A 115,343-nucleotide genomic window follows, 5' to 3' on the forward strand; every position below is an offset into this window, starting at 1 on the left:
GGAATGACGAGTCCGTCGATCTCGGACAGCTCGCCGGCACGCCGAACGGGCACGGCGGTTGCGCCGAGCCCGTTCAGAACCGCGAGGTGTTCGCGAAAGTCGCCCTGGAGTGCCAGGACCCCGATGCGGGGCGTCGCGCTACCAGCCACGCTCGGCGAGACGGTGCGGGGCGGCGAGGTCGGCGACGTTGATGCCGACCATGGCTTCTCCCAGACCGCGCGACGCCTCGGCGATGACCTTGGCGTCGTCGTAGAACGTGGTTGCCTTGACGATCGCGGCGGCACGCTTGGCCGGGTCGCCCGACTTGAAGATGCCCGAGCCGACGAAGACGCCGTCGGCGCCCAGCTGCATCATGAGTGCCGCGTCGGCCGGGGTGGCCACGCCACCCGCGGTGAAGAGAACCACGGGGAGCTTGCCGGTCTGCGCGATCTCGGCGACGAGCTCGTAAGGCGCCTGCAGCTCTTTCGCGGCGACGTAGATCTCGTCCTTGGTCAGCGCGGACAGGGCGCGGATCTCGGCCTTGATGGTGCGGATGTGCTTGGTGGCCTCGGAGACGTCGCCCGTGCCGGCCTCACCCTTGGAGCGGATCATGGCCGCGCCCTCGTTGATGCGGCGCAAGGCCTCGCCCAGGTTGGTGGCACCGCAGACGAACGGGATGCCGAAGCCCCACTTGTCGATGTGGTTCACGTAGTCGGCCGGGCTCAGCACCTCGGACTCGTCGATGTAGTCGACGTTGAGGGCCTCGAGCACCTGGGCCTCGACGAAGTGACCGATGCGGGCCTTGGCCATGACCGGGATGGACACGGTGGCCTGGATGGCCTCGATGAGGTCGGGGTCGCTCATGCGGGCGACGCCGCCCTGGGCGCGGATGTCGGCGGGGACGCGTTCGAGGGCCATGACGGCCACGGCGCCGGCATCTTCGGCGATGCGCGCCTGCTCCGCCGTGACGACGTCCATGATCACACCGCCCTTGAGCATCTCTGCCAGGCCGCGCTTCACGCGGTTGGAGCCGAATTCGCCGTTCGTGGTGCTGTCAGTCATAGTCTCAGATTCTACTCGGGATTGATGAAGAGAACGCGGCCGGGGGCCACAGTATTACGCTCCGCGCTCGAGGCGCCGAGCGGGATATCTCAGGCCGGCCAGGCCGCCGCGAGCGACGCACGCACGTCGCCGAGCAGCTGCGGCAGAGCCTTGGTCTTGGCGATGATCGGCAGGAAATTGGCGTCGTGCTGCCAGCGCGGGACGATGTGCTGGTGCAGATGCGCCGCGATTCCGGCCCCCGCCACCTCGCCCTGGTTCATGCCGATGTTGAAGCCGTGGTTGTGCGAAACCTCACGGATGACGCGCATCGCGGTCTGCGTGAGCGCCCCGATCTCAGCCACTTCTTCGGGAGTGGCCTGGTCGTACGTCGCGATGTGGCGGTACGGGCAGACCAGCAGGTGACCGCTGTTATAGGGGAACAGGTTGAGCAGCACATAGGCGTGCTCGCCGCGCGCGACGATCAGGCCGTCCTCGTCGCTCAGCGACGGGGCGTAGCAGAACGGGCACTCGTGTTCCTCGGGCTGCTGGCCCTTCTCGATGTAGACCATGCGGTGCGGGGTCCACAAGCGCTGGAACTCGTCGGGCACACCCGCGAGATGCGCGGCGTCGTCGATGCGAACATCGGATGCTGCGGCATCCGCATCGGCGTCGTAGTCGCCCATGCTCAGGCGGGCCATGCGGTGTCCACCTGAACGCGGTCGGCGATCGACTGGGTGATGCGCTGGGTGGCGTCGGCCACGGGAATGCCGTTGAGCTGCGTGCCGTCACGGAAGCGGAAGCTGACCGAACCGTTAGCCGAATCCTCTTCGCCCGCGATGAGCTGGAAGGGGACCTTGGCCTTGGTGTGGTTGCGGATCTTCTTCTGCATGCGGTCGTCGGAGTGGTCGACCTCGGCGCGCACGCCGGCCTTCTTGAGCTGGTCGATGACGTCTTGCAGGTAGTCGCCGTACTGCTCGGCGACGGGGATGCCCACGACCTGCACGGGGCTCAGCCACACGGGGAACGCGCCGGCGTAGTGCTCGAGCAGGATGGCGAAGAAGCGCTCGATCGAGCCGAGGAGCGCGCGGTGGATCATGACGGGCTGCTGGCGCGATCCATCGTCGGCGGTGTACTCGAGTTCGAAGAGTTCGGGCTGGTTGAAGTCGAGCTGCACGGTGGAGAGCTGCCACGTGCGGCCGATGGCATCCCGAGCCTGCACCGAGATCTTGGGGCCGTAGAACGCCGCGCCGCCCGGGTCGGCGACGAGCTCGAGGCCCGACTCGACGGCCACCTGACGCAGGGTCTCGGTGGCTTCTTCCCAGACCTCGTCGGTGCCGACGTATTTGACCGGGTCTTTCGTCGAGAGCTCGAGGTAGAAGTCGTTGAGGCCGTAGCCGCGCAGAGTTTCGAGCACGAACTGGAGCTGGCGGGCCAGCTCCTCTTTCACCTGACCGGGCGTGACGTAGATGTGGGCGTCGTCCTGGGTCAGGCCGCGCACGCGTGTGAGACCCGAGAGGGTGCCGCTCTTCTCGTAGCGGTAGACGGTGCCGAACTCGGCCAACCGCATGGGCAGCTCTCGGTAGCTGCGACCGCGCGCCCGGTAGATGAGGTTGTGCATGGGGCAGTTCATGGGCTTCAGGTAGTAGTCCTGGCCCTGACGCGTGACCTCGCCGGCCTCGTTGTACTCGGCATCGAGGTGCATCGCCGGGAACATGCCGTCTTTGTACCAGCTGAGGTGCTGGCTGGTCTCGAACAGGTGACCCTTGGTGATGTGCGGGGTGTTGACGAGGTCGTAACCGGAGGCGACGAGTCGCTCGCGCATGTAGTTCTCGATCTCGGCGCGGATGATTCCGCCCTTGGGGTGGAACACGGCGAGTCCCGAGCCGATCTCGTCGGGGAAGCTGAAGAGATCGAGTTCGCGGCCGAGCTTGCGGTGGTCGCGCTTCGCCGCTTCCTCCATGCGGGCCTGGTAGGCGCGCAGTTCGTCCTTGGTGGGCCAGGCGGTGCCGTAGATGCGCTGCAGCTGTGGGTTCTTCTCCGAACCGCGCCAGTATGCCGCGGCCACGCGGGTGAGCGCGTAGCCGTTGCCGATCATGCGCGTCGAAGGCAGGTGCGGGCCCCGGCACAGGTCCTTCCACAGCGTCTCGCCCGACTTGGGGTCGATGTTGTCGTAGATGGTGAGCTCGGCGCCGCCGACCTCGACGCTCTCGTTGTCTTCGCCGGCGTGCCCACCCTTGATGCCGATCAGCTCGAGCTTGTAGGGCTCGGACGCGAGCTCCTCGCGAGCCTCTTCTTCGGAGACGACGCGGCGCACGAAACGCTGCCCCTGCCGGATGATCCGGTCCATCTCCTTCTGCAGCGCCTTGAGGTCTTCGGGCGTGAACGCCTCGTGCACGTCGAAGTCGTAGTAGAAGCCGTCGGTGACGGGCGGCCCGATGCCGAGGCGTGCGTCGGGGTTGACCTTCTGCACGGCCTGCGCAAGCACGTGCGCGGCCGAGTGACGCAGGATGTTCAAGCCATCCTCGGAGTCGATCGTGACGGCCTCGACCGTGTCGGCGTCGGTGACCTGCGTGGCCAGATCTTTCAGCTCGCCGTTGACGCGCATCGCGACGACGGACCGATCGGTGAATAGCTCAAAACCGTCAGGCACCAGGGTCCACTCCTTAGACAAAATCGTTCTGTACAACTGTAGTGCGACGGCGGTGGCTCAACGCGCAGCGGGCCCCTATGGCCGAAGCCATGGGGACCCGCAACGTGCCGTGTCTGGCGCGCCTAGCGTTTCGCCTGTCGGCGGCGCGCGGCGACCCACAGAATCGATCCGAGGACCAGCAGTCCTAGCACCACCAGACCGGCCACCATCGGGGCCGCTCCGGTCGCAGCGAGGATGATCTTCGGCTCGGGCGACAGCGGCACGATGGCCACAGACGGCTCCGAGACAACCGGTCCCGAGCGGGCGGATGCCGTGGCCGACGCCGTGTTCGACACGCCCTGCTCACGGATATCGGCATCGGTTACCGCGTAATTGGCCGAAGCCGTCACGGTTTCGCCGGGCGCCAGTTGGCCCGCCTCACCCGGCCACGTGCCGAAGGTGATGAGCGAGAGCCGGGGCAGTCGATCGTCCACCTGCACGTCGGTGAGCGTCACATTGCCCTCGTTCGTCACGGTGAAGGAGTATTCGACGGATTCGCCGGGGACTGCGTGCGAACCGCCGGCGAAAGCCGCACGCTTCTCGATCGTGAGCACGGCCAGGTTGTTGAGGTCGACGTTCGCCGCGTCGAGCACCTCGGGGATGGGGCTCCCGTCCAGGGTCCGCGCCCCCGCCGATGCAGTGTTGTCGACCGTGCCCGTATCGATGTCCTCCTGCGTCAGAACGTAGGAGGCGGTTGCGCGGACGCTCTGACCGGGCGCCAACACGCCGTCGGTTCCACTCGGGTACTGCTCGAACGTCAGCGTCGAGAGGCGCGGTAGTTCGTCGCGTACCGTGACGTCTTTCGCGGTGGTGGCGCCAACGTTCGAGATCTCGAACTCGTAGGCGATGCGGTCGCCAGGCTTGGGCGTGTCGCCGCCCTCGAAGACGGCTGTCTTCTCGATGGCGATCTCGGAGCGCGACGGGATCGGAACGCTTACCGTGCTCTCGACGGTCGGCACGGGGCCGGCACCGCTGACGCCGGACACGGTCGCGGTGTTATCCACGGAACGCGCATCGATGTCGGCCTGCGTGAGCTCATAGGTCGCGGATGCCGTCACCGACTCGCCCGGCGCCAATGACCCGGGTGTGCCCGGCCAGGCGTCGTACTCGAGCGTGCTGAGCCCCGGCTTCGGGTCGACGATCGCGGTTTGGGCGACCGTGAGCGACCCCGTGTTGGTCACCGCGAAGGTGTAGTCGACCCGGTCCCCCGCTTCGGCATCGCCTGCCGCCAGAACGCCCTTTTTCGTCAGAGTAAGGCTCGCCGTCCGGTCGAGCGGCGTGGTGGTCGTCGAGTCGGGCGCGTCTACGGCCTGGTTCAGGGGAGACAGCGCCGAGGCGGATGCCGTGTTGACGACCGACCCACGATCGGTGTCCGCCTGGGTCACCGTGTAGTCGGCTCGGAATGTGACGCTCTGACCGGGTCGTAGTACGCCGGCGCTGCCGCTCGGCCAGTCGGTGGCTGTGAGGGCACCGAGGCCGGGCAGCGGGTCTGTGACCGTCACGCCCGTCACGGAGACCGAGCTCGGGTTGGTGACGACGAAGGCGTAGGTCAGCACATCGGATGTGTTCGTGACGCCGTCTTTCGATACATCCGTCACCTTTTCGACCGTCTTCTCGAGATCGAGCGTGGGTTCGGCGGCGACCAGCTCCACGGAGTAGTCCTCGACCTCGCCGGCGCGTTGGGGGCCGGCCGGGCCGGCTGCGTCGTTTCCGACGGCGAGGCGGATGCGGGCGAACGATGTCCCGCTGGCGGCGATGCGCTTCTCAAGGCCCGTCCAGGTCAGGCGCGTGCTGGTGCCGGATGCGCCGGGAGGCACGACGGCCGAGGCGGCTTCGCTCGGCTCGAACGTGCCGTTTCGGTCGAAGTCGATCCAGGCGGTCAGTGTGGCCGGCACCGACAGGACACGGTTCGTGGTCGCGACGTCGACCGAGTAGCCCCCACCTTCGATGGCTTCCACAGTCGGAAGAGTGGCAACGCCATCCTCGTCGTCGACAGCGACGTTCGGGCGATCTCCGGCGGGGGCATCGTCGCCGCGAGCATCGGCGCTGAAGGCCGACATCCTCTCGCCGTCGACCAGTGCGCCGAGGAACGTGCCCGCGTTCGCGGGATGGGATGCCGCGCCATAGCTCTCGGGCGCATCGCCGTGGTCGACCGCGAATGTGGCACAACTGGGCGCGTAACCGTCGAGGCCTTCGCCACCGAGCTGCGGACGGTAACCCCGCACGATGGATGAATTCAGTTCACCGTCGCCCGATTCGCAGAACGGTCCTTCGATGCGCTGGCCCGTGGGGTTGGCACGGCTGTCCCCCGCGGTCACGAGCGTCTTCTGTGCCGTGCCATCCACCTTCAGTTCACCGTCGGTGGTCACGACGAGGGGGCGGCAACTGAGGATCGCGCTCTGCGTCCACTGAGTGGCCTGGCTGGTGAAGGTCGAGCCGGAGAGCTGATAGGCCACTTGGTTCACCGGGCAGAGGCCTTCGGTGGTGTTGCCCCGGCCCTCGTTGAAGGCGGGGAAGCTCAACCATTCCGCGTTCGGGGTCACGGCCGGCTTTCCATCGGCACCGATGTCGACGGAACCGCACAAGAGGTCCAATTGCACGAGGATGCCGCCGGGGCCCGTCGCTCCCACACGGTTCTGTCCGCGAGCACCGACGAGGACTTCGTCGCCCTCACATTCGCGCGGCGCATCGGCATTCTTCTGCGAACCGATGATGCCTCCGCTCGTTGAGGGCGTCACCGGCACCGCGGCCAAGGCCGAACTGGCGGCGCCACCCCCGACCATCAGCGCCACGAGTCCCACAGCGACAAGCTCCCGCCCGCGACTTCGCCGCGTTCCCGACCTCTTCTTCTGCCCTCTACCTGCATCGAACACTCGGCACGCTCCATTCATCAACTGTCACCACATCATGGCATGCTGATATATCGTCTGCAACAGCGAGATGCACATCGCCCAGCTCTCGTCCGTATGTCGCGATACCGGGACCGAACCACCCCGATCGCAGGTCATGCGATCCCGGGCCACCGCCGATCCCCTAAAGAACCCTCAGCTGCTAATAGCCGCAGCCTGCCCCAAGCAGAAAGCCTCCAGATCTCAATCCGGAGGCTTGGTTGGCTGGCCGTACCGGGATCGAACCAGCGCGATCGCAGGTTATGCGATCGCGGGTCACTGTCGATCCCCTACTCGAATCTCTGCTGCTCGAAGTTGCAGCTTGTCCTAAACAGAAAACCCCCGGATCTTGATCCGGGGGTTTGATGGTGGGCGATACTGGGATCGAACCAGTGACCTCTTCCGTGTCAGGGAAGCGCGCTACCGCTGCGCCAATCGCCCGCTGAACATCTTTCGATGTGTGGGGTTTGTGAGTGTTGGAGGTGGCGACGGGATTCGAACCCGTGTGGACGGCTTTGCAGGCCGCTGCCTCGCCTCTCGGCCACGCCACCGCGTGTGGTTGCCCACATGCCGTGACCAGCCTGGAAGACTGATCTTGACACTCGAGCGGATGACGAGATTCGAACTCGCGACCCTCACCTTGGCAAGGTGATGCGCTACCACTGCGCCACATCCGCATTGCGCTCATTTCTGAGTGCTTAGGAACTCTAACTGACGGGGAACGCTTTGCACAAACCGAGAACCCACTTTTTCGGTTTTCGGGCTGTTTGTGACGTTTTCGGCCGCCCCGTTTGGGTAGCCGATTCGGGATGTGACCGGGCCGATTCTCTTAGGGTAATTTTTCTCTATTTTTCGGCAAATTTTTCTCCGAAGCACTCCCCCGGACGCTTGCGCCCTCCCGGTTCGCGTTTCTCGGTTTCGCTCCGCTAAGATCGAATCTCGCAGGCGGACGTTCTTCCGTTTCGCGGGCGATTGGCGCAGTTGGTAGCGCGCTTCCTTCACACGGAAGAGGTCATCGGTTCGAGTCCGGTATCGCCCACCAGTCCCTCCTCTCCGTCAGCTCAAGCTGGCGGAGTTTTTTGTGCCCAAGATTTCTGCGCCTCGCTTTCTAGGCGGCGTCCGCTGGTTCGTCAACGGGGTGTCGCCGCTATGACGACCGTTTTAGCGTGGACGGTGTTCGACCGGTTGGCCGGACGACGTCGAAAGGGAGGATTCCACGATGACTGAGAACATTTCGGGTAAGAAAGTCGCTTTTCTGTTGACCGACGGTTTCGAGGACGCCGAGCTGACGAGCCCGTGGCAGGCCGTGACGGAGGCTGGCGGCATCCCCACCCTCGTTGCACCGTCTTCGGGTGAGGTGACCGGCAAGAACGGCCACACGCAGGGTGTCGATCAGACCGTTGCGGATGCTTCGGCGGACGCGTTCGATGCGCTCGTGTTGCCGGGTGGGGTCGTGAACGCCGACAACATCCGTATGGAGCAGGGCGCCGTGTCGTTCGCCCGCTCGTTCTTCGAGCAGCACAAACCTGTCGGCGTGATCTGCCACGGCCCATGGCTGCTGATCGAGGCCGATGTGGTTCGCGGACGCCAGATGACGAGCTTCGCCAGCCTGCAGACCGACCTCAAGAACGCCGGCGCTGACTGGGTCGACGAAGAGGTCGTGGTCGACAGCGGCCTCGTCTCGAGCCGCACGCCCGACGACCTGCCGGCGTTCAACGCCAAGCTCGTCGAGGAGATTGCCGAGGGCGAGCACTCTGGACAGACCGCCTAGGAGCCGCCGGGCGGTGAGCGATGAGGGGATGGCGTTGCGGCGCTCATCCCCTTTTTGCTGCCCGGTGATCGTGGCGACGGAGCGCGTCGGCGTGGGTGCTGGCGGCGACATCGGCATCCGGGTAGACAGGGTGTCATGTCAGGTGCCGAGCAGGTCGAGATCGAACGCAAGTATGACGTTGCCGCGGAGAGCGCCGTGCCCGACCTGAACGAGGTCGACGGCGTCGCGAGCGTTACGCGGCACGAGGGTGTGCCGCTCGATGCGCTCTACTTCGACACCGAGGATCACGTTCTCGCGGCAAACCACATCATCATCCGGCGGCGTTCCGGCGGCGCGGACGAGGGCTGGCACGTGAAGCTGCCCGCCGACGAGGGGCGCACCGAGGTGCACTGGCCGCTGGAGGACGGATCCGAGGAGTCGGTGCCCGAGGGCGTGCTCGAACGTCTGGCAGCCGTGCTGGAGGGTCGCGCGGTGACGCCGCTGGCGCGCATCCACACGGTTCGCACGCTCGTTCACCTGCAGGATGCCGCGGGGAACGATGTCGCCGAGATCGCCGACGACGAGGTCTCGACGACGGACCTGCGGGCTGGAACGAAACGAGCCTGGCGTGAGTGGGAGGCGGAACTCCTGCCGGCGGCGCCCGCTACGCGTGACGAGCGCACGGCTCTGTTGGATGACATCGAGCGAGTCCTCGTCGCGGCCGGGGCCCGCCCCTCGTCGACCGTCGCGAAGATTGCTCGCGCCCTAGGGGCCGACGCGAACTTCGAGGGGTAGAGGGATAACGCCGAGATCATCAACGTGGCGCGCAGAGTGGCCTCCGCGCCGCACAAAGCGGCCTCCGCGCACACAGGGTCCGCGCAGAGCAGCCTCCACGCACAGCGGCCTCGAGGGCTAGTCGCGGAGCGGCGGGACCTCTTCGCCGGCACGGGGCGGTTGCGGGGCTGTGCCGTCGCCGAACGGGCGACCGCCGAGGGATTCGCGGCCGTGCGGGGTGAGCCATCCGGTCTCTGAGGGGCCCTTCGGCACGATGCCCGTCGGGTTGATGTCGCTGTGAACGATGTAGTAATGCTTCTTGATCTGGTCGAAGTCGATCGTGTCGCCGAATCCGGGGGTCTGGAAGAGGTCGCGAGCGTAGGCCCAGAGGACGGGCATCTCGGTCAGTTTGTTGCGGTTGCACTTGAAGTGGCCGTGGTAGACGGCGTCGAAGCGGGCGAGCGTCGTGAAGAGGCGGACATCCGCTTCGGTGATGGTGTCGCCCACCAGGTAGCGCTGACCCGCGAGCCGTTCCTCAAGCCAGTCGAGGCGCGCGAAGAGGGTGTCGTAGGCTCGCTCGTAGGCACGCTGCGAACCGGCGAAACCGGCCTTGTAGACGCCGTTGTTGACGTCGTGGAAGATCTTCTCGGCGACGTCGTCGATTTCGGCGCGGAGATGTTCGGGGTAGAGCTCAGGTGCGCCCTCGCGGTGGAATTCGGTCCACTCGGTCGAGAGGTCGAGCGTGATCTGGGGGTAGTTGTTGGTGACGACCTTGCCGCTCGGAACGTCGACGATGGCGGGCACCGTGATGCCGCGCGGATAATCGGGGAACCGCGCGAAGAAGGCCTGCTGCAGGCGCTCGATGCCGAGCACCGGGTCGACGCCACCCTCGTCGAGGTCGAACGTCCAGCTGTCCGCGTCGTGCGTGGGGCCGGGCAGCCCGAGGCTGATCGCATCTTCGAGTCCCAGCAGGCGCCGCACGATGATGGAGCGGTTGGCCCAGGGGCACGCGCGGGCCGCTACCAGCCGGTATCGTCCCGCCTCGACCGGCCAGCCGTCGCGGCCGTCACGCGTGATGCGGTCCTCGATGTAGTTGGTGTCTCGGTTGAACTCTTGACCGGGCTCGACATAGCGACCCTGCGTGCTCTCTGCCATGCGTCGAGCCTACGCGTCGCCGTCTGACGAGGCTGCGCCCGAGGCGTCGTCGTCTTCCGACTCGACCGTGTCGCTGTCGGCGTCGTAGGTGTAGGCGGGGCCGTCGGCGGTTTCGCCCGCTTCGGTGCCATCGGCCTTCGAGCCGCCGCCCTCGGTCGACTCCTCGGCCGGGTCGGTCGGGAACGGTCCGCCGTAGCCGCCGGTCCCCTGCTCTTCGGCCTTCTCGACGGTGTAGTCGCCGTCGTTTTCTCCGATGTTTGCGTCAGGCATGTCGCTCCTTTTGTCGGTGTGTTCAGCAGACTAGGTGAGCGTCCGCGGCCGAGACACGGGGTTGCGAGAAGGCCCGCGGCATGCCACTAGGCACGGATGCTGCGGCGTCAGGCAGCCGACGAGGAGGCGGCCAGGCGAGGCCACGCGGTCGGTGGCGGCTCCAGGCGGCGGGCGTGCGGAGCCACGCCGTTGCGCGCTCCCTCAGGCGGTGCCCGCGCGACGGGGCTTGCGGAGCGCGGCGGGTCGATACGGCGAGACGGTCGGGTCGTCGGTGATCCAGAAGCGCCACGGGAAAGCATCCGAACCCGCCTCGCCGCTCACGCCCGTGCGCGGGCCACGAGAGATGTGAGCGGGCGGGACATCGGGCAGTTCGAGGTGGGCCCGCGTGCGTTTGTCGAGCGGGCGCTTCGCCACGAGTCGCATGTCATCAGAACTGTCGGCCGCGAGGCGCTCGTCGCCAGAATTCTCGGCCGCGAGGCGCTCTTTGTCGGAACCTTCGGCCGCGAGGTGCTCGTCGCCGGCAGGCTCTGACGCAGGGGGCTCTTCAGGCCCGGATGACGGGGGCACGGTGTCGCTCAGCGCATCCATGCCGTCGTGCTCCGTGTAGACGAGGCCGAGCGCCTGGGCAAGACGACCCGGCCCCCTGGCGAGGTCGCGAGACGTCTTGGCGGCCGGACGGCGGCTGCGGGCCAGTTCCTCCCCCGCAACGATCTCGCCGGCCCTGAGCAGCACCCCCGACGCGATGCCCTCGGGCGAACAGACCACGTTGACGGCGTTGTGCATGCCGTAGGAGAAGTACACGTAGAGGTGCCCGGGCTCGCCGAACATGGTGGCATTGCGGGCCGTCTTGCCCATGCGGGCGTGCGAGCCGGCGTCGTGCACCTGCCCGGTGCCGAGACCGTGGTAGGCCTCGGTCTCGGTGATGCGCACCGTGATGGCGCCCTCGGGAGACGAGATCGTGAGGTGGGCTCCGAGAAGTTCGGGGGCTACCTCGAGCGCGTCGCGGGCGAAGAAGGTTCGGGATGCGCGCATCCGCTCATCTTCTCAAGCGGTCGGGGTGCCGGGCAATGGGCCGAGGGTCCCGGATGCCGGTGCGCTGTCGCGGCGGCCCCAGAGCGCCCAGGTCGCCGCGGCCACGAGGAGGGCGACGACGGTTCCGAGGGCTGTCTCGACGAGGCGGTCGACGACGAGGGTCGCCGTGTCTGTGGGATGCGCGAGGTCGATCATGACGAGGGCGAGCGGTGTGACGAACAGCAGCGCGAAGCCGTAGTTGCGCGTGACGAAGAGTTCGGCCGCGATCTGCAGGGCCACTACGAGCGCGATGGCCGCGAGACCCGACGGCTGGGCGGCGAGAAGGATAGCCGCGAGGATGAGGCCGAGGAAGGTTCCGGCGATGCGGTGGGTGGCGCGCAGGGCCGAATGCGAGAGGCGCACGGCGACGAGGGGAACGACGGCGGCGATCATGGCCCAGTAGGGGTGGCCGATGCCGAGAGCCGTGGAGAGGCCGCCGGCGAGGGCCGCTGCGACGCCGAAGCGGGCGGCGTGGGCGAGGCGTTGGGCGCCGCCGGGGAGGAGCATGGCAAGCCGGCCGGCGGCGGGCTCCGAGGCAGAGACGGAGGCCGAGGGGGTCGCTGTGGCGGGAGCTGCGCTCGACTCGGACATTGCGCGGGAGCCTGATGGAGCGGCCTCGGGCTGGGCAGACGCCGCGCCACGGCGCTCCGCGCGAGCGCGCCTCACGATCACAGCGCCCGCAGCGCCCACGATGAGCGACACGACCGCCGCGCCCGACGACACCACGAAGGCGACCAGGAGCGAGCCAGGGCCGGGCGGCACCGACGCCACGGCGCACAACGCGAAGACACCGAAGAGCGGGCCGGGCGGGTTCCAGCGGAAGACGTCGGAGAGGACGGCCACGAGCGTGGCCCACGCCGCACCGATGCCGACGATCCACCATTCGTGCGCGGGCATCCCGGCGATGACGACGCCGAGAACGACCGCACCGACCAGCACGATCGCGGCCGAAAGCTGCATGCGGAACCGGTGCCGATAACCCACGTTGCGGCCGTAGAGGGCCGCAAACGACCCGAAGGCGGCATACAAGGACCATTCGACGTGACCGAGCGCCCAGACCGTGACGAGCGGCACGACGACGGAGATGCCGGCGCGAGCGGCAACCCGATGAGAGCCCGCGTGGGGCCCGAAGACGAAGACGGTCTTCCACCAGGGAAGGGCGGGCGCAGCAGAACTCATGCTGTATATTTTACCCGTAAAGCATTTGGCAAAGGAGCGGCATGCCCGGCACCCCTGACTCTCACGAGATCCGAGACTCCGTCGACGAGACGCGCGCCGCCTGGGCGACCGTACGGCCCGAACTCGACACGACCGCGATCGCCGTGCTCGGCCGCATCCATCGCCTGTCGCGGGCGGTCACCCTGCTGAGCGACGCCCTGCTCGAACCCTTCGGCATCGGCCGCGGCGAATTCGACGTGCTCACGGTGCTGCGCCGGTCCGGCTCCCCCGTCGCCGCCACCCGGCTGGCGCATCTTCTGACGGTGTCCAACGCGGCCATCACCAAGCGGATGCTGCGGCTCGAAGCGTCCGGTCTCGCCGAGCGGCAGCGCGCCAGCCACGACAAGCGCGTCGTGCTCGTCGACCTCACCCCCGCCGGTCGCGATCTCATCGACGACGCCCTGCCCGCCCAGCTGGCACTCGAGGCCGAGATCGCCGCCGTGCTTGGGGGAGGCGATCGTGAGGCCACCGAAAACGCCCTACGCCGATTGCTGGTCGAAGCCGAACGACGGCTGAACGGCTGAACGAATAAACGACTGACGCGCGCGCATCCCGTCGGCCAGCCCTCGCGTCGTTAACCCGAACGCGCGGTGATTGAATAGCGGGATGGACGTTAACCGCTACATCGACGACTTCGCCAGTTTCATCCAGGCCTCGCCCAGCTCGTATCACGCCGCCGCCGAGGCCGCCCGGTGGCTCGACGAGGCCGGTTTCACGCGCCTGGACGAGCGCGCCGACTGGATCGATGCCACGGCCAATTCTGCAGGCGACGACGCCGGCTCGGCCTCGCCCCGCGCCGAGGCGCGCCGCCACTACGTCGTGCGTGACGGAGCCATCATCGCGTGGGTGCAGCCGCACGACGCCCACCCCACCACGCCGTTCCGCATCCTCGGCGCCCACACCGACTCCCCCGGTTTCAAGCTCAAACCGCACCCGAGCATCGGCTCGAACGGGTGGCTGCAGGCCGGCGTCGAGGTCTACGGCGGCCCCCTGCTCAACTCGTGGCTCGACCGCGAGATCGAGCTCGCCGGGCGCCTGGTCGACCGTCACGGCGTCGAGCACCTCGTGCGCACGGGCCCGTTCCTGCGCATCCCGCAGCTCGCCATCCACCTCGACCGGGGCGTCAACGACGGCCTCACGCTCGACAAGCAGCGCCACACGCAACCCGTCTACGGGGTCGGGGATGTCGGCCACTCCGATCTGCTCGCGCACCTGGCGGGGCTCGCCGGGCTCGACGCTCAGGATGTGAAGGGCTACGACATCCTGACGGCCGACACGCAGGCGCCCGCGCGCTTCGGCCTCGACAAGAAGCTCTTCGCGGCGGGCCGCATGGACAATCTCAGTTCGGTCTTCGCGGGCCTGCGGGCGCTCATGGAGGTTCCCGCCGACACCAAGACCATCAGCGTGCTCGCGGCCTTCGACCACGAAGAGCTCGGCTCGGAGACGCGTTCTGGCGCCAGCGGGCCGTTCCTCGACGATGTACTCACGCGCATCGGTGCGGGGCTCGGCCAGACACCCAGCGATCGCCTGCGCGCCTACGCCGCATCCTGGTGCCTGTCGGCTGACGCTGGGCACGTCGTGCACCCCAACTACCCCGAACGGCACGACCCGGCCAATCGGCCGATCGCCGGGTCGGGTCCGCTGCTCAAGATCAACGCCAACCAGCGCTACGCCACCGACGGACACGGGGCAGCGATGTTCGCCCATGCTGCGGCCCAGGCGGGCGTGCCCTACCAGGAGTTCGTCTCGAACAACGTCATCCCGTGCGGTTCGACCATCGGGCCGCTCACGGCGACGCGCCTCGGCATCCGCACGGTGGATGTCGGCATCGGTCTCCTGTCGATGCATTCGGCGCGCGAGCTGTGCCACGTCGACGACGCGCCCGCGCTGAGCTCGGCGATCGGGGCGTTCTTCGCCCCCGCAGACGAGAAGTAAGGCGCTCGGAGTCACCGTGCGGACGGCGCAGTAGCCGACCGCCGGGACCGGGCACCCCGCGAGAGCGCGACCCTGCAGCTGCGCAGCGACGAAGGACACTGACGACGAAGGGGATGCCGCGTGATGCGACATCCCCTTCGTGCTGTCCTGTGTCGTGTGACCCGTCGGATCAGACGACGTCGAGCGCGTAGCCCTCTTCGCCGTGCACCGACGTGTCGACACCCGCGATCTCGTCCTCGTTCTTCACGCGGAAGCCGATGGTCTTCTGGATCGCGAAACCGATCACGAGCGCGACCACGAAGGAGTAGATCAGCACGGCCAGGGCCGCCACCACCTGCAGCACCAGCTGCTCCCATCCGCCGCCGACGAACAGACCCGTCGAGGTGGCGAAGAAGCCCAGGTAAACGGTGCCAATGAGGCCACCGATGAGGTGGATGCCGACCACGTCGAGCGCGTCGTCGAAGCCCCACTTGAACTTCAATTCGATCGCGAGGGCGCACACGGCACCCGTGATGACGCCGAGCAGTAGGGCCCAGCCCGGGGTCAGGTTGGCACACGCGGGCGTGATCGCCACGAGACCGGCCACGGCACCCGAGGCCGCGCCCACCGAGGTGGCCTTGCCGTCCTTCAGCTTCTCGATGACGAGCCAGCCGATGATCGCCGCGGCCGTGGCCCCCAGCGTGTTGATCACGATGAGGCCGACGTTCTCCATGTTGTTGAGCCACTCGGCACCGGCGTTGAAGCCGAACCAGCCGAACCACAGGATGGACGCGCCGAGCAGCGTCAGCGGCACGTTGTGCGGCTTCGACATGCCCTTCTGGAACCCGACGCGTTTGCCGAGCACGAGGGCCAGCGCAAGGGCCGCGGCACCGGCGTTGATGTGCACGGCCGTTCCGCCGGCGTAGTCGATGACCGCGAGGCCCGCCTCTTCGCCGAAGAGCGTCGTGCCGAGGTTCATGATCCAGCCGCCGCCCCACACCCACGCGGCGATCGGGAAGTACGCGACCGTGGCCCAGATGCCGGCGAAGATCATCCAGGCGCCGAACTTGGCGCGGTCGGCGATGGCGCCCGAGATGAGGGCCACCGTGATGATGGCGAACGTCGCGCCGTAGGTGGCACCCAGCAGGTCGGTGTTGGCGGTCTCACCCTGCGACAGCGTCGTGAGGCCGAAATCGGAGAACGGGTTGCCCGCGAAGTCGAAGGCGCCCGAGACGGTGCTCATGTTGAAGCCGTAGAGAATCCAGAGCACGCTGATGAGGCCGAGGGCCCCGAAGCTCATCATCATCATGCTGACGACGCTCTTGGCCTTGACGAGTCCGCCGTAGAAGAAGGCGACGCCGGGCGTCATGAACAGCACGAGTGCTGTCGCCGTGATCGCCCAGGCAATGGTGCCGGTGTCCATATCGTGTCCTTAACCTGCTCGAGTGTGCATCGGGTTTGCCACCGGACGCGGGGCGTTCGGCTGGCACGATGACAGTCTCGGCGGGCGAGATTCCACGGGTGTTCACACCGCATTTCGGGTGTGTTACGGATGCACGCGAGTGTTGCGGGCGTGTTTCGGCGGTGCTGCTATTCCCCCGTCGTGAGGGCGATCATGCGCGACATCGAGCGCAGATACTTCTTGCGGTATCCGCCCGAGAGCATGTCGCCGCCGAATACCTCGTCGAGCGGTGTGCCCGTCTGCACGATGGGGATCTGGGCGTCGTACACGCGGTCGATGAAGGCCACGAGGCGCAGCGCCTCGGTCTGCGAGTCGAGCACGTGCACATCCCTCAGGCCGATCAGTGACAAGCCGTCGAGCAGGCCGATGTAGCGCGAGGGGTGCACGGTCGACAGGTGCTGGATCAGGTCGTCGAAGGTGTCGTCGGATGCTTCGTCCCCCGCGCGCCGGGTCGTGGCATCTTCGAGCGCCTCGGTGTAGGCGGCGTCGTCGCGCACGGCCGCGTGCCCCTCGATCGATCGGCGGCGGTAGTCGTTGCCGTCGATGCGCAGCGTGCGGAAGTTGTCGGACATCGCCTGGATCTCGCGCAGGAAGTCGGCCGCCGCGAAGCGCCCCTCGCCGAGGGCATTGGGCGGCGTGTTGGATGTCGCGGCGATGCGCGTGCCCGTCGCCACCAGTTCGCCGAGCAGGCGCGTCATGACCATGGTGTCGCCCGGGTCGTCGAGTTCGAACTCGTCGATGCAGATGAGCGTCGACCCACGCAGCTCTTCCACCGTCGCGGCATAACCGAGCGCGCCGACGAGCGCCGTGTACTCGATGAACGTGCCGAAGTATTTGCGCGGCCCGGGGGCGGCGTGCCACAGGGCCGCCAGGAGGTGCGTCTTGCCGACACCGAAACCGCCGTCGAGGTAGACCCCGGGCTTCACGGCGGGCGCCTTGTTCTTCTTGCGGCCGAAGAATCCACCCGACTTCTGCACGCCCCACGAGTCGGCGAATTCCGTGAGGATCGTGACGGCCTCGGCCTGGGAGGGGAAGTCGGCATCCGGCCGGTAACTCTCGAAGCTCGCCGTCTCGAACTGACGTGGCGGCACGAGGCTCGCCACGATCTGCGCACCCGAGATCTCGGGGCTGCGGGCGGCCAGGCTGACGACGCCGGTGGTCTCGGAGGGCGACATACGCTGACACCTTTGTTCATTCGGGGGGCGCGAATATGACATCCGGCTGAGGGATGCGTAGATTCACACGGGGAAGAAATCAGGACGGGCAGCCGGGAATGAAGCTGGCCGTGCTCCAGCTTAACCTCACCAGGAGGAACAATGACCGTCGAACGTGAGCAGAACCCCGAGTTCGAGGCGTACGCGCACCCCGAACGCCTCGTCAGCACCGCCTGGGTGGCGGAGAACCTCGGCCGTGAGGGCCTCGTCATCGTCGAATCCGACGAAGACGTGCTGCTCTACGAGACCGGGCACATCCCCGGAGCCGTGAAGGTCGACTGGCATACCGAGCTCAACGACCCGGTGCAGCGCGACTACATCGACGGCGCCGGTTTCGCGGCCCTGCTCTCGAAGAAGGGCATCTCGCGCGACGACACCGTGGTCATCTACGGCGACAAGAACAACTGGTGGGCCGCCTACGCCCTCTGGGTCTTCAGCCTGTTCGGCCACGAAGATGTTCGACTGATGGATGGCGGCCGCGACACGTGGATCGTCGAGGGCCGTCCCCTCACCACCGAGCGCCCCGCCCGCCCCGCCACCGACTACCCCGTCGTCACGCGCGACGACTCGGCCCTGCGCGCCTACAAGGACGACGTGCTGGCCCACCTCGGCCGCCCGCTCATCGACGTGCGCAGCCCCGAGGAGTACAGCGGCGAACGCACAACGGCTCCCGCCTACCCGGAAGAGGGCGCCCTGCGCGCCGGTCACATCCCCACCGCCCGCAGCGTGCCGTGGGGCAAGGCCGTCGCCGAGGACGGCCGGTTCAAGAACGTGGACGAGCTGTCGGCCATCTACCGCGACGGCGCCGGCCTGACCGACGGCGAACCCGTCATCGCCTACTGCCGCATCGGCGAACGCTCGAGCCACACGTGGTTCGTGCTGCAGCACCTGCTGGGCTTCGAGGACGTCAAGAACTACGACGGCTCGTGGACCGAGTGGGGCAGCGCCGTGCGCGTCCCCATCGTCACGGGCACCGAGCCGGGCGAGGCCCCGCAGACGCGCTAGCGTTGACGCATGAGTGACAGCACCCTCACCGGCCAGGCGGCCGAGATCCGCGACGAATTCCTCGACCTCGACCTGTCGTCGCGTCTCGAACTGCTGCTCGAGTTCTCGAACGAGCTGCCGGCTCTGCCCGAGCGTCTCGCCGACCACCCCGAGCTGCTCGAGCGCGTGGCCGAATGCCAGGCGCCCGTGTTCATCGTGGTCGAGGTCGACGACGGGCTCGTGACGATGTTCGCGCAGGCGCCGCCCGAGGCCCCGACCACGCGCGGGTTCGCGTCCATCCTGGCCCAGACGCTCAACGGCCTCACGGTCGACGAGGCGCTGGCCCTGCCCGACGACTACCCCCAGATGCTGGGGCTGTCTCAGGCGGTGTCGCCGCTGCGCCTCAACGGCATGAGCGGCATGCTGCAGCGCGCCAAGCGACAGCTGCGGGCCCGGGTCGGTCGATGACCACCGCGGGGTCGGCTGCGTCCGGCGCGTCCGGCACCCCCGAGGTGTCGGGTCCCTCCGACTCGGATGCCGAGGCCCCCGTCATCGCGCGCGGCACCGGGTTGACCGAGATCGTGCCCGCCACGGCATCCCGCTGCACCGGCCGCACCGCCGACTCGAAGAAGTGGGTCTCGGAGCGGTACCGCCCGCAGGCCGCCCAGTGGCTGGCGCTCAACATGATCTCGAGCATCAACGGCTCGGCGACGGGCCCGGATGGCACAAGCGAAACGCTCTCCAACCGCACCGACCGCATGATCCTCGGCGTCATCCGCGACCACGCCGACGCCGTGCTCGTGGGCGCCGAGAGCGTGCGCGCCGAAGGCTACGTCATACCGAAGACCGCCGTGCTGGCCGTCGTGACCCGATCGGGTTCGCTGTCAGGTCACAAGCTGGGCGACGACTACGACGCCGAGCGGCTCGTCGTGCTCTACCCGGAAGGCAACGAGCAGCAGGTGCTCGCCAACCTCGGCGACCTGCCGTGCCGCCGGCTAGCCATGCCGGGCGACGACCCCGGCCCTGCCGAAATCGTCGAGACCCTGGCGGCCAATGGCTACCCGAGCGTGGTGTGCGAGGGTGGGCCCAACCTGGCCGGTCAATTCATCCGTGCCGGCGAGGTGGATGCCGTGTACCTCAGCGTCGCGCCCACCTTCGTGCTGCCGGCCCGCCCCCTCATCGGCGGCGACGACGAGTTCCAGCGATGGTTCACGCTCGACGGGTTGCTCGTCGACGACGACGGCAACACCTACCATCGCCTGCGGCCCGACGCGCAGGACCGCACCGCGGCCTAACGCTCGCTGATCGGCACGCCGCCGGGAGGCAGTTGCCGCCAGACAGCTGACGCACTGACCGGCTGACCCCCGTTGACCGGCCGGCGTGCACCGGTCGCGCCGCGGTCGCCAGCGCTCAGGCGCCGCGCGGGAAGTTCTTGTCGAGCCAGCCCGCGATGGAGCGATTCCAGCGATCGGGATCGTAGTTCCACAGCTTCGTGTGGCGAGCCACCTGGAAGATGTCGAGCGTCACGAGATCGGGTCGCGCATCGGCGAGAGCGTGCGAACCGCTCGACGGCACGAAACCGTCATCGTCGCTGTGCAAGATAAGGATCGGCACCGACAACTCGCTGCTGCGCGCGACGATATCGAGCGAGGGCAAGTCGAGCGGCGCGTCGAGGCCCGTCAGGCGGCGGCCCCACGGGTTGCCGAGCGCTGCGAGGGCGCCGTGCCGCACGATGGGCGGGATGCTCTCGGCCTCGGCCTGGAACACGAGCACACGATTCCAGTCGGTGACGGGCGATTCGAGGATTATTCCGCGCACGGCGTCGCGATTGCGGCCCTGGAGAGCGACCTGCAGGCTGATGGCGCCACCCATCGACCATCCCATGAGGATGACGTCGCGCGCACCGGCGGCCAACGCGTAATCGATGGCCGCATCGACGTCTTCCCACTCGGTGGCGCCGAGGCCATAGCGGCCGTCGGCGCTGCGCGGGGCGTCGCCGTCATTGCGGTAGGACACGTTGAGCGTGGTGAAGCCGGCATCGCGCAGCACGGGAACCGCCCGCACCGTCTCACCCCGGCTGACGCCACGACCGTGAACCAGGATGACCCAGGTGTCGCGCGCGTTCTCGGCGGGCACGAGCCAGGCGGGCGCCGCGCCGATGGGCGTCTCGATGCGCACGCTCTCGGACTCGAGGCCCAACTCGCGCGGGTGCTGGTAGTACCAGCCGCTGAAGGTGGCACGGCCGTGCAGCGGCAGGCCGATCTCGTCGCTCTCGAGGCGACGCGTCACCGACGTGCGGTCGCGCCAGAGCACCGGGCCGAGCTTGAGATAGCGCTCGGGCTGGCCGAACCACATGCCGTACCGACCCGGAAGAATCGTGTCGGGCGTGGCCCGCAGCGTGATGGTCTTGCGGCGACGATTGAGCGAGAGCACCTCGGTGTCTCGCTGCCTCTGCTTGGCCGGCGTCACCACCATGCGGGCGACGGCACCCACGGCGACGACGGAAGCGATCGATGCGAGTGCGGCGACACCGCCGACGGCTGCGGCAGTAATGCCCACAATGCTCGGCGACGGCTTGCGGCTTGGGACGGCGTGGCTCTGGGCTTTCATTGGAAAGTAACTCTAGTCTGCGAGGGTGGCTGATACACCGATCCCGGGCGAGTACCCGGTGGAGTTCCAGGTTGCGCTCGACGCCGTGCGTCGCGCGGACAACCGTCCCGAACTCACCGTGACCGAAATCCCCGCCCCCGGCAAGCTGGCGCCCTACGCCGTCGCTCTTGCCGCCGATGTCACGCCCGCGCCCGCCCGGCACGGCGAGGACTCGCCGCTCGGCACCGGCCGCTTCATCCTCTTGCACGACCCCGACGGTGTGGATGCCTGGGGCGGCACGTTCCGCATCGTGTGCTTCGCGCAGGCCCCCCTCGAGACCGAGATCGGCCTGGACCCGTTCCTCGCCGAGGTCTCCTGGTCCTGGCTCGTCGACGCGCTCGACGCCCGCGACGCCCAGTACACGGCCGCCTCGGGCACGGCCACCAAGATCCTGTCCTCCGGCTTCGGCGAGCTTGCCGAGCAGGGTGACGGCGCACAGATCGAGCTGCGCGCATCCTGGACACCCCTCGAGCAGGATGTCTCGGCGCATGTCGAGGGCTGGGGCGAGCTGCTGTGCATGCTCGCGGGCCTTCCCCCGACCACCGAAGGCGTCACGCTGCTCTCGACGAAAAGGAACCTCCGTGGCTGATCGTCACGTCATCGACACCCGCGAAGAGTATCTCGAGGCCGTCGACGCCATCGCCGCCGGGCATGGACCCGTCGCGGTCGACGCCGAGCGCGCCTCGGGTTACCGCTATTCGCAGCGCGCCTACCTCATCCAGGTGTTCCGCCGCGGCGCGGGCATCTTCCTCTTCGACCCGCCCGCGATCGGCTCGTTCGACGAGCTGCAGGCGGTCATCCGCGACGAGGAATGGGTGCTGCACGCCGCGAGCCAGGACCTGGCCTGCCTGCGCGAAGTTGGTCTCTCCCCCACGCACATCTTCGACACCGAACTGGGCGGACGCCTGCTGGGCCTCGCGCGCGTCGGCCTCGGCGCCGTAGTCGAGGAGTTGCTCGGCATCCACCTGGCCAAGGAGCACTCGGCTGCCGACTGGTCGACGCGCCCGCTGCCCGAATCCTGGCTCGAATACGCGGCGCTCGACGTCGAACTGCTCGTCGACGTGCGCGACAAGATGGACGAGATGCTCGTCGAGAGCGGCAAGAAGCAGATCGCCGAGCAGGAGTTCGACGCCGAGGTGCAGAAACCCGAGCGAGCCCCGCGGCACGAGCCGTGGCGCCGCCTCTCCGGTCTGCACTCGGTGCGCGGTGCCCGCAACCTGGCCGTCGCGCGTTCGCTGTGGGAGGCGCGTGATGCCCTCGCCCGCGAACTCGACACGGCGCCCGGGCGACTCGTGCCCGACACGTCGCTCGTCGCGGCCGTGAAGGCCGAGCCCAAGTCATCCAGCCAGCTCGCCAGCCTGCGCGCCTTCAGCGGCCGCGCCAGCCGCACCGAGATCGACCGGTGGTGGGCCGCCATCGAGGAGGGTCGCACGACGACCGACCTGCCGGTGCTGCGGCCCCAGACCGACACGCTGCCGCCGCCCCGCAGCTGGTCAGAGCGCAACCCGGAAGCCGATCTGCGCCTGAAGGCTGCCCGCGCCGCTTTGACGACGGTCGCCGAAGAGCTCGGGATGCCGGTCGAGAATCTTCTGACGCCCGAAACGCTGCGGCGCGTGGCGTGGGAACCGCCCGCCGAACTGGATGCCGCACACATCCGCTCGGCTCTGGAAGCGCTCGGCGCGCGCCCGTGGCAACTAGAGATAACCTCCGAGCCAATCGCCGCAGCCTTTGTGGAAGCCCACAACGCGCCACCGGTCGAGGAGAGCCCGAGTCGTAGGAAGGGTCAAAGGATTCCCGGCGGGAATGCGCTCCTCCTAGGCTTCTGAGCAACATCCGAAAGTGGGAGGCAGAGTGGCCGAGAGAACTGACGTCTATTTCGTCGATGGTGTTCGTACCCCGTTTGGGCGCGCCGGAGAAAAAGGCATGTACTGGAACACCCGGGCGGACGATCTGGTGGTGAAAGCCATGATCGGTTTGCTCGAGCGAAACCCCGACGTGCCGAAGGATCGGGTCGACGATGTGGCCATCGCGGCCACGACCCAGGTCGGTGACCAGGGCTTGACGCTCGGCCGCACGGCCGCGCTGCTCGCCGGACTCCCCCGTTCGGTTCCCGGTTTCGCCATCGACCGCATGTGCGCGGGTGCCATGACGAGCGTCACCACCCTCGGCAGCGGTATCGCTTTCGGCGCCTACGATGTCGCCATCGCCGGCGGCGTCGAGCACATGGGCCGGCACCCCATGGGATTCAACGCCGACCCCAACCCGCGGTTCCTCGCCGAGAAGCTCGTCTCGGGCGACGCGCTCGACATGGGCAAGACCGCCGAGCGCATCCACGACCGTTTCCCGCACCTCACCAAGGAGCGCTCCGACCGGTTCGGCATGCTGAGCCAGCAGAAGATCGCGGCGGCCTATGCCGCCGGCAAGATCCAACCCGACCTCGTTCCCGTCGCCCTGCGCTCGGAACAGGGCTGGGGCCTCGCCACGCAGGACGAGGGCATGCGGCCCGAGACGACCATGGAGGGGCTCGCCTCGCTGCGCACGCCCTTCCGCCCGCACGGGCGCGTCACGGCCGGTAACGCCTCTCCCCTGACCGACGGCGCCACCGTGAGCCTGCTCGCCGGCTCGGATGCCGTCAAGGAATTCGGTCTGCGACCCAAGATGCGCATGGTCAGCTTCGCCTTCGCGGGCGTCGAGCCCGAGATCATGGGCATCGGCCCCGTGCCCTCCACCGAGAAGGCGCTGCGCAAGGCCGGCCTGACGATCGACGACATCGGCCTGTTCGAGCTCAACGAGGCGTTCGCCGTGCAGGTGCTGTCGCTGCTCGACCACTTCGGCATCGACGACGACGACCCGCGCGTGAACCCCTGGGGCGGTGCCATCGCCGTGGGCCACCCGCTCGCCGCATCCGGTGTGCGCCTCATGATTCAGCTCGCGGCCCAGTTCGAGGAGCACCCTGAGGTGCGCTACGGCCTCACCGCCATGTGCGTCGGCCTCGGCCAGGGCGGCTCCGTGATCTGGGAGAACCCGCACTTCACGGGCAAGAAGGGACGCAAATAGCCATGACCGACTACACGACGATCGACTTCTCCGAACTGCTCGCGCTCAGCGCCGACGAGGTCGTCACGCACGCGTTCGTGCGCGACATCCCCCTCGCCTCGGGCAAGACGCTCGCACTCGTCACGCTCGACAACGGGCGCGACCACACGCGGCCCAACACGCTCGGCCCGGCAACGCTGCTCGAGCTCGACGGTGTGCTCGACGCCCAGCGCGCCCGCGCCGCCGCCGGCGAGATCGACGGACTGGCCATCACGGGCAAGCCGTTCATCCTGGCCGCCGGCGCCGACCTGTCGAAGGTGAGCGAGATCCCCTCGAAGAAGGTTGCGAAGCAGCTCGCGCAGCTCGGGCACCATGTGCTCGGCAAACTGGGCGACCTGGGCGTTCCCACCTTCGTGTTCATCAACGGGCTCGCGCTCGGCGGCGGGCTCGAGATCGGCTTGAACGCCACCTACCGCACCATCGACGCCGCGGCCCCGGCCGTCGCACTGCCCGAAGTGTTCCTCGGAATCATCCCGGGCTGGGGCGGCGCCTACCTGCTGCCCAACCTGATCGGCATCGAGAACGCCCTCAAGGTGGTCGTCGAGAACCCGCTCAAGACCAACCGGATGCTGAAGGCCCAGCAGGTCTTCGACCTCGGCATCGCCGACGCCATCTTCCCGTCGGCCAGCTACCTCGAATCCTCGCTCGCGTGGGCCGACGGCGTCCTCTCCGGCCGCGTCAAGGTCGTGCGCAAGAACGAACCCGGCAAGGTCGAACGACTCGTCAAGTGGGATGCCGCCATCGGCATCGCGCGCAAGATGCTCGAGTCGAAGATCGGCACCGTGCCGAAGTCGCCGTATGCCGCGCTCGACCTGCTGAAGGCCGCCAAGAGCGGGTCGAAGGCCGACGGGTTCGCGCGCGAAGACGAGGCGCTCTCCGAGCTCATCTCGGGCGACCAGTTCCAGGCGAGCATCTATGCGTTCAACCTCGTGCAGAAGCGCGCCAAGCATCCGGCCGGTGCGCCTGACAAGAAGCTCGCGCAGCGCGTGACGAAGGTCGGCGTGATCGGAGCGGGTCTCATGGCCAGCCAGTTCGCACTGCTGTTCGTGCGGCGCCTGCAGGTGCCCGTCGTGATCACCGACCTCGACCAGGCGCGCGTCGACAAGGGCATCTCTTACATCCGCGATGAGATCGACGCGCTGCTCACCAAGGGACGCATCGGCAACGACGAGGCCAACCGGCTGAAGGCCCTCGTGACGGGGACGACCTCGAAGGCCGACTTCGCCGACTGCGACTGGGTCATCGAGGCCGTCTTCGAGGAGCTGGGTGTCAAGCAGGATGTCTTTGCCGACGTCGAGCAGTACATCTCCGACACCGCCATCCTCGCGACCAACACCTCATCGCTGTCGGTGGAGCAGATCGGCTCGAAGCTCAAGCATCCCGAAAGGGTCGTGGGCTTCCACTTCTTCAACCCGGTCGCCGTCATGCCGCTCATCGAGGTGGTGCGCACGCCGCACACGACCGACGAGGCCCTGGCGACGGCCAGGGTGACGGCTGCCAACCTGAAGAAGAACGCCGTCATCACGCGGGACACTCCCGGTTTCGTCGTCAACCGCATCCTCGCCAAGCTGCTCGGCGAGGCGATGCATGCCGTCGACACGGGCACCCCCTTCGACGTGGTCAACCACGCGCTCGACGACTTCGGCCTGCCGATGTCACCGTTCGAGCTGCTCGAACTCGTCGGACTCACGGTGGGCGCGCACGTGCTCGACACGCACCACGCGGCGTTCCCCGAGCGCTTCTTCGACAGCCCCAACCTGCACCGCCTCGCCGAACACGGCAAGATCTTCGAGCGCGACGGCAAGGGCAAGATCACGGGCTTCGACAAAAAGGCCGTGAAGATCGTCTCGGGCGGCACGACTCCTCAGACCGGCGAGGAGATCCGCCGCCGCGTCGAAGACGGTCTGGCCGACGAGATCCACCGCATGCTCGAGGATGGCGTGGTGCACGCGCCCGAGGACATCGACCTGTGCCTCATCCTCGGGGCCGGCTGGCCGTTCCACATGGGCGGCGCGACGCCGTACCTCGACCGCGTGGGTGCCTCGGAGCGGGTCTTCGACGACACGTTCCACCACCCGCCCATCGTCGGCGTCGAGTAGCGCTCGGCGCGACCACACGCTGAAGGCCCCCTGTCTCACGAGAGGGGGCCCTCAGCGTGTTCTGCGCGTTCTGCGCGTTCTGCGCGTTCTGCGTGCGGTCTTACAGCTGTTCGGCGTCTCCGTCGGCCTTCGTCGTGCGGCCGGGAACGGCGTGTTGCTCCTCGTCGGATTCGCCGCCCAGCGAAGGCTCGTCTCCGTCATTCGCAAGGGGCCGCGCCACGGGGATGCGGCTGCCGAGCACCTGGTCGACCACATCGCGCGCGATCTGCTGGGCCGTCAGCCCGGCGTCCGTGAGGATCTGGTCGCGCGAGGCGTGGTCGATGAACTCATCGGGCACACCCAGTTCGTCGACGGCCGTGTCGACTCCGGCCGCACGCAGGTCCTGCCGAATACGCGTACCCACGCCGCCGACTCGGATGCCGTCCTCGATCGTGATGACCAGTCGGTGTTCGCGCGCCAGGTCGATCACGCTCTGCGCCACAGGAACGACCCAGCGCGGGTCGATGACCGTCGCGCCGATGCCCTGCGCCTGCAGCCGCTCGGCCACGTCTACGCCCATTGCGGCCATCGGGCCGACCGTGATGATCAACACGTCGTTGCGCTCGCTTTCGACGAGCACCTCCACGCCGTCGTCGAAACGTCGGATGGCGGGCAATTCGGGGTTGACCGAGCCCTTCGGGAACCGCAGTACGGTGGGCGCGTCCTCGACGCGCACGGCCTCGGCGAGTTCTTCGCGCAAGCGCACGGCGTCGCGGGGCGCGGCGATACGGATGTGGGGCACGACCTGCAGGATGGCGAGGTCCCAGATGCCGTGGTGGCTCGGGCCGTCGGGGCCCGTGACCCCGGCGCGGTCGAGCACGAACGTGACGCCAGCCTTGTGCAGCGCGACATCCATCAGAATCTGGTCGAAGGCGCGGTTCACGAACGTGGCGTACAGCGCGACCACGGGGTGCAATCCCCCGAAGGCCAGACCGGCGGCGGATGTCGCGGCGTGCTGTTCGGCGATACCGACGTCGTGCACGCGCTTCGGGAAACGCTCGGCCATGCGGTGCAAACCCGTGGGGCGCAGCATGGCGGCCGTGATGCCCACGATCTTGTCGTTGCGCTCGGCCTCGTGCACGAGGGCGTCGCTGAAGATGCCGGTCCACGAATCGCCCTCGGATGCCGTCACGGGCTCACCCGTGATCGGGTCGATCTTGCCGACGGCGTGGAACTGGTCGGCGACGTCGTCGACGGCGGGGCCGTAGCCCTTACCCTTCTGCGTGATGGCGTGCACGATGACGGGCGCGTTGTGTTCGCGCGCCTGCGTGAGCGCCTCCTGCATAGCGTCGACGTCGTGCCCGTCGACCGGGCCGATGTACTTGATGTCGAGGTTCGAGTAGAGCGCCTCGTTATCGGTGAAGCGGCTGAGGAACCCGTGCAGGCCGCCGCGCACACCGCGGTAGAACGCGCGAGCGGGCGAGCCCAGCCGGGAGAATGCCTTCTCGCTCGACTTCTGCAGCGTCGTGTACATGGGACGCGTGCGCACGTTGCTGAGGAACTTGGCCATGCCGCCGATGGTGGGCGCATAGGAGCGGCCGTTGTCGTTGACGACGATGATGAGGCGACGTGTGTTGTCGTCGCTGATGTTGTTCAGCGCCTCCCACGTCATGCCGCCCGTGAGGGCCCCGTCGCCCACGACCGCGACGACGGCCCGGTCGTGCTGGCCCGTCATGTCGTAGGCGCGCGAAATGCCGTCGGCCCAGCTGAGGGATGACGACGCGTGCGAGGACTCGACGATGTCGTGCGGCGACTCGGAGCGCTGCGGATACCCCGCGAGGCCACCGCGCTGGCGGAGGCCCGCGAAGTCTTGCCGACCCGTGAGCAGCTTGTGCACGTAGCTCTGGTGCCCGGTGTCGAACACGATCGAGTCACGCGGGGACTCGAACACTCGGTGGATCGCGATCGTGAGTTCGATCACACCGAGGTTCGGCCCCAAGTGCCCGCCGGTCCGCGACACCTCGCTGACGAGGAAGTCGCGGATCTCTTGGGCGAGCTGCACCAGCTGCTCGCTCGAGAGGCCATCGAGATCACGGGGACCATGGATGTTCTCGAGAAGGCTCATAGATGCGAGTCTAGCTCTGCTACCTAGGCGACCAATGAGCGCAACACGTACTGCAGGATTCCACCGTTGCGGTAGTAATCTGCCTCACCGGGCGTGTCGATGCGGACGACGGCGTCGAACTCGATCGGGCTGCGCGAGGCATCCGATTCGTTGCTCGGCGTGGCGACCACGTGCACGGTCTTGGGCGTGTGGCCCTCGTTGAGCTCTTCGATGCCCGTGATCGAAACGACCTCGGTTCCATCGAGGCCCAGGCTCTCGGCCGTCTCGCCCGCGGGGAACTGCAGCGGCACGACACCCATTCCGATGAGGTTGGAACGGTGGATGCGCTCGAAGCTCTCGGCGATGACGGCGCGCACACCGAGCAGCGAGGTGCCCTTGGCCGCCCAGTCACGCGACGAACCCGAGCCGTACTCCTTGCCCGCGAAGATCACGAGCGGGATGCCGGCGGCCTGGTAGTTCTCGGACGCGTCGTAGATGAACGACTGCGGGGCGCCGTCCTGCGTGAAGTCGCGGGTGTAGCCACCCTCGACGCCGTCGAGCAGCTGGTTGCGCAGGCGGATGTTCGCGAAGGTTCCGCGAATCATGACCTCGTGGTTTCCGCGACGCGAGCCGTAGGAGTTGAAGTCCTTGCGGTCGACGCCGTTGGCGGCCAGGTAGTGGCCGGCCGGGCTGTCGGCCTTGATCTGGCCGGCGGGGCTGATGTGGTCGGTCGTGACCGAGTCGCCCAGCTTGGCGAGGACGCGCGCACCCGTGATGTCGGTGACCGGGGTGGTCTCGAGCGTCATGCCGTCGAAGTATGGGGGCTTCCGCACGTAGGTGGAGGTTTCATCCCACTCGAACGTGGCGCCCGTGGGCGTCGGCAGCGAACGCCAGCGCTCGTCACCCTCGAAGACACCCGCGTACTCGTGGGTGAACATCTCGGTGTCGATGGATGAGTCGATGGTCGACTGCACCTCGGCGGCGTCGGGCCAGATGTCCTTCAGGAAGACGTCGTTGCCGTCTTCGTCGAGGCCGAGCGCGTCGGTCTCGAAGTCGAAGTTCATGGTGCCGGCGAGGGCGTAGGCGATGACGAGCGGCGGGCTCGCCAGGTAGTTCATCTTCACGTCGGGGTTGATGCGACCCTCGAAGTTGCGGTTTCCGCTCAGTACGGCCGTGACGGCCAGGTCGTTCTTCTGAACAGCCTCTGACACCTCTTCGGGCAGCGGGCCCGAGTTGCCGATGCACGTGGTGCAGCCGTAGCCGACGAGGTAGAAGCCGAGGTCTTCGAGGTAGCCCGTGAGGCCGGCCTTGTCGTAGTAGTCGGTGACGACCTTCGAGCCGGGAGCAAGCGTGGTCTTGACCCACGGCTTGGCCTTCAGGCCCTTCTTGCTGGCGTTGCGAGCGAGCAGCCCGGCCGCGAGCATGACCGACGGGTTGGACGTGTTGGTGCACGACGTGATGGCCGCGATGGCGACGGCCCCGTGGTCGATGGTGACGTCGTCGCCCGAGGCGAGCGTGATTTCGGTGGGCTTCGTCACCGTCTGGGGTGCCGTGCTCTGGTGCTCGTGGTGGTGGTGCGACTCGCCATCCTCCGGCTGCAATTCACCGGGGTCGGATGCCGGGAACGACTGCGCGACGGTCAGGTCGACGATGTCGTGCTCCACCGTTGCGTAGTTGTTGAGGTCGACCGCGAACTGGCTCTTGGCTGCGGACAGCTCGATGCGGTCCTGCGGGCGCTTCGGGCCGGCGATCGACGGGACGACCGTCGCGAGGTCGAGCTCGAGGTATTCGCTGAAGACGGGCTCGACCGACGGGTCGTGCCAGAGCGTCTGCTCCTTGGCGTAGGCCTCGACGAGCGCGACCTGCTCGTCGCTGCGACCCGTGAGGCGCAGGTAGTCGAGCGTGACGTCGTCGATGGGGAACATGGCAGCGGTGGAACCGAACTCGGGGCTCATGTTGCCGATGGTGGCGCGGTTGGCGAGCGGCACGGCGCCGACGCCCGAACCGTAGAACTCGACGAACTTGCCGACGACGCCGTGCTTGCGCAGCATCTCGGTGATGGTGAGGACGACGTCGGTGGCCGTGACACCCGTGGGGATGGTGCCCGAGAGCTTGAAGCCGACGACCTTCGGAATGAGCATGGAGACGGGCTGGCCGAGCATGGCCGCCTCGGCCTCGATGCCGCCGACGCCCCAGCCCAGCACGCCCAGGCCATTGACCATAGTCGTGTGCGAGTCGGTGCCGACACAGGTGTCGGGGTAGGCCTGCAGCACGCCGCCGACCTCACGCGTCATGGTGACGCGCGCCAGGTATTCGATGTTGACCTGGTGCACGATGCCCGTTCCGGGCGGGACGACCTTGAAGTCGTCGAACGCGGTCTGGCCCCAGCGAAGGAACTGGTAGCGCTCACCGTTGCGCTCGTACTCGATCTCGACGTTGCGCTCGAAGGCGTTGGGCTGGCCGAAGAGGTCGGCGATGACCGAGTGGTCGATGACGAGCTCGGCGGGGGCGAGCGGGTTGATCTTGGTGGGGTCGCCGCCCAGAGCCGAGACGGCCTCGCGCATGGTGGCGAGGTCGACGATGCAGGGCACACCGGTGAAGTCCTGCATGACCACGCGGGCCGGGCTGAACTGGATTTCGGTGTCGGGCTCGGATGCGGGGTTCCACTGCGAGATGGCCTCGATCTGCGACCGCGTGACGTTCTTGCCGTCTTCGGTGCGGAGCAGGTTCTCGAGCAGGACCTTCAGGCTGAACGGGAGCTTCTCGTAACCGGCGACGCTGTCGATTCGGAAGATCTCGTAGTCGGTTTCACCGACGGTGAGCTGTTGTTTGGCCCCAAAGCTGTTCACGTTTGACACTGTGCCTTCTCCTTCGTTGGCAGAGGCAAGTCGCACGCTTGCCGCTTGTCGATTCTCGGCCTCAGAAGGGGGGTAAGGCTAGCAAGGCGAGCCTAAGTGCTTCCGAGAAACGGCGATCGAACGTTGCCGTATTTATCTTGATGTCGAGATAATTCTAGCAGCGTGCGGCGGGGTGCGGCGTCAGGTGGGCGAACCCGGGCGAACGGGCGTGTCGGATGCCACAGCATCCGTTTCGGGGGCACGGTAGAGGCCGCGCACCACGAGCCAGCTGACGACGAGCAGCGGCGCATAGAGCGGGATGCCCATGAGCAGCTTCGTCGAGCCCAACCATTCGACGTTGCCCGAGAAGTAGAGGGGCAACTGCACGGCCAGGCGCAGGATGAAGAGGCCCGCCCAGGCAAGTGTGAGCCAGCGGAGTGCGCGCCGCTTGACGCGGTCCTGGCGCCAGGCGACGCCGTCGTTCATGAGGAAGCCGACGGCCAGGCCGATCAGGGGCCACCCGACAAGCACCGAGATCAAGAGGACGGCGCCGTACCCGCCGTTGGTGAAGAAGCCCAGGACGAAGTTGTCCTCGGGCTTGTTGGTGATGAGGGCCAGAACGGCCGACAGCACGACGCCCACGAGGCCGCCGAGAGCCGCCGTCACCGGCGTCTTGCCAATGATGCGCAGGAGCGTGAGCAGCGCAGCGACGCCGACCGAGACGCCGAGGGCCCAGGGAAGGCTCTGCGTGAAGGTGAAGACGAGGAGGAAGAGCAGACCGGGCACGATGGCTTCGATGATGCCGCGCACCCCGCCCATGGCCTTTAAGAGGGCGGCGCCGGTCGGGCGTTCGGACTCCATGAGGTCGCCCAGCCCGGCCTTGCGGGCGGCCCCCGCGAGGGAGGCGCCGAGGACCGTGGCGGGCTCGGGAGCATCATGATCGGCAGCTGCACCGCTCCCGACGGGCGCCGAACGCTGCGCCGGCACCGAGGGCTCCGAACCCTGAGCCGGCACCCCGGACGCCGAACCCTGGGTCGAGACCGCGGCCTCGTCGGGCGACGTGCCGTAGCGGCCGACGGGGTGCTCGCCGTTTCCCTGGTGAGGATCGCTCATGCCGAGGCTCTACGCCTCTTGACCCGCGCCGGCGGGCATCTTCAGCGGGATGAGGTCGCGCGGGGGCATGGGGGTGTCGCCGCGCACGACGACGACGCTGCGGAAGAGCTCCTCGACGAGGGCGCCCTTCTCGGCATCCGTCGCACCGGCACCGGCGATGACGCCGCGCAAGAACCAGCGCGGCCCGTCGACACCCACGAAGCGGGCGATGCGTGTGGCTGCGGGCTGACCGGCGGGCACCTGAACGGGAACCTCGGCGAGAAGCTCGTAGCCGAGGCCGCCCTCGCGCTCGGTGACCGTGCCGCCCTGCGAACCGATCTGTTCGGCGATCTGCTCGCGCGTCTCGTTCCACAGGCCGATCGAGCGCGGTGCCGCGAAGGCCTGGATCTGCAGCGTCGATTCGGCGTAGTCGAGGCCCACCGCGACAATGCGCTTGGTCGACTCTTCGATCTCGAGGCGCAGGTTCAGCCCCTCGCGCGGGAGGATCTTCACTCCCCCGAGGTCGATGTAGGGGCGCACGGCGTTGGCTTCGCTCTCGTCGAGCGGGCCTTCGGTGGCGCGGTCGTCGGGGGCCGACTTCGTGGTGTCGAGAACCGTCTCTTCGTCGGCGGGAGCCTCGAGCGCATCACCCGTCGCCGTCGTCACCTCGGACGACGCCTCGTCGGCCGAGGCCGCGTCGACCGTCTCGATGGCGGTGTCGGGCTGTTCTTCGGGGTTCTTGCCTTTGCGCAGTTTCATGCGTTCGCTCCAGTCGGTGTGTCAGAAGAAGTGGGGTCGGATGCCGCGGCGCTGTCGTAGCCCGTCGACCCGAAGCCGCCGGCGCCGCGAGCACTGCCCGGCAACGTCTCGACGGGGACGAACGTGGCGCGAGAGACGGGCATGACGATGAGCTGCGCGATGCGGTCGCCGACCGCGATCTCGTAGGGCTCGCGCGCATCCGTGTTGAGCAGGGTGACCTTGATCTCGCCGCGGTAACCGGCATCGACCGTGCCCGGCGAATTCACGATGGTGATGCCGTGCTTGGTGGCGAGGCCCGAACGCGGCACGACGAAGGCGACGAATCCGTCGGGCAGCGCGATAGAGACGCCCGTGCCGACCAGTCGACGCTCGCCCGGCTGCAGAACCAGGTGCTCGCTGGACACCAGGTCGGCGCCCGCATCGCCCGGATGGGCGTAGCGCGGAACCTCGGGGGCGATAATAAGAACGTCAACGCTTTCGGTCACAGATCGAGGGTAGTGCAGATCGATCAACGAAGTGAGTCATGTCCCCTTATCGCGAACGGCTCTGGCCGGCCCCCTGGATCTACATCTCGACGGCGCTCGTCATCCCCGCCAGCATCCTCGTTCTCGCCCCCATCTCGTGGGTCGCCGGAGTCATCACGGCGGTCATTCTCTATGGCGGGATGACGACCCTGTTCATCGTGGGGGCGCCCACCATCAGCGTGGGCGACGGCGAGCTGCGCGCCGGCCGGGCCCGCATCAGCCTCGACCTGGTCGGGACTCCCAAGGCATTCACAGGAACCGAGGCCGCTTTACAGCGTGGCCGCAAGCTCGACGCCCGGGCCTACATGTTGTTCCGCGGATGGATTTCGGGGGTCGTGCGCATCCCCGTCCTCGACGAGAACGACCCGACGCCCTACTGGCTCGTGTCCACGCGGGAGCCACAAAAATTGGCCGCCGCGATCGAGGGATCGCGACGGCCAGAAAGCGTCTGAGCAGTTCGACTGCTTAGGCGGCGCACTCCACGCAGATCGCGCCGAGCTTGGTCTCGTGGTCGATGAGCGAGCGGTGCTTCACCAGGAAGCACTCCACGCACGTGAACTCGTCTGCCTGGGGAGGCAGCACGACGACATCGAGGTCGAGGTCGGAGAGGTCGGCGCCGGGAAGGTCGAAGCCACCCGGGTTATCGGCGTCTTCGACGTCGACCGCGCCAGACAGCTTGTCGGGGACACGCTCCTTCAGGGCCTCGATCGACTCAGAGTCGTCGTCGCTCTTTCGGGGTGCGTCATAATCCGTTGCCATTGTTTTCCACTTCTTTTCTCGTCCGCCGACCGTGTCCGGCGGCGATAGTTTGCATCAAAGATGAACGAATAGCAAACCAGTACTGGGCTCCCTGATTCGTCGCTGCATCCAACTCGCGGCACGCCCGCGTTATTCCCGGTCTACGGGGGTTCGGCGTGCGACCATCGAGTGAATTGATCTCAGCCTCGGAGGCACATGATTATGCAGGAACTGACTGTCATCGGCGTCGACGGCAATGCCATCGTCGCGAGCACCGACAACGGGGTGCAATTTCGACTCCCCGTCGACGAGTCCCTTCTCTCCCATGTGCGTCGCGCGCGCAAACAGGCAACGGGCGACGCCCCGAAGCTGAGCCCTCGCGAGATTCAGGCTCACATTCGCTCGGGCATGTCGGCCGAAGAAGTCGCGGATGTCACGGGCGCCGAGATCGACTACGTGCGCCGTTTCGAGGGCCCCATCGTCGCCGAACGTGAGCACATGGTCGCAGCTGCCCTCAGCGTTCCGGTGCTCGCGGCCATCGACCCCCGTGTGGACGACGAAGAGCCGACGTTCGGTTCCGCCATCCGTGCCCGTCTCGAGAGCCTCGGCGCGAGCGACGAGCGTTGGACGAGCTGGAAGGACGAGAACGGTTGGATCGTCAAACTGTCGTTCACGGCCTCCGATGTCGAGCACGACGCCCGCTGGACCTTCGAACCCAAGAAGAACGCGCTGGCGCCGCTCGGGGCCGAGGCCGTCACGCTGTCGCGCCAGGGCGCCCTGCCTGCCGAGGGACTCATCCCCAAGCTGCGCGCCGTCGAGCGCGAGTCTTCCTCACCCGATGACAGCCGTTTCGACAGCGGCGCCTTCACGTTCGTCCCTGCCGCGGCAGACCCCGATATCGACCTCAACGACACGGCCTCGCAGATCGAGATCGGCCCCGTCGACGTGGCGCCGCACCACCGCAGCTCGTCGAAGGCCGCGGATGCCGCGATCAACCGCGCCGAAGATCAGGGTGGACCGTCCAACCAGACCGCCGACCTGCTCGAGGCCCTGCGTCGTCGCCGTGGCGAACGCGAATCCGCTGCGCGCACGCCGCAGACCGATGCTTCGCCCGCCCCGGACTCGGGTCGCTCCCCCGCTCAGCCGTCCGGTGAACGCGGTTCGACCCCGTTCGGCGGCAGCTCGCCGTTCTCCGACTCCCCCTTCGCCGCCGGTGCCGCCAGCGCGTCGAATCCGTCGGGTCTGCGCGACGCGTCGCGGTCAGAGCCGTCTCGCGAACGAGCGGGCGAGCGTCCAGGCCTCGACCGTAGCGACCGCGGCGCCCGGGGCACCGAGGCCGACGCGCACGACGACCGCAGCCCCTTCAGCGGTCCCGTGCGCCCCGTCGACGTGCCGCTCGAGAACTTCGACACCCTCACGGGCGCGTCTCCCTCGAAGCGCTCAGACGACGACCAGAAGCCGCCGGCGATCACACCGGCCCGCGGTTCGAAGCGCGGGCGCACGGCCATGCCGTCGTGGGACGAGATTGTCTTCGGCGCCCGCACCGACGACGACTGATAACCCCGAACGCCCGACACCCCGAGGTCGATCGTGACGGGCGTGCTGCACCGCGGATGGCCGGCGCCCATTCCGCCGAATGTCGCGCCGATCTCGACTTCTCGCGAGAGCTGAGGGTGCTCGCCGATTGCCGCGACGGCCTAGTTATTGCGTAAAGGCGCCGAAGCGGATGAACGGCACGGTGCGCTCCTCGTCGGTCAGCGAACCGTGCTGCCCGATCATCCGTCGTGCTGCCTGATCGGCCGGCCGCGAGTCGTAATAGGCGATGCGTTTGCGCGCCGCAACGACGACGTCACCGATGCGTGGCAGAACCTCGTCGTGCACGTCACCGAAAAGCCCCTGGGCAATGGCCTCGTCGCGGCTGAAAACCCACGCGCGCTCACCCTCTGAGTCCCGCCAAACATCCGCCATCCTCAGGCGATCGGATGCAGTGGCCCCGGGCTCGAGATACAGATGCAGGCAGCGCGGCTCGCCGCCCACGTGCCGCACCCCCGCCACCAGCTCGGGCGCCTGATCGAACAGCACCTGCGACGTGTGGGGCACGTCGAGAGACCCGTGGTCGGCCGTCAGGATCACGCCGACCCGTCGACCGACCGCCGCGACAAAACGTCGCATCTCACCGTCCAGCTCCTCGAGGGCCGCGGTCCAGCGGTCGGACTCCCAGCCGTGCTGGTGCGAGATCTTGTCGAGTTCGGGCACGTAGAGGTAGGTGAGCGAGCGGGTGTTCGCCCGCGTGAGGGCGTCCGCGCGCTCGAAGCGGGCGCGCAACGTGTCGGCGGGCTCGTAGGACGCGCCGCGCAGGGTGGCCCGGGTGAAGCCCGAGCCCGCGAACGTGGCAGGGCCGACGGCGAAGGCTGCGACATCCGCATCGCCCGCCTGTTCGAAGACCGTGCGGCAGCGCTGCCACGTCTCGGGGTCCATGCCGGCATCCCAGCCGGTGAGGCCGTTGACCAGCCGATCGTGCCGAGCGTCGAGCATGCGATAGCCGACGAGGCCGTGCTGACCGGGCTCGGCGCCCGTCGTGAGCGACGTGAGCGCGGCCGCCGTGGTTGTCGGGAAAACCGTGCTGATGGTGCGGTCGGGAGCCGAGCGCAGAAAACGCGCGTAGCCCGATCGGGCAGACAACAAGCGCGAGCCGAGGCCGTCGACGACGACCACGACGACGTGATCGACGGCGGGCAGGCCAGACGGGTTGGCGACACCCCCGATCGCGGCCAGCGAATCCGGCAGCACACCGGTCAGGCTGCGCGGACGAACGGGCGGGATCGATACGATTGAAGCCACCGGGAAAGTCTGGCACATCCAGGCGCGAACCCTCCCGTCGCCCGCAACCGGACCACCACCCAGGTCAGAAAACACGTATGCCCCGCAGCGATAAGAACGCCCCCGCCGCCCCGATCAACGAGCGCATCGAAGACGTCGACGTCTCGGCCGAAATGCAGGGGTCCTTCCTCGAATACGCCTACTCGGTCATCTACTCGCGCGCGCTGCCCGATGCGCGCGACGGACTCAAACCCGTGCAGCGCCGCATCCTCTATCAGATGACCGAGATGGGGCTGCGGCCCGACCGCGGGCACGTGAAGTCGGCCCGCGTCGTCGGCGAGGTGATGGGAAAGCTGCACCCGCACGGTGATAGCGCCATCTACGACGCCCTCGTGCGCCTGGCGCAACCGTTCACGCTGCGCGTTCCTCTCGTCGACGGCCACGGCAACTTCGGCTCGCTCGACGACGGCCCCGCCGCCTCCCGCTACACCGAGGCCCGCCTCGAAGCCGCGGCCCTCGCCCTCACGGCCGACCTCGACGAAGACGTTGTCGACTTCGTGCCCAACTACGACAACCAGTTCCAGCAGCCCGAGGTGTTGCCGGCGGCCTACCCCAACCTCCTCGTCAACGGCGCGAGCGGCATCGCGGTCGGCATGGCCACCAATATGGCGCCGCACAACCTGATCGAGGTCGTAGGGGCGGCTCGGCACCTGCTCGAACACCCGGATGCCTCGCTCGACGATCTGATGGAGTTCGTGCCCGGCCCCGATCTGCCCACCGGTGGCACGATCGTCGGGCTCGACGGCATCCGAGACGCCTACGCCACGGGCCGCGGAGCGTTCAAGACGCGAGCCCGCGTGCGCATCGAGGCCATCACCCCTCGCAAGCAGGGCATCATCGTGACCGAGCTGCCCTACCTCGTCGGCCCCGAGAAGGTCATCGAGAAGATCAAGGACGGCGTCAACAACAAGAAGCTCTCGGGCATCTCCGACGTCACCGACCTCACCGACCGCACCAACGGCCTGCAGCTCGTCATCGGCATCAAGACGGGTTTCAGTCCCGAGGCCGTGCTCGAACAGCTCTACCGCTACACACCGCTCGAGGACTCGTTCTCGATCAACAACGTCGCGCTCGTCGAGGGCGGGCCGCGCACGCTGGGCCTGCGCGAGCTGCTCGAGGTGTACGTGAAGCACCGCATCTCGGTGGTCACGCGTCGCTCGACGTACCGCCTGGCGCGCCGCAAGGAGCGCCTGCACCTCGTCGAGGGGTTGCTCATCGCGATCCTCGACATCGACGAGGTCATCCAGGTCATCCGTGCGTCGGATGACAGCGACCAGGCCCGCACGCGACTGATCGACGTGTTCGATCTCAGCCAGGTGCAGGCCGAATACATCCTCGAACTGCGTCTGCGTCGGCTCACCAAGTTCTCGCGCATCGAACTCGAGGCCGAGCGCGACAAGCTGCTCGCCGAGATCGCCGAACTCGAAGAGATCCTCGGCAGCACTGCTCGGTTGCACGGTCTCGTCTCGGACGAGCTCGAAGCCGTCGCCGAGCAGTTCGGCACGCCCCGACGCACGCTCCTGACGGCCGCAAAGCCCTCCATCGCATCGGCCGGGTCGCGCAAGAATCAGCCCGTTCTCGAATTGGCCGACACGCCCTGTCGCATCTATCTGAGCGCGACCGGCCGCATGGTGCGCGTCGACTACCCCGGTGAGGGTGGCCTCGAACCCGTCGCCGCTCCCCCGCGCCGCAGCAAACACGACGCCGTGCTGTCGATGCTCGAAACGTCGAGCCGCACCGAGGTGGGCGCCGTGACGAGCCTCGGCCGCCTCATCCGCTTCTCGCCGCTCGAGCTGCCCGTCGTGCCGCCCAACTCGGTGCAGCTGGGCGCCGGCGTGCGCATCGCCGACTACATCACGCTGCAGCCCAAGGAGCGCGTGCTCGCGATCGTGGCCCTCGATTCGGCCAAGCCGATCGCCCTCGGCACGCGCACCGGTGTGGTCAAACGCGTGACGCCGGGCGACTGGCCGAACAAACCCGAGTTCGAGATCATCCAGCTGAAGCCGAAGGACGTCGTCGTTGCCGCGGCGCCGTCAACCGACACGGATGAATTCGTGTTCGTCACGAGCGACGCCCAGCTCTTGCGGTTCGCCGCCTCCGCCGTTCGTCCGCAGGGGCGCACCGCTGGAGGTATGGCGGGCATCAAGCTCGGCGCCGGCGCCTCGGTCATCTCGTTCCACGTCGTGCGCGCCGACGAGACGACGCGCACCGTCGTCGCGACGGTCGCCGCGAACACCAGCGCGCTGGCCGGCACCGACCCGGGCAGCGGCAAAGTGAGCGCGTTCGACGAGTTCCCCGCCAAGGGCCGCGCGACCGGCGGTGTGCGGGCACAACGCTTCCTGAAGGGCGAGGACGCGCTCGTCGTCGCGTGGGTCGGCCCCGAACCCGCCCTGGCCGTCGGCACAGACGGCGCCGTGCGCAAGCTCCCCGAGGCCCTCGCCAAGCGCGACGCGTCGGGTCAGTTCCTCGAGGGCGTCGTGGGCTACATCGGTGCGAGCATCGCGACGCCGGCCGACGCCGTCGGAGCCCTCGCTGCGGGGTCAGACCCCGTGCCGCTCACCGAATCCGAACGGAACGCCGCCGACTCGGCTCCCTCGGCGCCCGGCGAATCGCCCGAGAGCGCCGTCGGAACAACGCTGACCGTCGACGGGACTGAATCGGACGCATCCGTGCAGCAGGCCCTGGACACGCCACTGGCGGCCGCCGACATCCCGAGCTCGCCTGCGGCCGGCGACGAGCCGGACGACGCCGCACTTTTCTAATGAGCACTACGGAGGGCCGCCTGCTTCGAGGAGCGGGCGGCCCTCAGAGGCTGGTTTGCGGGTGCACCCACCGCCGCGACGGTTTGACAACCTGGCGGCTTGACGGTTCGACGGTTTGACGGCCTGACCGCGCGACGGCTTGACGACTTGTGCGCACGTCAATCTGAAGGCTCGAGGGCCCGCGGGCTCGCCCCAGATCGTCACTGTGTGCGCTGTCCGTGCAGGGCGATACGGGCAGACGCAACCCTCAGCGGTCCCGCAGCCTCGCTAGACGTCGATGCTGTCGCGGTTCAAGCGGTCGGAGCTCTCGACGATGAACTCCTTGCGCGGAGCCACCTCGTTGCCCATGAGCAGCTCGAAAACCTTGCCGGCCATCTCGGCATCCTGCACCTGAACGCGTCGAAGCGTGCGGTTCGACCGGTCCATTGTCGTCGTCGCCAGCTGGTCGGCATCCATCTCGCCGAGACCCTTGTAGCGCTGGATTGGCTCCTGGTAGCGCTTGTTCGTGCGCTTGAGCCCCGCCAATACCCCGGCCAGCTCGGCCTCGGAGTACGTGTAGATCGTCTCGTTGGGCTTCGACCCCGGGTTCATTACGACGACGCGGTGCAGCGGCGGCACGGCCGCGAACACCCGGCCCTCTTCGATCATGGGCCGCATGTAACGGAAGAACAGCGTGAGCAACAGCGTGCGGATGTGGGCGCCGTCGACATCGGCGTCGCTCATCAGGATGACCTTGCCGTAACGCGCCTGCGAGATGTCGAACGAGCGCCCCGACCCGGCGCCGAGCACCTGGATGATCGACGCGCACTCGTTGTTCGACAACATGTCCGACACGGATGCCTTCTGCACGTTGAGGATCTTGCCGCGGATGGGCAGCAGCGCCTGGAAGTTGCTGTCTCGCGCCAGTTTGGCCGTGCCGAGAGCCGAGTCGCCCTCGACGATGAAGAGTTCGCTGTGCGCCACATCGCTCGACCGGCAGTCGACGAGCTTGGCCGGAAGCGACGAATTCTCGAGCGCGTTCTTGCGGCGCTGCGTCTCCTTGTGCGCTCGCGCGGACAGGCGCGACTTCATCTCGGCCACGACCTTGTCGAGCACGAGCGCCGTCTGAGCCTTGTCGTCGCGCTTCGGCGACGCGAATAGCTCCTTCATGGCCTTGGCCACGACGCTGGAGACGATGCTGCGCACAGCGGGTGTGCCGAGCACCTCTTTCGTCTGCCCCTCGAATTGCGGTTCGGGCAGCCGAACCGTCAGCACGGCCGTGAGACCCGCGAGCACGTCATCCTTCTCGACCTTGTCGTTGCCGGCCTTCAGACGGCGGGCGTTGAGCTCGACCTGCGAACGGACGAACTTGAGCAACCCCTGGTCGAAGCCCGCCTGGTGGGTTCCGCCCTTGGGCGTCGCGATGATGTTGACGAACGAGCGCATGATCGTCTCGTAACCCGTGCCCCAGCGCAGCGCGATGTCGACCTCGCAGCGGCGCTCGACCTCGGTGGGCACCATGGCGCCGCCGTCGGTGAGAACGGGCACGGTCTCGGTGAACGTGCCGTCGCCCGTCAGGCGCCAGGTGTCGGTGATGGGCTGGTCGCCGGCGAGGTAGTCGACGAACTCGGAGATGCCGCCGTCGTAGCGGTACTCGGTGCGAATGGGCTCGTCGGCGCGCTCGTCCTCGATGATCAGCGTGAGCCCCGGCACGAGGAATGCGGTCTGCTGGGCGCGGGCCTGCAGGTCCTCGACGCTGAACGCCGCGCCCTTCGTGAAGATCTGTCGGTCGGCCCAGTAGCGGATGCGCGAACCCGTGACACCGCGCTTGACCTTGCCCACGACGCGCAGCTCGCTGCCGTTCTCGAACGGCGTGAACGGAGCATCGGGAGTGGGCTCGCCATTGTCGGCGAAGATGCCCGGCTCGCCCCGGTGGAAGCTCATGGCGTAGGTCTTGCCGTTGCGGTCGACCTCGACGTCGAGGCGCTCGGACAGAGCGTTGACGACGGATGCGCCGACGCCGTGCAGCCCGCCGGACGAGGCATACGAACCCGAGCCGAACTTGCCACCCGCGTGCAGCTTGGTGAACACGACCTCGACGCCCGTCAAACCCGTCTTGGGCTCGATATCGACGGGGATGCCACGAGCGGTGTCGCGCACCTCGACGCTGCCGTCGGGGTAGAGACGGATGTCGATGCGATCGCCATGGCCGCCGAGAGCCTCGTCGACCGAGTTGTCGATGATCTCCCACAGGCAGTGCATGAGGCCGCGGGAATCGGTGGACCCGATGTACATTCCGGGCCGTTTGCGCACCGCTTCGAGACCTTCGAGGACCGAGAGATGGCGGGCGGAATAGTCGGAGTTCACAAGCGTTAACTCTACGTGGAACCACCGACGACCAATCCAATGACACCCGCGGTGGCGAAGATATCTACGCGTACAGCGAAATACCCCGCACGGCTCCATTCGTTCCCAGAAGCGCGTGGTTACATAGCAAGTACGCGAGACCATCCCACGAGTCAGGAGGGCACACCATGTCACACATCGCAAACGAAACAGGCATCGACACCGCTACGAGCACCGATGCAGCCCAGCAGCAACTGACCGCGGCCGACCGCTGCGACAGCTGCGGGGCCCAGGCCTACATCCGCGTGACGGTCAACAACGGCGAGCTCCTGTTCTGCGCCCACCACGGCCGCAAGTACCAGGAGAAGCTGTCCTCGATCGCTCACACCTGGCACGACGAGTCGTCGCGTCTCTTCGAAGAGCAGCGCGCTTAAGTAGCCAGGCCGCGCCCCCGGCGTCATCCACACGCCGGCCGGCGCCCCACCGTCTTCGTGACAAATCATCCTTCTGACACGACGAAGCGCCCGACCATCAGGTCGGGCGCTTCTGTGTTGTCTAGCTGTGTTGTCTACCTGTGTTGGCTAGCTTCGTTCGGCGCTTGTGGGCCGCTGAAGGCTCCGAGCCCTCCGCGTGCTCTAGCCGAGGTTCGCCTTGTCGATGAGGACCGTACGCGCCAGGTCGACCACGCGGTCGATCGACTCGTGTTCGGCATTCTTCGTATAGGTCTCGCCGCGGCGCGTCGTCGCGACCTCGATGATGTGGTCGGTCAGGCGCGGGTTGAGCACGAGCACGGGCCCGCCCAGGTGTGTTCCCACGGCCTCGTTCACGATGATGCCCTCATGGCGTGCACCAGCGGGTGCGACGAGGTTGCCGCGGCCGTTGCGCACGGTGCCGAGGGGCGCCGCCGTCCCGCCGTCGACGACCGATTCGGAGCTGTGGTTCTCGGTGCCGACGAGCAACCCGAAGTTGCTGTCTGCGGCGAAAGCGTCGGTGCGCACGCGCGCAACGTTGGCGTCGGTGTCCATGGGGAACACGCCCGCGCCGCGAACCGTGCCAGCCTCGCCGAACGACACCATGCGCCCGAAGAGGTGAAAGCCTCCACCGACGGCGATCATGGGAACGCCGGCGGCGGCCCACGACTGCAGGGTCTCGGCGTGGCGCTGCAGCTCGGGGGCGATGGCGCGCACGGCGCTTCCCGGCCCCGAACCGATGGTCACGATGTCAGCCTCGGCGGGCAGCTCATCGCCCTCGTTCACCTGGATCTCTTCGACGTCGATGCCGGCGAGCCGCATGCGGCGTGCTAGCACGAAGACGTTTCCGACGTCACCGTTCACGGCGAGGTAGTCACGGTAGAGCTCAACGATCTTGATGGTCATGCCGCACCCGCTTCCAGGTCTTTGTAGCCCAGGTATTTGCGCGTCAGCAGCATCTGGTCGTAGTCGAGGAAGAACGTGTGTCGGCCGCTCTTCGGCTTGGGGCCGTCGAGCATGCGCTGCACGGCCTTCGTCGTGTCGCTTTCGATCACGCCATACCCTTTGCCTTCATAAGCGAGGCGCAGGGCGATGAACGCGCCCTTGGGGCCCGAGATCACGTCGACGTAATCGAGCTTCGACAGGTCGGCCGTGTAGAGCCAGGACGGGTCGTAGCTGGAGTCGTCGTACGCGAAGAGCACCGAATCGGGCACGCGGTCGAGCGAGTCGAGGTTGAGCTGCAGGCTCGCGAGGTTCTTGAGCATCAAGATCTCGATCTCGACGCCGTCGACCGTCAGAATCTCGCCGCGACCGTAGACGGTCTTGGTGGTCTGAACGGCGTGGATGGCTTTCGCGATGTCGAACTTCTCGCCGAGCGTCTTGCGCGCCAACGTGAAGGCGGCGGCGATATCGACGGCATAGTGCAACCCGCGGGCGGGCATACGCACGGCATGTTCCACGCCCTCGAACGAGATTGTCGCGTCATAGCCCGAGGCGGCGACCACTTCGGCCACGACGTGTCGCGGTGCGGCCGAGGGATCGGCCTTGCCGCCGGCGTAATCGGTGGCCGAGACCTGACCGTGCGGCGCCGCGGCGAGCACATCGGCGTCGACGCCGAAGTAGTCAATCGCCAGGCGACCCTCGTTCTCGATCGTGGTGCCGAGGTTGGCGAGGAAGTTGTCGTCGCGGTTGAGCGCGACATAGTCGCTGACCTCGCCCAGGATGTCGCGGAACATGCCCGCTACGCGGTCGGGTTCGCCGAAGCGGTAAATCTGGTCGACCACGAGGTTCAAGATGACGGCCGAGCGCGGTTTCACCTGACGGCAGATCAACTGACCGTAAGCCTCATCCACCTCGAGGATGGCGATATCGGCGTCGAGCTTGCCGGTCAGCGATGTGTCGGCGAGGAGCGCCGAAGCGATGCCCTGCGGCATGTTCGCACCCGACGGGTTCGAGAAGACCTTCAACCCGTGTTCCCGCACGATGGCGGTCAGGATGTTGGTGGTCGTCGACTTGCCGTTCGACCCGAGCACCACGACGGCGCCGTAGGGCAGCTGCGACATCACGTCGCTGATGAACGTGGGCGCCACCTTCTGGGCGACGAGGCCGGGGAACGCACTGCCGCCGCCGCGCAACCGCGTCGCGAACCGGGCGAGCCGGCCCGCAACGACGGGGGGTACGAACGCGAGGCTTCCGGGCTTACTCAAGGTAGTCCCGAAGCGACTGCGACCGAGACGGGTGGCGCAGCTTGGCCATCGTCTTGGATTCGATCTGACGGATGCGTTCGCGGGTGACCCCGAACGTGTCGCCGATCTGGTCGAGTGTCTTCGGCATGCCATCGCCCAGGCCGAAGCGCATGCGGATGACTCCGGCTTCGCGCTCGGAGAGCGAGTCGAGCAGGCTTTCCAGCTGCTTCTGCAGCATGGTGAATCCCACGGCGTCGGCGGGCACGACGGCTTCGGTGTCTTCGATCAGGTCACCGAATTCGCTGTCGCCGTCTTCACCGAGGGGCGTGTGGAGCGAGATGGGCTCACGGCCGTACTTCTGCACCTCGACGACCTTCTCGGGCGTCATGTCGAGTTCGCGGCTCAGCTCTTCGGGCGTGGGCTCGCGACCCAGGTCCTGGAGCATCTGGCGCTGCACGCGGGCAAGCTTGTTGATGACCTCGACCATGTGCACGGGGATGCGGATGGTGCGGGCCTGGTCGGCCATGGCGCGCGTGATGGCCTGACGAATCCACCAGGTGGCGTAGGTCGAGAACTTGAAGCCCTTGGTGTAGTCGAACTTCTCGACGGCACGGATGAGGCCTAGGTTGCCTTCCTGGATGAGATCGAGGAACTGCATTCCGCGGCCCGTGTAGCGCTTCGCGAGCGAGACGACGAGACGGAGGTTGGCACCGAGGAGGTGGCTCTTGGCGCGGGCGCCGTCTTTCGCGACCCAGGTGAGCTCGCGGCCGAGCTGCGTGCGCTTCTCCTGGTCGGTCATGTGCGACAGCTTGTCTTCGGCGAACAGACCCGCCTCGATGCGCATGGCGAGCTCGACCTCTTCGGCCGCGTTCAGCAGCGCGACTTTACCGATCTGCTTCAGGTAGTCCTTGACCGGGTCGGCCGTGGCGCCCGTGATGGCGCTGGAGTAGACGGGAACCTCGTCCTCGTCGTCTCCGCCGAACGAGAGCACCATGGCACCCTGCGGCAGGACTTCGGCGGCCGCGGCAACGGCGGCCTTCTCGCCCGTGCCCTCTTCGACCTCGGCGGTCTCGTCGTCGTCGACCTCGATCACGACGTCTTCGACGGGCTCGGCGTCTTCATCGGGCTCGTCGGTGGCGGCGGCCTTGGTGCCGCGCTTGGCGGTGGTGCCGGCAGCCTTCTTCGCCGGAGCCTTCTTGGCCGGTGCCTTGGCGGCCGGAGCCTTGGCGGCAGCAGCCTTCTTCGCCGGGGCCTTCTTGGCCGCGGCGGTCGTCTTCTGGTCGACGGTGTCGACCTCTGTTTCGGAGGTAACCGCTTCTTCAGCGGCTACGGCGGCCTTAGTGGCCATACGAACACCTTCCAGTCCCACGCGTCGACGGGAGCGACGCGACTTTATTCGAGGCCCGTGTGTCAGCGATATCGCTCCCCCGCACACGGACGCAACAGTTATCGGACAGACACGCTTGCACGTGTTTTCGGACATTACGAAGACCCATGTCAAGTCCTAAACGAACTCACCCGAAATCACGGTGCTTCCTTTTCCTGTGCGGATGCACGGGGGGAATCACGAGTTTCGGATGCGCCTATGACAAGACCGGGTCTCTGTCAACCATTATGCCACGGTTTTCTGCAAATCTGAGCCACTAGCGGCCTCGCGTCGGGGACTCAGCGTCGCCGTCCGCGCCTCAGCTTCTGTACCAGTGCAACCCAGATGGGGGCCACGCGTATTCCTTCTTCTTCGTTCTGGCGTCGACGCGTGCGACGGCGGGCGTGCAGCAGCATGACGACGCCCGCACCGATGACGACGTATTGCACACAGAACGCGGCCCGGAACGAATCGAGCGAATAGAGCTCGGACGGCGAGTCGGCGCCGTGGCCGAGAGCATCCAGCACGGTTCCGATGAGGAACATCATGACGAAGCTGGCGAGGAACCCGCCCACGTTGACGACGCCGTTGGCCGAGCCGAGCACGCGCGTGGGGTTGAAGGTGCGCGCGAAGTCGAAGCCGATGAGCGAACCCGGGCCGCCAGCGCCCAGGACGATGAGGAGCAGGAGGACGAGCCAGAAGGGAGGGGTTCCCGGCCAGAGCAGAACGGCCGTCCAGGCGACCGCCATGGCGAAGACTATCCCCAACACCAGATTCGACCGGCGATAGGGGTAGCGGGCCGTCAAGAGTCCGAGGATCGGGCCGAAGACCACACCAGACCCCACGATCACGAGCAGCATGGCCGCCGCGAAACCCTCGGTGTAGCCGAGCCCGTAGACGAGGAACGGGATGCCCCACAGCAGCGAGAAGACCGTGCCGCTCGACTGCGTGACGAAGTGGGCCCAGAAGCCGAGCTGGGTTCCCGGACGCTTGAAGCTGAGCTTCAGCTGGTGCAACGCCTCGCCCCAGCTGCTGACACGTGGCGGCTCGATGGAGTCGCGCGGACGGTCACGGATGCAGGCGAGGCCGAGAACGAGGGCGAGCGCGGCCATGGCGGCGGCGAAGAGGAAGGCGGGCTGCCATCCGAATGAGTGCAAGACGAACGCAAAGGGGATGGCGGACAGCACCTGGCCGAGCTGCCCCAGGTTGCCCACCCACTGCGACAGCTGGGGAACGATGCGGCCCTGGAACCACGAGGTCACCAGGCGCATGACCGAGACGAAGATCGCGGCGTCGCCGGCCCCGACGAGGATGCGGCCGCCGATCGCCTGCGGGATGACCTCGGCGAAGGCCATGAGGCTCTGGCCGACGACCAGCATGACGAGCCCCGACATGATGAGCACGCGGGGGCCCAAACGGTCGATGAGCACGCCCACGGGCACCTGCATGGCGGCATAGACGATGAGTTGGAGAACGGCGATCGACGACAGGGCGGCGGCGGATGCGTCGAACCGGTCGACGGCCGAGACCCCTGCCACCCCGAGAGTGGTGCGCTGCATCACCGCGGCGATGTAGGCGAAGACGCCGATCCCGAAAACGAGCCAAGATCTGCGAGAGTTCACCGGACAACCCTACGCCTGCTGCGCAGAACGGATGACGGTCGCGAACTCGAGGGCCCCGGCCGTCACCCGTGAGGAGACCTTGGCGACGGAACGCCCGGTCGGTCTCTGCCGGCTAGCGCCAGCCTCTAGCGCCAGTCCTCGGGGCGACGCTCGTCTCCCCCGCGGCGACCCGCGAGGAACTTCTCGAGCTCTGCCGCGATCTCGTCGGCCGACGGCAGGCCACCCTCGGAGTCGACGAGCGGCGACTTGAGGGCGCTTCCCTCCATGTAGGTGTCGTAGCGCTCCTCGAGCGTTCCGACGAGGCGCTGCAGCTCTTCGTTGCCCGCGACCTGCTCGTCGATGCGCGACACGAACTCGCGTCCGTCCTCGCGCAGAGAGTCGGTGGGCAGGATGAGACCCGTCGCGGCGCTGATGCTGTCGATCGCCGCGAGAGCCGCGGACGGGTACTCGGTGTCGGCCAGGTAGTGCGGAATGAGGAGCGCGAAGCCCGAGACATCCGCCCCACGCGCGGCGAGCCGGAACTCGAGCAAGTGCAAGACGTTGGCCGGCACCTGCGTGTGCGGGCGCCAGACGCTCATCGACTCGATCAGGTCGGAGCGGTTGCCCGACACCGTGACGCCGATGGGGCGCGTGTGCGGCACGGGCATGGGGATGGCGTGCACCCAGGTCGTCGATGCGACCTCGAACTGATCCATGAGGTCGAGCACCTGCGCGATGAACCCCTCCCAGCGGAAGTCGGGCTCGTAACCCGTGAGCAACAAGAAGGGCTGCTGCAGGTCGTCGTAGGCCAGGCTCAACTGCAACTTGGCGGGCGAGTAGTCGCTCACGTGGTCTTGGTTGAAGTAGATGATGGGGCGGCGCGCACGGTAGTCGAGCAGCACATCGTTGTCGAAAACGGCGACGGGTTCAGAGGTCAACGCGCCCAGGGCGTACTCGTTGAATTGCGAAGCGGCGGAACCCGCGTCGGAGAAACCCGTGAGGGAGACGACGAGGTCGAGGCCGCTCGGCACCCGTCCGAAGGCGTCGGTGGTCTGGTACAGCCGGTCGGTCTCGTTCATTCTTTAACTCTAAACGGGGGTGTCCCGGGAGAAGGCTCGATCGGGGCGTCGGGCGTCGTGCCGAGAGCGAACAGGCGCGGGCACCTGGCGCCCAGCAACGAGCACCTAACATGGATGGAATGAGCGTTCCGCAGATCTCCCTCACCGTCCGATCGACCACCAAATACGGGAGTGAGGCCGGCGGCACCCAGCCCGACATCATTCTTCTCGCCGCGCGTTCGACCGCCGACGGTCCGGCGCTCGTTGCTCTCGACGGCGTCGTCGACGCCGAGGCTATCGAAGCCCAGCTGCGTCAGGTCGGTTCGACGGGGGCCAAGGACGGTCTCGTACGCTTGCCGGCGCCCGCTGGCACCTCGATCCCCCTCGCCGTCGCGGGCCTCGGCTCGACCGTTGATGCCGCGTCCCTCCGTTACGCCGCCGGTTCGGCCCTGCGTCAGCTGGCGGGCCAGTCCACGGTCGCCATCGCGATCGCCACCCAGTCGGCCGATGAGCTCCGGGCGCTCGCCGAGGGTGCCGCTCTGGGCGCTTACACCTTCCTCGACTACCGCAGCGCGTCGCTCGGTGACCACAAGCCTGCCGTGGGGAACGTCGTCGTGCACCACACGGGCGAGCACGTCGCCGACGGTTCGGATGAGGCATCCCACGTCACCGCACATGCCACCGCGGTCGCCGAAGCCGTGTCGACCGTGAAGAACCTCGTCAACACGCCGCCGTCCGACCTCTACCCCGAGACGCTCGCCGCGGCGGCCGTCGAGGCTGCGGCCGGCCTCCCCATCGACGTCACCGTCTGGGACGAAGAGCAGCTCGTCGCCGACGGCTTCGGCGGCATCATGGGCGTCGGACAGGGGTCGACGCGACCCCCGCGCCTCGTCAAGCTCAGCTACTCCCCCGCGGGCGCAGCCAAACACCTCGCCCTCGTCGGCAAGGGCATCACTTTCGACACGGGCGGCCTGTCGCTGAAGCCCGCCGGCTCGATGATCGGCATGAAGTACGACATGGCCGGCGCCGCGAGCGTGCTGGCCGTCATCGTTGCCGCCGCGCGACTCGAACTGCCCGTGCGCCTCACATCCTGGATGTGCATCGCCGAGAACATGCCGTCCGGTCAGGCCATGCGCCCCGACGACATCCTCGCCATTCGCGGCGGCACCACCGTCGAGATCAACAACACGGATGCCGAGGGCCGCCTCGTGCTGGCCGACGGCCTCGTCGCTGCCAGCGAGGAATTCCCCGACGCCATCGTCGACATCGCCACCCTGACCGGCGCGCAGCAGGTCGCCCTCGGCAATCGCTACTCCGGACTCATGGGTGACGACGCGTTCGTGGCCCAGGTGAAGGCCGCGGCCGACGCCGTCGACGAGCCCATGTGGCCCATGCCCTTCGCCGAGGAGCTGCGCAAGAAGCTCAACTCGCCCATCGCCGACCTGCAGAACGCGAAGCTCGGCCAGACCGCCGGGGGCATGCTGCTCGCTGGGGCATTCCTGCGCGAATTCATCGGCGACATCGAGGATGGCAGCGGCCAGATCCCCTGGACCCACATCGACACGGCCGGCCCGTCGAACAATACGGATGCTGCGTACGGCTTCACCGGCGGAGGTCCGACCGCGTCGGGCGTTCGCACACTGCTGAAAGTGGCCGAAGAGTTTAGCCGCCCGTAGTAGGCTCGAATGGGCAAAGGATGCCCGCCTCTGCGTCACCTGAGAACCAGGCGGGCGCACACCAGCAACACGCACAACCAGATGCTTGAGGGAGAAGTTCAGTGTCGGAAACCAACCCGTCCGGAAACACCACGTCTGAGAACCAGGGATCGAACGACACGTTCGACCTGGTCGTGTTGGGCGGTGGATCAGGCGGATACGCCGCAGCGTTGCGCGCGTCAGAGCTCGGCTTCACCGTCGGCATGATCGAGAAAGACAAGGTCGGCGGCACCTGCCTCCACCGCGGCTGCATCCCCACCAAGGCTCTGCTGCACTCGGCCGAGATCGCCGACGGCGCTCGCGACTCCGAGAAGTACGGCGTGAAGGCCACCTTCGAGGGAGTCGACATCCAGGCCGTCACGGCCTACCGCGAGGGCATCGTCGCCAAGAAGTACAAGGGTCTGCAGGGCCTCGTCAAGGCGCGCAAGATCACGACCATCGAGGGCGAGGGTCGTCTCACGTCCCCCACCACCGTCCAGGTCGGCGACCGCACCATCACGGGCAAGAACGTCATCCTCGCCACGGGCTCCTACAGCCGCTCGCTGCCCGGCCTCGAGATCGGTGGCCGCGTCATCACGAGCGAGCAGGCGCTGCAGCTCGACTTCATCCCCAAGAAGGTCGCCGTGCTCGGCGGCGGTGTCATCGGTGTCGAGTTCGCGAGCGTGTGGAAGTCCTTCGGCTCCGACGTCACGATCATCGAGGCGCTCCCCCACCTGGTTCCCAACGAAGACGAGTCGATCTCCAAGTCGCTCGAGCGCGCGTTCCGCAAGCGCGGCATCAACTACTCGCTCGGCGTGCGCTTCCAGAGCGTGACCCAGAACGATGACGGTGTCGTCGTCACGCTCGAAGACGGCAAGACCTTCGACGCCGACCTGCTGCTCGTCGCCGTCGGTCGTGGCCCGTCGACCGCCAACCTCGGCTATGAAGAGGTCGGTGTCACCATGGATCGCGGCTTCGTCATCACGAACGAGCGCCTCGAGACGAGCGTCCCCGGCGTCTACGCCGTCGGCGACATCGTCCCCGGCCTGCAGCTGGCACACCGCGGATTCCAGCAGGGCATCTTCGTCGCCGAAGAGCTCGCGGGCCTGAAGCCCATCGTCATCCCCGACATCAACATCCCCAAGGTCACCTACTGCGACCCCGAGGTCGCGTCGGTCGGTTACAGCGAAGCCAAGGCCAAAGAGCAGTGGGGCGACGACAAGATCTCGACCTACGACTACAACCTCGCCGGCAACGGCAAGAGCGAGATCATCGGCACGACCGGTTCGGTCAAGGTCGTCCGCGTCAACGACGGCCCCATCATCGGTGTGCACATGATCGGCGCCCGCGTCGGTGAGCTCATCGCCGAAGGCCAGCTCGTCGTCAACTGGGAGGCATACCCCGAAGACATCGCGCCGCTCATTCACGCGCACCCCACGCAGAACGAGGCGGTCGGCGAAGCATTCCTCGCGCTGGCCGGAAAGCCGTTGCACGCGCTGTAAACAGCAGAAGCACCAAGACAAACAGTCACGAATTAGGTTTTTGAAGGAGTTAAGGTCATGAGCGAATCCGTTAGCCTCCCGGCACTCGGCGAGAGTGTCACCGAGGGCACGGTCACCCGCTGGCTGAAGAACGTGGGAGACCGCGTCGAGGTCGACGAGCCTCTGCTCGAGGTTTCGACCGACAAGGTCGACACCGAGATCCCGTCGCCGGTCGCCGGCGTCATCGAGAAGATCCTGGTTCAGGAAGACGAGACCGTCGAGGTCGGCACCGCGCTGGTCGAGATCGGCGACGGTTCGAGCCAGGGCTCGTCCGACGAGGGTTCCGCTCCCGAGGCCGAGGCACCCGCATCCGAGCCGGCACCCGCCGAAGAGGCGCCCGCGCCCGTCGAAGAGCAGCCGGTACCCGAGGCTCCCTCCACCGAACAGCCGGCCGACGAGGTCGCCTCCGCTCCCGCGGAAGACGCACCCGAGGCCGAGGACGAGAAGGGCAACGCTTACGGCGCTGCCGCTCAGCCTGCCGCCCCGAGCGCGCCGTCTGCTCCCACCGAGGCTCCGGCTCCGGTGTCAGCAGCGTCCTCCTCTCCCGCCGCTTCCGCTCCGGCCGAGTCGTCCGCTCCGGCCGGCGATGGCAGCAACTCCGGCTACGTGACGCCGCTCGTGCGTCGTCTCGCTCAGCAGGAAGGCGTCGACCTGTCGACCGTCTCCGGCACGGGCGTCGGTGGCCGCATCCGCAAGGAAGACGTTCTCGAGGCTGCCAAGGCCAAGAGCGCGTCGAGCGCCGCACCGGCCGCAGCTCCCGTCGAGGCCGAGCGCAAGCCGCTCGAGACCTCCCCGCTGCGTGGCACCACGCAGCCGATGTCGCGTTTGCGCAAGGTCGTCGCCCAGCGCGCCGTCGAGTCGATGCAGTCCTCTGCTCAGCTCACGAGCGTCGTCGAGGTCGACGTCACCAAGATCGCTCAGTTCCGCGACCAGGTGAAGGGTGAGTTCCACTCCAAGACCGGCAACAAGCTGTCGTTCCTGCCGTTCTTCGCTCTCGCGGCGACCGAGGCCCTGAAGGCCTACCCGGTCATCAATGCCACGATCGACGGCGACCAGATCGTCTACCCCGATCACGAGAACCTGAGCATCGCCGTCGACACCGAGCGCGGCCTGCTCACCCCCGTGATCCGTGACGCCTCGTCGCTCGACCTCAACGGTTTCGCCGCGCAGATCGCCGACCTGGCGGCCCGCACGCGCGACAACAAGCTGAAGCCCGACGAGCTCGCCGGCGGAACGTTCACGCTGACCAACACCGGTTCGCGCGGCGCCCTGTTCGACACGCCCGTCGTCTTCCTTCCGCAGGTCGCCATCCTCGGCACCGGCATCGTCACGAAGAAGCCCGTCGTAATCTCGAACGGCGGCGTCGAGTCGATCGCCATCCGTTCGATGGTCTACCTGGCCCTGTCCTACGATCACCGCATCGTCGACGGCGCGGACGCCTCGCGCTTCCTCGTCGCCGTGAAGAACCGTCTCGAAGACGGCAACTTCCAGAACGACCTCGGAATCTAACCTCGGTTCGATTTCCCCTCAAGCGGCGTCCACTTCGGTGGGCGCCGCTTCGTCGTTCCCCGAAGGTTCGCGTTCGCGATATCCGCGGTCAGGATGTCCGCCGCCAGATGCACGAACGCCTGCTGTTTCCTCGTGCCACGCGAAAAGCTGAGCCTCGAGTAGTGTGAGGGCCGCGCGGGGCGAGGCACCTTCGATGTGGTCGCTCCACAGCGCCCACCGCGCCGACAGGGTGTCCCCCGCTGACCCTCGCTCGGTCGAATGCCTGAGAAGGACCGACAGTTCCTCCACGATCGGTGCCAGTGTCGTGAGCGCCTCGCGCGCAGGGAGTTCGGGTCTTGCAGTTCCCGCCGCTGCGTGAGCTGCGCGTGCCTCTCTCTGCGCTCGGCTCGACGTGCCCGGCGCCACACCTGACTCCGCCTGCACCCGGTCTCCGCCCCCGGCCGCGGCGGGGGACCTTGCTCGCCGCGCGGTCACGAGGTCGGCGTCGACGACGACGTACCCGGAGGCACCCTGGGCCAGAGCGCCCAGGACGAAGGGATGCGGCTGATAGCCGGCGTCGAGCAGTTCGATTACGCCGTTCAGGAGCGGAACGAGCACGGCAAGAACCGTCCGGGAGTTCATGGATTCACCCTGTTCACGGCTGAGGCCGACACTCAGCAACTCCCCGAGAGCGGGAAAGATCGCCGCCTCGCACGAGCCGTAGGGTGGTCGGATGCCCGGTTCGGTCATCGACAAGGAGCTCGGGCGTGGGATGACACTGCTTCGGATGCTCCAATTCGAGGCGAGATCGAGCTCTTTTCGCCGCATGGCCTCCGGCGGTTCCGTGCGCACAACCGGGCCTTCCCTCGCGCGGTCTACCCTGGCCGCCCGACCGAACCCCTGGTGAAGCATTCTCGCGATCCGAGGCATGCCGCGGGAACGGATCGGCCCGACGGGTCGCCGTAGGGGATGCGGCGACGGGTCATCGCCGATTGAAACGTCGGGCTCGTGCCAGACGCGAACGCGCACCCGTTCATCGTCGCGTGCGGTGACCTCGCGTTCGTGAGCCGCAGGCCCGGCCGCTCGCGGTCGCGACGAACGGCGCGACGCGAAATCAGCCGGGAGCGGGTGTCGCGGCGCATCAGCTTCTTCGGGGGTTCGTCGCGAGGCATCGAAGTCCGTCGCGCAGGCCCACACGGCGAGCACACGGTCGAGCCTGTAGCCCTCGACCATCGAGCCGATCAGGGGGTGTCGCGAAGCATCCGTCATGCTGCCCAGCCTTGCGGTTCGCGGCTCGGAGCGCGCCCTCGGCGATCACGTTGTGGACGAAGCGGAGGATCGCAAACTGTGCAGAGCGAAAGCGCCGGATGCCGGTATCCTTGACACCATGGCACGTAAGGAAAAACCCGCGAAGAAGGCGAAGGAGCCGGGTCGTCTCAAGCAGATGGCTCAGGTCTTCCAGATGACTCGCCGCTATGACCCGAATGTCGTCTGGGCGATGCTGCTCGGCTTCCTCGGCGGCGTTGCCGTCGGTGTGGCACTGGCACTCATCTTCTCGCGCGACAGCGTCTTCGGCATCGTCCTCTGGGTGATCGCCGGTGTGCTCGCCGGAATCCTGGCGGCCATGCTCATCTTGGGTCGCCGCGCCGAGCGTGCCGCCTATGGGCAGATTGCCGGGCAGCCCGGTGCCGTTGGCGCCGTGTTCCGCGGCTCGCTCCCCCGCAGCTGGCGCGGCAGCGAAATGCCCGTCAACGTCAACGGTCGCACACAGGATGCCGTCTACCGGGCCGTCGGCCGCGGCGGCGTCGTGCTCGTGGGCGAGGGCCCCGTGTCGCGCACACGCAAGCTCGTCGACGACGAGAAGCGCAAGATCAACCGCGTTCTTCCGAACGTTCCCGTCACGGTTTTCTATGTCGGCCCCGATGACGATTCGGTCGAGCTGCACAAGCTCGCCAAGTCGGTGCGCAAGGTGAAGAACACGCTCACCAAGCCCGAGGCGTTGGCCGTCTCCAACCGTCTCGCGTCCCTCGGCACGCAGATGCCCATCCCCAAGGGCGTCGACCCGTTCAAGGCCCGCCCGCAGCGCGCCCGCTAGCCCACGTCAGCATGTGAAGAAGGCTCGTCCGAGAGGACGGGCCTTCTTCGTCTGTTCGGCCGGTTCGGCCACAGCGGAGGCGACGACAAGTACCGGTGAATGCTGCACTTTCATACGGCGTCACCGGCGCTGCAGCACCGTGTGCGCTCAGGCTCACGCTCCCGCGAGCTGAGCCGTGAGGAGCATGAGGTCCACGCGTGCCTCGCCTAGAGCTGCCGCCACGCGAGTTCCGGGGGCCGGCCGTCGCACTCGACGCTCGGAACCGACGCACAGGAGCCGGGAGGTCGGTTAGCTCAGTGGCTGACGCGAACCCGATGCCCCTCGAAGCCGACGATATCGCCGATCGCGAGCTGGCGCCCACGGCGTCGATCGATTTCGCCGTTCACGGTGACCAGCCCGTCGGCGATGACCTCTTTCACGTTCCCGCCGGAGTCCAGTAGACCCGCGAACTTGAGGAACTGGCCGAGGCGAATGTCGTCCCCGCCGATGGGAACGTCTTCAACCGCAGCAGGATTCGTCATCCATCCATGTTAGCCGAGAGCCGGACTGACGATTCGAACCTGCGATCAAGGAATGAGAAGGCTGCTCATTTCGCCCCTGCACTGACTCGGCGATCGTTGCGTTATGCGCAATTACGGAATGGCTAGCGACTGCGGATGAGGAGCGTGCCCGCGACCTTGTCGTGGAAACCGCGCTGATCCGAGTCCCAGACGAGGGCCGGAACGAGGATGGCGAGGAGGAGAGTGCGCACGACCGGGCGCCAGACGCCGATCCATCCGCCGCCCAGTTTGACGACGCGGATGCCGACCGCACGGTGGCCGAGACCTCCCCCGATCGTCGGGATGAACACGACCTGGGTGACGACGAAAACGAGCAAGGTGGCCCACGTGTCGTAGTTGAAGAACGCGAACGAGATGAGCGCCGAGATGGCGCTGTCGATGAGGAACGCCGAGATGCGACGACCCGGCCGGGCGACGCTCATGACACCCTCTTCGGGCAGGCCCAGACGCTGCCCGGGATAGCGGCTCGGTTGGAGGTCTCCGAAGCGGACGCTAGGCTTTGGGGGGTTCGGCACGGCTCAAGTCTACGTGCCCATCGACTCGTAACACGCCCGAAACATGGGCGACACTGCGGGGTAATGCCCTATCAATAGCCTCGGGTTGGGTGCATGTCGCACCCCGCTCGGTACGAAGCCATTTGGAGTTCTTCCCATGTTCAGTGATTCCTCCGAGGTGCTCAAGTTCATCAAAGACACGGACGTCAAATTCCTCGACATCCGATTCACCGATCTTCCTGGTGTGCAGCAGCACTTCAACATCCCCGCCTCGACCGTCGATGAGGAGTTCTTCTCCGTCGGCCAGTTGTTCGATGGTTCTTCCATCCGCGGTTTCGCCAACATCCACGAGTCCGACATGCAGTTGATCCCTGATGTCTCGACCGCCTACGTCGACCCCTTCCGCGCCGAGCGCACCCTCATCATGGTGTTCGACATCTACAACCCCCGCAACGGCGAGGTCTACTCCAAGGACCCGCGTCAGGTCGCCAAGAAGGCCGAGAAGTACCTGGCCTCGACCGGCATCGCCGACACCGCGTTCTTCGCCCCCGAGGCCGAGTTCTACATCTTCGACGACGTGCGTTACGAAGTGAACCAGCACTCGAGCTTCTACTTCGTCGACTCCGAAGAGGGCGCCTGGAACTCGGGCCGCGTCGAAGAAGGCGGAAACCTCGCCAACAAGACCCCTTACAAGGGCGGCTACTTCCCCGTCTCGCCCGTCGACAAGCAGGCCGACCTGCGCGACGACATCTCGCTCAAGCTGATCGACGCGGGCCTCATCCTCGAGCGCGCTCACCACGAGGTGGGCACGGGCGGCCAGGCCGAGATCAACTACCGCTTCGACACGATGGTGCACGCGGCCGACGACATCCTCAAGTTCAAGTACATCGTCAAGAACACGGCCGACCAGTGGGGCAAGACGGCGACGTTCATGCCCAAGCCCCTCTTCGGCGACAACGGTTCGGGCATGCACACGCACCAGTCGCTGTGGAGCGACGGCAAGCCGCTGTTCTACGACGAGGCCGGCTATGGCGGGCTCTCCGACCTGGCCCGCTGGTACATCGGTGGCCTGCTGAAGCACGCCCCCGCCGTGCTCGCGTTCACCAACCCGACGGTCAACTCGTACCACCGCCTGGTTCCCGGCTTCGAAGCCCCCGTCAACCTGGTCTACTCGGCCGGTAACCGCTCGGCCTCGATCCGTATCCCGATCACGGGCACCAACCCGAAGGCCAAGCGCATCGAGTTCCGCGCGCCCGACGCCTCGGGCAACCCGTACCTCGCGTTCGCCGCCCAGCTCATGGCCGGCCTCGACGGCATCAAGAACCGCATCGAGCCGCACGAGCCCGTCGACAAGGACCTCTACGAGCTGCCTCCCGAGGAAGCGAAGAGCATTCCTCAGGTTCCCGCCACGCTCGAAGGCGCCCTGGCCGCGCTCGAAGCCGACCACGAGTTCCTGCTCGCCGGCAACGTGTTCACCCCGGAGCTCATCGAGACCTGGATCGAATACAAGCGCGAGAACGAGATCAAGCCGCTGGCACAGCGCCCGCACCCGTTCGAGTACGAGCTGTACTTCGGCGTCTAGTCGCTGAACGACCGCTTGTCGGTTACTGAGGGCCGCTCCGATTCGTCGGGGCGGCCCTCAGTCGTTCGCTCCGGCCGTCAAGCGGTGCGACGAGGCCACAGAGCGGCTGGGGTCATTGGCGGATGCGGCGGGGCTTCAACAATGCTCTGCACCACCGCTGTCACAGCAACCCGTTCCCTCCCCCGGGCTGGGTGGTGGGCTGCCGAGCCCTCAGGCCGTCGAGGGCTGGATGCGGTCGGGCAGGCCGTAGAAGCGCTGCTCGAAGACGCGGCGGGCCCGGCGGGTGACCGCGAGGTAGTCCTGCTCGAGCTGCGTGGCCGAGCCCGGCGGGTACTCCATGACGCGCGCGATGCCCTCGAGTTGGCGTCGGTCGCTGGGCAGGACATCCGTGGTCTTGTTGAGCCAGAGCGTCATGCTGCTGCGCAGGCGCGAGGCGAAGAGCCAGGCCTCGCGCAAACGTTCGGCGTCGGCGTCGGGGACGAGGTGCTCGCGGGCGACGACGGCGAGGGCATCCAGCGTGGATGTCGTGCGCAGGTCGGGGATGGCGGCGGCGTGTTCGAGCTGCATGAGCTGCACGAACCATTCGACGTCGCTCAGCGACCCTCGGCCGAGCTTCACGTGACGGGTCGGGTCGGCACCCTGCGGCAGCCGCTCGTTCTCCACCCGAGCCTTGATGCGTTTGACCTCGCGCACCGCCTGTTCGGCGATCGCGGTCGGGTAGCGCACTGTGTCGGCCAGCGCCTCGAAGTCGGCCAGCAGCTGCTCATCACCTGCCACACCGCGCGCCCGCAGCAGCGCCTGCGCCTCCCACGTGAGCGACCAGCGCTCGTAGTAGGCGCGGTAGGAGTCGAGCGAGCGCGCCTGTGGCCCGTTCTTGCCCTCGGGCCGCAGGTCGGTGTCGAGGTCGAGCGGCACACGGTGATCCTCCGTGAGACCCGACAGTGCCTTGACGATGGCGTTGGCCGCCTGCGTGGTCGCCTCGGGGGTGCCTGTGGTGGCCCGGAACACGTAGAGCAGGTCGGCATCCGAGCCGAAACCGAGCTCGCCTCCGCCGTAGCGTCCCATGCCGATCACGGCGAACTCGAGCGCATCCGATCCGAGGCCGTCGCGGCGGCGGATGGCGCGCAGTACGCCGTCGAGGGTGGCCGTCGTGACGTCGGTTAGGCCGGCCCCGAGCTGCTGCAGTTCGACGACGCCGAGCACCGACGAGATCGCGAGACGCAGGAGCTCGCGCCGACGCATCCGCATGATGGCCTTGGCGGCGGGCTCGGCATCGGCGTGGCGGCGCAGAATCGAGGATGCTTCATCTCGTAGCGTCGTGAGGCTGCGAGGCTTGAGCTCCCGATCGTCCTCCAACCACGCGGATGCCTCGGGGATCTGATCGAGCAGCTCGCCGATGTAGCGCGATCCGCTGAGCACGCGGGTCAGACGCTCGGCCACACCCGACGAGTCCCGCAGCATGCGCAAGAACCAGTGCGTGCCGCCGAGCGATTCGGACAGCCGCCTGAACGCCAGCAGCCCGTAGTCGGGGTCTGCGCCGTCGGCGAACCAGCGCAGCATGACGGGAAGCAGGTGCCGCTGAATGGTGGCCCGGCGCGACACCCCGCCCGTGAGCGCCTGGATGTGCGACAGCGCGCCCCGGGCGTCGCGGAACCCGATGGCCGCCAAGCGCGCCTCGGCCTGTTTGGGGCTCAGCGTGACTTCGTCCTCGGGCAGGGCCGCGACGGCGCTCAGCAGCGGCCGGTAGAACAGGCGCTCGTGCAGCGTGCGCACCTCGTTCTTGGTGCTCTCCCAGCGCGTGACGAGGGCGTGACCTGTCGTGGCGAGACCCGAGGCACGGGCGAGGACACGCAAGGATGCGTCATCCCGGGGCATGAGATGCGTGCGCCGCAGTCGGCTGAGCTGCAGGCGATGTTCGAGCACGCGCAGGAGGCGGTAGTCCTGCGCAAAACCGGCGGCCTCGACGCGGCCGATGTAGCCGCTCTCGGACAGGGCCCCGAGCGCCCGGATCGTGCCGCGTTCGTGCACGCTCTCGTCGCTCTGGCCGTGCACGAGCTGCAGCAGCTGCACCGTGAACTCGATGTCGCGCAGGCCGCCAGGCCCGAGCTTGAGCTGATAGTGCAGCTCATCGGACGGGATGTTGTCGGTCACGCGCTCGCGCATGCGCTGCACCGAGTCGACGAAGTTTTCGCGGGACGCGCTCGACCACACCTTGGGCCAGAGCGCGTCGACGTAGCGCTGCCCGAGGTCGGGGTCGCCGGCCAAGGGCCGTGCCTTCAGCAGCGCCTGGAACTCCCAGCTCTTGGCCCAGCGCTCGTAATAGGCGATGTGCGAGTCGAGCGTGCGCACGAGGGCGCCCTGCTTGCCCTCGGGGCGGAGGTTCGGGTCGACCTCCCAGAGCGGCGGCTCGAAACCGGCCTCGGAGATGCCGCGCATGGTGAGTACGGCCAGGCGCGTCGCGATGTCAACGGCCTTGGCGTTCTCGAGGCCGCCCTCTTCATCGCCCTCGGCCACGAAGATGACGTCGACGTCGCTCACATAGTTGAGTTCGTTGGCGCCCGCCTTGCCCATGCCGATGATGGCGAAACGGGTGAGCGCGACCTCGTCGCGCGTGAAGCGGGCCGGGCCGGCGCCGGGCATGGTGACGTGGGTGCGGGCCACGGCGAGGGATGCCTCGAGCGCGGCGCCCGCGGCATCCGCCAGTCGAGTGGCCACCCGGTCGAGCACGGCCGAGGCGTCGGAGGCCGACAGGTCGAAGGCGGCGATGCGCACGAGCCAACGGCGGTAGCGGATGCGCAGGTCGGTCCACAGGCGGTCTTCGGACCAGGCCGGGGATGACGTGCCGCTCGATGCTGCTGAGCGCGAGGCGCCTGAGCCGGAGGCGTCCGAGCTCGCCCCAGCTGCCCGGGCTGCGGATGTTCCGCCGGCTGATGCCGTGCCCGCGGACGCGAACCCGTCGACCTCGTGCACGGTAGCCAGCAGGTCATCGGCGATCTGCGCGGCCGACGGCAACTCGGCAGAAGGCTCGGTGACGACATCCAACTGGTCGGGATGCCGCTCGAAGAACTCGACGAGTCCCTGCGACGCACCGGCCAACCGCAGCAGCACGACGCGGTGCACGGGATCAGCGAGCAAGCGAGCTGTGCGACCATCGTCGACGCGAGCGAGCGACACGATGGCGCGCAACGCCTGGTCGGGGTCGGCGGCGACCCGGAAGTCCTCGAGGAACTCGCGGGGGTCGACGCCGGCAACCTCCTGCAGAGTGTCGAGAACCTCTCTCGACTCGCTGAGATCGGCGAACCCGATGCGCGCCAATTCGGTCAGAGTCGCCATCTGCCGCTGCACGGAGTCTCCTGCTTAGAGGATTTCGATGTTCTTGGCGAGCTCGTACGGCGTGACCTGCGCGCGGTACTCCTGCCATTCGCGACGCTTGTTCAGCAGCACGTAGTTGAACACCTGCTCGCCCAGCGTCTCGGCGACGAGCTCGGACTCCTCCATGTACTGGATGGCATGGTCGAGGCTCGCGGGCAGCGACGAGTAGCCCAGGGCACGTCGCTCGGTGTCGCTCAGGCTCCACACGTTGTCTTCGGCCTCGGGCGGCAGTTCGTACTCTTCCTCGATGCCCTTGAGGCCGGCGGCCAGCATGAGCGAGTAGGCGAGGTAGGGGTTGGCGGCCGAGTCAATGGCACGGTATTCGACGCGCGACGACTGCCCCTTGTTGGGCTTGTAGAGCGGCACGCGGATGAGCGCGGACCGGTTGTTGTGGCCCCAGCACACGAAGCTCGGGGCCTCGTCGCCGCCCCAGAGGCGCTTGTAGCTGTTGACGAACTGGTTCGTGACGGCCGTGATCTCGGGCGCGTGCTTGAGCAGACCGGCGATGAACTGGCGGCCGGTCTTGGACAGCTGGTATTCGGCGCCGGCCTCGTAGAACGCGTTCTGATCGCCCTCGAACAGCGACATGTGCGTGTGCATGCCCGAACCCGGGTGATCGGACAGTGGCTTCGGCATGAACGTGGCGTAGACGCCCTGCTCGATGGCGACCTCTTTGATGACCGTGCGGAACGTCATGATGTTGTCGGCCGTGGTGAGCGCGTCGGCGTAGCGCAGGTCGATCTCGTTCTGGCCGGGGCCCGCCTCGTGGTGGCTGAACTCGACCGAGATTCCGAGATCTTCGAGCATGCGCACCGAGCGGCGGCGGAAGTCGTGGGCCGTGCCGCCGGGGACGTTGTCGAAGTAGCCGGCCGAGTCGACGGGGATGGGACCCTCTGGCCCGAGCTGCGCGGACTTCAGCAGGTAGAACTCGATCTCGGGGTGCGTGTAGAACGTGAACCCGCGGTCGGCCGCCTTTTCGAGCGTGCGCTTCAAGACGTTGCGCGGGTCGGCGACGGCTGCGACGCCATCCGGGGTCGTGATGTCGCAGAACATGCGCGCGGTGGGGTCGATCTCGCCGCGCCAGGGAAGAATCTGGAACGTGGTCGGGTCGGGGTGCGCCAGGAGGTCGGACTCGTAGGAGCGCGTGAGCCCCTCGATGGCCGAGCCGTCGAACCCGAGTCCCTCGGCGAAAGCGCCCTCGACCTCGGCGGGCGCGATGGCCACGGACTTGAGTGTGCCCACCACATCGGTGAACCAGAGCCTGACAAACTTGATGCCTCTGTCTTCGATGGTCCGAAGAACGAAGTCAGTCTGCTTATCCATGCACTCCTCTTTCCGGGCGATCGCCGATGTCTCGAAGCAAGCCTCAAGAACTCCAGGCTAGTGGATTCTGACGACCGTCGCGGATGCCGAACCTCAGCGGTCTTCGGCTGCTTCTTCGGCGGCCCAACGCTGGCTGTTCTCGCGCAACTTGTCGAGCGCGTGCGCCGCCTCGCTCTGGGTGGCGAACGGGCCGACTCGATCGGCCGACGGCGAGGCGTACCCCTGCTCGACGGCCTGCGTCTTCATGTTGTACCAGTACTGCTTCGACGGATCTTCTGACATCGTCGTCCCCTTCTGTGCCGCGCCGGCTTCGCTTCTGTGCCGCGCCGATTCTGCGCCGGACTAAGCTTGATCCTATGCCCAAGGACTCTCACGGACACCTGATTCCCGGCCAGCTCACCGCGGTCAAACCGGTGCCGGCCAGCATCCCCCGCCCCGAATATGTGGGCAAGACGGCGCCGTCGCCCTTCACCGGATCAGATGTCTACCCGCCCGAGAAGATCGAGGCCATCCGGCGCGCCGGTCGCATCGCCGCCGACGCCATCGCGCTCGTGGGCGAGAACGTGAAGCCGGGCGTGACCACCGAGCAACTCGACGCCATCGGGCACCGCTACCTCATCGAGCACGACGCCTACCCGTCGACGCTCGGCTATCGCGGCTACCCGAAGTCGCTGTGCAGCTCGGTGAACGAGGTCATCTGCCACGGCATCCCCGACGACACCGTCTTGAACGACGGCGACATCGTCAACATCGACATCACGGCCTTCATCGGCGGCGTGCACGGCGACTCGAACCGCACGTTCATGGCGGGCGAGCCGCGCGAGGAGGTGCGCCTGTTGGTCGAGCGCACCGAGGAGTCGCTGCGCCGCGGCATCAAGGCCGTCGCACCCGGCCGCCAGGTCAACGTCATCGGCCGCACCATCGAGTCCTACGCCAAGCGTTTCGGCTACGGCGTCGTGCGCGACTTCACGGGCCACGGCGTGGGTGAGGCGTTCCACTCGGGCCTCATCATCCCCCACTACGACTCGGCGCCGCAGTTCGACACCGTCATGGAGGTCGGCATGGTCTTCACGATCGAGCCTATGCTCACGCTCGGCACGCACGAGTGGGACATGTGGGCGGATGACTGGACCGTGACGACGCGCGACAAGAGCATCACCGCTCAATTCGAGCACACCCTCGTGGTGACCGAACGCGGGGCAGACATCCTGACGCTGCCAACCGGCCAGACGAGCTTCTAGCGCGGCGACGGCGCGCGCCACCACCCCTCCCGTTCGAACCCGCAACCCCTCTAAGGTGACTGTCATGGCGAAAACCACCAGCGGAACTCCGATTCCCGCTCAGACCGCATCCGACACCGACGTCTCGTCGGCTTCCACCAAGACCGCGATCGGCATCGACATCGGCGGCACGGGCATCAAGGGCGCGATCATCGACCTGGCGTCGGGCGAGCTGCTCACCGACCGCATCAAGGTGCCAACGCCCGACGGAGGCAAGCCCGCCGACATCCTGCAGACGACCGTCGACCTGCTCAAGCAGCTCGACCCGCCGTCGGCCGACACTCCGGTGGGTGTCTGCTTCCCCGCCATCGTCAAGCACGGCAAGACGCTGTCGGCCGCCAACGTGTCGAAGAAGTGGATCGGCCTCGACGCCGAGAAGCAGTTCGAAGACGCGCTGGGTCGCGAGATCACGTTCGTCAACGACGCGGATGCCGCGGGCTACGCCGAATCCGCATTCGGTGCCGCGAAAGACCAAGAGGGTCTCACGATCATGACGACGCTCGGCACCGGCATCGGAGGCGCGCTCATCTTCAACGGCGTGCTCATCCCGAATGCCGAGCTGGGACACCTCGAGATCGACGGCCATGACGCCGAGTCGAAGGCGTCGTATGGCGCCAAGGAGCGCGACGACCTGTCGTGGGAGCACTGGGCCAAGCGCCTGCAGAAGTACTACGACAAGCTCGAGTTCCTCTTCTCCCCCGACCTGTTCATCGTGGGCGGCGGCGTGTCGAAGCACCACGAGAAGTTCCTGCCGTTGCTCAGCCTGAACACGCCCATCGTTCCGGCGCACCACCGCAACAACGCGGGCATCCTGGGCGCCGCGGCGCTGGCCGTGCACGGCGATGCGGCCGCGCACGTGGGCAGCACGTCTGCGGCCGCCGGTTCCGACGTCGAAGCGAAGGCCGACAGCGACAGTGCAGGCGAGAAGATGGCCGACTCGGGCGCTGCCAAGAAGTAGTGGCGGCTCGCATCCGGCGAGAGAGTTGAACAGAACGATGCGGCGGCTCGATCACGAGCCGCCGCATCGTCGTTTCCGCAGCAGGGCGGCGAAGAAAGTGAACGGGTCGGCCGATACGCCGGGTTCTGTCGGGCGCTTGCGCGACCGTGACGGCCATCTCTCTCGGGACTACGTTGCCGCAGCCCTCTAGCGGTCTACCCGAACACGGGACGAGCAGCCCCATGGTGTTCTGTCTGACCTTGCTCCGGACGAGGTTTACCGAGCCGACCAGGTCACCCTGGCCTCTGGTGGTCTCTTACACCACCGTTTCACCCTTACCGCCGGTTGCCCGGCGGCGGTCTACTTTCTGTGGCACTGTCTCGCGGGTTGCCCCGGGTGGGTGTTACCCACCATCCTGCTCTGTGGAGCCCGGACGTTCCTCGGCATCACACCCGAAGGCGGATGACGCGACCGTCTAGCCGGCCCGTTCGCCCCCAGTCTATCGAGAGCTATTCGGCGAAACTGACCTTGCGGTCCATGGCTTTGTTGGCGATGGCGTCGGCGCGCGAGTTCTCGGCCCGCGGGATCCACTCGAACGTCACCTGGCGCGAGCCGATGAGTGCGTGCGCCTCGCGCGCGAGCTTCTGCATGTCGGGATGCTTGATCTTCCAGCGGCCCGACATCTGCTCGACCACGAGCTTCGAATCCATGCGCACGTGCACGACGGCGGTCGGATCGATCTCGAAAGCTTTCTTCAACCCGGCGATCATGCCGTGGTATTCGGCGACGTTGTTGGTGGCGATGCCCACATAGACACCCTCTTCGGCGAGGATCTCGCCCGACGCCTCGTCGATGACGATCGCGCCGCTGCCGGCGATGCCGGGGTTGCCGCGCGAACCGCCGTCGGCTTCGACGACGAAGGAGTGGCTCACCAGAGACCCGACTCTTCCGTGCGCACGACGATGGTGTTGCACTCGGGGCACTGCACGACGGCGTCGATCTCCTGAGCGCGCAGCGACTGCAGGTCGTTGCCCGTGAACGTGATGTTGCAGGCCCCACAGGTGCCCGCGCGGAACAGTGCCGCGCCGAAACCGCCGCGCGCACGCAGCTTCTCGTAGAGCGCCAGCAGCTCGGGCGTGACCTTCTCGGCCACGGTGTTGCGCTCACCCGTCGCGGTGCCCAGCTCGCCGCTCAGGCGATCGAGGGCGGCCTCGCGCTCGGCCTCGAGGGTCTGGATGCGGGCGGTCAGCTCGGCCTCCTCGGCCCGGGTCGAGTTGACGACGGCCTCGTCGGTCTCGGCCCGCTCCATGACGACGAGTTCCATCTCTTCGAGGTTGTCGCGGCGACGCTTCAGCGACTCGAGCTCCTGCTCGAACGCCTGCACGTCTTTCGCCGAGGCCGTCTGCTGCAGGCGCTCGGTGTTGCGCGCGACGCGTGCCTCGACCAGCTGCACATCGCTCTCGAGGCGCGAGAGTTCGGCGCGCGTGTCGTCGAGCGTTCCGGTCTCGGTGGCGAGTCGTCCGCGCAGCGCATCGAGCTGCGTGCGCAGCTGCGCGATCTCCGCGTTCTGCGGCAGATTCTTGGTGCGGTGGTTCAACTGAGCGACCGTCGTATCGACGGCCTGGAGCGAGAGCAATTGCTTCTGCTCGGCAAGACTGGCTTTCACACTGATCCCAACGTTGTAGCGATACCTCTATCTTGGCTCATTGCGTGACGACAAAGTCCCACGGATCGGTGCGAATCTCGCTCACGAGCACCTCGACACCCGGCAGTTCGCGGCGCAACTGTTCGGCCGCGACATCCAACCAGAGCCATTCGGATGCCCAGTGGGACGTGTCGATGAGGGCGGGCCCGTCGCCCAGCCGCGCCTGCTCGACGAATTCGGACGCCGGATGGTGCCGCAGATCGCTCGTGATGTAGACGTCGGATGCCTGCACCGCTGCCTCCCCGAGCAGCGAGTCGCCCGCGCCCCCGCAGAGCGCCACGCGCTGCACCAGTCGGTCGTACTCCCCCGCGACGCGCACGCCCGTGGCCGTGGCGGGCAGGATCGTGCCGAGGGCTCGCGCCAGGTCGCCGAGGCGCACGGGCTGCGGCAGGGTGCCCACGCGGCCGATGCCTGCCAGGGGCGCTTCGGGGTCGGCGTCGCGCAGAGGCTGCTCTTTCGAGACAACGATGGGTGAGACGTCGGTGAGGCCGAGGTGCCGGGCGAGCACGGCCGAGGTGCCGTCGGCCACGACATCCGCGTTGGTGTGGGCGGCGAGCAGGGCGCAGTCGTTCTTGATGAGCTTCTGCAGCAGCGCCCCTTTGTAGGTGGACGACGCGATCGTGGTCACCCCGCGCAAGAGCAGCGGATGATGCGTCAGCAAGACTCCGGCGCCGCGTTCGACGGCTTCGTCCACCGTCTCGGCGACCGCGTCGACCGCGAGCAGGATGGTGGCGACGGGCTGCTCGGACGCGCCGGCGATGAGGCCCGAGGCATCCCACGACTCTTGTCCATCGATCGGCCAGAGCCTCTCGACCACGTCGGTCACGGTGCGCAGAGTGGTAGTCATGGCAACCAGCCTAGGCCGGGCGGCGCGGTGGTCGACCGATGTAGGTGATCGAGGCAGCACTGTCAACGGGAGGGCGATTGTGCCGAACCCCGCCTGTCGATGCGACGATGGAGACAACGGCGAGGGGGACGTGTGGGAATGAAGGCACCGACGATGGAACTCATGCGGCCGGGCCAGGCGCTGCAGCTGGGCCTGCCGGAGCGCGCACCCGACTTCGCGCGACTGCTGGTTGCGCCCCCGCTCGACGAGGTTCCGCTCGACGACCGGGAGTGGCTGCAGGAGCGCTACCGCGAAATCGTTCCGATCGTGCTTTTGCCGGCCCTCGTAGCCGTCGAGCAGGGGACACCCGTGCCCGAGTCATGTCTGACTCGGCTGCGGCAGGTGGCCGCCCGCGCGGCGGTGGGGCCCGGCGTGAACTTCTCCGTCGTGTTGCGCGGGGCATTTCCGGCACTGAAGGTGTTCTCGGTGGTCATCCGGCATACGCGGAGCGCGGATCGCGCTCAGACGGTGCTCGCGATGGCCCGCGCCTCCCACGTGGCATACGAACTCGGCTCGTGCTGGGCCGAGAGTTGGGCTGCTCATCGCGGGCGCGTCGACGCGGCGGACCACGTGAGCGGCGAAACGGAAGACCGCGTGCGGGATACGGCGGCGCCGGGAGAGCTCACGGATGTCGGGCTCGCCGACGTCGGGCTCTCGGATGTCGAGTTGGCTGCGGCATCCGATGCTCTGACCGCGGATGAGGCGGACATGCTCACGCTCGCGGCCTACGGGCTGTCGAACGAAGAGATCGCGCGGAGTACGCGGTTCAGTCGTCAGACCGTGGCCTGGCATCTGTCGCGGCTGATGCGGACCTGGCGTGCGCCCAACCGAACGGCCCTCGTCGCCGTCGCCTTCGTTCGCGGTGCGCTGGTCGCCCGTGCGCCACGTCAGGCCCGTCGTTCGAAGATCGCCGCGTTGCCGCCCGCGCCCGCACCCCCGTCCGCAGCGCCGGCCACCGACACAAACTCGACGGCGCCACCAGCGGTGCCCGACACAACCGACGCCGCAGAGGAGTCGTGACCGCTGTCTGACCGGGCCGACACGACAAAGGCCCCGCCCACCGACGAGCGGTAAGCGGGGCCTCGCGTTGCGTGGCGACTATCCGAAGTAGTCGTACCACTGGTTGGGGTCTTCAGGCACACGGTTGGTCTCGCCGCAGGGAGCCTCACCGCGGCCGGACTCCCCCATGCGCGTCGGGTCGGGTACGTCACGCTGCACGTCGTTCAGGCTCTGCGTGCCGGCGTCCTCCCAGACCGAGACGACCTGGCCGGTGGTGAGCCCGATGCGGTTCTCCCGCTCGACGGTCACCTCGATGGGTCCCGTCTCACGCACGAACGGCTCTCCGAGGGTGGCGAAGTTCGTCTGGCCCGAGTTGGCGACGATCTCGTCGGTGTTGGCGGTGGCCGTGGTGGATGTCTCGGTGTAGCTGCTCTCGACGCCGATGCTGAAGATGTCCTTGATGTTGAGGCCGGCGTTGCCACCGACCGTCCACGATTGCGAGAACGTCACCGTCTGCATCTGGAGGCGCTTCGTCTGGTTGCTCTGGCCGTCGCAGGCCGAGACCTTCGTGTCCGGAACGGCCTTCCACCGCATGAACTTCTGCACGTCACCACCCGGCTTGTACGTGCAGTTGGCGGAACGGAAGACGCCGCCGTCCTTCGAGATCGTCTCGCCGCTACAGAGCTGCTGCAACTCTTCGCCCGAGAAGCCGGGTGCGTCGGCGGCGTTCGCCGGGGTGACGCCCATCACGGCGCCGAGGATGCCGGCCGACAGCGCCGCCGAGGCGATGCCGATCGAACGACGGGTGCGGGTCTTGGTCGGGGTGCTCTGGACATTCGTCATGATGAGGTTCCTTCCGCGTTTCGCTTCTGTGTGATGTCTTCAGATTGGCGCGGCCGAGGACCGGGCGGAAGGAGGTCATCCGAGTGTTAGTCGATCGACTAATGGCGGAATCGGGCGTGTAGGAAAGAGTCGCCTGGGAAAGGGTCGGATGTCGGCCATCCGGTCGTAGGTTGGGCCTATGACCGACAACGCGCCCACGGCAACGCTCGACGGATGGACGAAAACTCCCTTCACGGGCGGCGGGTTCACCTATGACCGTTACGAGAAGGGCAACGGGCCGGGCGTCGTCCTGATCCCGGAGATCCCCGGCATCACGCCCGAGGTTCTGGGGCTCGCCGAACATCTCGTGGTCGAAGGATTCACGGTGGTCGTGCCATCGCCGTTCGGGCAGCCGGGACGCGCCGCTTCGACCGGGTACATCCTCAAGACCGTTGCCCGGTTGTGCGTCGCGAGCGAGTTCCGCGCCTTCGCCGCGGGGGCGCATCGACCGATCACCGACTACCTGCGTGCGGTTGCATCCGATCTGGCGTCGCGCACGCCCGGGCGTGGTGTCGGCGTTATCGGGATGTGCTTCACGGGCGGCTTCGCGCTCGCCGTCGCGGTCGACGACTCGGTCGCCGCCTCCGTCTTGAGTCAGCCTGCCGCGCCTTTCCCGATCGGGCGGGCGCGTCAAATGGACCCGACCATGTCGCCCGGCGAGTTCGACCGCGTGGCCGAGCGCGCCAGCGCCGGAGAGGTGTGCGCGATCGGGCTGCGGTTCAGTGAAGACGCGAGCGTTCCTCGCGCACGGTTCGCGACCATAGCCGAGCGGCTGGGCGACGCGTTCGAGGTCATCGAACTCGACTCCTCGACGGGCAACCCGGATGGTTTCGTCCGCGGCGCCCATTCGGTGCTCACGAACGAGGTGCGCGAGCATCCGAAGAACAGCGCCTACCGAGCCAGGGAGCGGGTCGTAGGGTTCCTGCGCGACCGTCTGAAAGCGGCCATCTGAAGCGACGCCGCCTGACGGGCGGGCAATGAACACAGCTGTGCCGCCTCACGGGCGGGCCATGAACACCGCCGCGCCGCCTGCAAGGCGGGCCATAAATACCGTGGGCCCTACCGGGATCGAACCGATGACATCCACGGTGTAAACGTGGCGCTCTACCAGCTGAGCTAAAGGCCCTCACCGCGTGACGCGGCGAGCACCCATGTTACGGCATACACTCGGCCTCATGGAACAACACCCGTCGCGGCAGGTGCCGGCCGAACACCGCTGGCCGCCCATTATCGGGGTGCTCGCGGCCTTGACGCTGTACGCGTTCCTGCCGAACGATCTCTTGAGCGTGCAGCGTTATGTGGTGGTCGGGATCGGGCTGCTGCTCGTCATCCCGCTGCTCATCTTGAACCCGCACCGGCTGAATCGGGAGACGCGTTTTTCTCGCCTGCTGTCGCTCGGCCTGGCGCTCCTCATCCTGGTCGCCAACCAGATCACGCTCGTGCTGCTGATCAAGCTCCTGGTCGACGGAACCCACGACGGCCCTCCCCTGCTGCTCTCGGCGCTGCAGGTGTGGCTGACGAACGTGATCGCCTTCGCACTGGTGTTCTGGGAGCTGGACCGCGGCGGACCTGTTGCCCGCACCCGGCTCGCTCGCGACCAGTTGCAGCCGGCCGACTTCCGTTTTCCCCAGGATGAGGACGACGACGCCATCACCGAGGTGCGGGCCCGGTCGAGCGCCGTGGCCGATTGGGTGCCGACGTTCGTCGACTACCTCTACTTCTCGCTGTCGAACTCGATGGCGTTCTCGCCCACCGACACCATGCCGCTGTCGCACCGCGCGAAGCTGCTCATGGGGCTCGAGGCGTTCGCCGGTTTCATCATCCTGGCGCTCGTCATCGCGCGCGCCGTCAGCCTGATCGGCTAAAGACCGGCCGGGCCCGTCGGGCGCAGTGAGGCAGCAGCATCAGAAGCCAACGACTCGTCGAGCGCGTGAATCGAACCACTCGTTCGGCGAACCCTAGGCCGGCTGGTGCAGTTCTTCGAGCGCGGCGCGATAGGCGGCCAACGAGCGAGCCTCGCCGGGCGCCGTGATGAAGCTGGCGCGGATGATGCCCTGCGTATCGATGATGAAGGTCGCCCGGTTGGAGAGCCCCTTCACGTCGAGGAACACGCCGTACTCCTTGGCGACCTGACCGTGCGGCCAGAAGTCGGCTAGCAGGTTGAAGTCGTAACCCTCTTGCTCGGCCCAGGCGCGCAGCGTGTGCTTCGAATCGACCGAGATGCCGATGAGCTCGACACCTTCGGTGCGGAACATGGCGATGTTGTCGCGCAGGGCGCACAGTTCGCCCGTGCAGATGCCCGAGAACGCGAGCGGGAAGAAGACCAGAACGACGGGACGCTTGCCCCGGAACTCGCTCAGACGGATCAGTTCGCCGTATTGGTTGGCGAGCTCGAAGTCCGGAGCCTGTGTGTCGTTCTCCAAAGCCATGAGTGAAACGTGTCCTTTCAGGCCGCGTGAGCCTGGCATCGATGCGGCAGGGTTGTGCGCGCCTAACGTAGGCCGATCGTACTCTTCACCTCGCGCGTGTCAAACGAACGCTGAACGGAACCTGAACGCGACTCGGATGCGGGGGCTCGCGGCATCCTCGTGTGCACGTGTGCGCGTGGTCACCGAAACCGCCCGAAGTGGCTAGGCTGGAGTGTGGTGCCCGATGGCCACAACACGGCTATCCACTCCTGTGCGCACCGCCCATCAGGCACGATCTGCCGCGTAGAGAAAGGTCGACGGTGACTGTAAACAACCAGGACCCGTATTCGGTCAGCGACAACGACATCGATCCCGAAGAAACTTCGGAATGGAACGAATCGCTCGAACAACTCGTTGAGGTCCACGGCCGCGGGCGTGCCCGCGAGATCATGCTCAGCTTGCTGAAGCGGTCGCGCGAACTGCACCTCGGTGTGCCCATGGTTCCGACCACGGACTACATCAACACCATCGCTTCCGAGAACGAACCCGAGTTCCCCGGCAACGAAGAACTCGAGCGCCGCTACCGCGCGTGGATCCGCTGGAACGCGGCCATCACGGTGCACCGGGCACAGCGGCCCGGCATCGGTGTGGGCGGCCACATCTCGACGTACGCGTCATCCGCCGCCCTCTATGAGGTCGGCTTCAACCACTTCTTCCGTGGGCAAGACCACGCGGGCGGCGGCGACCAGATCTTCATCCAGGGTCACGCCTCCCCCGGCACCTACGCACGCGCCTTCCTCGAGGGCCGCCTGACGACCGACCAGCTCGACGGGTTCCGTCAAGAGAAGTCGCACGCCCCCAACGGCCTGTCGTCCTACCCGCACCCGCGCCTCATGCCCGAGTTCTGGCAGTTCCCGACCGTGTCGATGGGCCTCGGCCCGATCAACGCCATCTACCAGGCGCAGGCCAACCGCTACCTCACCAACCGCGGAATCAAGGATGCCTCCGACCAGCAAGTCTGGGCCTTCCTCGGCGATGGTGAGATGGACGAGGTCGAGTCCCGCGGCCAGCTGCAGGTCGCGGCCAACGAGGGCCTCGACAACCTGAACTTCGTCATCAACTGCAACCTGCAGCGACTCGACGGGCCGGTGCGCGGCAACGGCAAGATCATCCAGGAGCTCGAGAGCTTCTTCCGCGGTGCCGGCTGGAACGTCATCAAGGTCATCTGGGGCCGCGAGTGGGACTCGCTGCTCGAGAACGACACCGAGGGCGCGCTGCTCAACCTCATGAACAGCACCCCCGACGGCGACTTCCAGACCTACAAGGCCGAGTCGGGCGCGTACATCCGCGAGAACTTCTTCGGCCGCGACGAGCGCGCCGCGAAGCTCGTCGAGGACTACTCCGACGACGACATCTGGAACCTGAAGCGCGGCGGCCACGACTACCGCAAGGTCTACGCCGCATTCAAGGCCGCTTCCGAGCACAAGGGCCAGCCGACCGTCATCCTGGCGCACACCGTGAAGGGCTACGGCCTCGGCCCGCACTTCGAGGGTCGCAACGCGACGCACCAGATGAAGAAGATGACGCTCGACAACCTCAAGACGTTCCGCGACGCGATGCACATCCCCATCACCGACGCGCAGCTCGAAGAGAACCCGTACCAGCCGCCGTACTTCAAGCCGTCCGACGACGACGAGGCGATCCAGTACCTGCACGACCGCCGCAAGGCCCTCGGCGGTTACGTTCCCGAGCGTCGTTCGAAGTACACCGACATCACGCTGCCCGACGACTCGGCCTATGCCATCGCCAAGAAGGGTTCCGGCACGCAAGAGATCGCCACCACCATGGCGTTCGTGCGCACGCTGAAAGATCTGATGCGCGACAAGCAGTTCGGCAACCGCGTCGTGCCGATCATCCCCGATGAGGCCCGCACGTTCGGTATCGACGCCTTCTTCCCGACGTCGAAGATCTACAACCCGAACGGCCAGCACTACACGTCGGTCGACCGCGAACTGCTGCTCGCCTACAAGGAGAGCCCGCAGGGTCAGCTCGTGCACGTGGGCATCAACGAGGCCGGAGCATCCGCGGCCTTCACGGCGCTCGGCACGACCTACTCGACGCAGGGCGAGCCGCTCATCCCGGTCTACGTCTTCTACTCGATGTTCGGGTTCCAGCGCACCGGCGACGCCCTCTGGGCTGCCGGCGACCAGATGGCCCGCGGGTTCATCATGGGCGCAACGGCCGGTCGCACGACGCTCACGGGCGAAGGCCTGCAGCACGCCGACGGCCACTCGCCGTTGCTCGCCGCGACCAACCCCGCCGTCGTCACCTACGACCCCGCCTACGGCTACGAGATCGGCCACATCCTGCGCGCCGGCCTCGACCGCATGTATGGCGGCCACCACGAAGACCCCAACGTGATGTACTACATCACCCTCTACAACGAGCCCATCGCGCAGCCGAAAGAGCCCGAGAACCTCGATGTCGAAGGCCTGCTGAAGGGCATCTACAAGGTCAACGAGTCCTCGCACGACGGCATCAAGACGCAGATCCTCGCGTCGGGTGTCGCCCTGCCCTGGGCCCTCGAAGCCCAGGAGCTGCTCGCCAACGACTGGGGCGTCTCGGCGGATGTCTGGAGCGTCACCAGCTGGAACGAGCTGCGCCGCGAAGGCCTCGCCGCCGACGAGCACAACTTCCTCAACCCGCACGAGGACGAGCGCATCCCGTTCGTCACGCAGAAGCTGCAGGGCACAGAGGGACCGGTCGTCGCGGTGAGCGACTACTCGCACGCCGTGCCCGACCAGATCCGCCAGTTCGTGCCGAACGACTTCGCCACCCTGGGTGCCGACAACTTCGGCTTCTCGGACACGCGCGCCGCAGCTCGTCGTTTCTTCAAGATCGACGGACCGTCGGTGGTCGTGCGCACACTCGAGCTGCTCGCCAAGCAGGGCAAGGTCGACCGTTCGCTCGCGTCGCAGGCCATCGAGAAGTACCGTCTGCACGACGTGAACGCGGGCACCTCCGGCAACGCCGGCGGCGAGAGCTAAGCTCAGCCACCCACCGTGCCACGAACGAAAGAGGAGACGCTCGCCTGGCTGCGCCGCATCAGCGGCGAGCTGGCGACCGTCACATTGAAACGGCTCGAAGACACGCTGCCCTGGTATGTAGAGATGCCGCCGGGGCGGCGGTCGGCGGTCGGACTGGTCGCGCAGGCGGGCATCTCCTCGTTCATCTCGTGGTACGAAGACCCCCAGAGCACCCCGTGGATCGCCGCCGACGTGTTCGGCGCCGCCCCGCGAGAGTTGTTGCGATCGGTGAGCCTGCAGCAGACGTTGCAGCTCATCCGCGTGGTCGTCGAAGTCGTCGAAGAGCGCGTCGCCGACAAGGGCGAACACCTGCGCGAAGGCATCCTGCTCTACTCGCGAGAGATCGCGTTTGCCTCGGCCGATGTCTATGCACGTGCCGCCGAGGCGCGTGGCCTGTGGGATGCGCGCCTCGAGGCGCTCGTGGTCGACTCGATCTTGTCCGGCGAGGCCGACGACGAGCTGCCCTCGCGCATCGCCGCCCTCGGCTGGCACGGGCACGGAGAGGTCGCCGTGCTCGTTGGCACGACTCCCCCGCAGCTCGACGTCGACCAGCTGCGTCGCACGGCCCGGCATCTGTCGGCCGACGTGCTGATCGGCGTTCAGGGCAGCCGCCTCGTGCTCGTCATCGGGCGCGCCGAGGTGCGCGAGACCGACGACGAGAACGGCGGCTCGACACAGCCCCTCAGCTTCATGGAGATCGCACGGCAGCTCGAGACCGGATTCGGCGCGGGACACCTCGTGCTCGGGCATCCGGTGCCGACGCTCGTCGAAGCCTCTCGCAGCGCGCGGGCGGCCCTCGCCGGTTTCGCCGTCGCGCGCTCGTGGCGTCACGCCCCGCGACCCGTGCAGGCCGACGAGCTGCTGCCCGAACGCGCCCTCGCCGGCGACCCGTTGGCCCGCGCCACCCTGATCGAGAAGGTCTATCGGCCGCTGCACGCGCACTCGGCCGAACTCGTCAACACGCTGTGGTGCTACCTCGACAACGGGCGCTCGCTCGAGGCCACGGCACGTGAGCTTTTCGTGCACCCCAACACCGTGCGCTATCGCCTGAAACGCGTCTCGGATGTTATCGGCTGGGACGCCACGGGCGCGCGCGAGTCGCTCATCCTGCAGTCCGCGCTCATCCTCGGGTCGATCGCCGAACCCGAGCAGACGAAGCGCCGCCGCTGAGCCATCCGGCCCGTTTTGCCGAAACCGACAAAGGGTTTGGCGATAGTTGTGCCGTGTTCAACACCCGAAACGCTCGACCTGTTGGCAGACTAAGAGCGTGATCGTCATCGTCTGCCCGGGTCAGGGCTCCCAAACTCCCGGTTTCCTCACTCCCTGGTTGCAGGATGCCGAGGCCCGCGACCTGCTCGCCGGCTACTCCGAGGCGGCCGGTGTCGACCTCGAGAAGCACGGCACCGTGTCCGATGCGGACACCATCCGCGACACCGCCGTCGCGCAGCCGCTCATCGTCGCGGCGGGACTGCTCACGCTGCACGCCCTGCGCCGCGCCGGCGCGCTCGACAAGATCGGCGGCATCGCCGGTCACTCCGTCGGCGAAATCACCGCGGCTGTCGGGGCGGGCATCCTCACGGAAGACGCCGCCATGCGCTTCGTCGCCGCACGAGCCCGCTACATGGCCGAGGCCGCGGGTCAGGCATCCACCGGCATGAGCGCCGTTCTGGGTGGCGACGAGGCCGCGCTGCTCGAACGCCTCGCCGAGCTGGGCCTCGAGCCCGCCAACTTCAACGGTGGCGGCCAGATCGTTGTCGCCGGCGCCACCGACGCCCTCGCCGCCCTCGCGGCAGAACCGCTGCGCGGCACCCGCGTCATCCCGCTGCAGGTCGCGGGCGCCTTCCACACGCGCTACATGCTCGCGGCGCGGGATGCCCTCGCCGCCGACGCCGCGGCCCTCACGCCCGCCGACCCCACACTCACGCTCTGGTCCAACCACGACGGAGCCGTCGTCACCTCGGGAGCCGAGTTCGTCTCGTCCCTCGTGGCCCAGGTCTCGTCTCCCGTGCGCTGGGACCGCTGCATGGAGTCCTTCCAGGCTGCAGGCCTCGACGGCCTCATCGAACTCGCGCCCGCCGGTGCCCTCACGGGGCTCGCCAAACGCGGACTCAAGGGTGTAGCGTCCGTTGCGATCAAGACCCCGGACGACCTCCAGGCCGCCCTCGACCTCGTTTCCTGATTTCCCCCTCACCGGATGCCGCAGCCCGCGACGACGGTGACATTGCCCGGTCGATTCTCGAATCGGCCCGAACGACGCTTGGATTCTCCCCTATGACTTCCCTTCCCGCCCTGCAGCAGTCCACCGGACCGCAGTTCACGCGCATCTACGCCCTGGGTGCCGCCCGCGGCGACCTCGTCGTGCCGAACGAAGACATCATCGGCCCCATCAACTCCTCGGACGAGTGGATCCGCCAGCGCACGGGCGTCATCACGCGCCGCCGCGCCTCCGAGAACATCACGGCCGTCGACCTGGCCGAAGAGGCCTCGCGCGAAGCGATCGAGAAGTCGGGCGTCGACCCGCAGAAGATCGGCGCCGTGCTGGTCTCCACCGTGAGCAACACCGTGCAGACCCCGTCGATGGCCGCACTGCTCGCCGACCGTGTGGGCGCCAACCCCGCGGCCGCCTACGACATCTCGGCCGCGTGCGCCGGTTACACCTACGGCATCGCGCAGGCCGACGCCCTCATCCGTGCGGGTCTCGCCGAATACGTGCTCGTCGTCGGTGCCGAGAAGCTCAGCGACATCATCGACCCCACCGACCGCACCATCTCGTTCCTCTTGGGTGACGGCGCCGGCGCGGCCGTCGTCGGCCCGAGCGACTCCGCGGGCATCTCGGCCTCGGTCTGGGGCTCGGATGGCTCGAAGTGGGACGCCGTCGGCATGTCCGGCACGCTCAAGGACTACCGCAACAAAGGCATCGAATGGCCGACGCTCCGCCAGGAGGGCCCGACCGTGTTCCGCTGGGCCGTGTGGGAGATGGCGAAGGTCGCACAGGAGGCACTCGACAAGGCGGGTGTGACGAGCGACCAGCTGGCCGCATTCATCCCCCACCAGGCGAACATGCGCATCGTCGACGAGTTCGCGAAGCAGCTCAAGTTGCCCGACACGGTCGTCATCGCGCGTGACATCGAAACGACGGGAAACACCTCGGCGGCCTCCATCCCGCTCGCCGCCCACCGACTGCTGGCCGAGAACCCCGAACTCTCGGGCGGACTCGCGCTGCAGATCGGCTTCGGCGCGGGCCTCGTATTCGGCGCCCAAGTGGTCGTTCTGCCGTAAATACCATCCGTCCTCACCTAAACTGGGTGACGGTCAATCGACACCCCCCAAGGAGATAAAAATGGCATTGTCCAACGAAGAAGTACTTGCCGGCCTGGCCGAGCTCATCAACGACGAGACTGGCATCGCGACCGACACGGTCGAGCTGGACAAGTCGTTCACCGACGACCTCGACATCGACTCCATCTCGATGATGACGATCGTCGTCAACGCCGAAGAGAAGTTCGACGTCAAGATCCCCGACGAAGAGGTCAAGAACCTCAAGACCGTCGGCGACGCCGTCACCTTCATCGTTCAGGCTCAGGGCTAATTCGGCGCGGCCTTCGGGTCACGCCTACCAGCTTCTCCGCGACGGGGGCCACGGTCCAAGGATTCGTTCCTGGGCCACGCCCCCGTCGCGAGCCAGATCGCACCGTACTTTCAGAGAGTTTGTCGAATGACCCCCAAACGTATTGTCGTGACCGGCCTCGGAGGCACCTCGCCGCTCGGAGGCACCGCTGACGAATCGTGGCGCAACCTGCTCGCCGGCCAGTCCGGAGCGTCGACCCTCGAACAGGAATGGGCCTCGAAGTACGAGCTGCCCGTGCAGTTCGCCGCCCAGGCCCGCGTGCCCGCCTCCGAGGTGCTCGAGCGCGTCGAGACCAAGCGTCTCGACCCCTCCAGCCAGTTCGCGCTCATCGCCGGGCGTGAGGCCTGGAAGAACGCCGGCGCCCCCGAGGTCGAACCCGAACGCCTCGGCGTCGACTGGGCCACCGGCATCGGCGGCGTGTGGACGCTCCTCGACGCCTGGGATGCCCTGCGCGAGCGCGGCCCCCGCCGCGTCATGCCCATGACGGTTCCCATGCTCATGCCCAACGCCCCCGCGGCCGCCGTCGGCATGGACCTCGGCGCCCGCGCCGGAGCCCGCACCGTCGTCTCGGCCTGCGCCTCGAGCACCGAGTCCATCGCCAATGCCTACGAGCACCTGCAGCAGGGCCACGCCGACATCATCGTCGCCGGCGGTTCCGAGGCGGCCATCAACCCGCTTCCGCTCGCGGCCTTCGCATCGATGCAGGCCCTGTCGAAGCGCGGCGACGACCCCGCGACGGCGTCCCGCCCCTACGACGTCACGCGCGATGGTTTCGTGCTCGGAGAGGGCGCAGCCGCCCTCGTACTCGAGACCCTCGAACACGCCGAGGCCCGCGGCGCGACCATCTACGCCGAACTCGTCGGCGGAGCGGTCACGAGCGACGCCTATCACATCACCGCGCCTGATCCCAAGGGCTCCGCCGCCGCGCGCGCCATGCTCGAGGTCGTGCAGAACGCCGGCGCCTCGCTGACGGATGTCGTGCACGTCAACGCGCACGCCACGTCGACGCCCGTCGGCGACATCGCCGAATACAACGCCCTGCGCCGCGTGTTCGGAGACCACCTCGACAACATCGCCGTCAGCGCCACGAAGGCCTCCACCGGCCACCTGCTCGGCGGCGCCGGCGCGATCGAGGCGCTCTTCACCGTGATGGCCCTGCACGAGCGCATCATGCCGCCCACGATCAACCTCACCGAGCAAGATCCCGAGATCCACCTCGACGTCGTGACCTCGCCGCGCAAGCTGCCCGATGGCGACCTGCTCGCGATCAGCAACTCGTTCGGTTTCGGCGGTCACAACTCGGTGATCGGGTTCCGCAGCTTCAACTAGTCGACGCGTTCGACGACAGACAGGCAAATAGACAGACAGAAGGCCCCGGCGGTATTCCGCCAGGGCCTTCTGTCCATCTGTGGGGGCGTGCGCCGGGGTGTCCTCCGCGCGCCCTACCCGGGGTGGGTTCGCGCTCAACCCACGTGGTGCAGCCAGACGACGGGCGCAGCCTGATCGCCGGCGTAGCGGAACGCCTCGAGTTCGTCGTCCCACGGCTGACCGAGGGCGCCGCTCAGCTCCTGCTGCAAGAGGTGCGCGTTCGCGCCCGCGGTCGACATGGCGGCGCGGATGCGGTCTTCGGGGACGACGATGCTGCCGGCCGCATCGGTTTGGGCGAAGAAGATGCCCAGATCGGGCGTGTGCAGCCAACGACCGCCGTCGGAGCCGGGGCTCGCGTCTTCGGCGATCTCGTAGCGCAGGTGCTCCCAGCCGCGCAACGCCGAGGCGATGGCTGCCCCGGTGCCCTGCGGCCCCTCCCACACGAACTCGGCACGCTTGGCGCCCCGCAGCACGGGTTGCTCGGCCCAGTCGAAGTTGACCGCACGACCAAGAGCGCGACCTGCGGCCCATTCGACATGGGGGCAGAGCGCGCGGGGAGACGAGTGGATGAACACCACTCCTCTGGTTGACGTCGCCTGCATCTCATCCTCCGTTCACTGCGGTGCGTCTTCCCCTACGACCGCTCGGATGATTCGAGATGCTGCTTCTGAAGTTATAGTCCCGATTATCACCCAGGGTCAGGGCAAAAACAACCGACATTCCGGCACGGCGGCCAATGCCCAGGGTTCGAGCATCCCTATACTGAGCAGAGGTTTCCGATCGGAGGCCTGAGCCGAGGAGTGCAGCATGTCGGTACGCGCGGGTCTCCTGGCCATTCTGAGCCTCGGTCCGGCCTACGGGCTGCAGGTGCGCGACGAATTCCTCGACCGCGCGCCGCACCGCACGAGCGTTAACGTGGGGCAGATCTACAGCACGCTCGACCGGCTGATGACGGCGGGTCTGGTGCGCAATCGCGGCATGACCGACGACGGGCTGCCCCTGTACGGATTGACGGATGCCGGCGAGGCCGCCGTCGCCGAGTGGGTGCGCGTGGCCGAAGCGAATGCCGGCGACCGCATCGACGATCTGCTCGATCAGGTGCTGATCGTGTCGTCGCTGCCGGGGGTGGATGTGGCCCCAGTGGTGGAGGGGTATCGTGCGCAGTTGGCGGGCGGTGCGCAGCGCGAGAGCGGCGGTGCGACGCGTGACGGCGTCGAGGAGGGTGACAACCCGCAGCGTGTTGCCGCCGAGGCGGCGAGGCGCGGCATCCGGGATGCTCTCGTGGCCTGGCTGGATGAGTTCGAGCGGACGATCGGCGCGGGCCCCGATGCATCCCGGCCCCAGCGCGAGGTGAGGCCGAGTCGCGGCCGACGCCCGGGGTCGACGCTCGCGTGAACCTGTCGACGGATGGCGCAGCGCTCGTGCTCGATGCCGGCGCGCTGGGCCTGGAGCGCCGGGACGTCGAGACCACATTGGGTCGCGTCGTCGTTCATCTCCGGGCCGGTGTCGCGGGCGCGGGTTCGCCTCTGATTCTTCTGCACGGCGCCGCGGGTTCGTGGAGCACCTGGACGCCGCTCATCGCCGAGTGGGACCGTCGGGGCGATATGGCCGGCCGGGCTCTGGTGCTCGTGGATCTTCCCGGATGGGGTGATTCACCGTTCCCCGATAATGAGGACGCCTACACGATCGAGGCTCTCGGGCAGACCGTGCTCGAAGCTGCCGATGCCGCGCTCGAGAACGCCGGCGCCGTGCTCGAGACTGCCGATACCGCGGCCGCAAACTCCGCCACCGAGTCAGCCGATACCACGCCCGGCGCGCGCAGGGGTGCCACCCGCTACAGGTTGGTCGGGCATTCGCTGGGCGGATTCGTCGCGCTGCACCTTGCCGCCGCGGCGCCCGAACGCGTGAGCCGAGTCGACCTGGTCTCTGCCGTGAGTTTTGCGGTCATCGACAGCGGCGCCCATCCGGTGCGCGCTTTTCGGCGGTTGCCGGGGTTCACGGGCCTCTTGCAGGGCATGCGCTTTCTCGACATCCTGCCCGGGCGAGGTGCGCCCCTCGTGCGCTTCTTGACGCGGCTCCGGTTGTTGCCGCTTCTCGTGTCGCCCCTGTTCGATCGGCGGCGGCCGGTCCATCCGAGTGTTGTGGCGGCGCTCGGCGAGGAGCTTCGGCCGCACGCGTTCGTGGCGGGCACGCGGCGCGCCGCCCGGTATCCGGCACACGCGCGGTGGCGGCACATCACGTGCCCCGTGCACCTGGTTTCGGGCGATCGCGACGTTTTCGTGGCGCGCGACGACCCGGCGGCGCTGGCCCGCACGGTGCCCACTCTGCGGCGCACGCGGCTAGCCGGCACCGGCCACTTCGCGCACATCGAGAACCTCGCCGGCACGCTCGACGCGTGGGGCTCCGACACCCGATCGGCCGGCTGAACGGATGCTGCGCTCCCCCGCACGTTGCCATCCGTTCAACGCCCGTCTACCTGTGCTCCGTAGCCTGGCGGTACCCGAACCAGCCTCACAACACCATCGGAGCCCGGCGTGACCGAAACGCTCGATACCCCCGCCGATAGCGACCCCGCACGTTTGCTCGAACGAGGCGCCCACGCATCCGCCCCCCGCACGCTGATCGACATCCTGCGCGAGACGACGGCACGGCATCCCGACGCCTCGGCTCTCGAAGACGCCCGAGGCGCCCTCAGCTATCGCGAGCTCATGGCCAACGTCGTGCGCGTGGCCGCGCGCCTCGTCGAGGACGGCGTGGGCCGCGGCGACCGCGTGGGTGTGCGACTCGCTTCGGGCTCGCGTGAGCTCTACATCGCCATCCTCGCGGTCATGGCCGCCGGCGCCGCCTATGTGCCCGTGGATGTCGACGACCCCGACGAACGAGCCGACCTCGTGTTCCGCGAGGCCCGGGTGCGGGGCACGCTCTCGGGCGATGGCTGGCTCGAGGGCCCGGACGGCACCCCGCGCACGCGGATCTTCGACGGCTCGGCGCCCCATGCCAGCACGCATTCCCAACCCATGCTCACGCCACCGACACCCGACGACGATGCCTGGATCATCTTCACCTCCGGGTCGACGGGCACGCCGAAGGGTGTCGCCGTGACGCATCGCTCGGCCGCGGCCTTCGTCGACGCCGAGGCGCGCCTGTTCCTCGCCGACGAACCCATCGGGCCCGACGACCGGGTGCTCGCGGCGCTCTCGGTCGCCTTCGACGCGTCGTGCGAGGAGATGTGGCTGGCCTGGCGCAACGGCGCGTGTCTCGTGCCCGCGCCCCGCTCGCTCGTGCGCACGGGTTCCGACCTCGGCCCCTGGCTCACGACGCACGGCATCTCGATCGTGTCGACCGTGCCGACGCTCGCGAGCCTGTGGCCGGACGATTCGCTCGAGAACATCCGCCTGCTCATCTTCGGCGGGGAGGTATGCCCGCCCGAACTCGTCACGCGCGTCGCTGTGCCCGGACGTGAGGTCTGGAACACCTACGGTCCGACCGAGGCGACCGTCGTGGCGTGCGCGGCCCTGCTGCACGCGGGAGAACCCGTGCGCATCGGCCTTCCGCTGGACGGCTGGGACCTCGCGGTCATCGGCGACGACGGGATGCCCGTGCGCGGCGACGAGGTGGGCGAACTGGTCATCGGCGGCGTCGGGCTGGCGCGCTACCTCGACCCGCAGAAGGATACGGAGAAGTATGCCGCCTTGCCGTCGCTCGGCTGGGAGCGAGCCTATCGATCGGGCGACCGCGTGCGATTCGACGGCGAGGGCCTGGTTTTCGCCGGGCGCGTCGACGATCAGGTGAAGATCGGCGGCCGCCGCATCGAACTCGGCGAGATCGAGGCTGCCCTGCAGAAGCTGCCGGGGGTATCGGCCGCCGCCGTCGCGGTGCAGAAGACCGAGGCTGGGAACACCGTGCTGGTCGGTTATCTGGCCGTGGCCGACCCGCAGACGTTCGACCATGCGGGTGCCACGCGGGCGCTACGCGATGAGTTGCCGGCCGCACTGGTGCCCGCGCTCGCGGCGCTCGACACTCTGCCGACGCGCACCTCGGGCAAGGTCGATCGGGGCGCGCTGCCCTGGCCGCTGCCTGCTGCTGACTCCGTGTCCGGCGCCGGGCGGGGCGACGTCGATGCAGGCGACCTCACGCCCGCGGAGGTCCTCTTCCGCAGCGTGGCGGCCGACTGGCAGGCCGTGCTCGGCATCCCGGTCTCGGATGCCGACGCGAACTTCTTCGATCTCGGCGGCGGGTCGCTGTCGGCCGCCCAATTGGTGGGCCGCCTGCGCAACCACGTGCCCGAGTACACGGTGGCCGATCTCTATGACCACCCGCGGCTCGGAGCCCTGTGCGACGACCTGCTCGAGCGCTCGGCGGATGCCGCGGCCGAGGAGGAGGCGGCGGCCCGCGCCGGCGGACGCGCGCGCCCGTCCGACCATGTCGTCCCACCCGTGCCGCGCTCGATGCAGGTCTTTCAGACTCTCGCGGGCCTCCTTCTGCATCTCGTGGGCGGCATCCGCTGGACCGCCATCGCCCTCGGCATCGCGACCGTGCTGCACGCCCTCGACGACCTGACCAACGACACCAACTTCGACGCTCTGCCCGCGGCCCCGCTGTGGTTCGTCGTGCCGGCCCTGCTGCTCTTCGCGACCCCGATCGGCCGCATGGTGTTGTCCGTCGTCGTGGCGCGCGTGTTGTTGGCTGGGGTGCGGCCGGGCGACCACCCGCGCGGCGGCTCGGTGCACCGACGGCTCTGGTTCGCCGAGCAGATGCAGACGTCGATCGGCGCGGTCTCGCTCGCGGGCGCGCCGTGGATCGTCTACTACGCCCGCGCACTCGGCGCCAAGATCGCCCCCGACGTCGACCTGCACACCGTGCCACCCGTCACGGGCATGCTGACGATCGGCCGCGGTGCCTCCATCGAACCCGAGGTCGACCTCTCGGGCTACTGGATCGACGGGGATGTCGTCCGCCTCGGCTCCATCCGCATCGGCGCCGAGTCGTCGGTGGGCGCGCGCAGCACCCTCGCACCCGGCACGCGGCTCGGTCGGGGCGCCGAGGTCATCGCGGGCTCGGCGGTCTTCGGGCGCGTTCCCGCCGGCCAGCAGTGGGCGGGTTCGCCGGCCGTGCGCATCGGCCGCTCGCGCGCCTGGTGGCCGGGTGCGCGTCCACCCAAACGCACGCGCTGGGTGGCGGCATTCGGCGCGTCGTCGGTGGCTCTCGCCGGCATCCCCGTGCTCTCGTTCGCGCTCGGCGTGGCGCTGCTGGCGTGGTCCATCACCGACGCTCCCGATCTCGCCGCCGTGCTGGTGCGCGCGCTGGCGGGTATCGTTCCCGCAACCCTCGCCGCGGGTCTGCTCCTCGCGGGCCTCGTGGTCGTGTGCGTGCGCCTCCTCAGCATCGGCGTGACCGCGGGTGTCCACCCCGTGCGCAGCCGCGTGGGCTGGCAGGTCTGGTCGATCGAGCGGCTGCTCGACCTCGCGCGGTCGTTCCTCTTCCCGCTCTACTCCAGCCTGTTCACACCCTTGTGGCTGCGACTGCTGGGGGCGAATGTCGGGCGCAACGTCGAGGCATCCACCGTGTTGCTCGTGCCCTCGATGACCACGGTGCGCGACGGCGCGTTCCTGGCCGACGATACGCTCATCGCCTCCTACGAGCTGGGCGGCGGATGGTTGCGCATCTCCCCCGTCGTCATCGGCAAACGAGCCTTCCTCGGCAACTCGGGGATGGCCGGATCGGGCCGCAACGTTCCGAAGGGCGCGCTCGTGGCCGTGTTGTCGGCCGCGCCCCGCAAGTCGAAGCCCGGCACCTCGTGGCTCGGCTCCCCGCCCGTGCAATTGCGCCGCTCGGCCGAGACGGGCGACCAGAGCCGCACCTACGAGCCGCCCGCGCGACTGCGTGTGGCGCGCGCCGTGTGGGAGCTGCTGCGCGTCGTGCCCGTGATCGTGAGCGCTCTGCTCGGCCTGCTCGTGGTCGTCGCACTGCTCGCGGCCGCCGATGCCGGTGGCGTGGGGCTTGCGATCGTGGCGTCCCCGTTCGTTATGACGGCTGCCGCGGCTCTCGCTGCCGTCGTCACCTCTGCGGCCAAATGGGTGCTCGTCGGCCGGATCCGCGAGTCCGAGCATCCGCTCTGGTCGTCGTTCGTGTGGCGCACCGAGGTGGCCGACACGTTCGTCGAGATGACGGCGGCGCCCTGGTTCGCGCGCCTGGCGTCGGGAACGCCCGCACTCGTGTGGTGGCTGCGCAGCCTGGGCTCGCACATCGGCCGCGGCGTGTGGTGCGAGAGCTACTGGTTGCCCGAGGCCGACCTGGTGACGCTCGGCGACGGCAGCACCGTCAACCGCGGCTGCGTTGTGCAAACACACCTCTTTCATGATCGAATCATGTCTATGGATTCGGTCACCCTCGCGGCCGGCTCGACACTCGGGCCGCACAGCGTCATTCTTCCCGCCGCCACGATCGGTTCCCACGCCACGGTCGGGCCCGCGTCGCTCGTCATGCGCGGCGAAACCGTGCCCGCCTCGAGCCGCTGGTCGGGCAACCCGATCGGCCCCTGGCGCGACGTGACGACCGCCGACTATCGCGTCGTCTCCAAATGACCGGTGCTCCGGCCGCTCGCAATGCCGACCCCTACATTCCTGCGCTCGGCAACGACGGGTATCGCAGTGTGCACTATGGCCTCGAGCTCGACTATCGGGTCGCGACGAACCGGCTCGCGGCGACGGCGACCATCACGGCGATCGCGGATGGCGGCGATGGCGGTGGCTGGGATGCCGGCTCCGCCCCTCAGCCTCTCGACCGCATCGTCTTCGACCTCGCCGGCCTGACCGTCTCATCCGTCTCGGTCGACGGCGTGCGCACACCGAAGGTGCGACAGGTCCGCAACAAGGTGGTCATCCACCCGCGCGAGCCCATCGCGCCCGGCGCCACGTTCGAGGTGCGCATCGCCTACGCGGGCGCCCCGAAGCCCCGCCGCAGCCGCTGGGGTCTCGTCGGCTGGGAGGAGTTGCAGGACGGCGTAATCGTCGCGTCGCAGCCATCCGGGGCGTCGTCGTGGTACCCGTGCAACGATCTACCCAGTGACAAGGCGAGCTACCGCATCCAGGTCACGTGCGATCGGGACTATGCGGTCGTGTGCAACGGCGTACTCGAAGAAAGCTCGACGACGGGCGGGCGCACGCGCTGGGTGTACCGCCAACCCGAGCCCACCTCGTCTTATTTGACGGCCGTGCACATCGGGCGCTACCGCCGCGAACGCATGACGGTCAGCCCGACGTCATCACCCGTGACCATTCACGCGGCTTTCCCACCGGCACTGCGCGCGCGCGTGGAACACGATTTCCGCGACCTTCCCGCGATGATGGATGTCTTCAGCCAGCGTTTCGGCCCCTACCCGTTCCCCGAGTACACGGTCGTGGTGACCGAGGACGAGCTCGAGATCCCGCTCGAAGCCCAGGGGCTCGCGTCGTTCGGGTCGAATCACGCCGACGGCAACGGCGGCTCCGAGCGGCTCATCGCACACGAACTCGCGCACCAGTGGTTCGGCAACTCGGTGGGGCTGCGATCGTGGCGGCACATCTGGCTGAACGAGGGCTTCGCCTGCTATGCCGAATGGATCTGGGCCGAGGCATCGGGTGGGCCGACCGCGGATGCTTCGGCACGCTCGCACCACGGGAGGCTGTCGGCGTCCCCCCAGGACCTCGTCCTCGGCGACCCGGGCGCGGACGACCTCTTCGACGACCGCGTGTACAAGCGAGGTGCGCTCACCTTGCACGCGCTGCGCCTGATGCTCGGCGACGAGCGCTTCTTCGCGCTGGTCACAGCCTGGACGACGCGTTACTGGCACTCGACGGCCGAGACCTCCGACTTCACACGACTGGCGACAGAAGCCGCCGGGCGCCCGCTGGATGACTTCTTCCACGAGTGGCTCGAACGGCCCGAGTTGCCGCGGCTTCCGGCGCTGCGCGGCTGAACCCGCCTCTAGCCGAGGTCAGCGGCGTGCGCCACGGCACCGACGACGCCCGAGGCCAAGGCTAGGTCCATGCCGCGATAGACAACGTCGGCATCGTCCCGCACGGCCGCGCGCCATCGCGGCGCGCCGGTCGTCAGGCCAGCACTGTCGTCATTGTGATTGTGATTTTCGTCGCGATCGTTATCGTGATCGTCGGCGTCCTCCTCGACGAAGCGCACGTCGCGCGGGTCGACACGCAGGCCGCGCCCATCCGCCTTGAGGACGGCTTCGACTCTCACCCACCGCTGCAGCACATCGCGCTCGTCGCCGGCGTCCACCCCGAGCACGTCCGCCACATCGCGCACGCGCTGAGCCACATCGCCCGACCCCGATAAACGGCGCGCAGAGAACAGCACCTCGACGTCGACCCCCAGTCGCGCGTCATCGGACACGGCGACCACGATGATGTCCTCCGACGTCGACAGCGACACAGATGCCACGGAAGGCGCGGAGTAAGGCGACCCGAACTTGAGCCTCCGTCGCCTAGGCGGCGGCGACAGCGACGGTGACGACGACGACGACGGCGACGGCGACGGCGCTACGACCTTCTCGCGTTCTGCGCCCGTCTCGCCCCCTTCGCGCACAGCAAGCGTGAGCGGTCCGTGCGGTCCGTCACACGAGGGGCAGCGCGCATCCAGCACGAGGTCGGGGCCGCTCTCCCCGATGAACTCCGCGACGGCACTCTGTATGAGGGCCCGCGAACGCGCAAAGCGCAACAGCTCGCGATCGCCGGGCTGACCGTCACCGCGCGGTTCGTGCCCACGCAAACCGTCCCCCGGCAGGGCGTCCCCGCCCAGACTGCCCTCCCCCAGACTGCGCTCACCCAGACTGCGCTCACCCAGACTGAGCCCAAGCAGCGCATCCCAGCGCTCCCGCTGCGTCTCGCCGAGGACGACGCGACGCGCGAGACGGTGTGAGAACACATCGTCCGAAGTAGGGCGGGCGGGACTCGAACCCGCGCATAGTCGTGTTATGAGCACGATGCCTTAACCAGCTTGGCTACCGCCCCAGGCTTGCAGCGCCGCCTTCATCCTAGCGACAAGCGTCGCCGCTAGCGCTCGGACGGTGCCGACGTGGCAACCTCGGGCTCGTCGGTGTCGTCGGCGGCGTAGGCGGTCGTGACGGCCTCGCCGCGGTACAGGCTCTCGAAGGTCGAGAGGGTGCGCTGGATGTCGTGCGCCTCGATCAGGCGCAGCGATTCGCGTTTCATGGCCACGAGCTTCTCCTCCGGCATCGTGAAGATGTCGGTGAGGCGCGCCGCCAGCTCGTCGGAGTCACCGGGCTCGAACAGGTAGCCGTTCTCGCCGTCGTGCACGAGGTGAGGCAGGGCCATGGCGTTGGCGGCGACCACGGGCAGGCCGGATGCCATCGCCTCCATGGTGACGATCGACTGCAGTTCGGCGATCGACGGCATAGCGAGCACCGTGGAACGCGTGTAGGCGGCCCGCAGCTCATCGTCGTCGACGTAGCCCGTGAAGGTGACGCGATCGCCGAGGCCGAGCTGCTGCACGAGGTTCTCGAGGTTCTTGCGCTGGTCGCCGCCGCCGACGATCTCGAGCGTGGCGTCGAGAGCGGGGTCGAGCTTCGCGACGGCCTTGATCAGCACGTCGATTTGCTTCTCACCCGTCACGCGGCCGACGAAGACGATGCGGTTCGCGGTGCGGGGCGTGAAGTCCGGCGTGTACATGTGCGCGTCGATGCCGCACGAGATAGCGCGCACGCCTGTGAGGCCCGTGTACTTCTCGAGGAAGTCGGCGGCCTTCTGCGTGGGCGTCGTGACGGCCTCGGCGCGGCTGAGCGTCTTCTTGGCCGTCTTCCACGCCCACGTGATGAGCCGGTTCTGCAGGCGCTTCGGGATGAGCGTGAACTCGAGCATGTTCTCGGGCATGAGGTGGTTGGTGGCGACGATGCGGATGCCGCGCTTCTCAGCCTCGTAGGACAGGCCGAAACCGGTCACGAGGTGCGACTGCGAGTGCACGACATCCGGTTTCACCTCGTCGAGGATGCGGGCGCTGTGACGCTTGATGTCCCAGGGCAGCGCGAAGCGCAACCAGTCGTGGGGGTACCAACGCCAGCTGCGCAGGCGGTGGGCCGTCATGAGCTCGCCCTCGTGACGCTCGGTCCACGTGCCGTGACGGCGCGACGCGGCGGGGGCCACGATGTGCACCTCATGGCCGCGGGCGACCATTCCGGCGGCCAGACGCTCCGCGAAGCGGGCGGCACCATTGACATCGGGGGCGAAGGTGTCGGCACCGATCAGAATGCGCAGCGGGCGCTTCTGTTCGGGGCTTTCGGCCGGGGCGGACGCGCTCGGATCGACGGGATCAGACAAGGCGGGTGTTTCCTTCGCTCGTGGTCGGCAGGGCTTCGGCCGGGGCCGGAGTGGTGCTTCTCGCGGATGTGCACCGTCAGTCTAACCAATGGCTCTGCGCGCACCCGGGAGCGCCGCGCTTACTTCGTGATGCCCGGATGGTGCCGCGCCAGCTGGAAGACGCCCCACACGGCTATGGCGCCCGCGATGACGAATCCAATGGCCGCCCAGAGTGGAGCCTGCGAGGCCTCGCCCAGCACGATGATGCCGATTCCGACAGCCACCATGGGGTCGATGACCGTGAGGCCAGCGACCACCAGGTCGGGCGGGCCCGACGAGTAGGCGTTCTGCACGAAGTAGGCGCCGAGGGCCGTGGCGACGAGCAGGCCGATCACGCACAGCACCGTGAGCCACTCGAAGTTGCCGTTCTGGATGCGGTTGATGATGACCTTGGCGAGCGTGGCCACGAAACCGTAGATGATGCCCGCGCACAGGATGTAGTAGATGGCCTTGAAGCGTTTGCGCAGCGTTCCGAAGGACACGCCGGCCGCGATGAGCACGACGAGCAGGATCCACAGGATGGTGATGAGCTCGCTGTCGGTGATCGGCTTCTCGACGGCAAAGCTGGCGGCCAGGGCGACGAAGAGGCCGACACCGGCAACGCATGCGATGACGGCTTGCACCGATTTGCGGTTGAGCCGCACCTTGGAGATGCGGGCGTTGAGGATGGTGGTGATGACGAGCGCCACGGCGCCGAGCGGCTGCACGACGATGAGCGGGGCGAAGTTCAGCGCCGTTAGCTGCAGCACGATGGCGAGGCCCAGCATGACCGTGCCGAGCACCCACGAGGGGCGCTTGATGAGCGCGCCGAGCTGCGCGCCCGAGAGACCCGAGTTGGCGTCGTTCGAACTCGCCTCGACCTTGGCGACACCGCGGTGCTGGTATTGCGCACCGAACGACAGAAACACGGCACCGATGAGGGCGAGCGGGATGCCGATGAGGGCCCGCGGGTCTGGCACCAACGAGGCGGTGAGGTCGGCGATGTCAGCCATGTCGTCGATCAGTGGAATCACGTAATGACTGTACCCGTAGGTCGGCCCGGATAGGCTCAACGAATGACCATCCTCCCCATTCGAATCACCGGAGATCCGGTGTTGCACTCCCCCGCCAGCCCCGTGACCGTGTTCGACGACACGCTGCGCACGCTGGTCTCCGACATGTTCGAGACGATGGATGCGGCGCCCGGCGTGGGTCTCGCCGCGCCGCAGGTGGGCGTCGGCCTGCGCCTCTTCGTCTACACCTACGACACCGACGAGGGCGAGCCGTGGCGCGGCGTGGCCATCAATCCCGAGTTGTGGATCACGCCCCTTCCGGCCGGCGCTCCGGAAGACGAACTCGACTCCGAGGGGTGCTTGTCGGTGCCGGGCGAGCGTTTTCCGCTCGTGCGTTCGGAACGCGCCATCCTGCGTGCCGTCGATCTCGACCAGAAGCCCTTCGAGCTCGAGGTAGACGGCTGGAGGGCCCGGATTTTGCAGCACGAATTCGACCACCTCAACGGCGTGTTGTATGCCGACCGCCTCGTGGCGCCCTATTACAAGACCGTGCAGAAGGCCATCAAGAAGGCCGGCTGGGGTGTCGACGGCATCAGCTGGATGCCCGGGGTCGACGACCTCGACGCGTAAGGGATGTCGGTGCGCAGGTTCTGCGCGCCGCTCCCTGCGCTTCAGGCGCTCAGGCGCTCAGGCGCTCAGACGCTCGGGCGCTCAGGCGCCGGGGCCTCGGTTTCGGGCACAAAAAAGGCCGCGGGGGTGGAGCCCACGCGGCCTTTCGCTCCCCGAGTTGGACTCGAACCAACAACCTATCGGTTAACAGCCGATTGCTCTGCCAATTGAGCTATCGAGGAATACGATCTGGTGCATTTCTGCATCAGCGCGTAGCAACTCTACCAAAGGATTTCGTTCCGCAAAATCGAGGGCCGGAGTGGCGGCTATTCGGGCGTGTCGGCGGCCGCGACATCCGCCTGCTCGATGCTGTTCAGGCGGGCCAAGAACGGGTGTCGTCCTTCGGCGAGCAGGTCGTCGACGTCGCCGACGCCCACGATGCGCCCGCGGTCGAGGGCAAGCACGCGCGTGGAGACTTTTCGGTGCAGGGTCAGGTCATTCGAGATGACGACGGCCGCGAAGTCGCGCCCGGTGCGCAGCGTATCGAGCAGGCTGACGATGGCGGGGCGCACGGTGACGTCGATGCCGGCCGTCGGTTCGTCGGCGATCAGGAGCTTCGGCCCGAGGATCAGCGAACGCGCGATCGCCACGCGCTGCCGCTGACCACCCGACAGCTCGAAGGGAAACTTCTCGAGCACCGCGAGCGGGAGTTGGACGGCTTCGAGCATGGCGGCCACGCGAGTGCCGAGCGCTTTTCGGTTGTAGCGACGGTCGCGCGACAGCACGGGTTCGGCGATGATCTCCGCGGCCGTGTAGTCGGGCGTGAGCGTGGCGCTGGCGTCTTGCGCAAGGTAAGCGACCGAGAACTGCACCTGGTTGCGGGCGCGTCGCCGGATGCCGCGCAGCTGTTCGCCGAGAACAGTCACCCCGCCGCCCGTGATGTCGGGCATGCCGGGGCCGGCCTGGGCCGAGAGCACGCGAGCGAGCGTCGACTTGCCCGAACCGGACTCGCCCACGATGCCCACGATCTCGCCCCTGCCCACGCGAAAGCTCACGCCGTTGACCGCGCTGTAGGGAAGGGAACCGTGGTGGCCCGGGTACTCGGCGGTCAGATCGTCGACGACAATGGCGGACGAAGGCGGGGCGGACCGGTCGGTGCTCGTCATGCGTCCATCCTGCCCCATAGAGGGTGGACGAACGGTCAGGATGTCTCTTTGAGCGCGCGGCGCTCGGCCTCGAGGTCGAGCAGCTGTCGTTGCACGGCGCGGTAGGCCTCGCGTTCGGTGGGATCGGTGCGCTGCAATTTTCCGAGCATCTCGTGCGATTGCCGCAGCAGGTCGCGTTCGACGAGAGCCGAGGCGATCTCACGCACGTACGCGCTGAGGTCGCGCTCTGAACGCTCGGGCACTGGTGCAACGGCGAGCTGTTGGATGAGGGACGCGAGGGGCACGGGAACGGCGTCGATCACGCGGGGGAACCACGCCTCGGTGCCGAAACTGTCGAGCGTCGTGGCGATGGCATCGCGGATGACCGCGAGCGACGGGTTCACGAAACCGGTGTGCACGGCACGCGCCACCAACTCGTGACCGGCCAGTTCGGGGAACTGCAGAATCGCCATGAGCGCGTCGCGTTCGAGCCGCGTGGCCTGGTCGGGCGGAAGGTCGGCGAGAGACAGCGGTCGCTCCTCGCGCAATGAGGTCACCGCTCCCCCGTCGCGAGCGTCGAGGATGCCGGGGCCGTCGCCATCGGGGCCGTTGGGCGCCCAGCCACCCCCGTCGTCGTACTCGTCGTCCGGCTCGGGCGGGTATTCGTCGGGGGCCACAGTGTTCTGCGCCGGCGCCGGATCGAGGCGCGTGGGTGCCGACGGCGCGGACATGCCCTGCGCGGCGGGCACATAGGCCGCTGTGCCGCTCGGGGTCATGCCGAGAGTGATGACTCCCCCGGGGTTGCTCGTGATGGCGCGCGACGCGGCGGGACGCGATGCCCCGCGGGAGCCGGACCCGCCGTTGCCACTACCGCCGCGCGAGGAACCCCGCACGGCCGTCTGCACCTCGTCCAGCTCGAGCCCCAACTGCCGGGCGAGCACGCGCTCGTAGCCCGGACGGATCGACGCGTCGCGGATGTCGGCCACGATGGGTGCCGACGCGCGCAGTGCACTCACGCGACCCTCGACGGTCTCGAGGTCGTACTGTGACAGCACCTGACGGATGACGAACTCGAACATGGGCTCTTTGGAGTCGACCATGCGCTGCACGGCCGCGTCGCCCTGAGCCAGGCGCAGATCGCACGGGTCGAGACCGTCGGGTGCCACGGCGACATACGTCTGCGCGGCGAAGCGGCGCTCTTCGGTGAAGGCGCGCATGGCGGCCTTCTGACCGGCTGCATCGGGATCGAACGTGAAGATCACTTCACCCGTGGCGCTGTCGTCTCCGAGCACACGGCGCAGTACCTTGATGTGATCGACGCCGAAGGACGTCCCACAGGTGGCCACGGCCGTCGTGACGCCCGCGAGGTGGCAGGCCATGACATCCGTGTAGCCCTCGACCACGACGACGCGTTTCGAGCGCGAGACATCCCGTTTGGCGAGGTCGAGCCCGTAGAGCACCTGGGCTTTGTGATAGACCGCGGTCTCGGGGGTGTTCAGGTATTTGGGGCCCTTGTCGTCGTCGAGCAGCTTGCGCGCCCCGAAGCCGATCGTCTGCCCGGTGACGTCGCGGATGGGCCAGACGAGGCGCCCGCGGAAACGGTCGTAGACGCCGCGGTCGCCCGAGGAGACGAGGCCCGCGGCACTCAGCTCGTCGGTGGTGAAACCGCGCGATTTCAGGGCGTTGGTGAGGGCATCCCAGCTCTTGGGGGCGAAACCCACGCCGAAACGGGTGGCGGCCGCTTGGTCGAAGCCGCGTTCGCCGAGGAACCGGCGGCCCACATCGGCCCCGGGCGTCATGAGCTGCTCGCGGAAGAATTCTTCGGCGGCGAGGTTTGCGGCCAGCAGACGGGAGCGCGCGCCGTGCTCGCTGCGCGCCTGCCCGCCGTCTTCGAACGTGAGCTGGAAGCCGACTCTGCCGGCCAGGCGTTCGACCGCGTCGGTGAAGGTGACGTGATCCATCTTCTGCAGGAACGAGATGACGTCGCCCGATTCGCCGCAGCCGAAGCAGTGGTAGAAACCAACCTGGGGGCGCACGTGGAAGCTGGGGCTGCGCTCGTCGTGGAAGGGGCACAGGCCCTTCATCGAGCCCACGCCGGCGGACTTCAGCGAGACGTATTCGCCGACCACATCGGCGATATTCGTGCGCGCCTTGACCTCGTCGATGTCGCTTTGACGAATGAGTCCGGCCATGTGTTCATCCTACGTTGCACGGCCGACATCCGAGCTGCTCGTCGGTCGGGGTTCGTGTGCCCTATTCGGCGTGCGCGGTCGGGCGCTCGAGCCAGCTGAGCGCCGACTGGTCGGTGAGGCTCGCGACCTGGTCGACGACGACGCGTTTGCGCGCGGCATCCGTGTCGGCACGCTGCCAGTCGTCGGCGAAACCCACGTCGAGCGAGCGCTCGCCCTCGCTGTAGAGGCGATCGGCGAGCGTGGTCAGGACATCGCGCTGCTGGCGATAGATCGGCTGCCGCGCATCGCTCGACATGACGAACGCCGCGACGACACCCTTCAGCACGGCGATCTCGGCCATGATGGCGTTGGGCACGACGACGTCGGCGTTGAAGCGGATGAGCGCGTCGCTCGCCGCAGCCTCACGCGTGGCTGCCGTGGCCTGCCCCGCAAAACGCCCGATCATCTGACTGGTGAAGTTCTTGAGCTTGGCGAGGTCACGCCGCGACGCGTCCCAGCTGCTGACCCACAGATCGGATGCCGCGAGCCGCTCGAATGCCGACCCCAGGTCGTCGAGGCTGAACTCGTCGCCCGCCCAGGCCTGCACGGCCTTGATGAGCGAATCGTGCCCGGCGCGGGCGCTGAGGAACGCGGGGTCGATGTATTCGTTCACGATGGCGTCTTCGAAGTCGTGCACCGAGTAGGCGATGTCGTCGCTCAGGTCCATGACCTGCGCCTCGATGCAGCGCTGGCGGGCCACCGGGGCGCCCGAGCGCAGCCACTCGAAGGCGGGGGTGTCGTCGTCGAAGAAACCGTATTTGGCGCGCCCACCCGGGTCGGGAACGCTCTCGGCCGCCGGCCACGGATATTTGCAGCTCGCGTCGAGGCTCGCGCGCGTGAGGTTGAGGCCGTAGCTCTGGCCGTCGGGGCCGTAGACCTTGGGCTCGAGGCGCGTGAGCAGGCGCAGCGTCTGCGCGTTGCCCTCGAAACCACCGATGTCGGCGGCCCAGTCGTTGAGGGCGCGTTCGCCGTTGTGGCCGAAGGGCGGGTGACCCAGGTCGTGCGCGAGGCAGGCCGTGTCGACCACATCGGGGTCGAGGCCGAGGCTGTTCGCGAGCTCGCGGCCCACCTGGGCGACCTCGAGCGAGTGCGTGAGGCGGTTGCGAGCGAAGTCGAGGCCCGCCGTGGGGCTCAGCACCTGCGTCTTGGCGGCGAGACGCCGGAGCGCGCTCGAGTGCAGCAGCCGCGCGCGGTCACGGGCGAAGTCGCTGCGGCGCGACGAGTGGTGCTCGGGCAGCCAGCGCTCTTCGTCGTGCGGGGTGTAGCCATCCCGCTGTTCGGCGCGCGCGACGCCCTGGGGCTCAGCCACCACTGGTGCTCAATTCGGCCTCGTTCAGGTCGCTCTGCTCACGGGTGGCGAGCGTGCGGCTCTCGAGCCACCCCTCGGGCAGCGCCGGACGTTTGGGCGTGCCCGCGCGGCCGCGCTGACCCTCGGCGGCTTCGCCGGGGTAGGGCAGGTCGCCGTCGAGCGTGCCGAGCAGGTCATCCATCTGCTGCAGGGATTCGACCGTGGCCAGGCGCGCGCGCAGGTCGCCGCCCACCGGGTAGCCCTTGAAGTACCAGGCGACATGCTTGCGGATGTCGCGGCACCCCCGCTCTTCGCTGTCGAAGAACTCGGCGAGCAGCACCGCGTGGCGACGGAACGTGGCAGCCACCTCGCCGAGGCTCGGCTGGTGGGTGGTGTTCTCGCCGCGGAACGCCGCCGCCAGGTCGCTGAAGATCCACGGGCGACCGAGGCATCCGCGACCGACGACCACACCGTCGCAGCCCGTCTCTTCGACCATGCGCACGGCGTCGGCACCCGACCAGATGTCGCCGTTGCCGAGAACGGGCACGTCGGTGATGGTCTCTTTCAGGGTGCGGATCGCGTTCCAGTCGGCGTGACCCGAATAGAACTCGGATGCCGTGCGCGCGTGCAGCGCGATGCTCGCCACGCCGGCCCCCTGGGCGGCTTTCGCGGCCTCGAGGTAGGTGAGGTGGTCGGGGTCGATGCCCTTGCGCATCTTGATCGTGAGCGGCACCGAACCGGCCGCCTTCACGGCGCCCTCGACGATGTCGCGGAACAGGTCTTGTTTCCACGGGAGCGCCGCGCCGCCGCCCTTGCGGGTGACCTTGGGCACAGGGCATCCGAAATTGAGGTCGATGTGGTCGGCCCGGTCTTCGGCGACCAGGATGGTGACGGCCTCGGAGACCGTCTTGGGGTCGACACCATAGAGCTGGATGCTGCGGGGCGTCTCGGACTCGTGGTGCTGGATGAGGCGCATGGTCTCGGGCGTGCGCTCGACGAGGGCGCGCGACGTGATCATCTCGCTGACGTAGAGACCCGCGCCGAATTCGCGGCACAGACGGCGGAAGGCCGTGTTGGTGATGCCCGCCATGGGCGCCAGCACGACCGGCGCCTCGAGCGAGAGGTTGCCGATGGTGAGGGCCGGAGCGGCGCTCTGGGGGTGGCTTATCGTGGATACGGCAGACATAACTACTCAATTCTCCCAGATCGGGGCGCAGGGCATGGACGACGGGTCGAACTTCGGCGATATCGAGGGAACGGATCGCGTGCGGGCGCACGCCGCGCAGTTGGGGTTGGACGTCGAGATCGTCGAGCGGCCCGAGGCGTCGAGCCTCGACGAGGCCGCCTCGCTCCTCGGGATCACGCCCGGCGAGATCGTGAAGACGCTCGTGGTGAAGCGGCACGACGGCTCGTTCCTCTTCGCCCTCGTGCCGGGCGGCCGCAAGATCTCGTGGGCGAAGCTGCGCGCTGTCGTGGGCGTGAACAAGCTGTCGCTGCCCGACAAGGAGCTCGCGCTCGAGGCCACGGGTTATGAACGCGGAACGATCACCCCGCTGGGTAGCCGCACGGCGCTGCCGGTGTATGCCGACAGCACGATCGGGCCGGGCCGCATCGCGCTCGGGGCCGGCGCGCACGGCCACAGCCTCTTCGTCGACTCCGAGGCGTTCCTGACCGCCCTCGGCGCACACGTTGGCGATATCACCGACCCCGAATAGCGGACCGCCTCAACCACCCGCCCCGGCGCTCAGGGCTTGCACCCGCGCGCGAATCGGTCCCCCGATCCGCCGGGGGTCATCAGGCGATCGACCCGCGGCCGCCCGACGAACACGCGAGCGACTAGTGAGGGGCCGAGTCGCTGCCCGTGCCCGGAAGAACACACGAGTCGCCTTCGCAGAACCCAACATCGGTCGCACCCAACACCGTCAGAGGCGCCCGGACCGCACCGGCTGCATTCGGCGTCGCGAATGCGAGCGGCACCCGCGCGGCGGTCACGACGGGCTGAACGTCAGGTACCGGCGGCGATGCCGCGCCCGCTGCATCCGTGGTCATGCGCCGGCCTTGTCGTCGGTTGCGGCACCCTTGGCACCCTCGGCGTTCTCGGCCTCGAGCTCTGCGGCGGCGGCCATCCGCACCTGCAGCACCTGCTCGAGGACGTCGGCGAATGTGTCCGCCTCTTGCGCCCCCGAGATGCCGTAGGCGCCGTCGAGCACGAAGAAGGGCACGCCCTGGATGCCGTACTGGCTCGCGATCGCCTGGTCCTCGCGCACGCGCGGGGTCATCTCCCCCGAACGCAGCGTCGCCTCGGTCGCGACGGGGTCGAGTCCGACCTCGGCACCGTAGGCGACGAGATCCTCGATGCGGCCGACGTGGCCGCCCTCGACGAAGTAGGCCTTGAACAGGCGCTCCATGAGTTCGAGCTGCACGCCGTGGTCTTTCGCGATGTGCAGCAGCTCGTGCGCCTTGACGGTGTTGGTGTGGTGCAGCTTGCCGAAGTCGTAGTCGAGACCGACGGATGCCGCGATATCGGTCACGCGCGCCAGCATCTCCTGCACCTGCTCACGCGGCATGCCCTTGTGGCGGGACAGGAAGTCCAGCTCGTCGCCCTCGAAGTCGACGGGGGTGTCGGGTGCCAGCTCGAAGGAGTGGTACTCGATGGCCACCGCGCGATCGTCGCCCGCGGCCAGATACTTCTGCATGCCGGCCTCGAACTTGCGCTTGCCGATGTAGCACCAGGGGCACGCGATATCGGACCAGATGTCTACCGAGATCGTGCCGACGGCTTGGGCCACCGAGTGGACGGCGTCGGTCGTGGTGGTCTCGGGCTGCGATGTCGTTTCAGTCACGACACAGGTCAACGGCCGGAGGCTCGCCGGCATTCCCGAGAACTGCATCACGCCTGGGGTGTGTCGACCGCTCCCCCGAAACGACGGTCGCGCCCGATGTACAGCCCGATCGCCTCCCATAGGTCGGTGCGGCTGAAGTCGGGCCACAGCCGGTCGAGGAACACCATTTCGGCGTAGGCGCTCTGCCACAGAAGGAAGTTGCTCGTGCGCTGCTCGCCCGACGACCGCACGAACAGGTCGACGTCGGGCATCTCGGGTGTGTAGAGCGCCTTCTGAATGGTCTTCTCGCTGATGCCGGAGGGCTTCAGGCGCCCGGCTTGCACGTCGGCGGCGATCTTGGCCACGGCATCCGCGATCTCGGTGCGACCGCCGTAGTTGACGCACATGGTGAGCGTGAGCACATCGTTGCCGGCCGTGAGCTGCTCGGCGTATTGCAGTTCGTTGATGACGGATGCCCACAGCTTCGGTTTGCGGCCCGCCCAGCGCACGCGCACGCCCCACTCGTTGAGCTGGTCTCGGCGCCGGTGCAGCACGTCGCGGTTGAAGCCCATGAGGAACCGCACCTCGTCGGGCGACCGCCGCCAGTTCTCGGTCGAGAAGGCGTACACCGACAGGTGCTTCACGCCGGCCTGGATGGCTCCGGCGACGACGTCGAGCAGCGCGGCCTCGCCGGCTTTGTGCCCCTCGACACGCGACAGGCCGCGCTTGTTGGCCCAGCGCCCGTTGCCGTCCATGACAATGGCCACATGCTCGGGCACGCCCTTCTTCGGGAACTCGGGCGGGTAGACGCCGGTCCAGTCGAGCGCGCGGTATTCGACAGCGTCTTTGTGCGTGTAGGGCTTCGGGCTCAACGCCGGCCCTCCTCTCGGGATACGTGGGAGAGCGACTTGAGGCCGCGCTCGAGGTGCCACTGCGTGTAGGCGGCCACGACGCCGCTCGCGCGGGAGGTAGCGGACGGGGAACTGGCCTCTACGACATCCCAGCTGCCCGTCAAGAGAGCCGCGAGGTGGTCGATGGTCTCTGCGTCGAGGCGCGGGGCACCGGGAGGGGCGCAGTTGTCACACACCACACCACCCAGCTGCACGACCGCGTGGGTGTGCGGGCCCTCGGCCTGGCAGCGCGCGCAGTCATAGAAGCTCGGAGCCCAGCCGGCCAGGGACAGCGCGCGCAGGAGGTAGGAGTCGAGCGTCTGGTTGGGCACGTGTTCGCGGCGGGACAACGACCGTAGCGCGCCCACGAGCAGGAGGTATTGCTGCAGCGAGGCCTCGGACTCGGTGAGCCGATCGGCCGTCTCGACCATGGCGTTCGCGGCCGTGTAGGCGTCGTAGTCGCCCACGATCTGGGCGCCATAGGAACCGAGCGATTCGGCCTGCGTGACGATGTCGAGGCTGCGCCCCTCATAGAACTGGATGTCGGCCACCATGAACGGTTCGAGCCGCGCCCCGAACTTGGATGCCGTGCGCCTGACGCCCTTTGCCACGGCCCGCACCTTGCCGTGCTGGCGCGTGAGCAGCGTGAGGATGCGGTCGGCTTCGCCCAGTTTGTGGGTGCGAAGCACCACGGCTTCGTCACGGTACAGGGGCATGACCTCATTATCTCTCCTCCCCCTGACAGTGGCCGGTTACGCGCGCCGCCCCGGGCCGTGGTAGATGTAGGTGGTGACCCCCCTCTTCGTGATTCCGCTCTGGGCCGATCTGCTCGCCGTGGGCGTCGGCGCCGTGCAAGGGGCCATGTTCGCGTCGCGTTTTCGCGAGAGCCGGCTCGACATCCTGGGCGTCGCCATCATGGGCATCGTCACGGGGCTCGGCGGCGGTATCGTGCGCGACCTGCTGCTCAACCAGGTGCCCGCGGCGCTGCGCAGCGACTGGTACCTGCTGACGGCCGTCGGCGCCGCTCTTCTCGGCATGCTGTTGCTCGCGATCTTCACGCGCCTGAACCGGCTCATCATCGGCCTGGATGCGCTCACCATCGGTCTCTTCGGCGCGATCGGCACGACCAAGGCGCTGGCCGTCGGCATCCCGCCCGTCCCCGCCGTTTTCGTGGGCATGTTGTCGGCCGTGGGCGGGTCGGTGCTGCGCGATGTCATGCTCAACATCCCGATCGCCCTGATGCACGTGGGTTCGCTCTATGCCGTCGCGGCGCTGGCGGGATGCGCGGCCCTCGGCGTGCTGTTCGTGACGGGTGTGCCCATCGAGGTCGGCGCCATCGTGTGTGTGATCGTGACGACGCTGCTGCGCATTCTCGCGGTGCGCTTCGGATGGAGCCTGCCCGAGCAGCGCGCGCTCAGCAGTTGGCCGCGCTGGCGGCGCGGGCGCGCCTGACCTCTCCCGCTCTGCCGATCATCCACATGCCGCTCCCGGCACGCGAAAGCGGGGCCGGCCCTCTCGGACTGACCCCGCCTCACGTTCGTCTGACTTAGACCGTCTGCAGCTCGGGCTCGCGCACCTCGGCGCGGATGGCGCGGTTGGCGGCCGAGACGACGGCCTTGAGCGACGCCGTCGAGATGTCGCCGTCGATGCCGATGCCCCACAGGCGCGTGCCGTTGACGTCGAGCTCGACGTAAGCCGCGGCCTTGGCATCGCCCGAGGCGCTCATGGTGTGCTCGACGTAGTCGTAGAGCGAGATCTCGATGCCGCGGCCGCGCATGACCTCGATGAACGCGGCGATCGGGCCGTTGCCGGATGCCTGAGCCTGCGACACCTCGTCGCCGTCACGCAGATCGACCACGAGTTCGACCTCGCCCTGGAAGTCGCTCGCCGTGCGCGTGGCCGTGAGCTCGAAGCGACCCCACTTGGCGTCGTCGTCGGCAGCGGGCAGGTACTCGTCCTGGAAGATGTGCCAGATCGCGTCGCTCGTGACCTCGCCACCCTCGGCGTCGGTCTTGCGCTGCACGACACCCGAGAACTCGATCTGCAGCTTGCGCGGCAGGTCGAGCGCGTGGTCGGTCTTCAGCAGGTAGGCGACGCCGCCCTTGCCGGATTGCGAGTTGACGCGGATGACGGCCTCGTAGCTGCGGCCCAGGTCTTTCGGGTCGACGGGCAGGTAGGGCACGGCCCATTCGAGCTCGTCGACCGTCTTCCCCGTGCGCTCGGCTTCGGCGGCCATGGCCTCGAAGCCCTTCTTGATGGCATCCTGGTGCGAACCCGAGAAGGCCGTGAAGACGAGGTCTCCGGCCCAGGGGCTGCGCTCGGGGACGGGCAGCTGGTTGCAGTACTCGGCCGTGCGCTTGACGCCGTCGACGTCGCTGAAGTCGATCTGCGGGTCGATGCCCTGCGTGAACAGGTTGATGCCGAGGGCCACCAGGTCGACGTTGCCCGTGCGCTCGCCGTTGCCGAACAGGCATCCCTCGATGCGGTCGGCACCGGCCAGGTAGCCCAGCTCGGCGGCGGCGATGGCCGTGCCGCGGTCGTTGTGCGGGTGCAGCGAGATGATGACGTTCTCGCGATTGTTGAGGTGGCGACCCATCCACTCGATCGAGTCGGCGTAGACGTTGGGCGTGGCCATCTCGACCGTTGAGGGCAGGTTGATGATGACCTTGCGCTCGGGCGTGGGTTCGAACACCTCCAGCACCTGGTTGCAGATGTCGACGGCGAACTCGAGTTCAGTGCCCGTGTAGCTCTCGGGCGAGTACTCGTAGAAGACGGCCGTCTCGGGGATGGTCTTCTCCATCTCGCGGCACTTGCGGGCGCCGTGCAGGGCGATGTCGATGACGCCCTGCTTGTCGGTGCGGAACACGACCTCGCGCTGCAGGATGCTCGTCGAGTTGTAGAGGTGCACGATGGCCTGCTTGGCGCCCTTGATGGACTCGTAGGTGCGCTCGATCAGGTGGTCTCGTGCCTGCGTCAGCACCTGGATGGTGACGTCTTCGGGAATGGCGTTCTCTTCGATCAGGCTGCGCACGAAGTCGAAGTCGGTCTGGCTCGCGCTCGGAAAGCCGACCTCGATCTCTTTGTAGCCCATGCCGACCAACAGGTCGAACATGATGCGCTTGCGCTCGGGGCTCATCGGGTCGATGAGCGCCTGGTTTCCGTCGCGCAGGTCGACGGCGCACCAGCGCGGCGCCTCGGCGATGCGCTTCGAGGGCCACGTGCGATCGGGCAACTCTACCCGGATCTGTTCGTGGAACGGGCGGTATTTGTGCACCGGCATGGCCGACGGCTTCTGGGTGTTCTTCATGGTCTTACAGCTCCTCGCGAATCGAATTCAGCCGATGACGAACTCCGCGACGAGGGAGGCCTGGGATTAGGACTCGTCGCGGCAGCTAAGGAGGAGCGCACCGAACAACACCCGCTCAGGCTACACCACGGCGCGCGGCTCGCGCATGTCACGAACGAAGCGTGCGGCATCCGCGACCGAGAGCTCGGGAATGTAGGAGCGCACGAGCGCGACACCGATGGCCGGCAGATGCACGGCGTCGGGGTAGACGAGCCACAGCGGTACGAACGTGGGCTGGAACTTGCGCTTGAAGTTGAGCAGCGAGCGGAAGCCGTAGACGGGCTCGAGCGAGGTGCCGATGTAGTCGAGCAGGCGCGCGATGGTGGATGCCTCACCATCCGCTTGTCCCCCACCGCCCGATTTGGCGAGCGGCGCGCCCGACAGGCTCATGAACTGGATGCCCTCGGCCTGCATGGTGGTCGCCGACTTCGCGATCAGGAACTCCATGGTGCCGTTCATGCCGTCGGCGCGGCGCCGCATGAAGTCGAGCGTGTAGCCGATGACGCCGTCGGGGCCGTAGGACGGCAACCAGCTCGTGGCCGCCTCGATCTGACCCTCGCCATCCACGGCCAGCATGATGCGCACGGCGGGGTCGGCCAGCTCGTCGAAGCCGCCGAGCGTGAACTCCATCTCGGGCAGCTCTTTATCGGCCACCCAGGCCTCGGACATGGCCTGCACCTGAGACCGTTTCGACAACGACATCTCGGGCCAGGAGGTCCACTCGGCGACGATGCCGGCCCGCTCCGCGCGGTTGATCGACGTGCGGATGTCCTGCCACTTCTTGCCCGTTGTCGACCATTGCTGCGGCAACACGATGGCTTCTTCGGCGATCTCGAGGCGATGCCATCCGAGATCGTCGAAGGCCGACACCGAGCGATCGTCGATGCCATAGAAAGCTGGCGTCCAGCCGTTGTCCCCGCAGAAGCGGATGAAGCGGCGGATGACGGCCGGATCGTCGTGGTCGGGGCCGAACGGGCCGCCCGTGGTGACGGCAACGGCCCCGCGCACGCGATAGGCGACGGCCGCCCTGACCTCGCCGTCGAACCAGAAGCTGTTGCCCGGCCACGTGGACATGAACGCCAATGTGTCGCCGCCGCCCTGTTCGAGGAGCGCCCGGGCGCGCAGGCGATCGTCGGTGCCGGGAACCGCCGAAGGCGACAGCACGAGACGGGCCACGGCGGCCACGAGAACCAGGCCGAACAGGATCGACGGGCCGTACCAGAACAGGTCGGCCCACGGCGTGACGGCGATGAAACCGAGCCCGTCGGACACGACGAACGACGGCGGCGCGAGGCGCAGCGGCAGCTCTTTCAGGATGTCGAGAGGCGAGATGGAGGGACGGAACTGATCTCGCAGCATCCAGGTGCCGACGAACGAGAGGGCCGCCGCCCCGAAAGCCCCCGCCAGAAGGGTCACGACGAAACGCCGGAGCGCCGTGCGCGTCGACCGCACCGCGACGTGGCGCCGCATGAAGATGAGGAGAAGCGCAACCGCCAGGGGCAGAAGCGCGCACACGATGAACGACACCAACGCACGACGGTCGATCGCGGTGTCGAGTTCGTTGATCGTCGGGAACAGCTGCGGAAGCGTGGCGGGCGTCAGGCCGAAGTAGATGGAAATGGCGCCGCTCAGCAGCACGTTAGCGACCACCGCCAACCACAGGGCGACGCGTCGGCCGAGGAACACACCCCACGCGATGAAGAGCATGGCCAGCATGGGGAACACCGAGATGAGGGCGACCGCCGAATGCGCGTCCAGCAGCGAATCGGCCGTCGACGAGCAGGGCGCGCTCGCCGAACCGAGCGCACACAACACGCCGTCGGCGCTCGACACCGGGTCGAAGGACAGGGCCCCATAGAGAGACAGCAGACCGTCGCCCGTGCCGATCTGGCCGGCCAGGATCGGCCCGACACCGCCGAGAGCGACGATGGATGCCAGCAGCACGCGCGTCTCGTGATGCGAACTGCGCACGAGCCGCAGGTGGGAACGACTGCCGCCCAGCAGGAAACCGATGCCCAGCCCGATGGGAACGGCGAGGAGCGCGAACAGGTCGCCCGCTCCCCCCGCGTAGAGGAACAGGGTCACGGCGAAGAGCGTCGCGAAGAGGCGGATGCGGCGCCGCCACAACGCGCCCGTGAAAGCGCTCGCGGCCATCGCGGCGCACACGACACCCGTCGCGGGCGAGAGGGTGTCGACCGATGCCGCGCTCAGGGGGACGTATTCGAGCACCGTGCGCTCGGCGTAGCTGATGGCGAAACCGAGCAGGGCCGCGGTTGCGCTTCCCCCGAGGTAGGCGACGAGGACGCGCCAGGTGCCCATCAGGCGTTCGGATTCGCCGACGACCACGAGCAGGAGGGGCACGACGGCGATGAGTGAGGGCCAACCGTCGGCGGCGAGGAACGCCGTGAAGATGCCCCACCAGTGATGCTCGACGAAGACGTCGTCCTGGCCGGTGGCGAGGATGTCCCAGCCCCAGCCGTAGGTCGACGAGGCGAATCCCCATACGCTGAGCGCGGCGATTACGAGCGTGAGCGCGATCGTGGCCGGGCGCCGCCGGGCCCACCGGCCGATGCTCGTCAGCGCTCGGGTCGCGCGCGATGGCGGCCCCGGCTCGCTGGGCTGTGCGGGCTGGGCGGGCGAGGCGGGTTGCGCGGGCTCGGCGGGCTGCGCGGGCGGGGCCGCCGTTTTGCCAGCCGGCTGGACCGTTCGTTGGATGTCGTCGCTCATTCTGTCTTCAATCCCAGTCGTTCTGCCAGCAAGGGGATGCCTTTGCCGAAGATGTAGGTCACGGTGTTCCAGTCGTGCGCGGTGCCGGGTGACACGATCTCGGTCGTCGACACGCCCGCGGCCTTCATGGCCGCCTCGACCGTCTGCGTCTCGGGGCCGAGCCGCGTGTCGAGGGATCCGTAGCCGACGATGGCCGCGACATCCTGATAGGGCGCGTTCTTGGCCAGGATCGCGGCCGGTTTAGCCGCGTCGTAAGCCGCCTGCGACCCGCCGAAGCCATCCCGCACCGTGTTGTCCCCGATGGTCGGGGCCTGCTCGCCGGCGATATCGAACCACGTGCGATAGAGCTCGGGATGCGCGGGGCCGAACTGCGTGGTGCACGTGGCGCCCTGCGAGAACCCGCCGATGCCCCAGTAGCGGTGGTCCGTCGTGACGGGCAGGTTCGCCGTGATCCACGCTGTGACGTCTTGCGTGATGTAGGTGGCCGAATTGCCGAGCGGCGAATCGACGCACATGGGGTTCTTCTCCGGCGCACCCAACTGGTCGGGCACGACGACGATGGGCGCGAGACCCTTGTGCGCGGCCGCATAGGCGTCGAGGGTATGCGCGAGTCCGCCCTTGACGAAGAGGTCGTCGGGGGCTCCCGGTTGGCCCGAGAGCATCACCATGACGGGCAGCTTCGGGGGCGTCGCGACCCTCGCGGCCGGGGGCAGGTAGACCACGGCATTGCGGGCGTCGAAATGCGAGAGTGCGGCCGGGATTCGGATCTCTCCGACGGAACCGGTCGCGGGCATGTCGCCGGGCGGTGCCCAGGCGGCCGCGAAACCGGGAGTCGCGACATCCGCCGCCCCGGCCGGGGCCTCACGGGGAAGCGACAGGGCCGGCACCTCGCGCGGGGTGAAGATGTCGCCGATGGTGCGGTACTCACCGAAGTCTGCATTGATGAAGAGCGCCGACGTCGCGGCGATCGAGAGGATGGCCGCCGCCGCCACCAGTTTGCGCCAGAGCTTCGTGTGACGAAAGCTCATGGCGGCGAAGGTTCCCCCGGCCAGCATGAGGGCGACCCAGAGGCGGAACGTGGCCGTGAACGTGTAGTCGAAGACATCCCACACATCGCCCACCAACCAGACCAGAAGGATGCCGACGCCCGCGGCCGCGATCGTGGCCACGAGTGTGGGCACGACCGACCGGCGGACGTGTGGCCGCACGGCCAGTATCGCGAACAGGACGACCGTGACGCCCAGTGCCACGAAGAGCACCTTCTGATGGTCGATGCGAACCGCCTGCAGCCATTCGATCATGGTCGTCCTTTCCGAAACCAGATCGAGTATGGCAGCACGCGGGCGCACCAGACTGGAGGCGGAATGGGAGCAGGATGGGAACTTGCCGGGGTGTCGGGCGCATCACTCCGCGCGTTCCATAGCGAGCATGTAACTCGAGATTTGCTCGGGACTCGCCCCGGCCATTTCGTCCACGATGCGGCCGTCGGCGAGGAAGACGATGCGGTCGGCGTAGCTAGCCGCCACCGGATCGTGCGTTACCATGGCGATCGACTGCCCGTATTCGACGCAGGCGCGCGAGAGCAGGTCGAGCACCTCGCGGCTCGTGCGGGTGTCGAGGGCCCCCGTGGGCTCGTCGGCGAAGATCAGGTCGGGTCGCGACGCCAGGGCGCGGGCGATGGCGACCCGTTGTTGCTGGCCGCCGCTCATCTCGTGCGGGCGGTGGGTGAGGCGGCCCGTCAGGCCGAGCGAATCGGTGAGCGTGTCGATCCAGGCGCGTTCCTCGGTCGTGGGCGTGTGCTTGTCGAGGTCGAACGGGAGCATGATGTTGGCGCGCGCATCGAGCGTGGGCACGAGGTTGAACGATTGGAAGACGAAGCCGATGCGCCGGCGACGCAGAACGGTCAGCTCGGAGTCGCCGAGGCGGCCGATCTCGGTGTTGCCGAGCCAGACCTCGCCCGATGTGGGCTGGTCGAGGCCCGCCATGATGTGCATGAGCGTCGACTTACCGCTGCCCGACGGGCCCATGATGGCGGTGAACTGGCCCCGACGCACGCCGATCGAGACGTCGTCGAGCGCGAGCACCGCGCCATCCCCCCGGCCGTAGCGTTTCGAAACGTTGGTCACGCGGGCGGCGAGGCCCATGTCGAGTGTCGTGAAGGTCATGCTTCAACGCTAGGGAGATCGAGTGGTTGCCGCGTCGTCCGGGCGGTCCATCGGTCGTCGGCCCTCAGGACCATTCCTCGGGACGATTGGCCGCGGTAGCTCGCGATGGCGCGCGACGGCGCTACGCGATGAGGCCATGCTCGTAGGCGAAGATGACGAGCTGCACGCGGTCGCGCAGGCCGAGCTTCGCGAGTACCCGCGAGATGTGCGTCTTCACGGTCGATTCGCTAAGGAATTCTGTCGATGCGATCTCGGCATTCGAGAGGCCGCGGGCGGCGAGCAGGAAGATGTCGCGCTCGCGCGCCGTGAGCTGGCCGAATTCCGCCGGCGGCTGCGGTTTGGGCGCGTCCCCCATGAGGTGCTTCATGAGGGCCTGCGTCTCGCCCGGCGCGATGACCGCGTTACCGGCGTGAACCGTGCGGATGGCGGCGAGGAGGAACGGCGGCTGCGTGTCTTTCAACAGGAATCCACTGGCACCCGAGCGCAGGGCATGAGCGGCCCCCTCGTCGAGATCGAAGGTGGTCAGGACGACGATCTTGGGGGCCTTCGAACCGCTGCGGGCGGCGTCTTCGAGTGCTCGGACCGTGGCCTCGATGCCGTCCATGACGGGCATGCGCACGTCCATCAGCACGACGTCGGGGCGGGTCTCGGCGATCAGCGCGAGCCCCGCGCGCCCGTCACCGGCCTCACCGGCGAAGGCGAGGTCTGGTTGCGATTCGATGAGCATGCGGATGCCGGCCCGGAAGAGCGCCTGGTCGTCGACGAGGGCCACGCTGATGCGGCCGTCACTGGCGGCTGTCTCGTCGCCGGGGGCAGCACCGTAGCCAGAGGCAGCGGCGGAGCCGTTGTAGCCGGTCGGGCCTGCGCTGTCGCGGCCGGTGGGCTGGTCGCCGAAGGGTGAGGCGGGCGGTGTGAGGCTCATCGGGTTCCGTTCGAGGGGGTGTGGGCGGCGGCCGGGATGAAGGCCGTGACTTGGTAGACGCCGGGGGCGACTTCGCGGGCGTCGAGGCGGCCGCCGGCGAGGGTGGCTCGTTCGCGCATGCCCGGCACGCCGTGGCCGACGGAGGGCATGGCGCGGGGGGTGGTCGGCGAGGTCGGCGGCGCGATGTGGCCGGCCACCGTGGCGACGCTGCCGGTGCGGATGTCGTCGCGGCCGGCGGGCGCGGTCGGCACGGGCACCGCGTTCTGGATGTTGAGCACGACGCCGTTGGCGCGCCAGTCGAATCGCACCGACACCGGCGTTCCGGGGGCGCCGTGGCGGAGCGCGTTGGTGAGCCCCTCCTGCGCAATGCGGTAGACGGCGATCTGGTGCCCGGTGACGACGCTGACGGGCGTTCCGACCGATTCGAGGCGCACGTCGAGGCCGGCGCTTCGCATCTGTTCGACCAGGTGCGGGATGTCGGCGATCATCGGTTGCGGCCCGTCGGTCTGTCGGTGCCGCAGCTCGGCGAGCAGAACGCGCACGTCGCCGAGGGCCTCCCGGGCCGTGGCCGAGATGGTTTCGAGGGAGCGGTCGACGACGGTCGGGTCGGATGCGCGGGCGTAACGCGCGCCATCCGCTTGGGCGATGACGACCGCGAGCGAGTGGGCCACGACGTCGTGCATATCGCGGGCGATGCGGTTGCGTTCCTGCTCGACGATGACCTCTTGCTGCGTCTGCACATTGAGCTGCTGGGCGACGTAGCGCTCGTAACCGGCGGCACGCGCTTCGCGGCCCGTGCGGGCGAGCAGGCCGAGCACCCACGACAGGGTGAGCACGAAGATGCCGGCCGCCGAGCCGACGGCGGTGGTGAACGTGTATTGCGCTTGCTGGTCGGGGTCGAAGAGAACGCTGACGAGACCGCCGGCGCCCGGTGTGGTCGCGGCGCCGATGATGAGCAGGGACGTGTAGGCGGCCGCGATGATGCCGCCGCCGAGCGCGGAGACGAGCCCGAGCCAGCGCACGCGTGGGCTGCCGAGGGACGCCGTCGAATAAAGCACCACGAGGATGGCGATATTGCTGACCTGGGGGCTGACCATGCCGAGCATCTGGACGACGGCCGTCAACCAGGCGAGGGCGAGGGCGAGTCCCGGGGATGCTCGGTGCAGCGCCAGCGACACGGCCATGCCGAGCAGCACCACGTAAGCGAGGGCGGGCTGGCCGATGAGCGCCGTGAAGCCCAACCCGAGGAACAGGCAGAACAGCGCGATGATGCCGTCGACCCACTTCTGGGTGGTCGTCAGGGGCCTGAACATACTTCCCACGTTACGGGGTGCGGGCACGGGCGGGGGTGCTGGCGGCCGAACATGGTCCTCCCGATGGATGAATGACATGCCGTGGTGCCGTGTTCGTCCGTGCCGTCTTCATTCCGTGCCCTGCTCGACGTGCGCCGCGTTCGCTCGATACCGCGCGTCGCCTAGAAGCCGAGACGCCCGAGCAGTTTCGGGTCGCGCTGCCACTCCTTGGCTACCTTCACGCGGAGCGAAAGGAAGACTCGCGTGCCGACGAGCGGCTCGATCTGGGCGCGGGCGCGCTCGCCCACGTCGCGCAGACGCGATCCGCGGTCGCCGATGATGATGCCCTTCTGGCTGTCGCGTTCGACGAAGATGTTGGCGTAGATGTCGGTCAGGTCGGTGCCTTCGCGCGGCACGATGTCGTCGATCGTGACGGCCAACGAGTGCGGCAGCTCGTCGCGTACACCCTCGAGCGCGGCCTCGCGGATGAACTCGGCGACGCGGTCTTCTGTGGACTCGTCGGTGACGGCCTCTTCGGGGTAGAGCGCCTCGGACACGGGCATGAGCGAGACCAACTCGGCGGCGAGCACGTCGAGCTGGGTGCCCTCGACCGACGAGATCGGGATGATGCTGTCCCACTCCCGCAGTTCTTGCACGGCGAGCAGCTGGGCGGCCACGTTCTTCTTCGAGGAGGCGTCGACCTTCGTGATGATCGCGACCTTCTTCGCCCGCGGGAACCCGTCGAGCTGCTCGTTGATGAAGCGGTCGCCGGGGCCGAGCTTCTCGGTGGCGGGAATGCAGAAGCCGATGACATCGACGTCACCGAGCGTCGACTGAACGAGGTCGTTGAGGCGCTGCCCGAGTAGGGTGCGCGGGCGGTGGATGCCGGGGGTGTCGACCACGATCAGCTGACCGTCTTCGCGGTGCACGATGCCCCGGATGGCGCGGCGCGTCGTCTGCGGCTTCGACGACGTGATCGCCACCTTTTGCCCGACGAGCGCGTTCGTCAGCGTCGACTTGCCCACGTTGGGCCGACCGACGAACGAGACGAACCCGGCGCGGTAGTCGCCCTCGACCTCCTCGCGCTGCGGCTCGCTGGAGGCGGAGCTGCGCGGCTTACGGGCCTTTCCCCCCTCGGATGCGGCCGACGCCGTCGCAGTCTCCGCGTCATCAGTGTCGTTCGCGCCATTCGCGCCGCTCTCGCCGGTCTCGCTGGCGGCGCTTGCCGCCACGTCGTCGTGAACCGTCTCTACGGTGTTCTCTGCGGTGTTCTCTGCTGCGCTGTCTGCGGTGCCGTTGTCCACGGTCACTCCTTTGATTGGTCGAACGACGCTTGCACGTCGGCGAGGGCGTCGGTGCGTTCGACGATGACGGTTTTGAGGCGACCGCGTCGCCCCTCGGTGCGGTCTGCGGTGATGACGAGCCCGCCGACGGTGGCTTGCGAACCCTGAACGGGGAGTCGATCGAGCGTCTTGGTGAGAAGCCCGCCGATGGAGTCGACGTCGTCGTCGTCGAGTTCGATGTCGAAGAGTTCGCCTACTTCGTCGGCGGCGAGGCGCGCGTCGACCCGGTAGCGGCCGTCGCCGAGATCGGTGACCTCGTCGGTGTTGGCGTCGTATTCGTCGGAGATGTCGCCCACGAGCTCTTCGATGAGGTCCTCGAGGGTGACGAGCCCCGCCACTCCACCGTATTCGTCGATCACCATGGCAAGGTGATTGGACTCGGCCTGCATCTGCTGCAGCATGGCGTCGGCCTTCTTGGACTCGGGCACGAAGAGAGGCGGCCGGGCCAGTTCGCTCGCGATGCGCTCCCCCGACGTGGCGCCCCCCTCGTGCAGGGCCCGGGCCAGGTCGCGCAAATAGAGGATGCCGATGACATCGTCCACTTCGTCGGCGCGAACGGGGGCGCGCGAGACGCCCGTGCGCAACAGGACGCTCATGGCCTGATCGACCGTGAGGTCGTCTTCGATCGTGATCATGTCGGTGCGTGGAACCATGACCTCGCGCACGACGGTCGAGTTGAATTCGAAGATCGAGTGGATGAGTTCGCGGTCGTCTTCTTCGAGCACGTCTTGTTCGGCCGCCTCGTCGACCATGCTGAGCAGCTGCTGCTCGCTGGAGAACGACCGGTTGCGGGACACACCCGGAGTGACCCGGTTGCCGAAGGCGACGAGGGCGTTGGGCAGCGGGCCGAGCACCACGCGCACGAAACGCACGACGGGCGCCGCGACCGTGAGAATGGCGCCGGCGTGGGTGCGCCCGAAGCCGCGCGGGCTCGCGCCGACGAGGATGAACGACACGATCGTCATGACGAGGGCGGACACGACGAGGGCGATCCACAGCTCGTCGATGGTGAACGAGAACACCAGGGTGACGAGCACGGCGGCCGTGGTCTCAGCCGTGATGCGCACGAAGTTGACGGCGTTGAGGTGGGGGCCGGGATCGTCGGCGATGGCCGTGAGCGACTTCTTCGCGCGCGAATGCAACGCCAGGTCGGCGATATCGGCGCGGGATTGCACGGTGATGGCCGCATCGACGGCGGCCATGAGCCCGGCGAAGGCGACCAGCAGGAACGCCGCGGTGATGAAGAGGGCTACCGGCATCTCAGCCGCGTCGCTCTTGCATGGCGAACCCGATGAGGATATCGCGCTGAATGCCGAACATCTCGCGCTCTTCGTCGGGCTCGGCGTGGTCGAAGCCCAGCAGGTGGAGGATGCCGTGGGTGGTCAGGAGCACCAGCTCTTGCGTGGTGGAGTGGCCCGCGTCGTCGGCCTGCGACTCGGCGACCTGCGGGCACAGCACGATGTCGCCGAGGAGACCCGCGGGCGTGGGGTTGTCTTCGGTGCCGGGGCGCAGCTCATCCATGGGGAAGCTGAGCACATCGGTGGGGCCGGGCTCGTCCATCCACTGCACGTGCAGTTGTTCCATCGCGCCCGTGTCGACGAGAACGATGTTGAGGTCGGCCTCGGCGTTGACGTGCATAGCCTGGAACGCGTAGGTGGCGAGCCGGAGCAGAGCGGCCTCGTCGACGGGCATCTGTGACTCGTTATTGATCTCGATGCTCACGGACGTGGCCTTTCAGGAGTAGGGGTGTGTGGTGGGCGGGCGCCTCTCAAGAAGCGCTGCCGCGGCGGGGCTGTCGATCGCGAGGGGCTCCTCGACGCTCGGCCCGGTTGGCGAACTCGGCTGCCTGCTCGCGCTCGAAACGCTGCGCCTGCTTCGTTTGATCATATTCGCTGTAGGCATCGACGATGCGGCCGACCAGCGTATGCCGCACGACGTCGTCGCTCGTCAGCTCGGCGAAGTGGATGTCGTCGATTTCCCGCAGCACCCGCGTGACGAGTCGCAGGCCCGACGAGCCGGTCGGCAGGTCGACCTGCGTGACGTCTCCCGTGATGACCATCTTCGACCCGAAGCCCAGGCGCGTGAGGAACATTTTCATCTGCTCGGGTGTCGTGTTCTGAGCCTCGTCGAGCACGATGAACGAGTCGTTGAGCGTGCGCCCACGCATGTAGGCGAGCGGCGCGACCTCGATCGTGCCGGCGGCGAGGAGCTTGGGCACGAGTTCTGGATCCATCATTTCGTTGACCGCGTCATAGAGCGGCCGCAGGTAGGGATCGATCTTGTCGGTCAGCGTGCCGGGCAAGAACCCGAGGCGCTCACCTGCTTCGACCGCTGGACGCGTCAGGATGATGCGCGTGACCTCTTTGCGCTGCAGCGCCTGGACGGCCTTGGCCATCGCGAGGTAGGTCTTACCCGTTCCGGCCGGGCCGATGCCGAACGTGATGGTGTTCTCGTCGATGGCCTCGACATAGTCACGCTGGCCCGCGGTCTTGGGTCGGATGGTCTTGCCGCGCGACGACAGGATGGCTTGGCTCATGACGCCGGAGGGACTCTGCCCCTCGTCGAGCATCTTGGCCGAGGAGCGGACTCCCTCTGGGTCGAGATCGAGGCCGTTTTTGACCAGCGCGATGAGCTCGTCGACGAGTGCGGCCGCCTGATTCACCTCGGCGCGTTCGCCACTCAGCGTGACCTCGTTGCCCCGGACGTGAACCGTGACGCCCGGGAACTGCTTCTCGATCGTCGTGAGAAGTCGATCCTGCGGGCCGAGCAGCCGCACCATGGCGACACCGTCGATCGTGAGGTGGCGGTCGACGTGTGCGCCGGCCGCCTCGGCACCGGGACTCGTCACGAGCGACGGGTCGACGGATGTTTCGGGAGTGTTCGTCGCGACCGGGGCGTCGGACGAACGGGACGAGTCGTCAGAATGTGGCAAGTGAGCCCTC

General features: G+C 67.8%; 97 protein-coding genes, 7 tRNA genes and 1 other RNA gene (2 of these 105 only partly in view). 40 read left to right on the top strand and 65 right to left on the bottom strand.

Annotated elements, in window-relative coordinates:
• The 8 genes from pdxT to ALI44B_RS02960 form a co-directional block, all read right to left on the bottom strand.
• Positions 1–149: the 5' portion of a pyridoxal 5'-phosphate synthase glutaminase subunit PdxT gene (gene pdxT, locus ALI44B_RS02925; RefSeq protein ID WP_077053246.1), read on the bottom strand. It extends 460 nt beyond the left edge of the window; 149 of the gene's 609 nt are visible here — the first part of the coding sequence; the start codon lies at positions 147–149; its stop codon lies beyond the left edge, outside the window.
• On the bottom strand, positions 139–1,041 hold the full coding sequence (gene pdxS / locus ALI44B_RS02930) for a pyridoxal 5'-phosphate synthase lyase subunit PdxS (RefSeq protein ID WP_077053247.1): 903 nt from the start codon (positions 1,039–1,041) through the stop codon (positions 139–141). The genes pdxT and pdxS overlap by 11 nt, the downstream gene beginning before the upstream one ends.
• A gap of 89 nt (positions 1,042–1,130) precedes the next feature.
• Positions 1,131–1,718, bottom strand: a complete 588-nt coding sequence (locus ALI44B_RS02935) for an HIT family protein (protein ID WP_077053248.1) — start codon at positions 1,716–1,718, stop codon at positions 1,131–1,133.
• The gene (thrS, locus tag ALI44B_RS02940; protein ID WP_496507423.1) at positions 1,706–3,625 is read right to left on the bottom strand and encodes a threonine--tRNA ligase; all 1,920 of its coding nucleotides are present in this window, start codon (positions 3,623–3,625) and stop codon (positions 1,706–1,708) included. The genes ALI44B_RS02935 and thrS overlap by 13 nt, the downstream gene beginning before the upstream one ends.
• A gap of 167 nt (positions 3,626–3,792) precedes the next feature.
• Complete coding sequence (locus tag ALI44B_RS02945) at positions 3,793–6,510, bottom strand: CLIPPER-2 domain-containing protein (RefSeq protein ID WP_077053250.1); 2,718 nt, start codon at positions 6,508–6,510, stop codon at positions 3,793–3,795.
• A gap of 453 nt (positions 6,511–6,963) precedes the next feature.
• A tRNA-Val gene (locus ALI44B_RS02950) sits at positions 6,964–7,038 on the bottom strand.
• A gap of 36 nt (positions 7,039–7,074) precedes the next feature.
• Positions 7,075–7,148, bottom strand: a tRNA-Cys gene (locus tag ALI44B_RS02955).
• A 54-nt stretch (positions 7,149–7,202) separates the two neighbouring features.
• A tRNA-Gly gene (locus ALI44B_RS02960) sits at positions 7,203–7,274 on the bottom strand.
• 289 nt (positions 7,275–7,563) lie between these two features.
• On the opposite strand from ALI44B_RS02960, the gene ALI44B_RS02965 reads away from it, so the two are divergent.
• The 3 genes from ALI44B_RS02965 to ALI44B_RS02975 all read left to right on the top strand — a co-directional run bounded on the left by ALI44B_RS02965 (position 7,564) and on the right by ALI44B_RS02975 (position 9,142).
• Positions 7,564–7,639: transfer RNA gene (locus ALI44B_RS02965), tRNA-Val, on the top strand.
• 177 nt (positions 7,640–7,816) lie between these two features.
• Positions 7,817–8,368 (top strand): type 1 glutamine amidotransferase domain-containing protein, encoded by a 552-nt coding sequence (locus tag ALI44B_RS02970; protein WP_077053251.1) that lies wholly within the window; start codon positions 7,817–7,819, stop codon positions 8,366–8,368.
• A 135-nt stretch (positions 8,369–8,503) separates the two neighbouring features.
• Positions 8,504–9,142: a CYTH domain-containing protein gene (locus ALI44B_RS02975; RefSeq protein WP_077053252.1), complete on the top strand. Its 639-nt coding sequence runs from the start codon at positions 8,504–8,506 to the stop codon at positions 9,140–9,142.
• Positions 9,143–9,259: 117 nt separating this feature from the next.
• Here the strand turns inward: ALI44B_RS02975 and ALI44B_RS02980 are convergent, their stop codons facing one another.
• From ALI44B_RS02980 to ALI44B_RS02995, 4 genes are all read right to left on the bottom strand, one after another.
• A complete protein-coding gene (locus ALI44B_RS02980; RefSeq protein WP_077053253.1) occupies positions 9,260–10,276 on the bottom strand; it encodes a glutathione S-transferase family protein in 1,017 nt (338 codons plus the stop codon).
• 9 nt (positions 10,277–10,285) lie between these two features.
• Positions 10,286–10,546 (bottom strand): hypothetical protein, encoded by a 261-nt coding sequence (locus ALI44B_RS02985; RefSeq protein ID WP_077053254.1) that lies wholly within the window; start codon positions 10,544–10,546, stop codon positions 10,286–10,288.
• Positions 10,547–10,747: 201 nt separating this feature from the next.
• Positions 10,748–11,578, bottom strand: coding sequence for a DNA-3-methyladenine glycosylase (locus tag ALI44B_RS02990; protein ID WP_077053255.1), 831 nt, complete (start codon positions 11,576–11,578; stop codon positions 10,748–10,750).
• Between the two features lie 12 nt (positions 11,579–11,590).
• Positions 11,591–12,796, bottom strand: a complete 1,206-nt coding sequence (locus ALI44B_RS02995) for an FUSC family protein (RefSeq protein WP_077053256.1) — start codon at positions 12,794–12,796, stop codon at positions 11,591–11,593.
• Between the two features lie 41 nt (positions 12,797–12,837).
• Between ALI44B_RS02995 and ALI44B_RS03000 the strand changes: the two genes are divergently transcribed.
• Both ALI44B_RS03000 and ALI44B_RS03005 read left to right on the top strand, forming a co-directional pair.
• On the top strand, positions 12,838–13,359 hold the full coding sequence (locus ALI44B_RS03000; RefSeq protein ID WP_077053257.1) for a MarR family winged helix-turn-helix transcriptional regulator: 522 nt from the start codon (positions 12,838–12,840) through the stop codon (positions 13,357–13,359).
• 82 nt (positions 13,360–13,441) lie between these two features.
• Positions 13,442–14,770, top strand: a complete 1,329-nt coding sequence (locus ALI44B_RS03005) for a M18 family aminopeptidase (protein WP_077053258.1) — start codon at positions 13,442–13,444, stop codon at positions 14,768–14,770.
• A gap of 169 nt (positions 14,771–14,939) precedes the next feature.
• Here ALI44B_RS03005 and ALI44B_RS03010 read toward each other — a convergent pair whose 3' ends face one another.
• Entirely contained in the window at positions 14,940–16,172 is a 1,233-nt protein-coding gene (locus tag ALI44B_RS03010) for an ammonium transporter (RefSeq protein WP_077053259.1), read from the bottom strand.
• 167 nt (positions 16,173–16,339) lie between these two features.
• Positions 16,340–17,386, bottom strand: a complete 1,047-nt coding sequence (gene zapE, locus ALI44B_RS03015; RefSeq protein ID WP_077053260.1) for a cell division protein ZapE — start codon at positions 17,384–17,386, stop codon at positions 16,340–16,342.
• Positions 17,387–17,527: 141 nt separating this feature from the next.
• Here zapE and ALI44B_RS03020 point away from each other — a divergent pair, with 141 nt between their 5' ends.
• From ALI44B_RS03020 to ALI44B_RS03030, 3 genes are read left to right on the top strand one after another with little or no spacing between them, the layout of a single operon-like run.
• Entirely contained in the window at positions 17,528–18,430 is a 903-nt protein-coding gene (locus ALI44B_RS03020; protein ID WP_077053261.1) for a sulfurtransferase, read from the top strand.
• Positions 18,431–18,439: 9 nt separating this feature from the next.
• Positions 18,440–18,877 carry a SufE family protein gene (locus ALI44B_RS03025; protein ID WP_077053262.1) on the top strand — a complete coding sequence of 146 codons (438 nt, stop codon included), beginning with the start codon at positions 18,440–18,442 and terminating at the stop codon, positions 18,875–18,877.
• A complete protein-coding gene (locus tag ALI44B_RS03030; RefSeq protein WP_083709458.1) occupies positions 18,874–19,704 on the top strand; it encodes a dihydrofolate reductase family protein in 831 nt (276 codons plus the stop codon). Before ALI44B_RS03025 ends, ALI44B_RS03030 begins: the two co-directional genes overlap by 4 nt.
• A gap of 115 nt (positions 19,705–19,819) precedes the next feature.
• Here the strand turns inward: ALI44B_RS03030 and ALI44B_RS03035 are convergent, their stop codons facing one another.
• The gene (locus ALI44B_RS03035) at positions 19,820–21,019 is read right to left on the bottom strand and encodes an alpha/beta hydrolase family protein (protein WP_077053263.1); all 1,200 of its coding nucleotides are present in this window, start codon (positions 21,017–21,019) and stop codon (positions 19,820–19,822) included.
• A 25-nt stretch (positions 21,020–21,044) separates the two neighbouring features.
• Between ALI44B_RS03035 and ALI44B_RS03040 the strand changes: the two genes are divergently transcribed.
• The 4 genes from ALI44B_RS03040 to ALI44B_RS03055 are packed head-to-tail and all read left to right on the top strand — an operon-like array spanning position 21,045 to position 26,253.
• On the top strand, positions 21,045–21,647 hold the full coding sequence (locus ALI44B_RS03040; protein ID WP_077053264.1) for a DUF3000 domain-containing protein: 603 nt from the start codon (positions 21,045–21,047) through the stop codon (positions 21,645–21,647).
• A complete protein-coding gene (locus tag ALI44B_RS03045) occupies positions 21,640–22,884 on the top strand; it encodes a ribonuclease D (protein ID WP_238592024.1) in 1,245 nt (414 codons plus the stop codon). Before ALI44B_RS03040 ends, ALI44B_RS03045 begins: the two co-directional genes overlap by 8 nt.
• A 25-nt stretch (positions 22,885–22,909) precedes the next feature.
• A complete protein-coding gene (locus tag ALI44B_RS03050) occupies positions 22,910–24,115 on the top strand; it encodes a thiolase family protein (protein ID WP_077053265.1) in 1,206 nt (401 codons plus the stop codon).
• 2 nt (positions 24,116–24,117) lie between these two features.
• Entirely contained in the window at positions 24,118–26,253 is a 2,136-nt protein-coding gene (locus ALI44B_RS03055) for a 3-hydroxyacyl-CoA dehydrogenase NAD-binding domain-containing protein (RefSeq protein ID WP_077053266.1), read from the top strand.
• Positions 26,254–26,353: 100 nt separating this feature from the next.
• Here ALI44B_RS03055 and dxs read toward each other — a convergent pair whose 3' ends face one another.
• The 5 genes from dxs to dut form a co-directional block, all read right to left on the bottom strand.
• The gene (gene dxs / locus ALI44B_RS03060; RefSeq protein WP_077053267.1) at positions 26,354–28,357 is read right to left on the bottom strand and encodes a 1-deoxy-D-xylulose-5-phosphate synthase; all 2,004 of its coding nucleotides are present in this window, start codon (positions 28,355–28,357) and stop codon (positions 26,354–26,356) included.
• A 23-nt stretch (positions 28,358–28,380) separates the two neighbouring features.
• Positions 28,381–31,194, bottom strand: coding sequence for an aconitate hydratase AcnA (acnA, locus tag ALI44B_RS03065; RefSeq protein WP_077053268.1), 2,814 nt, complete (start codon positions 31,192–31,194; stop codon positions 28,381–28,383).
• A gap of 180 nt (positions 31,195–31,374) precedes the next feature.
• Entirely contained in the window at positions 31,375–32,286 is a 912-nt protein-coding gene (locus ALI44B_RS03070; RefSeq protein ID WP_083709462.1) for a DUF3159 domain-containing protein, read from the bottom strand.
• A 9-nt stretch (positions 32,287–32,295) separates the two neighbouring features.
• Entirely contained in the window at positions 32,296–33,018 is a 723-nt protein-coding gene (locus ALI44B_RS03075) for a DUF3710 domain-containing protein (RefSeq protein ID WP_077053932.1), read from the bottom strand.
• A 2-nt stretch (positions 33,019–33,020) separates the two neighbouring features.
• Positions 33,021–33,509: a dUTP diphosphatase gene (gene dut, locus ALI44B_RS03080; RefSeq protein WP_077053933.1), complete on the bottom strand. Its 489-nt coding sequence runs from the start codon at positions 33,507–33,509 to the stop codon at positions 33,021–33,023.
• Between the two features lie 38 nt (positions 33,510–33,547).
• On the opposite strand from dut, the gene ALI44B_RS03085 reads away from it, so the two are divergent.
• Positions 33,548–34,000, top strand: coding sequence for a DUF3093 domain-containing protein (locus ALI44B_RS03085; protein ID WP_077053269.1), 453 nt, complete (start codon positions 33,548–33,550; stop codon positions 33,998–34,000).
• Positions 34,001–34,013: 13 nt separating this feature from the next.
• On the opposite strand, the gene ALI44B_RS03090 is transcribed toward ALI44B_RS03085, so the two are convergent.
• On the bottom strand, positions 34,014–34,307 hold the full coding sequence (locus ALI44B_RS03090; RefSeq protein ID WP_077053270.1) for a DUF4193 domain-containing protein: 294 nt from the start codon (positions 34,305–34,307) through the stop codon (positions 34,014–34,016).
• A 201-nt stretch (positions 34,308–34,508) separates the two neighbouring features.
• Here ALI44B_RS03090 and sepH point away from each other — a divergent pair, with 201 nt between their 5' ends.
• Positions 34,509–35,843, top strand: coding sequence for a septation protein SepH (gene sepH, locus ALI44B_RS03095; RefSeq protein WP_077053271.1), 1,335 nt, complete (start codon positions 34,509–34,511; stop codon positions 35,841–35,843).
• A gap of 144 nt (positions 35,844–35,987) precedes the next feature.
• Here the strand turns inward: sepH and ALI44B_RS03100 are convergent, their stop codons facing one another.
• The gene (locus ALI44B_RS03100) at positions 35,988–37,127 is read right to left on the bottom strand and encodes an alkaline phosphatase family protein (protein ID WP_238592026.1); all 1,140 of its coding nucleotides are present in this window, start codon (positions 37,125–37,127) and stop codon (positions 35,988–35,990) included.
• A 77-nt stretch (positions 37,128–37,204) separates the two neighbouring features.
• Here ALI44B_RS03100 and ALI44B_RS03105 point away from each other — a divergent pair, with 77 nt between their 5' ends.
• Positions 37,205–39,928 carry a DNA topoisomerase (ATP-hydrolyzing) gene (locus tag ALI44B_RS03105; protein ID WP_083709465.1) on the top strand — a complete coding sequence of 908 codons (2,724 nt, stop codon included), beginning with the start codon at positions 37,205–37,207 and terminating at the stop codon, positions 39,926–39,928.
• Between the two features lie 267 nt (positions 39,929–40,195).
• On the opposite strand, the gene ALI44B_RS03110 is transcribed toward ALI44B_RS03105, so the two are convergent.
• Positions 40,196–42,274 (bottom strand): DNA gyrase/topoisomerase IV subunit B, encoded by a 2,079-nt coding sequence (locus tag ALI44B_RS03110; RefSeq protein WP_077053273.1) that lies wholly within the window; start codon positions 42,272–42,274, stop codon positions 40,196–40,198.
• A 167-nt stretch (positions 42,275–42,441) separates the two neighbouring features.
• Between ALI44B_RS03110 and ALI44B_RS03115 the strand changes: the two genes are divergently transcribed.
• On the top strand, positions 42,442–42,687 hold the full coding sequence (locus ALI44B_RS03115) for a DUF7455 domain-containing protein (RefSeq protein WP_077053274.1): 246 nt from the start codon (positions 42,442–42,444) through the stop codon (positions 42,685–42,687).
• A 201-nt stretch (positions 42,688–42,888) separates the two neighbouring features.
• Here the strand turns inward: ALI44B_RS03115 and ALI44B_RS03120 are convergent, their stop codons facing one another.
• The 5 genes from ALI44B_RS03120 to ALI44B_RS03140 all read right to left on the bottom strand — a co-directional run bounded on the left by ALI44B_RS03120 (position 42,889) and on the right by ALI44B_RS03140 (position 48,955).
• Positions 42,889–43,629: a type 1 glutamine amidotransferase gene (locus ALI44B_RS03120; protein ID WP_077053275.1), complete on the bottom strand. Its 741-nt coding sequence runs from the start codon at positions 43,627–43,629 to the stop codon at positions 42,889–42,891.
• A complete protein-coding gene (locus ALI44B_RS03125) occupies positions 43,626–44,930 on the bottom strand; it encodes a Mur ligase family protein (protein ID WP_077053276.1) in 1,305 nt (434 codons plus the stop codon). Before ALI44B_RS03125 ends, ALI44B_RS03120 begins: the two co-directional genes overlap by 4 nt.
• Entirely contained in the window at positions 44,923–46,257 is a 1,335-nt protein-coding gene (locus ALI44B_RS03130) for an RNA polymerase sigma factor (RefSeq protein ID WP_077053277.1), read from the bottom strand. The genes ALI44B_RS03125 and ALI44B_RS03130 overlap by 8 nt, the downstream gene beginning before the upstream one ends.
• A gap of 317 nt (positions 46,258–46,574) precedes the next feature.
• Entirely contained in the window at positions 46,575–47,897 is a 1,323-nt protein-coding gene (locus tag ALI44B_RS03135) for an MFS transporter (RefSeq protein ID WP_077053278.1), read from the bottom strand.
• A 125-nt stretch (positions 47,898–48,022) separates the two neighbouring features.
• The gene (locus ALI44B_RS03140) at positions 48,023–48,955 is read right to left on the bottom strand and encodes a proteasome assembly chaperone family protein (RefSeq protein WP_077053279.1); all 933 of its coding nucleotides are present in this window, start codon (positions 48,953–48,955) and stop codon (positions 48,023–48,025) included.
• A gap of 119 nt (positions 48,956–49,074) precedes the next feature.
• On the opposite strand from ALI44B_RS03140, the gene ALI44B_RS03145 reads away from it, so the two are divergent.
• The 3 genes from ALI44B_RS03145 to sucB all read left to right on the top strand — a co-directional run bounded on the left by ALI44B_RS03145 (position 49,075) and on the right by sucB (position 53,678).
• Positions 49,075–50,610, top strand: a complete 1,536-nt coding sequence (locus ALI44B_RS03145; protein WP_077053280.1) for a leucyl aminopeptidase — start codon at positions 49,075–49,077, stop codon at positions 50,608–50,610.
• Between the two features lie 101 nt (positions 50,611–50,711).
• Positions 50,712–52,130 (top strand): dihydrolipoyl dehydrogenase, encoded by a 1,419-nt coding sequence (gene lpdA / locus ALI44B_RS03150; RefSeq protein WP_083709470.1) that lies wholly within the window; start codon positions 50,712–50,714, stop codon positions 52,128–52,130.
• Positions 52,131–52,187: 57 nt separating this feature from the next.
• Positions 52,188–53,678, top strand: coding sequence for a 2-oxoglutarate dehydrogenase, E2 component, dihydrolipoamide succinyltransferase (gene sucB / locus ALI44B_RS03155; protein ID WP_077053281.1), 1,491 nt, complete (start codon positions 52,188–52,190; stop codon positions 53,676–53,678).
• A gap of 18 nt (positions 53,679–53,696) precedes the next feature.
• On the opposite strand, the gene ALI44B_RS03160 is transcribed toward sucB, so the two are convergent.
• Positions 53,697–54,299, bottom strand: coding sequence for a hypothetical protein (locus tag ALI44B_RS03160; RefSeq protein ID WP_143458948.1), 603 nt, complete (start codon positions 54,297–54,299; stop codon positions 53,697–53,699).
• Between the two features lie 745 nt (positions 54,300–55,044).
• Here ALI44B_RS03160 and ALI44B_RS03165 point away from each other — a divergent pair.
• Positions 55,045–55,752 carry a DUF4191 domain-containing protein gene (locus ALI44B_RS03165; RefSeq protein ID WP_077053283.1) on the top strand — a complete coding sequence of 236 codons (708 nt, stop codon included), beginning with the start codon at positions 55,045–55,047 and terminating at the stop codon, positions 55,750–55,752.
• Positions 55,753–56,045: 293 nt separating this feature from the next.
• Here the strand turns inward: ALI44B_RS03165 and ALI44B_RS03170 are convergent, their stop codons facing one another.
• Positions 56,046–56,273, bottom strand: a complete 228-nt coding sequence (locus ALI44B_RS03170) for an RNA-binding S4 domain-containing protein (RefSeq protein WP_077053284.1) — start codon at positions 56,271–56,273, stop codon at positions 56,046–56,048.
• Positions 56,274–56,395: 122 nt separating this feature from the next.
• Positions 56,396–56,827, bottom strand: a complete 432-nt coding sequence (locus tag ALI44B_RS03175) for an RDD family protein (protein WP_077053285.1) — start codon at positions 56,825–56,827, stop codon at positions 56,396–56,398.
• Between the two features lie 136 nt (positions 56,828–56,963).
• Here ALI44B_RS03175 and glnA point away from each other — a divergent pair, with 136 nt between their 5' ends.
• Positions 56,964–58,388: a type I glutamate--ammonia ligase gene (gene glnA / locus ALI44B_RS03180; protein WP_077053286.1), complete on the top strand. Its 1,425-nt coding sequence runs from the start codon at positions 56,964–56,966 to the stop codon at positions 58,386–58,388.
• A 210-nt stretch (positions 58,389–58,598) separates the two neighbouring features.
• Here the strand turns inward: glnA and ALI44B_RS03185 are convergent, their stop codons facing one another.
• The 3 genes from ALI44B_RS03185 to ALI44B_RS03195 form a co-directional block, all read right to left on the bottom strand.
• Positions 58,599–61,721, bottom strand: a complete 3,123-nt coding sequence (locus ALI44B_RS03185) for a bifunctional [glutamine synthetase] adenylyltransferase/[glutamine synthetase]-adenylyl-L-tyrosine phosphorylase (protein ID WP_077053287.1) — start codon at positions 61,719–61,721, stop codon at positions 58,599–58,601.
• 24 nt (positions 61,722–61,745) lie between these two features.
• Positions 61,746–63,083 (bottom strand): glutamine synthetase family protein, encoded by a 1,338-nt coding sequence (locus ALI44B_RS03190; RefSeq protein WP_077053288.1) that lies wholly within the window; start codon positions 63,081–63,083, stop codon positions 61,746–61,748.
• Positions 63,084–63,176: 93 nt separating this feature from the next.
• Positions 63,177–63,365, bottom strand: coding sequence for a hypothetical protein (locus ALI44B_RS03195; RefSeq protein WP_077053289.1), 189 nt, complete (start codon positions 63,363–63,365; stop codon positions 63,177–63,179).
• A 74-nt stretch (positions 63,366–63,439) separates the two neighbouring features.
• Between ALI44B_RS03195 and map the strand changes: the two genes are divergently transcribed.
• A complete protein-coding gene (map, locus tag ALI44B_RS03200; protein ID WP_077053290.1) occupies positions 63,440–64,324 on the top strand; it encodes a type I methionyl aminopeptidase in 885 nt (294 codons plus the stop codon).
• Positions 64,325–64,388: 64 nt separating this feature from the next.
• Positions 64,389–65,321 (top strand): polyphosphate--glucose phosphotransferase, encoded by a 933-nt coding sequence (gene ppgK / locus ALI44B_RS03205; RefSeq protein ID WP_083709472.1) that lies wholly within the window; start codon positions 64,389–64,391, stop codon positions 65,319–65,321.
• 98 nt (positions 65,322–65,419) lie between these two features.
• On the opposite strand, the gene rnpB is transcribed toward ppgK, so the two are convergent.
• The 4 genes from rnpB to ALI44B_RS03225 form a co-directional block, all read right to left on the bottom strand.
• An RNA gene (gene rnpB, locus ALI44B_RS03210) (RNase P RNA component class A) lies at positions 65,420–65,787 on the bottom strand.
• Positions 65,788–65,809: 22 nt separating this feature from the next.
• A complete protein-coding gene (locus ALI44B_RS03215; protein ID WP_077053291.1) occupies positions 65,810–66,232 on the bottom strand; it encodes a reverse transcriptase-like protein in 423 nt (140 codons plus the stop codon).
• Entirely contained in the window at positions 66,229–66,966 is a 738-nt protein-coding gene (locus tag ALI44B_RS03220) for a zinc ribbon domain-containing protein (protein WP_077053292.1), read from the bottom strand. The genes ALI44B_RS03215 and ALI44B_RS03220 overlap by 4 nt, the downstream gene beginning before the upstream one ends.
• Positions 66,967–67,003: 37 nt before the next feature.
• Positions 67,004–67,852, bottom strand: a complete 849-nt coding sequence (locus ALI44B_RS03225; RefSeq protein WP_077053293.1) for a Nif3-like dinuclear metal center hexameric protein — start codon at positions 67,850–67,852, stop codon at positions 67,004–67,006.
• A 138-nt stretch (positions 67,853–67,990) separates the two neighbouring features.
• Here ALI44B_RS03225 and ALI44B_RS03230 point away from each other — a divergent pair, with 138 nt between their 5' ends.
• Complete coding sequence (locus ALI44B_RS03230) at positions 67,991–68,911, top strand: helix-turn-helix transcriptional regulator (protein ID WP_143458950.1); 921 nt, start codon at positions 67,991–67,993, stop codon at positions 68,909–68,911.
• Positions 68,912–68,989: 78 nt separating this feature from the next.
• Here ALI44B_RS03230 and ALI44B_RS03235 read toward each other — a convergent pair whose 3' ends face one another.
• Positions 68,990–69,733 (bottom strand): hypothetical protein, encoded by a 744-nt coding sequence (locus tag ALI44B_RS03235; protein ID WP_077053295.1) that lies wholly within the window; start codon positions 69,731–69,733, stop codon positions 68,990–68,992.
• Between the two features lie 178 nt (positions 69,734–69,911).
• On the opposite strand from ALI44B_RS03235, the gene ALI44B_RS03240 reads away from it, so the two are divergent.
• The gene (locus ALI44B_RS03240) at positions 69,912–70,724 is read left to right on the top strand and encodes a dienelactone hydrolase family protein (protein ID WP_077053296.1); all 813 of its coding nucleotides are present in this window, start codon (positions 69,912–69,914) and stop codon (positions 70,722–70,724) included.
• Between the two features lie 101 nt (positions 70,725–70,825).
• On the opposite strand, the gene ALI44B_RS03245 is transcribed toward ALI44B_RS03240, so the two are convergent.
• Positions 70,826–70,898: transfer RNA gene (locus ALI44B_RS03245), tRNA-Val, on the bottom strand.
• A gap of 49 nt (positions 70,899–70,947) precedes the next feature.
• Between ALI44B_RS03245 and ALI44B_RS03250 the strand changes: the two genes are divergently transcribed.
• The gene (locus ALI44B_RS03250; RefSeq protein WP_077053297.1) at positions 70,948–71,637 is read left to right on the top strand and encodes a hypothetical protein; all 690 of its coding nucleotides are present in this window, start codon (positions 70,948–70,950) and stop codon (positions 71,635–71,637) included.
• Positions 71,638–71,730: 93 nt separating this feature from the next.
• Here the strand turns inward: ALI44B_RS03250 and ALI44B_RS03255 are convergent, their stop codons facing one another.
• Positions 71,731–72,201, bottom strand: a complete 471-nt coding sequence (locus tag ALI44B_RS03255) for a peroxiredoxin (protein ID WP_077053298.1) — start codon at positions 72,199–72,201, stop codon at positions 71,731–71,733.
• A 299-nt stretch (positions 72,202–72,500) separates the two neighbouring features.
• Here ALI44B_RS03255 and aceE point away from each other — a divergent pair, with 299 nt between their 5' ends.
• The 6 genes from aceE (at position 72,501) to ALI44B_RS03285 (ending at position 80,223) form a co-directional block, all read left to right on the top strand.
• A complete protein-coding gene (aceE, locus tag ALI44B_RS03260; protein WP_077053299.1) occupies positions 72,501–75,227 on the top strand; it encodes a pyruvate dehydrogenase (acetyl-transferring), homodimeric type in 2,727 nt (908 codons plus the stop codon).
• A 15-nt stretch (positions 75,228–75,242) separates the two neighbouring features.
• Positions 75,243–76,436 (top strand): PucR family transcriptional regulator, encoded by a 1,194-nt coding sequence (locus tag ALI44B_RS03265; RefSeq protein WP_077053300.1) that lies wholly within the window; start codon positions 75,243–75,245, stop codon positions 76,434–76,436.
• A gap of 97 nt (positions 76,437–76,533) precedes the next feature.
• A complete protein-coding gene (locus ALI44B_RS03270) occupies positions 76,534–77,445 on the top strand; it encodes an ACP S-malonyltransferase (RefSeq protein WP_077053301.1) in 912 nt (303 codons plus the stop codon).
• 92 nt (positions 77,446–77,537) lie between these two features.
• The gene (locus ALI44B_RS03275) at positions 77,538–78,545 is read left to right on the top strand and encodes a beta-ketoacyl-ACP synthase III (protein WP_077053302.1); all 1,008 of its coding nucleotides are present in this window, start codon (positions 77,538–77,540) and stop codon (positions 78,543–78,545) included.
• Positions 78,546–78,606: 61 nt separating this feature from the next.
• Complete coding sequence (locus ALI44B_RS03280) at positions 78,607–78,855, top strand: acyl carrier protein (RefSeq protein ID WP_077053303.1); 249 nt, start codon at positions 78,607–78,609, stop codon at positions 78,853–78,855.
• 126 nt (positions 78,856–78,981) lie between these two features.
• The gene (locus tag ALI44B_RS03285; protein ID WP_077053304.1) at positions 78,982–80,223 is read left to right on the top strand and encodes a beta-ketoacyl-[acyl-carrier-protein] synthase family protein; all 1,242 of its coding nucleotides are present in this window, start codon (positions 78,982–78,984) and stop codon (positions 80,221–80,223) included.
• 134 nt (positions 80,224–80,357) lie between these two features.
• On the opposite strand, the gene ALI44B_RS03290 is transcribed toward ALI44B_RS03285, so the two are convergent.
• The gene (locus ALI44B_RS03290; RefSeq protein WP_077053305.1) at positions 80,358–80,864 is read right to left on the bottom strand and encodes a DUF3145 domain-containing protein; all 507 of its coding nucleotides are present in this window, start codon (positions 80,862–80,864) and stop codon (positions 80,358–80,360) included.
• Between the two features lie 205 nt (positions 80,865–81,069).
• Here ALI44B_RS03290 and ALI44B_RS03295 point away from each other — a divergent pair, with 205 nt between their 5' ends.
• The 4 genes from ALI44B_RS03295 (at position 81,070) to ALI44B_RS03310 (ending at position 88,219) form a co-directional block, all read left to right on the top strand.
• Positions 81,070–81,657 carry a PadR family transcriptional regulator gene (locus ALI44B_RS03295; RefSeq protein ID WP_077053306.1) on the top strand — a complete coding sequence of 196 codons (588 nt, stop codon included), beginning with the start codon at positions 81,070–81,072 and terminating at the stop codon, positions 81,655–81,657.
• Positions 81,654–82,688 carry an alpha/beta fold hydrolase gene (locus tag ALI44B_RS03300; protein WP_077053307.1) on the top strand — a complete coding sequence of 345 codons (1,035 nt, stop codon included), beginning with the start codon at positions 81,654–81,656 and terminating at the stop codon, positions 82,686–82,688. Before ALI44B_RS03295 ends, ALI44B_RS03300 begins: the two co-directional genes overlap by 4 nt.
• 108 nt (positions 82,689–82,796) lie before the next feature.
• Complete coding sequence (locus ALI44B_RS03305; protein WP_077053308.1) at positions 82,797–86,846, top strand: Pls/PosA family non-ribosomal peptide synthetase; 4,050 nt, start codon at positions 82,797–82,799, stop codon at positions 86,844–86,846.
• The gene (locus ALI44B_RS03310; protein ID WP_077053309.1) at positions 86,843–88,219 is read left to right on the top strand and encodes a M1 family metallopeptidase; all 1,377 of its coding nucleotides are present in this window, start codon (positions 86,843–86,845) and stop codon (positions 88,217–88,219) included. The genes ALI44B_RS03305 and ALI44B_RS03310 overlap by 4 nt, the downstream gene beginning before the upstream one ends.
• An 8-nt stretch (positions 88,220–88,227) precedes the next feature.
• On the opposite strand, the gene ALI44B_RS16355 is transcribed toward ALI44B_RS03310, so the two are convergent.
• Positions 88,228–88,689: a 4'-phosphopantetheinyl transferase family protein gene (locus ALI44B_RS16355; RefSeq protein WP_238592028.1), complete on the bottom strand. Its 462-nt coding sequence runs from the start codon at positions 88,687–88,689 to the stop codon at positions 88,228–88,230.
• A 171-nt stretch (positions 88,690–88,860) separates the two neighbouring features.
• Here ALI44B_RS16355 and ALI44B_RS03320 point away from each other — a divergent pair, with 171 nt between their 5' ends.
• The gene (locus tag ALI44B_RS03320) at positions 88,861–89,175 is read left to right on the top strand and encodes a hypothetical protein (RefSeq protein ID WP_077053311.1); all 315 of its coding nucleotides are present in this window, start codon (positions 88,861–88,863) and stop codon (positions 89,173–89,175) included.
• 17 nt (positions 89,176–89,192) lie between these two features.
• Here ALI44B_RS03320 and ALI44B_RS03325 read toward each other — a convergent pair.
• The 3 genes from ALI44B_RS03325 to ALI44B_RS03335 all read right to left on the bottom strand — a co-directional run bounded on the left by ALI44B_RS03325 (position 89,193) and on the right by ALI44B_RS03335 (position 91,621).
• Positions 89,193–89,267: transfer RNA gene (locus ALI44B_RS03325), tRNA-Ile, on the bottom strand.
• 42 nt (positions 89,268–89,309) lie between these two features.
• A complete protein-coding gene (locus tag ALI44B_RS03330) occupies positions 89,310–90,590 on the bottom strand; it encodes a glycosyltransferase (RefSeq protein ID WP_238592029.1) in 1,281 nt (426 codons plus the stop codon).
• A gap of 119 nt (positions 90,591–90,709) precedes the next feature.
• The gene (locus ALI44B_RS03335) at positions 90,710–91,621 is read right to left on the bottom strand and encodes a DMT family transporter (protein ID WP_083709654.1); all 912 of its coding nucleotides are present in this window, start codon (positions 91,619–91,621) and stop codon (positions 90,710–90,712) included.
• Positions 91,622–91,684: 63 nt separating this feature from the next.
• On the opposite strand from ALI44B_RS03335, the gene def reads away from it, so the two are divergent.
• Positions 91,685–92,251, top strand: a complete 567-nt coding sequence (gene def, locus ALI44B_RS03340; protein ID WP_077053313.1) for a peptide deformylase — start codon at positions 91,685–91,687, stop codon at positions 92,249–92,251.
• A gap of 148 nt (positions 92,252–92,399) precedes the next feature.
• Here def and ALI44B_RS03345 read toward each other — a convergent pair.
• The 5 genes from ALI44B_RS03345 to dusB all read right to left on the bottom strand — a co-directional run bounded on the left by ALI44B_RS03345 (position 92,400) and on the right by dusB (position 98,080).
• A tRNA-Asn gene (locus ALI44B_RS03345) sits at positions 92,400–92,472 on the bottom strand.
• Positions 92,473–92,556: 84 nt separating this feature from the next.
• Positions 92,557–93,396 (bottom strand): ABC transporter ATP-binding protein, encoded by an 840-nt coding sequence (locus tag ALI44B_RS03350; protein ID WP_077053314.1) that lies wholly within the window; start codon positions 93,394–93,396, stop codon positions 92,557–92,559.
• Between the two features lie 35 nt (positions 93,397–93,431).
• The gene (dnaG, locus tag ALI44B_RS15500) at positions 93,432–95,567 is read right to left on the bottom strand and encodes a DNA primase (protein ID WP_083709477.1); all 2,136 of its coding nucleotides are present in this window, start codon (positions 95,565–95,567) and stop codon (positions 93,432–93,434) included.
• A gap of 61 nt (positions 95,568–95,628) precedes the next feature.
• Positions 95,629–96,915 carry a deoxyguanosinetriphosphate triphosphohydrolase gene (locus tag ALI44B_RS03365; RefSeq protein WP_179100196.1) on the bottom strand — a complete coding sequence of 429 codons (1,287 nt, stop codon included), beginning with the start codon at positions 96,913–96,915 and terminating at the stop codon, positions 95,629–95,631.
• Positions 96,908–98,080 (bottom strand): tRNA dihydrouridine synthase DusB, encoded by a 1,173-nt coding sequence (gene dusB / locus ALI44B_RS03370; RefSeq protein WP_077053316.1) that lies wholly within the window; start codon positions 98,078–98,080, stop codon positions 96,908–96,910. Before dusB ends, ALI44B_RS03365 begins: the two co-directional genes overlap by 8 nt.
• A gap of 34 nt (positions 98,081–98,114) precedes the next feature.
• Between dusB and ALI44B_RS03375 the strand changes: the two genes are divergently transcribed.
• Positions 98,115–98,609: an aminoacyl-tRNA deacylase gene (locus ALI44B_RS03375; RefSeq protein WP_077053317.1), complete on the top strand. Its 495-nt coding sequence runs from the start codon at positions 98,115–98,117 to the stop codon at positions 98,607–98,609.
• A gap of 330 nt (positions 98,610–98,939) precedes the next feature.
• On the opposite strand, the gene ALI44B_RS03380 is transcribed toward ALI44B_RS03375, so the two are convergent.
• The 3 genes from ALI44B_RS03380 to recO all read right to left on the bottom strand — a co-directional run bounded on the left by ALI44B_RS03380 (position 98,940) and on the right by recO (position 101,322).
• Positions 98,940–99,683 (bottom strand): DsbA family oxidoreductase, encoded by a 744-nt coding sequence (locus tag ALI44B_RS03380; protein ID WP_077053937.1) that lies wholly within the window; start codon positions 99,681–99,683, stop codon positions 98,940–98,942.
• Between the two features lie 101 nt (positions 99,684–99,784).
• Positions 99,785–100,588, bottom strand: a complete 804-nt coding sequence (locus ALI44B_RS03385) for an isoprenyl transferase (protein WP_077053318.1) — start codon at positions 100,586–100,588, stop codon at positions 99,785–99,787.
• Positions 100,585–101,322 carry a DNA repair protein RecO gene (gene recO, locus ALI44B_RS03390; protein ID WP_077053319.1) on the bottom strand — a complete coding sequence of 246 codons (738 nt, stop codon included), beginning with the start codon at positions 101,320–101,322 and terminating at the stop codon, positions 100,585–100,587. The genes ALI44B_RS03385 and recO overlap by 4 nt, the downstream gene beginning before the upstream one ends.
• 70 nt (positions 101,323–101,392) lie before the next feature.
• Here recO and ALI44B_RS03395 point away from each other — a divergent pair, with 70 nt between their 5' ends.
• Positions 101,393–102,058, top strand: a complete 666-nt coding sequence (locus ALI44B_RS03395; protein WP_143458952.1) for a trimeric intracellular cation channel family protein — start codon at positions 101,393–101,395, stop codon at positions 102,056–102,058.
• Between the two features lie 94 nt (positions 102,059–102,152).
• Here the strand turns inward: ALI44B_RS03395 and leuA are convergent, their stop codons facing one another.
• The 11 genes from leuA to ALI44B_RS03450 all read right to left on the bottom strand — a co-directional run.
• A complete protein-coding gene (gene leuA / locus ALI44B_RS03400; RefSeq protein ID WP_077053321.1) occupies positions 102,153–103,913 on the bottom strand; it encodes a 2-isopropylmalate synthase in 1,761 nt (586 codons plus the stop codon).
• Between the two features lie 120 nt (positions 103,914–104,033).
• A complete protein-coding gene (locus tag ALI44B_RS03405; protein ID WP_083709479.1) occupies positions 104,034–106,679 on the bottom strand; it encodes a phosphatidylglycerol lysyltransferase domain-containing protein in 2,646 nt (881 codons plus the stop codon).
• On the bottom strand, positions 106,676–107,980 hold the full coding sequence (locus ALI44B_RS03410; RefSeq protein ID WP_083709480.1) for an alpha/beta hydrolase: 1,305 nt from the start codon (positions 107,978–107,980) through the stop codon (positions 106,676–106,678). The genes ALI44B_RS03405 and ALI44B_RS03410 overlap by 4 nt, the downstream gene beginning before the upstream one ends.
• Positions 107,981–108,082: 102 nt before the next feature.
• A complete protein-coding gene (locus ALI44B_RS03415) occupies positions 108,083–108,844 on the bottom strand; it encodes an ABC transporter ATP-binding protein (protein ID WP_077053322.1) in 762 nt (253 codons plus the stop codon).
• Positions 108,845–108,965: 121 nt separating this feature from the next.
• On the bottom strand, positions 108,966–109,766 hold the full coding sequence (locus ALI44B_RS03420) for a response regulator (RefSeq protein WP_143458954.1): 801 nt from the start codon (positions 109,764–109,766) through the stop codon (positions 108,966–108,968).
• On the bottom strand, positions 109,763–111,079 hold the full coding sequence (locus tag ALI44B_RS03425) for a sensor histidine kinase (protein WP_077053323.1): 1,317 nt from the start codon (positions 111,077–111,079) through the stop codon (positions 109,763–109,765). The genes ALI44B_RS03420 and ALI44B_RS03425 overlap by 4 nt, the downstream gene beginning before the upstream one ends.
• Before the next feature lie 161 nt (positions 111,080–111,240).
• Positions 111,241–112,290 (bottom strand): GTPase Era, encoded by a 1,050-nt coding sequence (gene era, locus ALI44B_RS03430; RefSeq protein WP_077053941.1) that lies wholly within the window; start codon positions 112,288–112,290, stop codon positions 111,241–111,243.
• 74 nt (positions 112,291–112,364) lie between these two features.
• On the bottom strand, positions 112,365–113,660 hold the full coding sequence (locus ALI44B_RS03435; protein ID WP_077053324.1) for a hemolysin family protein: 1,296 nt from the start codon (positions 113,658–113,660) through the stop codon (positions 112,365–112,367).
• Between the two features lies 1 nt (position 113,661).
• A complete protein-coding gene (gene ybeY, locus ALI44B_RS03440; protein ID WP_077053325.1) occupies positions 113,662–114,123 on the bottom strand; it encodes an rRNA maturation RNase YbeY in 462 nt (153 codons plus the stop codon).
• A 46-nt stretch (positions 114,124–114,169) separates the two neighbouring features.
• Positions 114,170–115,180: a PhoH family protein gene (locus ALI44B_RS03445; RefSeq protein WP_238592135.1), complete on the bottom strand. Its 1,011-nt coding sequence runs from the start codon at positions 115,178–115,180 to the stop codon at positions 114,170–114,172.
• Between the two features lie 139 nt (positions 115,181–115,319).
• Positions 115,320–115,343, bottom strand: partial view of a histidine triad nucleotide-binding protein gene (locus tag ALI44B_RS03450; RefSeq protein ID WP_077053326.1) — the 3' portion only. Its footprint extends 333 nt past the window's final position; 24 of the gene's 357 nt are visible here — the last part of the coding sequence; its start codon lies off the right edge, out of view; its stop codon occupies positions 115,320–115,322.

This window comes from Leifsonia sp. ALI-44-B, from assembly GCF_001984125.1.
Lineage (GTDB): Bacteria > Actinomycetota > Actinomycetes > Actinomycetales > Microbacteriaceae > Okibacterium.

Bases quoted from the DNA above. Each gene is read 5' to 3' on its own strand.
- pdxS (WP_077053247.1), bottom strand. From the start codon at position 1,041: ATGACTGACAGCACCACGAACGGCGAATTCGGCTCCAACCGCGTGAAG.
- ALI44B_RS02935 (WP_077053248.1), bottom strand. From the start codon at position 1,718: ATGGCCCGCCTGAGCATGGGCGACTACGACGCCGATGCGGATGCCGCA.
- thrS (WP_496507423.1), bottom strand. From the start codon at position 3,625: ATGCGCGTCAACGGCGAGCTGAAAGATCTGGCCACGCAGGTCACCGAC.
- ALI44B_RS02970 (WP_077053251.1), top strand. From the start codon at position 7,817: ATGACTGAGAACATTTCGGGTAAGAAAGTCGCTTTTCTGTTGACCGAC.
- ALI44B_RS02975 (WP_077053252.1), top strand. From the start codon at position 8,504: ATGTCAGGTGCCGAGCAGGTCGAGATCGAACGCAAGTATGACGTTGCC.
- ALI44B_RS02980 (WP_077053253.1), bottom strand. From the start codon at position 10,276: ATGGCAGAGAGCACGCAGGGTCGCTATGTCGAGCCCGGTCAAGAGTTC.
- ALI44B_RS02985 (WP_077053254.1), bottom strand. From the start codon at position 10,546: ATGCCTGACGCAAACATCGGAGAAAACGACGGCGACTACACCGTCGAG.
- ALI44B_RS02990 (WP_077053255.1), bottom strand. From the start codon at position 11,578: ATGCGCGCATCCCGAACCTTCTTCGCCCGCGACGCGCTCGAGGTAGCC.
- ALI44B_RS02995 (WP_077053256.1), bottom strand. From the start codon at position 12,796: ATGAGTTCTGCTGCGCCCGCCCTTCCCTGGTGGAAGACCGTCTTCGTC.
- ALI44B_RS03000 (WP_077053257.1), top strand. From the start codon at position 12,838: ATGCCCGGCACCCCTGACTCTCACGAGATCCGAGACTCCGTCGACGAG.
- ALI44B_RS03005 (WP_077053258.1), top strand. From the start codon at position 13,442: ATGGACGTTAACCGCTACATCGACGACTTCGCCAGTTTCATCCAGGCC.
- ALI44B_RS03010 (WP_077053259.1), bottom strand. From the start codon at position 16,172: ATGGACACCGGCACCATTGCCTGGGCGATCACGGCGACAGCACTCGTG.
- zapE (WP_077053260.1), bottom strand. From the start codon at position 17,386: ATGTCGCCCTCCGAGACCACCGGCGTCGTCAGCCTGGCCGCCCGCAGC.
- ALI44B_RS03020 (WP_077053261.1), top strand. From the start codon at position 17,528: ATGACCGTCGAACGTGAGCAGAACCCCGAGTTCGAGGCGTACGCGCAC.
- ALI44B_RS03025 (WP_077053262.1), top strand. From the start codon at position 18,440: ATGAGTGACAGCACCCTCACCGGCCAGGCGGCCGAGATCCGCGACGAA.
- ALI44B_RS03030 (WP_083709458.1), top strand. From the start codon at position 18,874: ATGACCACCGCGGGGTCGGCTGCGTCCGGCGCGTCCGGCACCCCCGAG.
- ALI44B_RS03035 (WP_077053263.1), bottom strand. From the start codon at position 21,019: ATGAAAGCCCAGAGCCACGCCGTCCCAAGCCGCAAGCCGTCGCCGAGC.
- ALI44B_RS03055 (WP_077053266.1), top strand. From the start codon at position 24,118: ATGACCGACTACACGACGATCGACTTCTCCGAACTGCTCGCGCTCAGC.
- dxs (WP_077053267.1), bottom strand. From the start codon at position 28,357: ATGAGCCTTCTCGAGAACATCCATGGTCCCCGTGATCTCGATGGCCTC.
- ALI44B_RS03070 (WP_083709462.1), bottom strand. From the start codon at position 32,286: ATGAGCGATCCTCACCAGGGAAACGGCGAGCACCCCGTCGGCCGCTAC.
- ALI44B_RS03085 (WP_077053269.1), top strand. From the start codon at position 33,548: ATGTCCCCTTATCGCGAACGGCTCTGGCCGGCCCCCTGGATCTACATC.
- ALI44B_RS03090 (WP_077053270.1), bottom strand. From the start codon at position 34,307: ATGGCAACGGATTATGACGCACCCCGAAAGAGCGACGACGACTCTGAG.
- sepH (WP_077053271.1), top strand. From the start codon at position 34,509: ATGCAGGAACTGACTGTCATCGGCGTCGACGGCAATGCCATCGTCGCG.
- ALI44B_RS03105 (WP_083709465.1), top strand. From the start codon at position 37,205: ATGCCCCGCAGCGATAAGAACGCCCCCGCCGCCCCGATCAACGAGCGC.
- ALI44B_RS03115 (WP_077053274.1), top strand. From the start codon at position 42,442: ATGTCACACATCGCAAACGAAACAGGCATCGACACCGCTACGAGCACC.
- ALI44B_RS03120 (WP_077053275.1), bottom strand. From the start codon at position 43,629: ATGACCATCAAGATCGTTGAGCTCTACCGTGACTACCTCGCCGTGAAC.
- ALI44B_RS03130 (WP_077053277.1), bottom strand. From the start codon at position 46,257: ATGGCCACTAAGGCCGCCGTAGCCGCTGAAGAAGCGGTTACCTCCGAA.
- ALI44B_RS03140 (WP_077053279.1), bottom strand. From the start codon at position 48,955: ATGAACGAGACCGACCGGCTGTACCAGACCACCGACGCCTTCGGACGG.
- ALI44B_RS03145 (WP_077053280.1), top strand. From the start codon at position 49,075: ATGAGCGTTCCGCAGATCTCCCTCACCGTCCGATCGACCACCAAATAC.
- sucB (WP_077053281.1), top strand. From the start codon at position 52,188: ATGAGCGAATCCGTTAGCCTCCCGGCACTCGGCGAGAGTGTCACCGAG.
- ALI44B_RS03160 (WP_143458948.1), bottom strand. From the start codon at position 54,299: ATGAACTCCCGGACGGTTCTTGCCGTGCTCGTTCCGCTCCTGAACGGC.
- ALI44B_RS03165 (WP_077053283.1), top strand. From the start codon at position 55,045: ATGGCACGTAAGGAAAAACCCGCGAAGAAGGCGAAGGAGCCGGGTCGT.
- ALI44B_RS03170 (WP_077053284.1), bottom strand. From the start codon at position 56,273: ATGACGAATCCTGCTGCGGTTGAAGACGTTCCCATCGGCGGGGACGAC.
- glnA (WP_077053286.1), top strand. From the start codon at position 56,964: ATGTTCAGTGATTCCTCCGAGGTGCTCAAGTTCATCAAAGACACGGAC.
- ALI44B_RS03185 (WP_077053287.1), bottom strand. From the start codon at position 61,721: ATGGCGACTCTGACCGAATTGGCGCGCATCGGGTTCGCCGATCTCAGC.
- ALI44B_RS03190 (WP_077053288.1), bottom strand. From the start codon at position 63,083: ATGGATAAGCAGACTGACTTCGTTCTTCGGACCATCGAAGACAGAGGC.
- ALI44B_RS03195 (WP_077053289.1), bottom strand. From the start codon at position 63,365: ATGTCAGAAGATCCGTCGAAGCAGTACTGGTACAACATGAAGACGCAG.
- map (WP_077053290.1), top strand. From the start codon at position 63,440: ATGCCCAAGGACTCTCACGGACACCTGATTCCCGGCCAGCTCACCGCG.
- ppgK (WP_083709472.1), top strand. From the start codon at position 64,389: ATGGCGAAAACCACCAGCGGAACTCCGATTCCCGCTCAGACCGCATCC.
- ALI44B_RS03225 (WP_077053293.1), bottom strand. From the start codon at position 67,852: ATGACTACCACTCTGCGCACCGTGACCGACGTGGTCGAGAGGCTCTGG.
- ALI44B_RS03230 (WP_143458950.1), top strand. From the start codon at position 67,991: ATGAAGGCACCGACGATGGAACTCATGCGGCCGGGCCAGGCGCTGCAG.
- ALI44B_RS03235 (WP_077053295.1), bottom strand. From the start codon at position 69,733: ATGACGAATGTCCAGAGCACCCCGACCAAGACCCGCACCCGTCGTTCG.
- ALI44B_RS03240 (WP_077053296.1), top strand. From the start codon at position 69,912: ATGACCGACAACGCGCCCACGGCAACGCTCGACGGATGGACGAAAACT.
- ALI44B_RS03250 (WP_077053297.1), top strand. From the start codon at position 70,948: ATGGAACAACACCCGTCGCGGCAGGTGCCGGCCGAACACCGCTGGCCG.
- ALI44B_RS03255 (WP_077053298.1), bottom strand. From the start codon at position 72,201: ATGGCTTTGGAGAACGACACACAGGCTCCGGACTTCGAGCTCGCCAAC.
- ALI44B_RS03275 (WP_077053302.1), top strand. From the start codon at position 77,538: ATGACTTCCCTTCCCGCCCTGCAGCAGTCCACCGGACCGCAGTTCACG.
- ALI44B_RS03280 (WP_077053303.1), top strand. From the start codon at position 78,607: ATGGCATTGTCCAACGAAGAAGTACTTGCCGGCCTGGCCGAGCTCATC.
- ALI44B_RS03285 (WP_077053304.1), top strand. From the start codon at position 78,982: ATGACCCCCAAACGTATTGTCGTGACCGGCCTCGGAGGCACCTCGCCG.
- ALI44B_RS03290 (WP_077053305.1), bottom strand. From the start codon at position 80,864: ATGCAGGCGACGTCAACCAGAGGAGTGGTGTTCATCCACTCGTCTCCC.
- ALI44B_RS03295 (WP_077053306.1), top strand. From the start codon at position 81,070: ATGTCGGTACGCGCGGGTCTCCTGGCCATTCTGAGCCTCGGTCCGGCC.
- ALI44B_RS03310 (WP_077053309.1), top strand. From the start codon at position 86,843: ATGACCGGTGCTCCGGCCGCTCGCAATGCCGACCCCTACATTCCTGCG.
- ALI44B_RS03335 (WP_083709654.1), bottom strand. From the start codon at position 91,621: ATGGCTGACATCGCCGACCTCACCGCCTCGTTGGTGCCAGACCCGCGG.
- def (WP_077053313.1), top strand. From the start codon at position 91,685: ATGACCATCCTCCCCATTCGAATCACCGGAGATCCGGTGTTGCACTCC.
- ALI44B_RS03350 (WP_077053314.1), bottom strand. From the start codon at position 93,396: ATGACGAGCACCGACCGGTCCGCCCCGCCTTCGTCCGCCATTGTCGTC.
- dnaG (WP_083709477.1), bottom strand. From the start codon at position 95,567: ATGGCCGGACTCATTCGTCAAAGCGACATCGACGAGGTCAAGGCGCGC.
- dusB (WP_077053316.1), bottom strand. From the start codon at position 98,080: ATGTCTGCCGTATCCACGATAAGCCACCCCCAGAGCGCCGCTCCGGCC.
- ALI44B_RS03375 (WP_077053317.1), top strand. From the start codon at position 98,115: ATGGACGACGGGTCGAACTTCGGCGATATCGAGGGAACGGATCGCGTG.
- recO (WP_077053319.1), bottom strand. From the start codon at position 101,322: ATGCCCCTGTACCGTGACGAAGCCGTGGTGCTTCGCACCCACAAACTG.
- leuA (WP_077053321.1), bottom strand. From the start codon at position 103,913: ATGAAGAACACCCAGAAGCCGTCGGCCATGCCGGTGCACAAATACCGC.
- ALI44B_RS03405 (WP_083709479.1), bottom strand. From the start codon at position 106,679: ATGAGCGACGACATCCAACGAACGGTCCAGCCGGCTGGCAAAACGGCG.
- ALI44B_RS03410 (WP_083709480.1), bottom strand. From the start codon at position 107,980: ATGATCGAATGGCTGCAGGCGGTTCGCATCGACCATCAGAAGGTGCTC.
- ALI44B_RS03415 (WP_077053322.1), bottom strand. From the start codon at position 108,844: ATGACCTTCACGACACTCGACATGGGCCTCGCCGCCCGCGTGACCAAC.
- ALI44B_RS03420 (WP_143458954.1), bottom strand. From the start codon at position 109,766: ATGAGCCTCACACCGCCCGCCTCACCCTTCGGCGACCAGCCCACCGGC.
- ALI44B_RS03425 (WP_077053323.1), bottom strand. From the start codon at position 111,079: ATGTTCAGGCCCCTGACGACCACCCAGAAGTGGGTCGACGGCATCATC.
- ALI44B_RS03435 (WP_077053324.1), bottom strand. From the start codon at position 113,660: ATGCCGGTAGCCCTCTTCATCACCGCGGCGTTCCTGCTGGTCGCCTTC.
- ALI44B_RS03445 (WP_238592135.1), bottom strand. From the start codon at position 115,180: ATGGTGCGGCTGCTCGGCCCGCAGGATCGACTTCTCACGACGATCGAG.